The organism is Streptomyces sp. NPDC050997 (genome assembly GCF_040660135.1).
Lineage (GTDB): Bacteria > Actinomycetota > Actinomycetes > Streptomycetales > Streptomycetaceae > Streptomyces.
In genome coordinates this window covers 1-114,848 of sequence record NZ_JBFAGK010000012.1, presented here as the reverse complement: position 1 = coordinate 114,848, position 114,848 = coordinate 1, and the positions used below count along the sequence as shown (strand labels likewise).

Here is a 114,848-nt window from a genome sequence, read left to right as displayed (position 1 = left end):
CGACAGGTCGGTGAGACCCCGCGCCCCGGGCACGGCGCGCTCTGGCACTACGGCCGGTCCGCTACGCGCCCGGGGCGCGGAAGTCGACCTGTCGGCGGGCGGCCTCGTCGATCTCGTTGACGGTGAGGAGCGGAGTGGCCCGGGTACGGAGGGCGCCGCTGGCCTTGACAGTGAGGCTGACGGCGGCCATGGAGACCGGGTCGGGGAAGTCGAGGATGAGGACGATGTCGTCCTCCCCGAAGGCGAAGTACATGGCCTCGACCGTGCCGCCGAGGCCGGTGACGACCTGGTCGACGGCGGCGCGGCGACCACTCGCACCCTCCTCGAGCAGCCCCCTGGTGCCCTCGGTCGTATAGGTCGCCTGGATGAGGAACTTCGGCATCGGAAGGCTCCTTGCCCATCGCTTGTCCGGTCTGCGCAAGGGCCTTCCCGCAGGCACGTCGGCTGCCCCACACCGCGCGCCCGGATTCACCCGGACGGCGGCGGCCCACCGGTCACCGGCCGGACGGGCGCGTTTGGTCGTCGGGGCGGTAACGGGCCCGGGTGGCCGGGTCGGTGAACCACCGGTAGATGATGCTGCGGGCTGGGCCGGTGTACCGGGTGGTGTCGCCGGTGAGTGCAACGCCGAGCGGGGTCTGCCGGAGGGTCTCGCCGAGTTCGGTGACGATCTCGGCGGGGGTGTCGGTGAGCCGGTCGAAGATGCGGAGCAGGCCCGGACTGACGTGTTCGCTGATCGCGCCTCTCGCGGGTGGGTTGTGCCCGGCGAGGCGGAACAGGTGGTCACGTTCGTCGAGGGACGGATGCAGACCCTGCGCGATCGAGGCGATCGTCTGCTCGGACGGATGCGGTCCGCGTACCCGCTCGAGCCGGCTGTAATAGTCGGTTGGGCCGCCACCTCGCCGGACGCACACGTCGCCCGCCTGTACGGTCCCAGCGGTCGCGGGCACCTGTCCGGCGGGCCCGCCGGACAGGCCGTTTACTCCCGGCTTCGCGGCGAGGACGACGCGAAACGCATCTGGCAGATCTCCGAGAACCTCACCCACACCTCCCAGTCGTCGACCTCAGTGATCAGAGTGGGCAGCACTTGGAGCCGGTTCGGGCTGGTCAGTCCTCCGCGTCGCGGACCAGGAGGGCGATCTGTACTCGATTCTCGAGCGCCAGCTTCGCGAACACGTTGCCTACGTGTGCCTTGACGGTCGCGACGCTGATGCGCAGCCGCTGGGCGATTTCCGGGTTGCCCAGTCCGTCCGCGATGGCCCGAGCGGTTTCGCGTTCTCGTTCGGTCAGTGTGGACAGCTGTTTCCGCGCGGCTTCGCGGGATGAGTTGCGCGTGTGAGAGGACTGCGGGCTGGTGGCTGCGGCGATCACCCGTGCCGTGGCCGCTGGAGACAGCACGGGGTTGCCGTCCGCGACGGTCCGCACCGCGTCGAGAATCCGCCGCGGTGGGGTGTCCTTGAGGACGAACCCGAGTGCTCCGGCGCGCAGTGCGCCGAGCACCAGATCGTCGGAGTCGAAAGTGGTCAGCATGAGCACCCGCGGCGGCGCCGGCCGGGTGAGGAGTTCCCGGGTCGTGCTGAGACCGTCACGGCGGGGCATCCGCACGTCCATCAGCACGACGTCCGGCCGCTGCTCGTCCACCACGGTGATCGCGGCGTCCCCGTCGGCCGCCTCCGCGACGACGGTCAGGTCCGGTTCGCCGTCGATGACGAGCCGCAGTGCCATGCGCACCAGTTGGTCGTCGTCGACGATGACGACACGCACCGGCTCCCGCTCGGAATCCACTCATACGCTCTTTTCGCGGGTGGGGTTCGGCCAGGGTAGTTGCGCGGTGAGGAGGTACCCGTGGTCGGCTGTGGGGTGGTGGTCGAGTTTTCCGCCGGCGAGAGTGACGCGTTCAGTGAGGCCGAGGAGGCCGAATCCCGATGCCGGTGGTTGTGTAATTGCCGTGGTGGCTGGGGAGTTGTGGACGCTGACGTTGAGTTTGTCGCCCGCTGTTCCTTCGAGGGTGATGTGTACGTGTGCGCCTGGGGCGTGTTTGGCGGCGTTGGTCAGTCCTTCCTGGACGATCCGGTAGCAGGTTCGTCCGACGGCTTCGGACGGTTGTCCCGTCACGCTGGTGGTGAGCGTGACGTCCAGTCCGGATGTGCGGGCGTCAGCTACCAGGTCGGGGATCCGGTCGAGGGAGGGTTGTGGTGGTTCCGGGCGGCCCGGGTCGGCCCGGAGCACGCCGAGGACATCCCGTAGTTCTTCCAGGGCTTGGTGGGAGCCGTCGGCGATGCCACGGACCAGCACACGGTTCTCCTCAACTGTGAGGTCAGCGCGGTGGTCCAGCACCCCGGCTGCATCGCGACCAGGGAGATCCGGTGCGCGAGCACGTCGTGCATCTCGCGGGCGATCCGGTTGCGCTCCAGCGCCCGTGCCTGCGCCGCCCGCGCGGTCTGTTCCCGCTCCGCGCTCTCCGCCCGCTCCCGCAGGGACCGCAGTTCGACACGCCGTGCGCCGATGGCCGTCCCGACGGCCACCGCGATGCCTGCGATCAGCGCCGGGAACGCGAGTTCAAGCCACAACGGGGCGGGCGGGGTCGGGTAGAACCCGCCGGTGAACTGTGACGCGGTCACCAACGCCAGAGCGACGACCCCGGCCTCCACCGGACGGCGGCGGGTGGAGAGCGAAACCAGCGCCAGAAACGCGGCGCCGGAGGCGAGTGCCGACGCGGTCGAGGCGATCGCGACCGTCATGGCGACGGCGAGCGGGAACCGCCGCCGCCACAGAAGCGCCGTCAGACAGCCGAGAGCCACCAGCGGATCACCGATGACGAACCACGAGCCGGTTCCGGTCGCCTGTCCCCGCAGCACCACACCGGTGGAGAGCCAGAGCGGTATGCCCACTGCCGCGGCCGCCATCAGCGGCCATGTCTGCTGCCACCACCCGAGCCGTGGCGCGACGTCCGTGTTCACCTGATCATTATCGCGACACCGCGCGGCCGTTGAGTCAGACCGGGGGCTGATGCGCCCTCGACCAAAGTCGCATCACCGCCCCGCCTTTGGTCGAAGACGGCGCGAGCCGCCGGGCTGATGTGCCTGCCCCGTCGCATGGACAGACTCGTTCACGTGCCGAGACAACGGGACACGAGACGGAGTAACGCGATGCGCAAGGGGGGCTGTATGGCCGTTGAGGCGGTCGGGATGGTGATCACGGCCCTGGCCGCCCAAGCGATGATCCGCGGTTTGCTCAACCAGGATTCCGAACCGCTCTGGGGCATCCTCAACGGGGTCCCCGGCGGCCTCACCGGCCAGATGATCCTCCTCGGATCCATCGCACTAGTCGCCATGGTGCTCGGTGGCTGGGCACACGCCCGCCACGAACCGACCCGCGATTCCGGGAGTCTCGATCCTGGCCACCGGGCAGCGCAAGTAACGGGAAGCGGAAGCATGTTCAAGGAGTGGCGGCATCGTCGGGCTGTGCAGCGGGTCAAGCCCGGGGACGGACGAGCGCTGAAGCGTTTCCGCTGGTGGCAGTTGCTTTCCCGCGCACTGTTCCATCTACGGCTGACGAGCGACGACGGCCGGCCGACGGTCTACGCCATCGACGTCACGCATCAGAATCAGTCGTCCGGCTACCTCAAGGTCCATCTGTACCTCGATGGCAGGCATCACGCCGAGTCCAAAGTCCCTGCCGTCTTTCCCGTCCAGGGTGGCACCGTCGAAGTAAGGACGAGCACCTTCGGGCTCAAGCGCTGCCACTACGTCACCGCCGAGGGCGCCGAGTTCCAGCTCATCCCGGACCCCGCCTCCGCCGAGGGGCGCCGCGCGCGCCTCGACCGATCGCACCCCGCGCTGAGCCGCCGGATCGGTTTCCTCTCGCTGATCGTGCTCGTCATCGGCCTGGTTCTCCTGATCCTTCAGCTCGCCGAACAGGTCACCCGGGCGCCGGAGGGCGTCTCCCAGTACGTCGGGACCTTCACCTCGCCCATTGATCTACCGGCATGGGGCAACGTCGTGCTCGGGCTCGCTACTGTGGCGGCCAGCACCGAGCGGGCGCTGCGGCTGCGGTACAACTGGCTGCTCGACGGTGGGGCGGGCTGAATCCCTCGGTGGTCGGTGATCACTGGTCAGCCGGCTCCGCACCTGACTGTCCGGCCAGTCCTAGCCGAGTGCAGCTGTCGCGGCTCGGAGTTCATCGAGTGCCTGGCGGGTGAGCTCGGGGAGCGTTTGCTGATCGGCCTGGTCGGAAAAGTACCCGTGCTGTCAGCAGTCCCGCGATGCTGCCACCCAGTCCGCCCTAGGCGCCTCGTGGGCTGGAAGGGATTCCGGACGGCTTCCGCGACAAGCTCCTGAGCGCCGACTTCGGTGCCGCCACCATCAAGATCAAGGACGGAGACTACTTCGGGTCCTGTGTGAGCTGGCGCTGAAGGCTGCGGGTGAGGTGTTCCGCCATGGCTTCCGCGGCGCGGTCGGGCTTGCGGCGCAGAATCGCGCGTACGACACGTTCGTGTTCCGCCAGCGTGGGGTCGTCTGCGCTTCTGACACTTCCGAGCCTGAAGACATGCAGATGGGAGTGGAGCCGCTCCACCGCATCGGCAAGCAGCGGACGTTGCGATGCCACCGCGATCGCGTCGTGAAAGCGCTGGTCGAGTGCGGCGAAGTCGCGGTAGTCCGCGTACCGCCCCGTCGGCCCGGGGTGGGTCTGCATCTCCTCCACGAGCCGCTCAATGGCGTCGAGTTGCTCCTCGGTGGCGTTGACAGCGGCGAGAGCCGCCGCTCTCGGTTCCAGGAGGAGCCGCATTTCGAAGAGTTCCTCCAGGCCCTCGCGGGTCAGCAACTCGGTTGCGCGGTACCCGGAGAGCGACCTTTTCACCACCAGTCCGTCGGACTCGAGCCTGGCCAGCGCCTCACGGACGGGCGTGGGCGAGACACCGAGAGCACGCGACAGCGCCTCGATCCCCACGCGTGCGCCAGGGGCGATCTCATGGTCCATGACCATGGCTTTGATCCGCTCGTAGACGCTGTCCGAGAGGGCCTGGCGACCAGGACCGGCGGATTGGCCTCTTCCTTCGGACTCCGGGGCCCTGGCAGATGAACTTTCATGCGGTGGCATCCGTTCTCCTGCTCCTGCCGCTCCGGAGTTGACGGGACTGGAGCAGTTTACCGAGGTGAGGGCGTTGCCCGGTGCCGCCGCAGTCGCGCGGCCGCCCCGGGTGCCCGCAGTCCCGGCCTGGGCTCGTCCGCCGTCGTCGGAGTGGACGGAGGGCTGCTCACCGCCGCCCGCTGCTGGACGCATGGACTTGATCTCCTATTCCCTTCTGACGGTTTGTGTGCCGCAGGCGTCGGCGGCGTCAGGGCACGCGCAGCCGGTAGGCGTTCAGCGCCGTGCCGCCGAAAACGTCACCCCGTTCGTCCACGCTGAGCCCAGCCGTCAGGGCACGGGCCGCATCGAGCACTTTCGCGTAGTCGGCGGCCACCGTACACACGGGCCAGTCGGAGCCGTACATGATCCGGTCCGGGCCGAAGGCTTCGAGGACCGTCTCGGCGAAAGGACACAGGTCGTCGACTGTCCAGCCGCGCCAGTCGGCCTCCGTGACGAGGCCGGACAGCTTGCAGAAGGTGTTGGGTTCTGCCGCGAGGGCCCGCAGTTCCGAAGCCCACGGTTCGAGCGCGCCCTCCGCGATGCCGGGTTTGCCGATGTGGTCCAGGACAAACCTGAGGCCTGGCAGACGGCGGGCCACGGCGGTGGCCGCCGGCAGCTGATGCGGGAGAATGACCAGGTCGTAGGCCAGGCCGGCGGCAGCCACCGCGGACAGACCTCGCAGGACATCTTCCCGGACCAGCCACCGCTGGTCGGGTTCCGACTGCACCTGGTGCCGGATGCCCACCAGCCGCCGGCCGCCCGGCAGTTCACGCAGCCGGGCCAGTGTGTCCGCCACATCGGGAGCTGTCAGGTCGGTCCATCCGACCACTCCGGCGACCAGCGGGTCAGAGGCCGCCTGGGCCAGCATCTCGGGGGTCTCCTCCGGGACCGTCACGGTCTGCACCATCACGGTCGCGCCGACTCCGGCGTGCTCGGCCGGCGGGCGCAGGTCCGCCAGCGAAAAGGTCCGGCGCAGAGGCGCGAGTTCCGGACCGGTGATCCACTCCTGGTCCCGCACGACCAGATCCCACACATGGTGGTGGGCATCGACGAGTGGCGTGACACTCACGAGGTTTCCTCCTCCTCCGGTCGGTCCTCGATGACGAGGACTTACAGGTGCGCGGTCCGGGACGAGTGGTCCGCACAGGCGACGCGGGACACCGTCCGTCTGGTGACACGTCTGGTCTCACGGCATGAGGAACACCTGCTCCATCGAGGCCCACCACTCCCCCGGTCGACGTACCTGTCCACCTGTTCCGGACGGATTCCAACCACCTGTGCCACTCGCTTCATTCCGCTTCCTCCCGCGCGGTCACTGCCGAGGTCACTGCCGAGAGCGCGCGGTCGTGGATGATTCGGATGATCCGGCCGCTCATCCGTTCGTAGTCTCTGTCGTTGTCGACCTCGCCGCGGATGCGATGGTCGGCCATGACGAGGACACGGTCCGCCAGCGTGATCATCTCGGTGAGGTCGCTGCTGATCAGCAGGATCGGCAGACCTCCGCGGGCCAGCTCCCAGAGGAGCTCGTGGAAGGCGTGTTTGGTACGCACGTCGACGCCCACCGTCGGCTCGTCGACGATCAGCAGCCGGGTGTCGGCCGCGAGCCATTTCGCCAGACTCACCTTCTGCTGGTTGCCGCCGGACAGCTCACCGGCGTTCTGTTCGAGCCCCGCGACACGGATACTGAGACGGTCGACCATGTCCTGCGCCACGCTCCGCTCTTCGGAAGCGGAGACGAACCCGAGAGCCTTGGCGAGCTTCTTCCACACGGTGACCGTGATGTTCCGGTGGATGGGCTGCTCGAGGAAGACGCCTTCTTCCTTGCGGTTCTCGGTCAGGTAGCCGATGCCGAACTCGTGCAGTGCCTGGCGGGGGGAAGCGATCCGGGCCGGCTTGCCGTGCACCCTGATCTCGCCGCCTGTGACCCGGTCGAGGCCCAGAACGGCCTTGACCAGTTCGCTGCGCCCGGCGCCGACGAGTCCGTAGAGACCGACGATCTCGCCGGTCCGTACCTCCAGGGAGATGTCCTTGTGGCCGTCGGCGGTGGAGAGCCCGGCGAGCGCGAGAACCGGGGCGGCCGACCGGTCCGGGGTGCGTGGCCGCATCGCGGTGGCCGTGTGCGCGCGGCCGACCATCAGGTTCACGATGTCGTCATGCGTGTGGTCGGCAAGCGGTGAGGACTCCAGCACGGACCTGCCGTCGCGCAACACGGTGACGGTGTCGCAGATCGCGAAGACCTCTTCCAGCTTGTGGCTCACGAAGACGACGCATGTGTCACGGGCCGTCAGCCGCCGGACCACGTCGAAGAGGCGTTCGGCCTCCTGCGGGGACAACGAGGCGGTCGGCTCGTCGAGCAGCAGCATCTGGCTCTCGGTGTAGAGCGCCTTCGCGATCTCCACCAACTGCTGCTGGGCCACTGACAGTTCACGGACCGCCCGGTGCGGGTCGAGGTCCAGTCCCAGCTCCGCAAGGCAGCGCAGGGCGGGCGCGTTCATGGCCTCCCGGTCGACGAGCCCGCGGCGCGAGGGAGGGCTCTGCAGCGTGATGTTCTCCGCCACCGAGAAGTCGGGTATGAGGTTGCGTTCCTGGTGGACGACGCCTATGCCGGTCCGGGTGGCCTCCAGGGGCGAACGCAGGCGGACCTCTTCGCCACGCCACGTGAGCCGGCCGCCGTCGGGTGTGTGGACGCCGGTCAGGACCTTGATGAGGGTGGACTTCCCCGCACCGTTCTCGCCCAGCAGTGCGTGCACTGATCCGGCCGTCAGGCGCAACCCGACGCCGTCCAGGGCCCGTACTCCGGGGAAGACCTTGACGATCCCCCGGCCTTCGAGAAGGACGTCGCTCATCGCGCACCTCCGGCGTTCGGCAGGGCGGCGTCGGCCGTCGGTCCTGGGCCGACCGGTGCGGGCGGGGTACGCCCTTGCGCCTTGCCCTTCTTTTCCAGGTGTGTCTGGTGGATGCGGCCGCCGACCACCGTGCCGAGCACGACCAGGCCGATGAGGAAGTTCACCCAGCTCGGGTCGAGCGAGAACTGGGCGCGCGCGGCGTCGATGAGCCGCATGACGAACGCCGCCAGGACCGTGCCGAACACCGCGACGGATCCGCCGCTCAGCGCGACACCTCCGGTGATCGGAGCGGCGAAGCTCGGCAGCAGCCAGTCTCCGCCGACACTGCGGTTGACACCGGGCAGCGAAGCCGTCGCGGTCACGGCGGCGATGCCGACCAGGAGACCGGACAGGGTGTGGGCGAGCACGATCTGCCGGTCGGTGGAGATGCCCGACAGTCTCGCCGCCAGCGGGTTGCCGCCCGCCGCGAGAAGTCGGCGACCGGCGGTCGTGCGGTACATGAACGCGGCCAGCAGGGCCGCCGCGGCGAGCGCGGTGAGGAACACCAGGGGGAGGTTCAGCGGGGCCGCCCGGCCGAGGTCCCTCAGGGTCGGTGAGTAGCCGTCGACGGTGCGGGTGCCGACCAGCCGGTACTGGGCTCCCAGCAGGATGGTCATCGTCCCGAGCGTGACGATGAAGCCGTTGATCCGCGTCGCCACGATGAACACGCCGGTCGCCAGACCGACCAGAGTCGCCGTGAGGACGCCGGCCGCGACGGCGATGGGAGCCGGGACACCGTCGTCGGCCATCAGAACACCCGTCAGACAGGCCGTGAAGCCGCCCAGGGCACCGACTGCGAGGTTGAGCTGTCCGACGCACAGAGCTGCCATCTGGGCGAGCCCGATGAGAATGGGCGTGGCCAGGTACTGCAGGAAGGTCCGTACCGACGGTCCCTGGAAGAACTCGCCCGAAGAAGCCACTCCCAGGGCGACGTATCCGGCCAGCACCACGCACAGCAGCGTCATGCTCGTGGAGCGGGAGAGACGGCGCAGGACCGCGCCGGCCCTGGCTCCGCGATCGTTGAGCGTGATCATGTGGAGCGCACCACCTTGCGATAGGACACGACGGTGCGCACCCGGTCGGCCGACAGGGCCAGCAGCAGGACGCAGCCGAGGTAGATGTTCAGGCTCTCCAGGCCGACGCCGAGCAGGTCCAGGCCCTTGCGGATGACGCCGACCAGGGACGTGCCCAGCAGTGCGCCGAGTACGGAGACGACGCCGCCCGTGAGCAGGGTGCCGCCGAGGACCGCGCCGAGGAACGAGGGCAGCATGAAGTCGTCGCCGATTGCGGCGCGGAACGTGCCGGTACTGGCTGCGGCCATGAAGCCGGCAAGCGCGGCGAGCAGTCCGGAGAGGGCGTGCGCGAGGATCACACGGCGGCCTGTGGGGATGCCAGACAGTTCCGCCGCCGCCGGGTTGGCCCCGGTCAGCAGGAGCTCCCGGCCCATGCGGGTACCGGCGTACAGGAAGCCGAGGCCGGCGAGCGCCAGGACCGTGAACTGCGCCAGCTGCGGGACGGCCGGGGATCCGCAGACGGGTCCGACACAGATGTCGGCGAGCGAGCTGGAGCGCAGTTGCGTGAGCCCGTCCGGCTGCGTGGTGAAGGCCGCGTTCTCGGTCAGCGCGGAGTAGAGCAGGGAGACCAGTCCCAGCAGGGCGAAGTCCATGGCCAGGGTGACCACGAAGGAGTTCACCCCGGTACGGGCGATGATCCAGCCGGTCAGGGCGCCGATGGTGGCGCCGACGAACAGGCAGAGCAGCAGGCCGAGTGGGAGGGGCAGGCCGAGCCGGTCGTAGCCGAGGCCCGCGAACAGGGCGCCGAAGGCAGCCATACGGCCGACGGCGAGGTTCATGTGTCCCACGGAGAGGACCACCATCTGGGCGAGCGCCACCACGGTCAGCGTCGAGATGTCCCGCAACAGGGGGAACAGCACGAGACGCTCATCGAAGAACGCCGGCCGCAGGACGCCGAACAGCGCTGCGAGAGCGACCGTGAGTACCAGGAGACCGAGCCGCTGGTTCACCCAGAACGGCAGCCGCTGCGCGGACCGCGGCGCGCCGGCCGCCCCGTCGGCCCGGCTTTCGTTCTCCGGTGTCACGACGGGTGTGCTCATGCCACCCTCCTGTTGTCGATCGCGTCCATGTCCCAGTCGATCCCGATGCCCGGCACGTCCGGTGCCACCGCCAGTCCGTCACGGACCGTCAGTTCGGTGCGGGTCACCGCTCGCAGCTGCGGGATGTACTCGACGAACATGCCGTTGGGCACCGCGGCGGCCAGGCTGACATGCAGCTCCATCAAGAAGTGCGGGCAGACCATGACGTTGTGGCTCTCGGCCGTGTGCGCGACCTTCAGCCACGGCGTGATGCCGCCGACGCGCGCGGCGTCGACCTGTATGACGGAGGCGGCGCCCGACTCCAGGTACGTGCGGAACTGCATGGCGGAGTACATGGACTCACCGACGGCGACGGGAATCCTCGTCGCGGCCGCCAGGCGGGCGTGTCCGCTGATGTCGTCGGCCGGGAGAGGCTCCTCGAGCCAGTACGGTCCGTAGGGCTCGAGGGCGGCCGCGAGGCGGAGCGCCGAGGAGATGGTCTGTGACTGGTTGGCGTCGGTCATGATGTGCAGCGACGGCCCGACCGCCTCGCGGACGGCACGCAGCCGCTCGGCGTCCTCGGCCACGTGCGGCTTTCCCACCTTGATCTTCACGCCCGCCCACCCGGCCTTCTGTGCCTTGAGCGCGGAACGCACCAGGTCGTCGGTGCTCAGGTGGAGCCAGCCGCCTTCGGTGTCGTACAGCGGGACCTCCTGGCGGTGGCCGCCGGCCAGCCGCCACAGCGCTTCACCGGCGCGCTTGCACCGCAGGTCCCACAGGGCGGTGTCGACAGCGGCGAGGGCGAGGGAGGTGATGGCTCCGGTGGTGGTGGCCCGCGTCGTGGCGAACAGCCGCTGCCACAGTGCTTCGACGTTGCGGGCATCCGCTCCGATGAGGAGAGGCAGCAGGTGCTCCCGCAGCAGGGCCAGGACGGACGACCCGCCGGTGCCGATCGTGTAGGCGTAACCGGTTCCCTGGAGGCCGTCGCCGGTGTTGATCTCGACGAGGATCGTCTCCTGTTTGACGAAGGCCTGCACCGCGTCCGTGCGGTCCGTCTCCACCTCGATGTCGGCCAGCAGTGCCGTGGCGGTCGTGATGAGGGTCATGGTGCGAGGTCCGCTTTCCGTAGTGCCGTCGGCGGTCAGTTGCAGTCGAGGTACGTGTCCGCGAACTGCTTCTTGAGCTCCTCGGTCTTGGCCTTCCTGGCCGAGTCGAAGGTGTCCACGTCCGCCTTGCTGACCACGAACGAGCCGGAGTCGATGATCTGGCCCGGTTGGCGCATGGTGCACTGCTTCGTCTGCAGCAGCGCCAGCACCCAGGCCCCCACCTCGGCCTGCCCCACGGGGTTCTGCACCACGGTGGCGGCGACCGAGCCGTCCTTGATGCCGCTCAGGATCTTGGCGTCGTCGTCGATGGCTACGACCTTGGCCTTGGACCCGGAACTCTCGACCGCGTCGGCGGCGGCGACGGCGGGGTTGTAGGCGGTGGTGACGATGCCCTGGATCTGGTTGCCCTTGGCCGCGAGTAGGTCGGAGACCGCTTTCTGCGCGGTCTGCAGGTCCTTGTCGACATCGGTGATCGTCTGCAGCAGCTTCACCTTGCCGCCGGACTCCTTCACCGCCATGGTCACACCCTAGATGCGCAGCTGCGTGTTGGCGTCCACGTTGTTGCCGGTGAGGTGAACGAGCGTGCCCTTGCCGCCCATTGCGTCGATCGCGGCCTTGGCCGCCTTGTACGCGGCGACCTCCACGTCCGTGGACAGGCAGAAGTCGGCCTTGTCGGTCCCGCCGGACGGGCAGGAGGCGAGCGAAGCCACGGCGAAGCCTTGTGACTTGAGGTCCGAGAAGGTGGTGTTGATGTCGGTGGGCGACACCCCGAAGATCCCGAACGCGTTGTAACCGCGGGCCGCGAGTGTGGAGAGCAGGTTGTCCTGCTTCTGCTGGTCCCATTCGGAGGTCTCGTCGAAGGTCATGCCCCCGAGGCCGTACTCCTTCTTCGCGGCGGCCCCCGCCGCCTTCCAGGGCTGGAAGTACGGGTGGGCACCGCCGGGCACGAGGGCGACCTTGGTGCCCGACCCGTCGGCCAACTCGGCAGTGCCGGTGCCGGTCTTGGCGGACGCGGTGGTCTGGGCGTCCGAGGTCTCGTCGGAATTCTTGATGGTGCAGGCTGCCGAGCCTGCCAGGAGCATGGCCACGGCGACGACGCCTGGCAGAACGGAACGGATCGGGGGATGCATCTCCACCACTTCCCAGAATCAAATAGGAAATCGGGTAGGGCGATGCTCAGCCACACCGCGCTCGCCGTCAACCCCTTGAACCGCACGTACCGAAGATCTCGCCGGTACTGCCGCTCATCGCACCGAGCACGGTACGGTTCAGCACAACGACGAAGCGTCCGAATCCGGCATATCGACCCTCTGGTTGGGTGCCTTGATCTCGGATCGAGCCAAGAATCCTATAGGAAACTGGGACCCCTAGGGGGCAGATCCGACGCTTGCCGGGAACGACCGAGACGCTGTCGGCCACGGATGCGTGGAGTACGGCAGTGGTGGCGGTGCCCCGCGAGGCGCTGGAAGCCTACGCCTTGGATCAGCCACCAATCCAGCGAGGAAACCTATCTTTCGAAGGCTCAACACGCCACTGCTGAATACTTCAGAAGAAGAATGGTTTTTTCATTGACAGCGGAAAAGAGCAGCTCTAGGTTTCCGGCCATGCGCCCGGCCCCGCCCCGTGATTCGTTCCCAACCGTCACTCCGACCGCCTCCGTTGTCTTCACTACCCTGCTCTCCCACGGTCCGCTCACCCGGGCCGCGGTGGGGCGGCGTACCAGGCTCTCTCCGGCTGCCGTCACCAAAGCGGTCCGTCCGCTGCTGGAGCTCGGCTACCTGGTGGAGGGTGTGCACGAAGGGGCGGAGCCCGCGGTGGGACGTCCGGCCTCCCTGGTGCGGGTGGCCGCGGGAAGGGCACTGTTCATCGGGATCAAGGTGACAGGCGACGAGATCATCGCCGTGCTGGTCGACCTGTGTTGCCGTATCCGGCTGTCCCGGCACGTGCGCCTCACGGGCCGCGAGCCGGAGGCAGTGCTTCCCGCCATCACCGCGCTGGTACAGGAGTTGCTCACGGAAGCCGTCGGATTCGGTGTGCAGGTGCGGGGCCTGGGCATCGCGATCTCGGGGGACGTGGACCGCGCGAGCGGTGTGGTCCGCTACTCGCCCTTCCTGGAGTGGCGGGACGTACCGCTCGCCGAGCTCGTGGGGACCGCGACCGGGCTGCCGGTCATGCTCGACAACGACGTGCGGGCGCTCACGGTCGCCGAGCACTGGTTCGGGGCCGGAGTCGGACTCTCGGACTTCGCCCTGGTGACCGTGGGGGCCGGCATCGGCTGTGGCCTGGTGGTACACGGGCGGGTGGTGTCGGGCGCGCACGGCGTGGCCGGTGAGATCGGGCATCTGTCCCTCGACCCGCTCGGCCCACTCTGCCACTGCGGCAACAGGGGGTGCGTGGAGGCGATCGCAGCGGACCCCGCGATACTCCACGCGGTGCGCGCGGCCACGGGCAGACAGGTGAGCGACGCGACCGAGGCGCTGGACCTGGCCCACAGCGGTGACCTCGGTGTCCGAGCGGTCTACGCACGGGCCGGCGAAGCCATCGGCAGGGCCATTGGCTCCCTGGTGAACATCCTCGGTCCCGAGCGGGTGATCATCTCCGGGGAGGGCCTGGCCGCCTACGACCTGTTCAGCGACGGCATCAAGGACGCGTTCGCCACGTCCGTCTTCGGTACCGGTTCGCAGTGTGACGTGGTGACACGTCCCCTGCCGTTCGAGGAGTGGGCGCGTGGGGCCGCCGCCACCGCGATCCAGTCCTTCATGGGGTCAGACACGTACGAGGAGTAGTGATGACGCTTCAGAGCCGCAGCCCATAGACCGCAGCAGAGCCGCCCGCCGAACGGTGCTCCACGGACTGCTCGGTGTCGTGGCCGCCACCCTGGCCGTACCCGTTTCTCGCGAAGACGGCCCACGCCACGGTGATGAACGCCCTCCAGCAGGAGAGCAACTTCACGGTCGAGACGGACGTCGTCGGCCACGGCACCTCCCACAGGAGCGTTCTCCTGCCCGCAGGGGCAACGCCATCCCACGCTCCTGGCGCACTTCCCGCTGCGGCGACAGTTCACCAGCGGGCTCACCATCGATTCGGGCAAAGGGCTGAGCCGCCCGTCCCCTGCCTGGAAGAACACCCGTCCCCGGGTGCCCGCACGATTCCGCTGACCCACAACCAGGAGGCGACCCATGCGGTCCTCCCCGTACAGAACCCTGCGCGGAGCCCTTGTCGGCTTCCCGCGCCGTACCATCAGAGCCGCGCTGGTCCTGGCCGTCACGGCTGGACTCGCCACAGCCGTCCCGGCCACCGCCGGACAGGCCGCGGCCGGCCAGGCCGCGGCCGTCACCTCGGGCGCGGCCACGGCGGACGCCGGCTCCGGCATCGCGGCCAAGCCGTACATGGGCTGGTCCAGTTGGAGCATGCAGTCCTCCCAGTACCCGGGCCTGAACCCGGACGGCAACTACAGCTACCTCACCGAGGCGAACGTCCTGAAGCAGGCGGATGCCCTCGCCACCACGCTGAAGAAGTACGGCTACGAGTACGTCAACATCGACGCCGGCTGGTGGATGGACAAGAACTGGACGTCCCAGTTCGACCAGTACGGCCGTCAGACTCCCGACCCGGTCCGGTTCCCACACGGCATGAAGTCGGTCGCCGACCACATCCACTCCAAGGGCCTCAAAGCCGGCATCTACCTCCCGGTCGGCCTGGAGAAGGGGGCGTACGGCGACGGCAAGGTGCCGATCTGGAACGCCCCCGGCTGCACCACCGCGGACGCCGTCTACCAGGACCTGCGCACCACCAACGGCTGGGACAGCTCCTACAAACTGGACTTCGACAACCCCTGCGCGCAGAAGTACATCGACTCGCAGGCGCAGATGTTCGCCGACTGGGGCTACGACTTCCTCAAGGTGGACGGCGTGGGCCCCGGCTCGTTCAAGTCCGGTGACAACTACGACAACGTCCCGGACATCGCCGCCTGGCACAAGGCCATCGCGGACACCGGGCGCCCGATCCACCTGGAACTGTCCTGGTCGCTCGACATCGGCCACGCCGCCGACTGGAAGAAGTACTCCAACGGCTGGCGCATCGACACCGATGTCGAGTGCTACTGCAACACCCTGGTCACCTGGGAGAACTCGGTCAACGACCGGTGGAACGACGCTCCCGCCTGGAGCCGCAAGGCAGGCCCCGGCGGCTGGAACGACCTCGACGCGATCGACGTCGGCAACGGTGAGATGGACGGTCTCACCAAGGCCGAACGGCAGAGCTACATGACCCTGTGGGCCATCAACAAGTCGCCCCTGTTCACCGGTGACGACATCACCAAGCTGGACAGTTACGGTCTCTCCTTGCTGACCAACGAGGAAGTCATAGGCGTCGACCAGAGCGACTCGCCCGTCGCGCGTCCCGTCACTTCGTTGGGCGACCAGCAGGTGTGGGGAACGAGGAACTCCGACGGCAGTTACACCGTCGCCCTGTTCAACCTCGGCAACTCGTCGGACTCCGTCACCGCCAACTGGGCGTCCTTCGGATTCACCGGCGCGGCCTCCGTACGCGATCTGTGGACCCACAGGGGCCTCGGGACGTACAAGAACAAGATCACCGCGACCCTGCCCGCACACGGCTCCCGGCTGTTCACCATCAAGCCCGGCGGCCCTCCGCTGGCGACCACAGGCTACGAGGCCGAGTCCGCGAACAACACCCTGACCGGCAACGCCTCCGTCTCGGCATGTGACTCCTGCTTCGGAGGCAAGAAGGTCGGCAACCTCTACCTCGACAGCAAGGTGCAGTTCAACGACATCAAGGTGAAGAAGGACGGCATCTACACCATCAAGGTCGCCTACGTCAGCGGCGACTCCCGTTCGGGGACGGTCTACTCCAACAGCGGAAACGGCACCAAGGTGAAGTTCCCCTCCACGGGCGACTGGGACACGGTCGAAACCATCAGCGTCCAGTTGGCTCTGAAGGCGGGCTCCAACACCATCACGTTCGACAGCGGCTGGGACTACTCGCCCGACATCGACAGGATCGACGTACCCAAGTCCTGACACCTGCCGCGGGCCCCCGGACCGACACGTCCGGGGCCCCGCGCCCGGGGACCGTCCGTGCCCCCACACGGTCCCCCAGCACCCGGGCGGGCACGCCCGGCGTACTCACCTCACGCAAGGCCCGACGGCCCGTATCCGTCGTTCCCGTGCGCCGTTCCCCGGACATGGAGTGCACAACGTGGACACCCAGCACACCGAATCACGCGACAACCACCCGAGTCGCAGAGGCTTCCTCGCCCTCGCCGCCACTGCCGGCGCCGCCGCGCTCGCCGGTCTGCCCGCCTTCACCGCCTCGGCCGCCCCCCTCCGCCCCACCTCCTCTCCTCTGCTGTCCGCGGCCGCCGCCGCGAAGAACCAGCTGTGGTGGCAGGCTCCCGGCTCCTCCAACTCGATGATCCAGCAAGGTCTGCCGGTCGGAAACGGGCGCCTCGGAGCGCTCGCGGGCAACGACCCCTCCGGCGAACTCCTGATGATCACCGACGCCACTCTGTGGACCGGTGGTCTCAACGACACCCTGCAGAGCGACGGCCAGTTCCCCTACGGCCGGGACGACTTCGGCTCCCTGACCCTGCTGGCCAAGCTCACCGTCGACATCCCCGAGCACGACCTGGGCTCCGTCGACAACTACCGTCGCACCCTGGATCTGGCCCAGGGCTTCGTCAGCGCCTCGTACGACCTGTCCGGCGTCACCTACCGGCGGCAGGTCTTCGCCAGCCGTCCGGACGACGTCATTGTCCTGTACTTCTCCCAGCAGGGCGGCGGCACCTACACCGGTACCGTCTCCCTCACCGGCACCCATGGCGAGTCCACCACCGCCGGCAGTGCCGGGCGCTACGCCTCGTTCGGTGCCGCACTCGCCAACGGACTGAAGTACGGCGCCGCCGTCACGGCCTTCAGCGGCACCGGCAAGGTCGTCGTCGACGGTACGTCGATCTCGTTCAGCAAATGCAAGGACCTCACCGTCGTGGTGAGCGGCGGTACCAACTACGCGCCCGACGCCGACGCCGGGTTCCGCGACCCGTCCCTGGACCCGGAGCGCCTGGCGCGGACCAAGGTCCTGGACGCCGCCGGCCACTCCGCGGGCACTCTGCTGAACACACACGTCGCCGATTTCCGTCCCGTCTTCGAGAGGCAGGACATCAACCTCGGCACATCGTCCGCCACCCAGCGCAAGCTGGACACCTGGCAACGGGTGCAGGCCCGCTACCGGGACAACGTCCCCGACCCCGAACTCGAGGCGGCTTACCTGAAGTTCGGCCGGTATCTGATGATCTCCGGGTCGCGGGGCAGCCTGCCGATGGGACTGCAGGGCCCGTGGCTGGACGGCAACGACCCGGACTGGATGGGCGACTACCACACCGACATCAACATCCAGATGAACTACTGGATGGCCGACCGGACGGGACTGTCCGACTGCTTCGACGCCTTCACGGACTACTGCCTCTCGCAGCTGTCCTCATGGACGGACGTCACCCAGCGGCTGTTCAACACCTCGACCAACAGGTTCCGCAACTCCACTGGGAAGATCGCCGGTTGGACCGTGGCCTTCTCCACCAACCCTTACGGCGGCAGCGGTTGGTGGTGGCACCCGGCATCCAACGCCTGGCTCTGCCAGAACCTGTTCGAGCACTACGAGTTCACCCAGGACCGTGCGTTCCTCGAAAGGATCTACCCCCTGATCAAGGGGGCCGTGGAGTTCTGGGAGGCCCGCCTCATCACCACGACCGTCACCGACGCCTCAGGAGCCTCGCGCGAGGTCCTCGTCGACGACAGCGACTGGTCCCCCGAGCACGGTCCGCAGGACGCCAAGGGCATCACCTACGCCCAGGAACTGGTGTGGAACCTCTTCGGCAACTACCACACCGCGACCCGGGTACTGGGCAAGGACATCTCCTACAGCACGACCATCGACGGCCTGCGTGAGCGTCTGTACCTGCCCGTGGTCAGCCCCAGTAGCGGCTGGCTCGAGGAGTGGATGTCGCCCGACAACCTCGGCGAGACCACGCACCGTCACCTCTCCCCGCTCGTCGGCCTCTTCCCCGGCGACCGGATCCGCCCGGACGACTCCACGCCGAAGGACATCATCGCCGGCGCGACGGCCCTCCTGACCGCCCGCGGCATGAACAGCTACGGCTGGTCCAACGCCTGGCGCAGCCTGTGCTGGGCCCGGCTGAAGAACGCGGAGAAGGCCTATCAGCTCGTCATCAACAACCTGAAGCCGTCGGCGGGCGGCAGCAACGGCACCGCGCCGAACCTCTTCGACATCATGGACATGGGAGGGGGACGCGGCATCTTCCAGATCGACGCGAACTTCGGTACCCCCTCCGCGATGATCGAGATGCTGGTCTACTCGCGGCCGGGTCATGTGGAGCTGCTGCCCGCACTGCCCGGCGCGTGGGCGGCGAACGGCTCGGTGTCCGGCGTCGGCGTCCGCGGTGGCTTCGTCGCCGACCTCAAGTGGAAAAACGGGAAGGTCAGCCAGGTGACGCTGAAGAGCGTCGGCGGCCGTGACACCACCGTCTTCGCGGGCGGCGCCTCGCGGAGGATCAGCCTGAAGCCCGGTGAGTCCGTCACGCTGTCCAACCTCGGCTGAGGCCGGTTCGGCACCTGAGGGCCACACGGCCCGTCCGGCCCGTTCCGGCTCCCGTCCGTCTTCGGCCGGGAGCCGGAACGGGCCGAACTCCCCGCCGGTATGGGGATTCATTGTGTCCGCGGCAAGCTGCGCGGCTTCGCGGGTGGGCATGGGCACGTTTCCGCCTCCTGTGCCCCTCAACGCCACAGCCCGAGCCGTCGAGCCCAGCCCGCCGCGGATGACGAGAAGAGTGGAGGAGACGACGATGTCCCCAGAAACAAGAAGCACGGAGTCGGGTCGCCGATCACGTCGCAGAGCCATGCTGTCCATGTGCGGCGTGCTGACCGGTATGGCCCTCACGGTCGTGCCGCTGAGTACCACGAACGTGGCAAGCGCCGCCACGTCTTCGTCGCAGGGCCAGGGCACACGGGTGAGTGCCTGGTCGCCCAGCATGACGACCGGCGGCCCGTCCTTCAGCAACCAGACCATCCGGATGGTGGTGCACAGCAGCGTCGCGGGCTCGGGCGCACGCATCACCCTGTCCAACCGGTACAGCACCACCCCGCTCGATGTCCGCGAGGTGGACGTGGCCGTCCAGGCGAGCGGTGGGGAGGCGACGCGCGGCACCACTCGGAACGTCTCCTTCGCCGGTTCCCGCGGCGTCACGATCCCCGCCGGCGAAGAGGCCGTCAGTGACGTCATACCGATCCCGGTCAGCGCCGGGCAGAATCTGCTCGTCAGCCTCTATCTCCCCGGCACGACGGGAACGTCGACCTGGCACTCCGACGCGTTCGACACCACCTACATAGCCCCTGGCAACCACACCGGTGACGACACCACCGGCTGGTTCTTCGACACCACGACCTCGTGGTACTACCTGGCAGGGCTGGACGTCGTGTCATCGACCGCGAAGGGCAGCGTCGTCGCCTTCGGTGACTCCATCACGGACGGCTACCACTCCTCGACCGGCACCTACAGCCGGTGGCCCGACTTCCTCGGACGCCGGCTGGGCGCCGGACCGGGGCCGCAGAAGCTGAGTGTCGTCGACGCCGGTATCGGCGGCAACCGGGTCCTCACCGACGTCCCGAACCTGTGGCAGGGGGTCAGCGCCCTGAAGCGCTTCGGGCACGACGCCCTCGGCCAGCCAGGTGTCAAGGACGTGATCCTCTTCGAAGGCATCAACGACATCGGCAACAACGCCGGCCCGGGCGGTCGGCCGCTGACCGCCCAGGACCTGATCAGCGGCTACCGCACCCTGATCGACGAGGCGCATGACGCGAACGTCAATGTCATCGGCGCGACCCTGATGCCCGACCAGGGCAATGGCTACTACACGCCTGCCGCCGAGGCGATCCGGCAGGACGTCAACCGGTGGATCCGCACCAGCGGTGCCTTCGACGGCGTCATCGACTTCGACCGGACCATGCGTGACCCCGCGAACCCGGCCGCCCTCAACCCCGCCTACGACTCGGGCGACCACATCCACCCCAACGACGCGGGCATGAAGGCGATGGCCGACTCGGTCGACCTGCGGCTCCTGCGCACCTGACGCACGCAGGCACTGGTCCCCTCAAAGGCGGCGCCCACAAGCCCGGAACGGCTCGCGGGCGCCACCACACCCGAGCTGGTTCCGTCACCCGACGGCAGCAGCCAACCGCGGTGAGGCACAGAACTCGCCCCGGAGCCACGGCAGTTCCTGTGTCCGCCGCCGTTACGGGCCCAGGAAGAGTTCGACGACGGGCACCGTCACCTCAGGGCGCTGGACGGGCAGGCGCAGGGTCAGGGTGCCGGGGTCGAGGCCGGGCATGGTGGTGGTGTCGGCCGACTGGTCCGGGGCGATGATCTCGGTGTACGCGGTCCGGCGAGTTCGGACACACGTCGGCCGACCCCGCCGGACCACGGTGCTCGTGCGGCGCCCGAGGCTGTCTGGAAACGCTCACCAACGACCAGGCGATCCTCCGCGCCGCCCGGCGGGCGGGCCTCGCCGCCGACGACACCGGAATCGAGGAGATCCGCAACCACGCCGGCGACCCGGCCTGCTCGGCGATCCTCACCGAGATAGGCACCGTCCGCGGTCGCGCCGTCGCCCCCGTCGTGAACCTCCTCGGCACCCCGGCCATCGCGATCATCGGCGAGAGCTATCCGCTCTGGCCGGGAATCGCACCCGGCTTCACCGAGGCGATGGAGGCCAGCCCGGTCGCCGCCAGCCGCCACGTGGAGGCGATCGTGCGGCCCTGGCACGACAGCCAGCACGCCCGTGGCGCGGCCAGCCTCGCGCTCGCCCACCCCGACACACTTGCCTGACCCGGCTTGCCGGAGCCGCACCGGAGACCGTGCGTATGGTGAAAATCCACCAGTAGAGGGTGAGTACGACCCACGCGCGGGAAGGTCCTGTCAGCCTAGTTTTTGGCACATGGCAACCAGTGACCACTTGTTGACCTCCGTCCAGATGGCCGGCTTCGTCGCGCACGGTTCCTTGCGCGTCGACGCGGTCGTTCCGGAGGAGATGAATGCCGAGGCGCTCGGCGTCCTCACAGCGGGTATCCCCGCTGTCCCCTACGGCATATCCGTGGCAAAGGCCTACCCGGAGGGCTCGTTCGCCCGCCGCCTCGTCGAGCTCCCCGAGGTGGCAGGCGCCCTGCGCAGCCTCGTCGGCCCCGATCCGACGATCGACCACCATGCCGTGCACATCCGCGAGCCGCGCGGGGGTAGCGCCCAGCCGCTGCACGGCGACGCGATCATCGACGTACGGCCTGACGCGTTCGACGTCCAGTTGATGTACTACCCGCAGGACGTCACGCCCGAGATGGGCGGCACTCTCAGCGTTCCGGGGTCCCATCTGCGGCGGATCAACGAGACCGACATCGGGCGGTACCAGAATCTGCTCGGGCAGAACCGACTGGTGTGCCCCGCGGGCACCGTGGTGTTCGTGCACCACGGGATCTGGCACGGCGGGCGGCGCAACGACAGCGATGTCCACCGGTACATGTTCAAGATCCGGTTCAATCCGACCGTGCGGCAGCGACTGCTGTGGGACACCTCTGATCTCCACGATCCGGCCGTGGCACAGGAGTTGGGACGATCCTTCCCCTGGTACGAGCCCGCCACGGCCCGGCTGGAGATGTACAACCGGATCAAGTTCTGGCGCGCTCTGACCGGCGATGAGTCCTTCGACCTGGAGCACTGGGTGACCCGGGTCTCCAACCGCCCGCAGAGGAGCGCCGTATGACCGCCGTCCGCCAGCAGGTCCTGGCTCTCTATCTCGGCACCTCCGCCCTCGACTCCGACGTGGTCGGGTGGTCCGTCTACGACGGTACGGGCCTCACGTCGCCGACCACAGGGGACAGCGACGAACCCCCCTACAAGACGGGCGTCGACGCTCTTCAGGACGGGTGGCGGCTGATCCAGGCGGCGCAGCTGATTCCGCCCTATCCGGGGCACGAGTACGACACGTCGTTCCTGAAGCACGAGTTCCTGTTCGAGAAGCTCGTCACGATGGTGGGCGAGGAGACGCCGCGACCCCGCTCACGGTGACTGCCACGCCGCACATTCCGCAGGGGTGCCCGCGCCGCGAGGGGCTTCGCCCTGCCGCCCACCCGGCTACCCCAGTGATTCTCGACCACCATCCGGAACGACGACAGCGATGCGGTACCCCACGGCCGTGCGCGGGGCACCGCACTCTTCTCCACGTCAGTGGCGCGCGATACCGTCAAATCCACACCACGACCGACGCGTTCACTTCTTCTGCTCGACCCGCACCCAGTCCACCTCCGCCTGCACTCCCCCGGCCGCGATCCTGTCGACACTGGACTGCGGCAGGCCCCAGTAGGGGCTGGTGACCTGGTTCCAGCCCGCCGGGTAGGCGCCGCCGAGGGCGAGGTTGAGGATGACGTACTGGTTGTGGTCGTAGACCCACTGTCCGCGGGTCGATTCGAGCTTGTTGCGGGTCGTCTCCTGGACGAGACGGTCGTCGACCAGGAATCGCATCCCGGTCGGCGTCCACTCCACCGCGTAGGTGTGCCACTGGTCGGCGGTGCCGCCCCCCGGGTATGTCTGGCGGGCGCCTATGTTGCCGTCCGCCGAGTAGCCGGGGCCGTGCAGGGCGGTGCTCGTCCAGTCCGCGTAGCCGATGTTCTCCATGATGTCGGTCTCACCGGAGGCGGGCCAGGACACGGACGGGTCGTCCACGTTGCTGCCCAGCATCCAGAACGCGGGCCAGTAACCGTCGCCGACCGGCAGTTTCATACGGGCGCTGACCCTCCCGTACGTGAAGTCGAACCTGGTGTTGGTGTCGATGCGTCCGGAGGTGAAGTCGTAGGTGCCCCCTCCCGCCTGGGTGCAGCCCTTGCAGTACTTGGCCCGCAGGACCAGATTCCCGTTCTCGGTGCGGACGTTGTCGGTGGAGTCCACGTACGCCTGCGACTCGCCGTTGACCGAGCCCATCTCGGTGCCGGTGCGCACGACGCGCCACTTGGAGCGGTCGAGGGCGGCCGTGGTGAAGTCGTCGAAGAACGCGGTCTGGTACGTGCCCGACTGGTCGCCGGGAAGTGCGGGATAGGCCGCGGAGGCGCTGCCGCCGGTACCCCAGACCTGGAACTCGTAGAGGGAGTAGCCGAATTGGGCGGTGGCGGGCGCGGGGTTGTAGAAGGAGCGGCGCTCCTTGCCGAGCATCCGTACATAGCGGCCGGTGGCGGGCTGCGACAGCGTCACCGTGTCGTGCCGGCCCGTCGCGTCGCCGGGTGACTTGACGTCCGCGCGGCGGGCGGCGACCTCGGCGGCGGTCGGCTGGTGGACCGTACGCCAGGTGCGGTTGTCGTCCGAGACCTGGAGCTGGTAATCGACGGCGTAGGCCGCTTCCCAGTACAGGTCGACGGTGTCGATCCGCGAGGTCGCGCCGAGGTCCACCGAGACCCAGCGGTCGGCGTTCCAGTCACTGGACCATCTGCTCACGTCGGCCTTGAAGTCGGCGGGCCATCCGCCGTCGGTGACGAAGGCGGGTGAATTCCCGGCGTGCTGGTAGAAGTTGGAGTACGCCGGGTGGTTGAGGGCGAGGTTGGTTCGGGTCGTCGACGCGGGGGCGGGTTCGCCTCCGTAGACCTTGAACGAGTAGAGGGAGTAGCCGTAGGGCGTGGCGCGTTCGACGCCGCGCATTCGGACGTAGCGGCCCGTCACCTCCTGTGGGTAGGTGTGCGCGGTGACGGAACCTCCGGTGCCGGCGGTCTCGGTGTAGAAGGGGGCCCAGTCGGTGCCGTTCTTCGACACCTCCAGGACGTATCTCCTGCCGTACGCGGTCTCCCAGTCGAGGACGACTCTGTCGATGCGGAGGGTGGTGCCGAGGTCGAGGCGGATCCACGCGTCGTCGGCGAAATTGCTGGACCAGCGCGTCGAGGCGTTGCCGTCGAAGGCGAGGCCGGGCGTGGCGCCGCCGTTCTCGCTGCCGGACGCGGTGACCGCGGCCGGGTCCGCGGCGTAGGCGGCGGCCGCCAGGTCGGCGTCCCAGGCCGCGGCGGCGGCTTGGGGTACGGGCGCGGCGAGGGCCGGGCCGTTCAACAGCAGTGCCACCGACGCGACGGTGGCGAGGGCGGTCAGCAGCGTGCGGGGTGTACGGGATGGCATACGGCTCTCCTCGGCGAGGTGTGGGGGTGCCCGTGCCGTGCTGTGCTGTGCCGGTGTGCTGACGTGCTGGTGCCGGTGTGCCAGTGCCGATGTGCCTGTGTGCTGATGTGGCTGTGTGTGGTGTGTCCGTGTGCTGATGTGCCGTCGTACGCCGGTGGGCGCGGGCTCCCGCACCCGCGCCCACCACGGGGGCCGCGCGTCAGGCGGCCCGGCGTACCCGGCCCTGGTGGGTGCGGACGATGTCCGCGTAGCGATGGCCGGTTCCCTTGATCGTCCGTTCCTGGGTGCGGTAGTCGACGTGGACCAGGCCGAAGCGCTTGTCGTAGCCGTACGCCCACTCGAAGTTGTCGAGCAGCGACCACGCGAAGTAGCCGGCCAGAGGTGCGCCCTTGCGGGCCGCGGAGGCGCACGCGGCCAGGTGGCGTACGAGGTAGTCCTGGCGCTCGGGGTCGTCGACGGTGCCGTCGGGGCGTACCACGTCGGGGAAGGCGGAGCCGTTCTCGGTGACGTACAGCCTGCGGGGCTCGTACTCCTCGGTGAGGCGCAGCAGCAGGGTCTCGATGCCGGTGGCGTCGATCTCCCAGTCCATGCCGGTGCGCGGGACGCCGAGCCGGCGGACCGAGCGGACGTGCGGAGCCGGTCCGCTCGGGTCGTCGGCGACGGTGGCCGGGAAGTAGTAGTTCAGGCCCAGCCAGTCGAGCGGCGCGGCGATCGTCGCCAAGTCGCCCGGCTGCTCGGGCAGTTCGACGCCGTACACCTCGCGCATGTCGGCCGGGAAGCCGCGGCCGTGGATCGGGTCCAGCCACCAGCGGTTGACGTGGCCGTCCATGCGGCGCGCCGCCGCGACGTCCTCGGGGCGGTCGGTGGCGGCATGGATGGTGGAGAGGTTGTTGACGATGCCGACCTCGGCGGCCGGGGCCGCGGCGCGGATCGCCTGGGCGGCCAGGCCGTGCCCGAGGAGCAGGTGGTAGGAGGCCCGGATCGCGGCGGTCAGGTCGGTGAGGCCGGGAGCCATCTTGCCTTCGAGGTGGCCGATCCAGGCGGAGCAGAGGGGTTCGTTGAGGGTGGCCCAGTGGGTGACGCGGTCGCCCAGGCGTTCGGCGACGACCGACGCGTACGCGGCGAAGTGCTCGGCGGTCGCCCGCTCGGGCCAGCCGCCGCGATCCTGGAGGACCTGGGGCAGGTCCCAGTGGTAGAGGGTGACGGACGGGGTGATGCCCGCTTCCAGCAGACCGTCGACCAACTCGTCGTAGAAGGCGAGGCCCTTGGCGTTCACCGGCCCGTCGCCGCCCGGGATCACCCGTGGCCAGGCGACGGAGAGCCGGTAGGCGTTGGTGCCGAGCTGCTTCATCAGCCCGATGTCCTCGCGCCAGCGGTGGTAGTGGTCGCAGGCGACGTCGCCGTGGTCGTTGTTGTCGATCTTGCCGGGGGTGTGCGAGAAGGTGTCCCAGATCGACGGCGCGCGGCCGTCCTCGGCGACGGCTCCTTCGATCTGGTACGCCGCTGTGGCCGTACCCCAAAGGAAGTCGTGCGGGAGTGCGGCGAAGTCGATGGTCACAGAAGTCCCTTCGGAATGGGGGGAGTCGGTCATTTGACGGCTCCGGCCGTCAGCCCGGCGACGAGATAGCGCTGGAGGAGCAGGAAACCCGCGACCACGGGGACGCTGACGACGAGCGAGGCGGCCATGATCTGGTTCCAGTACACGTTGTTGAGCGTGGAGTAGCCCTGGAGCCCGACGGCGAGCGTGCGGGTGGTGTCGTTGGTCATCACCGACGCGAACAGCACCTCGCCCCAGGCGGTCATGAAGGCGTAGACGGCGACCGCGACGATGCCGGGGATCGCGGCCGGCACGACGACCCGCAGCAGCGCGCCGAGTGGTCCGCAGCCGTCCACCAGCGCCGCCTCGTCCAGGTCGCGCGGCACCGAGTCGAAGTACCCGATCAGCATCCAGATCGAGAACGGCAGCGAGAAGGTGAGATACGTCAGGATCAGCCCGCCGCGCGACCCGAACAGGGCGATGCCGGTGGAGTTGCCGATGTTGACGTAGATCAGGAACAGCGGCAGCAGGAAGAGGATGCCGGGGAACATCTGGGTGGACAGCACGGTGACCGTGAAAACGCGCTTGCCCCGGAAGTTGTAGCGGCTGACGGCGTACGCGGCGAAGACCGCGATCACCACCGAGCAGACCGTCGCGGCGCCCGCCACGATCAGCGAGTTCAGGAAGTACCTCGCGAGCGGGACCGTGGACCAGATGTCGATGTACGGGCGGATCGTCAGGCTGCTCGGCAGCCACCGGAACTTCCCCGAGACGTCCGCGAGCGGCTTCAGCGAACTGGAGACCATGACGTACACCGGCAGCAGGACGAAGCCGGTGAGCAGGGTGAGGAAGATCCGGCGGGACCAGAGGAAGGACCGGGGCGGAGCCATCGGTGAGCGGGCCGTCGAAGAGGTGCTAGACATCGGCCGTCTTCCTTCCTCGGGAGGTCAGCAGGAGGTAGACGCCCGTCACGACGAGCAGGAAGAGCAGCAGCAGGACGGACATGGCGGAGCCGGTGCCGAAGTTCCAGGTCACGAACGACGCCTGGTAGATGTGGACCGAGATGAGGTCCGCGGCCTCCGGCGGCGTTCTGCCGAACAGGACGTACGGCGTGTTGAAGTCGTTGAACGTCCACAGGAACAGGACCAGGACCAGGACCTGGTTGACGGGGCGCAGTGACGGCAGGGTGATGCGGCGGATCTGCTGCCACAGGCCGGCCCCGTCGAGGGCGGCCGCCTCGTACAGCTCGCCCGGGATGTTCTGCAGGCCGGCCATGACGATGAGGAAGGCGAACGGCCAGCCCTTCCACACGGACACGGTGAGCAGCGCGACGAAGCTGTTGTCGCCGATGAGCCAGAAGGACGGCTTGTCGGTGAGGTGCAGCTGGTCGTGCAGGACGTGGTTCACCAGGCCGTTGTCGTGCTGGAACATGAAGACCCAGGTGATGACGGCCGCGTACACGGGCAGCGCGTACGGGACGAGGAACAGGGCGCGCAGCAGGCCGCGGCCGCGGAAGGTGTCCTGCATGTAGATCGCGGCCGCGGTGCCGATCAGCCAGCACAGGCCGACGGACAGCAGGGTGAAGCCGATGGTGACGAGAAACGAGTGAAGCAGCGCCTCGCCGACGGGCGCGTCGAAGTCCACCGACACCTGGTAGTTGTCGAGGCCGGACCAGGGCGCGGTGCCCCAGTCGCGGATGTAGAACTGCGTGAGCTCCTTGAAGCTCATCACGATGCCGATGACCATCGGCACCAGGTGGACCAGGAGTTCGAGGAGCAGGGCCGGCAGAAGCAGCAGGTAGGGCAGTCCGATGCGCTTGATCCGCCCGGTGCGGCGCGGGCCACGCGCCGCACCGGGGGAGTTCTTGCGCACCGTCCGCTCGCCGGACTCGGCGGAGGCGGTCGTGGTGGTCATGTCGGTGCTCGCGCTCACTTCGTCGGCATCTGCTGCTGGGCCTTCTCGAGCTTGGCCTTCACCCCGTCCGTGGTCACCGGGCGTCCGGCGGCCGCCTCGGCGAACAGCTCCTTGACGGCCGTACCGACCGCCGTCTCGAACTGGGACTCGTCGGCGACCTGCGGAAGCGCGGCGGCGCTCTTGGCGAGGGTGTCCTTCAGGACCGCGTTCGCCGGGGTGTTGAAGGCGGCGTCCGACTGGGTGGTCTTGACCGGCGGGATCGTGCTGTACGCCGTGTTGAGTATCTTCTGCTCAGCGTCGCCGGTCATGAACTTCACGAACTTCGTGGCGCCGTCGATGTTGTCGGTGTTCTTGAAGACGGCCATGTTGATGCCCGCGACCATCGAGTTGACGTTCGTGCCGGTTCCGGGAGTGCCGGACTGCACGGGCATCGGGGCGATGCCGTACGCGTCGTCGCTCATGCCCTGCGACTTGAGGTTGGCGGACGCGGACTGCCACAGCAGCATCGCGTTCGTACCCTTGGCGAAGTCGCTCACGGACTGGTTCTGCGCGTACTCGGCGTTGCCCGGCGCGATGATCTTGTCTTTCGCCATCAGGTCGACGTACTGCTTGACCGCGGTGACCACGCCGTCGTTCGTGAAGTCCGGCTTCCCGTCGGCGGTGAAGAAGTCGGCGCCATGCTGCTTGGCGAAGACGAAGGTGTGGTGGATGTTCTCCGCCAGGCTCGCGCCCTCGGCTCCGAGGCCCCATTTACCGCCCTTGGAGAGCTTCTTGCCGTCGGCGATCAGCTCGTCCCAGGTGGCCGGCGGCTTGGCGATACCCGCTTCGGCGAACAACTTCTTGTTGTAGTAGAGCGCGTACGCCATCGAGTACAGCGGCACCGCGGCCGGGTCCTTGCCCTGCGCGCCCGTCGAGCCGAGGGCCGAGTCGACGAAGCGGTCCTTGCCGCCGATCTTGTCGAAGTTCTTCGCGTCCCACGGCAGCAGCGCCCCGGTGGCCTGGAGGGAGGCGCTCCAGGTGTTGCCGATGTTCAGCACGTCCGGGCCCTGGCCCGACGTGGTCGCGGTCAGGATCCGGTTGAGCAGATCCGACCAGGGCACGACCTCCAACTTGACCTTGATGCCCGTCTGCTTCTCGAACTTGTCGAGTTCGGGCTGGAGGACCTTCTTGTCCACCGCGATGCTGGCGCCCTGGTTGGAGGCCCAGTACGTGAGCGTCTTCGGCGAGTCGTTGGATCCCCCGCCGGTCGACGAACCGCCTCCGCAGGCCGAGGCGGCAAGGGCGAAAGACATGGTGACGGCGCCTACGGCCGCGGCTCGGATGCTGCGCATGGCTCCAGGTGTCCCTTTCCGGGAGTCGAGAACCCGAGGCAGCTCCGGAACGATACCCCGTTCGACTTCCGAAGCCCCTCATGGCTTAATTTAGAACGTGAGTTAAACCTCGAGAGAAAGAAGCGTCAAGAGATCCGGCACGGGTATCTTGTCCAGCGACGCCGGAAAATCAGGAGGTCAGGTGGCAGCGCGCAACGGCCGGACGGTCCATGACCTGCGGCGGGAGAACCGCACCGCCGTTCTACAACGGTTGTATTTCGACGGGCCGATGAGCCGCCACTCGCTCGCGCCCGCCACCGGGCTGAGTTCGGGTTCCATCAGCAACGTCATAGCCGAACTGCTGGCCGACGGTCTGGTGGAGGAGGCGGGCAGCGTCGGCTCCGACGGCGGCCGCCCGCGCACCCTGCTGCGCGTCGTCCCCGGCAGCGGGCACATGATCGGCGTGGACGTCGGCGAGACCCGGGTACGTGTGGAGCTGTTCGACCTCTCGCTGGCGGAACTCGCGCGCACCGAACGCCCGTTGGCACACAAGGGTCGGCAGGCGTACGACGTGGACGTCATCGTCGGTCACATCCGCGACGGTGTCGCCGAGGTCCTCGAGGCAGCCGGGATAACCGCCGACGAACTCCTCGGCGTCGGCATAGGCATGCCCGGCATCGTCGAGCGTTCCGGCGAGGACGGCGCGATCGTCCACGGTCAGACGATCGGCTGGGACGCCGTCCCACTGGAGAGCATGCTGCGCCTGTCGGGTCTGCTCCCCGAGCACGTGCCGTACTTCATCGACAACGGCGCCAAGACGCTCGGCCAGGCGGAGATGTGGTTCGGCGCCGGACGCGGCGCGCGCAACGCCGTGGTGGTGCTCTTCGGTTCGGGCGTCGGCGCGTGCGTGGTCACGGACGAGGTGGAGCACGGCCGGGCGGTCGAATGGGGCCACCTCACCGTACGGGTGCAGGGGCGGCGGTGCCGCTGCGGGGCACTGGGCTGTCTGGAGGCGTACGCGGGCGCCGAGGCGCTCATCGCACGCTGGCAGGAGGCGGGCGGGCAGCCGCCGTACGACACCGACGAGGAGACCGCGCTGACGGCGATGCTCGCGGCGGCCTATCCCGAGGACGGCCGTGCGCCGGACCCGGTGGCGGCGGCCGTCCTCGCCGAGACCGCGGAGTATCTGGGCGCGGGCCTGTCCGACCTGATCAACCTCTTCCAGCCCGAACGCATCCTCATCGGCGGCTGGGCCGGCCTCCAACTCGGCTCGCGATTCCTGGAGTCGGTGCGCACCCACGCCCTCGCCTACGCGCTGCGGTACCCCGCAGGACGCGTCGGCATCGAGCTGGGCAGGCTCGGGCCGGACGCGGTGACCGTGGGCGCCGCGATCCTGCCGCTCGCCGACTTCTTCGCCCACGGCGGCCGCCGCTCCCCCGCACCCGGCGCACCCGTGCCGTCTCCCGCGTGGCGTACGTCGCTGGGCGGTCGCCTGGCGTAAGGCGCGGGCCGGGTGTCCGACGCGGGCGAGCGCACGGCGGAGATCATCCGCGTACGGGATGCGTACGCCGACTCGCGCACCACCGACTCCGGATCGTGAGATCGTCCGTCCATGAACAGCGACCTGGAAGTGAGTGCTCTGGCGATCAATGTCACGATCCCGCAGGCACTGCGCTGGACGGACACTCGACGCGGTGAAGCGTTCACGCTGACCACACTCAATGTCCGGCTCCTCCCGGACGGTCACCTCGCCGCAAAGGCCTATGGCCGACCAGTCGGTGGTGGTCGGGGCGCATACGTCTCGTTCCCTGTCCCCGACAAGCCCGAACTGGCGGCCCTGATCGCCGGCGCTGCCAGCCGTGCCGGGGCGTTGTGGGCCGCTCATCTTGGTCTCGGCTGAGCCTGGTTCGGCTCGACGCCGGGCGGTGGCAGTCCCGTGATCCGGCGGTTCAAGACCGGCTCGCAGTGGTCGAGCTCAGACCCGATGGTCGCGCGGACCCTCGTCGTGGAAGACCTCCTCCATGGGTGCCCACCATTCGCCCTCGGCCGCCGATGCGACGGGCTGCTGGCACGGATCGGTCAGTTGCCACCAGCGCCGCGTCACCTCGTCCTCGGCGAGCCGGGCGAGGTCCGCGGCCAGGTCGTCTCCGGTGTACTCGTAGTAGCTGAACAGCAGACCGTCACGCAGGAAGATCGAGTAGTTGGCGATGTGTGCGCGGTGCAGCGCGGCCAGCACGTCCGGTGGCACGGCCGCGTGCATCGCCCGGTACTCACTCTCCTTGTCCGTTTTCAGCCTGATGACGGTGGCCACCCGCTTCATCGGTTCTCCTTGTCCGGGGGGTCGTGTTCGGGGCGACGGCTGGTCGGGCACCCACTCAGGCCACTCGGTGGTCGTCGAGCGTGTCCGGGTCCCAGTCGATGCCGATGCCGGGTACGTCGGGAGGTGTCGCGCAGCCGTCCTCGATGACCAGCGAACTGCGCGTGACCGCCCGCAGTTGCGGGATGTGTTCGACGTAGATCCCGTTCGGCACGGCTGCGGCGAGGCTGACGTGCAGTTCCATGAGGAAGTGCGGGCTCACCGCGATGTTGAACGCCTCAGCGGCGTGAGCCACCTTCAGCCACGGGGTGATCCCGCCGACGCGGGCCACGTCGGGCTGGATGATGCCGACCGCGCCCGCGGCCAGGTAGTCGCCGAAACGCTGAACGGAGTAGAGGGACTCCCCCACCGCCACCGGCACACAGGTGGAGGCCGCCAGCCGCTGGTGTCCGCGCAGGTCGTCGGCCGGCAACGGCTCCTCGAACCATGCGATGTCGAGCGGCTCGTACGTCCGGGCACGACGGATCGCCTCCGCGGCGGTGAATGCCTGGTTCGCGTCGACCATCACCTCGAACCCGGGACCCACCGCCTCCCGGACGGCCGCGAGCCGCTCGGCGTCCTCGGCCGGCGACGGCTTTCCCACCTTGATCTTCGCTCCGCCCATTCCGGCCGCGGCAGACCGCTTCGCACCGTCCACCACGTCCTCGACGGGCAGGTGCAGCCAGCCGCCCTCGGTGTCGTACACGGGCAGCCGCGGGTGGGCACCGCCGGCCATCTGCCACAGCGACTCACCGGTGCGGCGGCCGCGCAGATCCCACAGCGCGGTGTCGACAGCGGCGAACGCCAGCGAGGTGATCACCCCCGTAGTGGTCGCCCGGGTCTGGTCGATCATGTGCCGCCACAACGCCTCGACCGGCCGGGCGTCCTGTCCCAGCAACGCCGGGGCCAGGTGCTCGGTGATGAGTGACACGACCGCTCGCCCGCCGGTCCCGATCGTGTAGGAGTACCCGGTGCCGGACAGTCCGTCGGACGTCTGGAGGTCGACGAGGACGGTCTCCTGCTTGACGAAGGACTGCATGGCGTCGACGCGGACGGCCGCCGGCGCCAGATCCACCAGTCGAACGTCGATTCGTTCAATGCGGGTCATGTCGTGTGCTCTCTGATCGAGCCGGAGGTGGCGCCGCCCGTCTCACTTGAGCGCCCCCAGGGTGATGCCCCTCGTGACGTAGCGCTGGAAGATGAGGAAGAGGATGACGATGGGGAATGTCGCGATGACCAGGCCGGCGAAGAAGGCACCCTGGTTGCTGACGAACTGGCCCTGGAAGGAGAGCAACCCGGCCGCGAGCGTGCGGTTCTGCGGGCGGGTGAGCAGTACGACGGCGAACTGGACCTCGCTCCAGACGAAGATGATCCCGAGCAGCGGCACCGAGATGAAGCCGCCCCTGCTCAGCGGCAGGACGACGCGCACCAGAGCGGCGAACTCACCGCACCCGTCGATCTTTGCGGCCTCGAGCATTTCCCGCGGGACGGCGGCGAACACCGATCTCATGATCAGCGCGATGGTGGGCGTCATGAAGGCCGCGTAGACCAAGGAGATGCCCAGCACGCTGTTGAGCAGCCGGTACTTGCCCAGTAGTTCGAACGTCGGGATCAGCGTGACGACCAGCGGAACGCTCAGCGCGAGCACCTGACCAGGCTCTGCTGGAAGGCCCTACTGGAACCGCCCACCCTAAAACTCCGCAAGCAACTTGGCAAAGTTGCTTGCGGAGTTTTAGGGTGGGCGACATGAACACGAACCCCAGGCCGCTGCAGACCGCCGTGTCTGCCGCGTCCGCGCAGCGCCTCCAGGACGCGATGAAGCGGCTGCGCGCACGCCTGCGCGCGGAGTCGGGGCAGCATGCGACCGGCCTGACCGCCACGCAGCTCGGTGTCCTGCTGAGCGTCGTTCGGGAGGGTCCCGTCACGGCGGCCCGGCTCGCCGCGCTGGAGCACGTCAGCGCGCAGGCCATCGCGCAGAGCCTGGCGGTACTCAAGGCCGCCGGGCTGGTCCACGGCGAGCCCGACCCCAAGGACGGCCGCAAGAAGCTGATGAGCGCCGACCCATCGGCGACCGAGCTGATCGACAGGCTCCTGACCGGCCGCGCCTCCTTCCTGGCGCGCGCCATCGACCAGGTCGTCGCTCCGGACGAACGTGAGGACGTGGAGAAGGCGATCGAGCTGCTGGAGCGGCTCGCCGACGCCGACCTCGGTGGCGGCGCGATATGAAGTCCGCCGTCACTCAGGGCGGCGCTTCGGCAGGTGAGGCCAAGCGCGACTCCTTCGCGTGGCCGTTCACCACGCCGCTGTACGTGGGCTCCGCCCTCAATCCGGTCAACAGCTCCATCATCGCGACTGCCATGGTCCCCATCGCCGCCGACCTGAACGTCTCGGTCGGCCGCACCGCCGTCCTCGTCTCCTCGCTCTACCTGGCCAGCACCGTCGCCCAGCCCACCGCGGGCAAGCTGGCCGAGGTGCTCGGACCTCGCCGGATCTTCCTCTCCGGCATCGTGCTGGTCCTGCTCGGTGGGCTGGTCGGCGGCTTCGGTCAGAATCTCGCGATGCTGAGCCTCGCTCGGGTCCTGATCGGCGTCGGCACCTCGGCGGCGTTCCCCTGCGCGATGGTGATGATCCGGCGCCGCGCCCAGGACGCCGGCCTGGACGCCCCGCCGGGTTCAGTGCTGGGCGGCCTCGCGATCGCCGGCATGGCCACCGCCGCCATCGGCCCGCCGATCGGCGGGCTCCTGGTGGGCGCCGCGGGCTGGCGCTGGGCCTTCCTCATCAACATCCCGATCACCGCGATCGCCCTGGTGATGGCGGTGCGCTGGCTCCCCAAGGATCCGCCGCTCGACCGCGCGGACAGCGGCTTGCGCGACATGGCCGCCCGGATCGACCTGCCCGGCATTCTCGGCTTCGCCACCTCCATGACCGCGCTGGTCGTCTTCCTGACGGGCCTGCCGGACCCCGGGTGGATCGCGCTTGTCGTCTTCGTCGTGGCCGCCGCGCCCACCGTCGTATGGGAACTGCGCACGAACGCGCCGTTCTTCGACCTCCGCGGTCTGGCCGCCAACGGCGCCCTCGCCCGCACCTACCTGAGGCAGGCCCTCACCCTGCTCGGCGTCTACTCCGTGATGTACGGCATGACGCAGTGGATGGAGGCCGCGCACGGCTTCTCCACGGTGCAGGCGGGACTCCTGCTGCTGCCGATGGGCGCCGTGTCCGCGCTGCTCTCGGGCCCGCTCGCCCGCCGCAACCTGGTGCGCGGCCCGCTGGTCGTGGCGGCCCTGAGCATGCTGGTCGGCTCGGCGGGCATCATGCTGCTCACCTCGACCAGCCCGGCGACCGTCATCGTCCTGGTCTCCCTGGTCTTCGGCATCTCCTCAGCCGCCACCACGGTCGGCAACCAGACCGCCCTCTACCTCTCGGCGCCCCCCGACCAGATCGGCACCGCCTCCGGCCTGTTCCGGACCTTCGGCTACCTCGGCACCATCACCTCGTCCGTCATCGGCAGCATCGTCTTCCGCGACGGCGCGAGCGACCAGGGGCTGCACTCCCTCGGCCTCGTCCTGGTCGCGGCGGGCGTCGCCGTCCTGCTGCTGACCGTCCTCGACCGGCGCCTCATGGGGCGTGGCCGGAACCGACAGACCGGCACCATCCACTCCCCCGACACCACTGAACAACCCACCAAGGAGACCCACACGTGAGCAACACCCCCGCCCTCGACCCCCAGCGGACCGCCCTGCTGGCCATGGACTTCCAGTACGGGATCATCGACCACATCCCAGGCGCCGACGCGCTCGTCGAGCGGGTCGGCGGCGCCATCGCCGACGTCCGTGCCGCCGGCGGCACCATCGGCTACGTCCGCGTCGCCTTCACCGACGACGACTGGGCCGCGGTCCCCGAGACCAACAAGTCCTTCAGCGCGGTCGCCGCCGCGAAGATGCTCAACCACGAGGAGGCCGCCACCCAGATCGACGTGCGGATCGCCCCCGAGGACGGCGACATCGTCGTACGCAAGATCCGCTACGGCGCGGGCTCCACCACCGACCTCCACCAGCAGCTGCGCGACCGCGACATCGACACCCTGATCCTCTCCGGCATCAGCACCAGCGGCGTCGTCCTGTCCACCCTCATCGACGTCGCCGACCGCGACTATCGCGTCTACGTCCTGACCGACGGCATCGCCGACCCCGACCCCGAAGTCAATCGGATCCTGACCAACGACGTGTTCCCCTCCCGCGCCCACCTGATCGACACGACCCAACTGCCCGAGCTGCTCAAGGCCGCCTGAAGCGGCAGCCCTCCGAGGCCAATGGGGGCCGGCCGGCGTGCGGCGGTTTTCGGCGGGCGCTGCTCGCTCAGCCGGACAGGCGGAGGGTGGCAGTGGCTACGACCGAGCTGTCGGGAGCGAGTAGGTGCACGCCGGTCACAGGTGCCGAGCCGGCGGGGTAGGACGCGACCCAGTGGGCGTACCCGTCGGCCAGGGAGAAGGTGCCGATGTCGGCCTTGGAGCCGTCCGCCCGTTCGATCCGGCAGGTGACCTTGCCCTGGAGGGCTGCCCGATCGCCCGCACGAAGGTCGTCGGCGTCCACCGACATGTACACCCAGGGCTGCTTGCCCGTGTAGGCGAAGACTCGTCCCACGTCCTGGCTGTGGGAGGTGAGGTCGGCGCTGAGCAGCGGGGCGGGCCGGGTCGGGCTGGTGGCGGACGGTGAGGGTGCGGCGGTGAAGCCGACCGCCCATCCGCCCACGGCCAGCGCTCCGGCCGCCACAGCGGCTGCGGCAGCGAGGCCGAGCCGTCGGCGCAGTGTCCGGCGACGGCGTCGGAGCGGCAGTCCGATGCGCTGGAGCACGCGGGCTTCGAATCCCACGGGCGGCTCGCGTCCCGGGATCAGGTTCAGCAGTTCGTCGGCCGCGCGCGCCAACTCCCGGACGTTTTCCAAGCAGTTGGGGCAGCGCTGCAGGTGGGCCACAGCCGCGGCGCGCTCCTGGGCGGGCAGCACTCCCAGTGCCGCTTCGGCGGCGATGTCCCGCAGCTGCGGGCACCCGAACGCGTCGTCGCCGGTCATGATGTCGTGTCCTGCCTGTGCGTCAGGGCCTCGCGCAGCTTGCCCAGCGCCGTCCTGATCCGGGTCTTGGCGGTGCCGAGGGGCACCCGCTCCAGGTCAGCCACCTGTTGCGCGGTCATTCCGTAGACACCGGCCATGACGATGGCGCGGGCCTGGCCCGGTGGCAGATCCGCGATGGCCCGCCGCAACTCAGCCGAGTCCTCGTCGGCCACCGCCAGTCGCTCGGGGGTGTCGGTGGCCGCTTCCAGCAGGGGCGCCATCCGGGTGGGCTCCACGGGGACCGCCCTACGGGAGCGCACGGCGTCGATCGCCAGGTTGTGGGCGATGGCCGTCAACCAGGTGCGGACCGATCCGCGGCGCGAGTCGTAGACCTGGGCGTGCCGCCAGGCCTGCTCAAAGGTCTGCTGGGCCACGTCCTCCGCGAGCTGGGCGTCGCCGATGACCGTCATGGCCACCCCGAAGATCTTGTGCTGGAACCGGCGGACGAACGCCACCGCGAACTCGGGGTCGTCGGTCGTCAATCCCGCCAGCAGCGCGTCATCGGGCATCCGCTCCAGAGAAATACCCAAATGGTGCATATCACTACTACGTACCACCTTCCCGGACGGATTGGTCGATGGCGGACCCAGCTGTCGGCGGTTCTACGTCCTTGCGGTGCGAGGGCAGCAGCGCGTCGAACGCCTCGGCGAGAGAGCCGATGCCGGGCCGGGCAGCCGGGTCCGGTTCCAGGCACGCGTCGATCGCGACAGCGAGTCCGCGCGGCAGGCGGCGCCGGGTGGCCACGGGCGGAGCCCTGCCCTCCAGCTGCGGGTACCTGTGCTGCCCGCTGTAGGTGCCGCTGAGGCTTGGGGGTGTCGGTGCGGCTCCGGATTCGCCGGCCGGCTCTGCGTCCGTGGTGGTGGACGCGCTGTCGGTCGGGAAGGCGGTGGGGAACGGGATGTCACCGGTAGCGGCCTCGTACAGGGTGATGCCCACCCCCCACACGTCCGCGGCGGCCGAGAGGCTTCCGCCGCGCGCCTGCTCGGGGGCGAGATAGCAGGGGGTGCCGATGCCGGCGTCCGCGGGTCCGGGCGGGCGGGCGACGCTCAGGTCGAGCAGTTTGGCGCGCCGGCAGTCGATGATCACGTTGGAGGGCTTCACGTCCAGGTGCAACAGGTCCCGGCCGTGCAGGTAGTACAGGGCGGAGCACAGATGCACGCCGAGGAAGGCCAGGTCATGGGCGGCAAGCCGGTGCCGCAGGCGGTCGATGAGATGGGTCACGGTCTCGCCGGTCAGTGTCTCCAGGACGACGAGGGGCTCGGGCATCTCGACCGTTTCGTACCCACGGACCAGGTGTGGATGACTGAACGCCTGGAGCCAGCGGCCCTCCCGCAGAAGCCGTTCACGCAGCCGCGGTTCGCGCCGACGGTCCGGACGGAGCATCTTCACAAGACACCGGCAGTCCCGCTCGTAGCTCCAGGCGTCGTACACATCGAGCCATCCGGTCCGGGTCAGGTGGGCCAGGATTTCGTAGCCGGCGACCGGGGCCGCACCCGGGGGCAGGGGCGGGGCCGGCGGATCCGTCCGGCGCGTGGGGACCGCCTGCAGCACGGGAAGGTCCGGACGGTTCATGGGAAGGTCTCCAGCACGGGGCCCGTGGCCGCGGGGGCGTGGAGCCGGTGCAGCCGGGCATAGGTCGGGCCGCTCGCCAGCAGGTCGTGGTGTGTTCCCCGTTCGATGACCCGGCCGTGCTCGAGCACCAGGATCTCGGTGGCGTCGCGGACCGTGAGCAGGTTGTGGGAGATGACGATCGTGGTGCGTCCGGCCATCAGCCGACGCAGCGGCTCCATGACACGCCGGCCCGACTCGGCGTCCAGGCCGGTGGTCGGCTCGTCCAGGATGAGGACGGGCGCGTCGCGGATCATGGCCCGGGCGATCGCCAGGCGCTGGCGCTGGCCTCCGGACAGCAGCCTTCCGCGCTGGCCCACGACGGTGTCGTAGCCCTCCGGCAGGGCGGTGACGAAGTCGTGCGCGTCCGCGGCGCGTGCCGCCGCGACAACCTCGCGCTCACTCGCGTCCGGACGGCCGTAGAGGATGTTCTCGCGCACGGTGCCATGCAGGACGAGCGTCTCCTGGAGCACCACGGCCACGTTGTCACGGACATCGGCCAGTCGCAGGGTTCTCAGGTCTCTCCCGTCGAGTCGGACGGCGCCGTGACCGGGGTCGTAGAAGCGCAGCAGGAGTTTGGCGAGGGTGGACTTCCCCGCGCCGCTGGCCCCGACCACCGCCAGGGTCTGGCCGGGCCCCACACACAACGACACGTCGCACAGCGCGGGCCGCTCGGTCCCCGGATAGATGAAGCCGACACCGTCGAACTCCACCCGCCCGTGAACACTCTCGAGCGGCACGCGGGCGGGCACCTCGCTCACCTGCGGGCGCTGGTCGAGCAACTCGATGATCCGCTCCGCGGCGGCGGAGGCCGCGTAGAAGGTGCTGTTCAGGTGGGACAGACCCCGGATCGGGCTGTAGAGCTTGCCCAGCAGGGCCAGGAAGACCAGCAGCTCCCCCAGGGTGAGACGGCCACGTGCCAGTTGCCAGGTGCCCAGCCCCATCACCAGCAGGGCTCCGCTCATCTCGACGAGGTCGACGAGCGGCCCGAAGACGGCCCGGATCCTGGTCGAGGTCATGGTGGCGCGGTACCTTCCGAGGTTCTCGCGCTGGAACCTGCCCTGCTCCCACTCCTGGCGGTTGTACGCCTGTACCAGGGCGATATTGCCCAGGACCTCCTCGGCGACCGCGCTGACCGAACCGCTGCGCCGGCGGCGTTCCCGGGAGGCGGCCTTCACCAGCCGGGAGAAGTACCGGGCCGCGTACCAGAACAGCGGCACGATGACGAGGGCGAAGAGCGTCAGGTCCCAGCTCAGGTAGAAGAGCATGCCGAGGAAGATGCCCAGCCGCATCACGTACCAGAGGGCCTGGGCCACCCCCGAGAGCAGGAACGTCTCGACCGCGTCGACATCACCGGTGACCCGGGCCAGTACGTCGCCGAGCCGACGCCGCTCGAAGAAGCCGAGCGAGAGGCGCTGCACGTGCCGGAACACATCCGCCCGCAGGGCCAGCAGGAACCGCTCGCCGACCCAGGTGCTGGTCACGTCGTCGGCGAACGACACGATGCCCGAAGCGAGGCTGAGCCCGACATACGCCAGCGCGATCGGCAGGAACGGGCTCAGGTCGTGCTGGACGAGCACCTCGTCCACCACGACCTTGAACAGCCATATCTCGGCCGCGTCGATGGCGGGACCGACGACACAGAACGCGACGAGCAGCAGTAGCCAACGCCGCCCGCCGCGTGTGTAGGGCCAGAAGCGTCGGAAGACCTGCCTGACGGCCAGCGGCGGCGCGGCGGCGACGATCTGCTCGCTCGACGACTCGGCGACGGTGAGCAACCGCCGCAGTGCCGGGGCCCGCGCGGTGCCGCGGGCGGAGTGCCGGTGAAGTTTCACGGAACGCGGCTCACAGGACGTCGTCCCACGGCGGCCGGGAGATCGACTCGACCGGCCACCGAGGGCACACCGGCGTCACTTGTGGCCGGTGCTGCTGGTGTGACGGCGGTGCTTGCGGTGGTGGCTCGTCCTTCCCTTCGAAGTCGTGGTGGTGTTCTTCTTGTGCTTGGGGTGCCTCTTGGCAGGTACCAGGTGGCCAAAGAGCGACATGATCCTTTCCCTTCCATCTCACACACGTCACTAGGACATACGTGAGATCTCGCTCGCGGGATGGCGATTCCGCCAAAAAGTTTTCGCGTACGGACCCGACCCACCTGAACTGCCAGACGCCTCGGCGCGTTTCCGGGCCGGGGGACGTCCGTGTGCCGGTGGACGTCCGACGATCAGCGCGCGACGCTGCGCATCAGTCCCTCGAGGTCGCGTTCGCCGGCCGGTGTCTGTGCCCCGTCCCGCAGGCCCCCGCTGATCAGCCGCTGAGCGGCCGGCAGGCTGAACGTAGCTGCCCAGGCGTCGTTCTCACGCAGGAGTCCTTCCTTGAAGTCATCGACGGGCAGCGAGCACTTGGCCGCTTCGATGACACCGTCGGGCAGCGCGGCGATGTTGCGAGCGACACGGTCGACGTACTCGTCGAGCTCGTCGGCCGGCAGGGCCCGGTTGATCCAGCCGTAGGACGCCGCGGTCTCGGCATCGAACAGGTCGGCGGTGAGGACCACCTCCAGTGCGCGGTTACGACCCACGCGGTCCCGGAGGTACTGCGTTCCGCCTCCGCCCGGGATGATGCCCATGAGCGCTTCGATCTGACCAAGTCCAGCGGTTTCGACGGCGGCGAATGCCATGTCCGCTGCGGCCACGAATTCCGCCCCGCCCCCGCGGGCCTTCCCGGCGAGCTTGACGATGGTTACCTGGGGCTGGTGGCGGATGAGCTCGCCGACGGCCTGGAACACGTTGACGTCCGCCGGCGCCGACGCAGCGAGTTCCTGGAGGACGTCCATCTTCTCCCCGATCCGCATGTCCACGTGAGCGAGGAAGAGTTCCGGGTCGGCGCTCGAGAAGACGATCACCCGGACCGATGAATCGTCCGCGAGCGTGGTCAGCACGGTGCGGAGCTCGCGCATCATCGTGGCGCCGATCACGTTCACCGGGGGATTGTCGAGGATGATCCGTGCGACGCCGTGTTCGCTGCTCACGCGCAGGGTGGAGTAGGCATCGTTCGTCATGAAGGTCTCCCTAGGTTGCCCAAAGGCGTGTAAGTATGCGATGCATACCTACCGTCGGCGGCGCCGCTCGGATCGTCAAGAACGCACTTTGGGAGTACCAAGGCACATGAAGGACACCGACCTGCACGGAGCTGACGCCGAATCACGTACCGTTTTCCGGGCGGACTGCCCCAGCCGGCCGATCCTCGACCAGATCGCGGACAAGTGGTCGATGATGGTCATGGCGCTGCTGGAACGGCCCACCCGGTTCAATGAACTGAAGCGCGGCCTGGAGGGTGTGACGCAGCGCGTCCTTACCCAGACACTGCGTCGCCTCGAGCGGAACGGCATGATTCAGCGCAAAGTACTGCCGACGTCACCCGTCGGCGTCGAATACTCCCTCACACCGCTGGGTGAGTCCCTGCGCGAGCCATTCGGGCATCTCTACGACTGGACCGTCGAGCACAGCGAAGAGATCCAGAACTGCCAACTGACGTACGACAGCAGGGCTGACGCTTGATCGCCTGTTCGGTGGTGTCGATGCGTAGGTGTCACCGACCAGGCCGCCCCGCCGCCAGATCGGCTCGATCTCCAGAGCGCGGTCACCGACCGTGAACTGCCCGCGTGTCTGCTGCTCGGCAAATGGCCGTTCGGTGACCGAAGTTGGATCCGGGATGCGTTCGCCCAGCGTTACTGTGACCGTTCGCCGAACGGTTCCGCCCGGCGCCGCCAACCCCTCACCTTGCAGCGCGGCGAACAGAACACCGCGTCTGAACGGCGGTCGACGCCAGCGGTCTTGGTCAGCTCCTAGCCTTCGCCGATCTCCGACTGGGAGACTTCTCCGAACTACCGGCAGGCCTTACGACGGGCGAAGAGAAACGCTTGCGAGGCCTTCTCATCCGGGTTGAGCAGCATCTGGGCCTCGACCTCAAATCCGGCGTCACGCAGCCAAGTTGCTACCCGGTCCGGCTGACGGCGGTGGACATGGACCTTCATCGGGTGACCGCCGTAGCCCTCTGTCTTCAACTGCGACTCGTCTCCGACGTGAAACAGAAGCTGCAACGGCCCACCTGGACGCAGTGCTCGGTGGAAGTGCCCGAGCGCGGGGATCTGTTCCGGCGCATGGTGGTCAACGGCCGAGCCGAGATGACTGCCGACCCGTCCGAGGAAGCAGTGCGACAGCTAAGGCTGCGTCATCAGCTGACCGCGCAGGTCATCGACGGCTACTTCGAGACCGGCTTCACCGTGGTCGCCCAGGACGTCATTCTCGGGGAACACCTGGCCGAGATGGTCGCGCAGATCCGCAGCCGCCCTCTCCACGTGATCGTCCTCACGCCACACCCGGACGCCATCGCCGCACGCGACACCGCCAGGGCCAAGACCGCCTACGACGCCTGGACGATCGGCCCCCTCGATCACGTTCTGCGACAGGAGACACCCCGCCTCGGGCTCTGGATCGACACCTCCGAACAGACCCCCGCCCAAACCGTCGACGAGATCCTCGCCCGAGCCTCGACACAGGCACGAATCGAACTCCCCAACACGTGATCATCGTGATTCTCTCGGCTCGCCGCATCGCCAGGAACTACTGTCGCGAGCATGGTTGAACACGATGCCCTCAGCGCCACCCGCGAGGCCTACGACGCTGCTGCCCCCACCTATGCGGAGCTGTTCCGCGACTCGCTGCGTGACCGTCCCCTGGACCGCGCGATCTTGGGTGCCTTCGCCGAGTTCGTACGTGAGGGTGGGGACGGTCAGGTCGCGGACCTCGGGTGCGGGCCTGGCCATATCACCGCTCATCTGGACGAGTTGGGGCTGGCGGCGTTTGGTGTCGATGCCTCTCCTGCGATGATCAAGTTGGCTCGACAGACCTATCCGGACCTGCGGTTCGACGTGGGCTCGATGGCCGCCTTGAACATCGCTGACGGCATGCTGGGCGGCGTACTCTCACGTTGGTCGATCATCCACACTCCGCCGCAGGAACTCCCCGTCATCCTGGCGGAGTTCCATCGTGTGCTGGCACCTGGCGGCCACCTTCTGATCGGCTTTTCGGCAAGCGAGAATCCGTCTCACCCGACGCAGGTCTTCGATCACGCGGTCGCGCCGGCCTACCGGTGGTGGCCTGATCACCTCGCCGCGATGCTGCGCGAGTCCGGGTTGGCCGAGGTGGCCCGGATGGTTCGCGAGCCTCAGCCCACCGACCGGCGGCAGTTCCAGGAAGTTCAACTGCTCGCCCACAAAGCCTAGGCAGAGGCTGTACGACCGAAACACACGACCGCATCCCACCTCCCTGACGGCCTATTCGGTCCGCAGGGCGGTGGCGGTGCGTACCCTGGCGGCCCAGCTCGCGGGCAGGAGCGCGCCCAGGACGGCGATGACCAGGCCGCCCAGCACCAGCAGGGCCAGTTCGCTCGCGTGGTAGACGGCGAGTACGGAGTCGGGGAGGTTGAGGCCGGCGCTGTGGCCCATGGCGGGCAGGACCCAGCCGTGCAGGGCGACGCCGAGCGGAACGCCCAAGGCGCCTCCGGCCAGTCCGGTCACGACGATGGAGGCGATGACCATCGCGAGCATCTGCCGGGGGGTCATGCCCAGGGCTTTGTGGACGCCCAGTTCCCGGACACGTTCGCGAGTGTCGAGTACGACCGCGTTGAGCACACCCAGCGCTGCGACGGCGACGAGCATCAGTGTCAGAAGCGCGGACAGTGCGTTCAGGGTGACGACCATGTCACTGCCGCCATCGATCCCGCCGGTCCGGGCGGTGACCGCGAGCGGTTTCAGGCCCTTGTTCAGCGCTTCGACGTAAGTGGCCACGTCGGTACCGGATTTCACCGCGATGTGCTGCGTGGTGTCCGTCAGGTCCGGGTGCGCGGGTGCGAGCGTCGCGGCGTCCGTGAACACCTGCATACCCTCGTTGCGGGGGTCGAAGACCTCTCCGACGATCCGGACCGTGACCGCCTCGCCCAGACCGCCCAGCGTGACGGTGTCCCCGATGTGTTTTCCGGCGGCGCTGAGGAAGGCGGTGGGTACCACGGCCTCTCCGGGCTTGGCGATCCAGCGGCCGGAGATCATGGTGTAACCGCCCCAGGAGCCGTCGCCGGTGAAGGCGACCACCGCGGTGGTACCGGCAACGCCGGGCAGGGTGGCCCGGGCCAACGCGGTGCTGTAGTAGGTCCGAGTCGCGGACTGCGAGTCGATCACGGCGGCGACGGCGGCCGCATCGGGCTCAGGCTCGGGCGTAGCGATCGGACCGCCGGGGCCAGGTGCCGGCAGAGGTGCGGCGACGGTGACGTCGGCGGTGTCGTGGGCCCTGGCCTTCGTCACTTCGCCCAGCGATGCCCCCATGCCGACGGTGAAGGTGATGGCGATGGCGCCGAACAGGACCGCCGTCCCCATGCCCAGGGCACGGGCGGGGCGTGCGAAGGGGCGGGTCAACCCCAGCGCGAGCGGCCGCGGCAGCGGCAACCGTCCGGCCAGGCGTGCCGCCCACCGGCCGCGGTCCGTCCGCGCGGCACGCCCGACGGCGAGCGCGTCGACCGTGCGCAGCCGGCCGGCCCGCCAGGCGCTCGCCCACGCGGTCACCGCGACCAGGCAGAGCACACCGGAGACCACGACTGCGTCGACCCAGGGGACGACGGCCAGGGAGGTGGTGCCGTAGACGTCCGCGGTCTCGGACATCACCGGCACGGCCAGCAGGTGTCCCGCGAAAATGCCGAGTGCCGTGCCGGCCGCCGCCGGGATCAGCGCCTGACCCACGTAGGCCCGCACGACCTGCGCCGGCGTGAAGCCGATGGCCTTCAGGACACCGATCCGGCGCAGCCCCGCACCCACTGTGCCGGCAACCACGTTGCCGACGATGAGCACCGACATGACCAGGCCCAGGACGCCGAACGCGAGGAGGAAAGGTACGTACAGCGCCGTGTCACGCTCGGCGGACGCCCTGACGGTGAGCCAGGACTGCGTCCCCGTCACCGCCTTGACTCCCGCGGTCACGGCCTTGCGGCCTGCCGAGACCTGTGCGGCGGTGTCGGCGGCGGTGAAGCGGTAGAGCATCTGGTAGCTGCCGGGGCGGTCGGGTGTGCTGAGCTCGGTGACCTGCGCCGGTGTCACCCACGCGTCGGCGCTCCGGGTGACCGAGTGAGCAGCGCCGACCACCTTCAGGGTGGGGGCATCGGGCAGGCCGGGGAAGGTGAGTTCGAGACCGAGGGTGAGGAACGGCGAGGCGTCTGTGTTCAGCACGATCTCGCCGGGGCGAGTGGCCCAGCGACCGGCGGTCAGCGTGAGCTCGTCCACCGCTCCCCCGTTGTCGCCGCGGCCGGCGACGGTCATCGGCCACGCATCCGCGCCCTCGTGGACGCGTGGGGTGACCGACACCGTGCGGAACGGGCCTGCCGCGGCTGACACCCCATCGGCGCGCCCGGTCGACCTCGCCTGCCCGGCACTGGTGCGGGCCGCGTCGTACTCGACGGACAGGTGCGCGCCGTGCTGCCGGTCGAAGGCGTCGTCGAACGGCGCACCGGAGACCACCAGCAGCGAGCCTCCCAGGACGGACGCGGCGACCGCCATCATCGCGGTCAGCCCGATCACGAGCGTCTGCACCCGGCGTCGGCCCACGCCTGAACGCACCACCCGGCCCAGCGCGCTCATCGGGCCATCTCCGCGCTGACGTCCTCGGCGATCCGGCCGTCGACGATCCGGCCGTCGACGATCCGCACCGTGCGGTCGGTGCAGGAGCGGGCCAGGGCGAGATCGTGAGTGACGACGACCAGGGTCTGGCCCTCGGCGTTGAGCTCCCTGAGCAGGCGGCTGACGTCCTGACCTGAGGCCGTGTCGAGCGCGCCGGTGGGCTCGTCGGCCAGCAGCAGCGGCGGCCGGTTCAGCAACGCCCTGGCCACCGCGACACGTTGGCGTTCACCACCGGACAGCCGCCCCGGGTACGCGCGGCCGTGCCGGGCGATGCCGAGGGCTTCGAGGAGTTCCGCCGCCCGGCGATGCGCTTCGCCTCGGGCCGTGCCGGCCAGCTGCGCGGGCAGCGCGACGTTGTCCGCGACGTTCAGGTCGTCGAGCAGGTTGAAGAACTGGAAGATCATGCCGATCTTGGAGCGCCGGTAGCGTGCCGCCGCGGCCTCGCCCAGCCGGTCGACCCGTACGCCGTCCACGGTGACGGTCCCCGTGTCCGGCCGGTCCAGGCCCGCGAGCAGGTTGAGCAGCGTGGACTTGCCGCTGCCGGACGGCCCGAGGATCGCGACGGCCTCACCGGGCCACACGGTCAGCGACGCGTCATGCAGGGCGGGCGGCCCGTCGTCGTATCTGCGGCTCACGTCACGCAGGTCGATCAACGGCTCGGTCATGAAGGCTCCTTGGGTCCACATATCTGGCGCCCTGGACGCTAGGCGGGCTCCCGCCCCGGCCACATCCTCCGCCCGAGCCGTTTCCGGTCCTCCGAGGGAACGAGGGCCTGCCGGGGTCATCCCTGAGAAGTAGGCGGCTGATGTACGCGGTGTGCCAGGTCTGATCCGCAAGACGGATCCCACGAGGACGGAGTGGCGGTGAGAATGTGCCGGTGACGAACGAGACGACAGCGGTGGACCGGCTGAGGGAGGCGGCCCGCCGTGCGCTGCGCCCAACCGGACCGGTACCGCGCCTCACCCCGCGCGGCCGGCAGTTCGACCTGGCCGTGGCGGCGGCCTTCGCCGTCGCCACCGTGTACTACGCCATCGACGTCGCCGACCATCAGATACGCGAGGTCCTCCCCGGTCTGGAAAGGTCGATCCACCCGTCGGGAACGGATGCGCAAGTCGCCCTGAGCGCCCTCGCGCTCGCCACTTCGGGTGCCCTGGTGCTGCGCCGCCGGTACCCGCTCGCCGTGTTGTGCGCCGTGACCTGCCTGGCGCTGCTGACCCCTCAGGACGTTGCGCGGCTGACCTTCTACCCCCTCGTCGTTGCCGTCTACAGCGCCTCTGCCTACAGCCCGTACAGGATTCCCACCCTGGCGGCCGTACCGACGGCGGTCCTCCTGGTCTACACGTCGGGCGCCTCGACCACCCACGTCTACCCGTATCAGCCGGGCATCGTCCCCAACGAGTACGTGGTCCTGTGGATCCTCGGGCCACTCGCGATGGCCGCCAACGGCCTGCGCACCTGGCGGGTACGCACCGACGAGGGCCGCGTCCGGCTGACCGCCGTGGAACGCGAGCAGGCCGAAGCGCTGCGCCGCGCCGTCGACGAGGAACGGGCCAGAATCGCCCGCGAACTGCATGACGTCGTCACCCACAACGTCAGCGTCATGGTCATTCAGGCCGGCGCCGCCCGCAGGGTCATGAGAGCCGTCCCCGACGAGGCCGACGAGGCACTGCTCGCCGTCGAGGCAAGCGGCCGGGCGGCCATGACCGAACTGCGTCACGTCATGGGCCTGCTCACCATGGACAGCGGCGACCAGGATGCGACCGACGCCGAGAACCTGACCCCACAGCCGGATCTGGAGCAACTGGAAACACTCATCGGGCGGGTCCGGGACACCGGCCTACCGGTCGACCTGAAGATCACCGGAACGGCCCGCCCCATGCCACCCGGCATCGGGCTCACCGCGTACCGCGTGGTCCAGGAGGCACTGACCAACACGGTCAAACACGCGTCCGGGGCACGTGCCACCGTCTCCGTCGAGTACGATCCCGACCGGCTCCGGGTGGAAGTCTCCGACACCGGCGGCCCTCCGGGTCCCGGCGCGGCCTCCGGAAACGGCCGCGGACTGCTCGGCCTGCGCGAGCGCCTGACGGTCTACGACGGAACCCTGCGCACCGGCCGGCGCCTCACCGGCGGCTACCGTGTCGAGGCACTCATCCCCCTGGAGGCACCGTGACCGAGCCGCCGCTGCGCGTGGTGCTCGCCGATGACCAGACCCTTGTCCGTACCGGATTCCGGATGATCCTGCGCTCCGACGGCATCGAGGTGGCCGCCGAGGCCGCCAACGGTTCCGAAGCCGTCGACGCGGTCCGCCGTACCCGGCCCGATGTGGTCCTGATGGACGTCCGCATGCCGGAGATGGACGGCCTGGAGGCCACCCGCCGCATCCTCACCAGCGCCCCGGGCGAACCCCGCGTCATCATCCTGACCACCTTCGACCTCGACCAGTACGTCTACGCGGCGTTGTCCGCCGGGGCCAGCGGCTTCCTCCTCAAGGACGTCACCCCCGAGCAGCTGATCTCCGCGGTCCGCACCGTCCGCTCCGGCGACGCCTTGCTCGCACCGGCCGTCACGCGCCGGCTGGTGGAGCGTTTTGCCGGAGGCGAACGTCAACACAGTGCCGGAGGCGAACGTCAACACAGTGCCGGAGGCGAACGTCAACACAGTGCCGGAGGCGAACTTCAGCGCAGTGCCGGAGGCGAACGTCAGCACCGTGCCGGAGGCGAACTTCAGTACGGTGCCGGAGGCGACCATCAGCACATCGCCGCAGGCGAACATCGACACAGCACGCAGCAGGACAGCCGCACCACCGCCATCCACCGCAACCTCGCCTCGCTGACCCCGCGCGAACGCGAAGTCCTGGGTCTGGTGGCCCGAGGACTGAGCAACGTCGAAGTCGCCGACCGCCTGCACCTGGCCGAGACGACGGTCAAAACCCACGTCTCGCGCATCCTCGCCAAGCTCCAACTGCGTGACCGCGTCCAGGCCGTCATCGCCGCCTACGAGACCGGGCTGGTCAGCGTGGGCAGGCAGGAGCCCTCCGAGCACCCGTGACCCGACCCGGCGCATACACGTGGTGCAGCGCCCCAGCGCGGGAGCTGGGTCTGGTCAACCCCCCGACGCCGCCAAGGACTTCGCTGCCTGGGGCGGAATGCGGCGTATGCCGACTCGATGGTCCGTACGGGGCTGCGGCTGTGGGAGAGCGGCGCTGACGGTGTTCGAGCTGCCGGAGACGCTGCCGGCCGGGTCGGGCATCGTCAACGCCCGTACGGTGCTGCCGCACGCGATCGCTATGGCTTATGCGCGGAGCATCCCGGTCGCGACGTCCCACAGCTGCTCCGCGCTGTCCGCGTCGAGGGCATAAGGAAGCACGCCGCTGGTGGCGGACTGGTCGAGGGCGGGCTTGACCTCGGCTTCGTTGCAGTCCTCGAGGTAACGGCCGGTGACGCCCTCGGGCAGCGGGGCCGCGGCCGCCAGGACTGAGGTGGCGGCGCCTTCCTCGACGGTCTTCCAGTTGAAGTTCGCGAAGGCTTCCTCGATCTCCGGCGTCATGCTGCCCTCCTGGTGTCGCTGGAGGCCGGTGCGGATGCCGCCGGGCATGACCGCGTTGGCGGTGATGCCGTCGTCGGCCCACCGCTTGGCCGCTCCGACGGCCAGCAGTGCATTGGCGGTCTTGGACTGGCCGTAAGCGGTCCATTCCTCGTAGGGGCGGCGCTCGAAGTTGATGTCGTCGAAGACGACCGGGGAGAAGAGGTGCCCGGTGGAGGTGAGAGAGACGAGGCGGGCGCCGCCGGCGGCGGCGAGTGCCTGATGAAGGCCGAGGGCCAGGTTGAAGTGTCCGAGGTAGTTGGTGGCGAACTGCAGTTCCCAGCCCTCGGGGCTGCGGTGCAATTCGGGCAGCGCCATGATCCCGGCGTTGTTCACCAGGATGTGCAGGGGACCCTGCCAGGCGTCGGTGAACGAGGTGACCGAGGCCCGGTCGGCCAGCTGAAGTGGCGCGGCGGCCACCTTGGAGTTGCCTGTCTTGGTCGCGATCTCCTCGGCGACGCGATTGCCGGCCTCGACGTTGCGGACGGCGAGGGTGACGTCGGCTCCGGCACCGGCCAGGGCACGCGCCGTCTCCACCCCGATGCCTGAGGTGGCGCCGGTGACAATGGCGTGCTTGCCGGTCAGATCGACACCTTCGATGACCTCGCTGGCGGTGCTGTGGAAACCAAAGGGCGTGGTGAAACGCTCGTGAGTACTCATGTGCGGGCTCCGTTCATGTCGGCGCTCCCCGTGGAGGCGGTGACTGTCCGCTGCCGCGGTGGGGAGCCACAGATATCCGGAATGAATTCCGTTAATGCCACGCTAACCGGAACGTATTTCGGTTGCAAGCAGCAGGAGGGTCGGCTCAGCGCGGGCCCGAGTCGGGACGAATGGCCGGGACCTGCATGTATCATGCAAGTGGAATGGATTCCGCTATTGGGGGTAACTGTGGCCGAGCCAATGCCGCGCAGACCACGCGCGGACGGACAACGCAACCGCGGGCGCATCCTCGAGGTGGCGCTGCCCCTGTTTGTGGAGCGCGGCCCGGACGTCCCCTTCACCGAGATCGCCAAACAGGCCGGCGTCGGTGTCGGCACCGTCTACCGCCACTTCCCGGCACGGGAAGACCTCATCGAGGCGGCATACCGCTCGGAACTGGATGCCGTGTGCGCCGCGGCCGCGGAACTGCTCGAGCAGCTGTCACCCCAAGACGCCCTGCGCATCTGGATGGACCGGTTCGTCGACTACTGGGCCACCAAGATCGGCCTGGGGGACGCGATCCGAGCCGTCGTGGCCGCGGGCAGGGACCCGTTCGCACAAAGCCGCGAACAGGTCGATGAAGCCGTCGCCATGCTGCTGTCGGCAACCGCGACGGCGGGGATCACGCGCCCCGAAGTCGAACCGGACGACGTGGTCGTGGCCCTCAGCGGCGTCGCCATGGTCGCGGACGTGCTCGAGGACCGCGATCAGGTGAGCCGAGTACTCGACCTCCTGTACGAGGGGATTCGCACCCGGCCGTAAACAGCCGGTCATGTTGATTCGCGGCTCGGTGACCGGGGACGGTAGATCCGCGAGGGGCCACTCGCGCTGAAGCAATGCTCGTGCGGCGACCTCGTACCCACCCGCGTCAGCGCGCATCCTCTGTCAGGATCCGGGCGAGGGCACGCACGGCACGGGGCTGGAGTGTTTTGACGAGGCCCTCGTCCTTTGATCGACACCGCACCGTCGCAGACGCCTGCCGCCGAGAAGCACTCACGCCCTCTCTGTCGGGATGGGTTCCTCATTGCGGGACAGGCGGTATGCCACGGCGAATCCCCAAGGCACACCGAGGAGGAGGGTGAGGGTGAGACCGAGGACGAGTGGAGCCGGGCGTACGGCCCCGATTCCCAGGCACGCCACGGCCACGACGGCACAGATACGGGCCAGCGGCCGGTAGAGCCCGCGCTCCTGGCGCCAGACGTGCAGGGAGGCCGCCAGTACTACCGTCGTAACGAGCACGACGGCTGTGCCGCCGCAGAGTACCCAGGCTGTCGCGGCTGGAGTCCGGCCGTCGTGGGCGTGTTCCACAAGACCGACCATCGCGGCGCCCATAGCGGCCACCGCGGCCGTGAGCGGCAGATGGACGAGCATCCACTGCACGGTGCTCGCGCGGGTGGGCCTCGGCGGACGGTGCCCGGCGAAGTCGAAGTACGTCCACCAGACGCCGAACCCGACGACGACGGCGACGAGCCCGACCGCGAGGGTGAGCGCGCCGGTCGTCTCATGGGCCAGCCCTTCGACCACGCCGGCCACGGTCTCGCCGAGCACGATGATGATGAGCAGCCCGAACCGTTCGGTGAGTGAGGCGGTCACGGTGAGCGAGGCGGCCTGCACTGGGGCGGCCGTACCGATAATGGCCGCAAACCCCGCCAGGTAGACGACGGCCAACATGCCCCACGTCAGTACACGGGCTTCCGCAGACAGGAAGGCACTCGCGGCCAGCACTACCGCGCACACGGCCGTCCCGGCCACAAAGAGCGCGCTGGGGCGACGGAACTCAGGGCTGTCTCCCCGCCCGGCGAGGAGCCACAGCAGAGCCAGCACCAGGAACAGCACCCCCGCGTCCACGGCGAAGACCACTCCGCGTGCACCGCCGGCCTCGGGAATGAACGCCCCCAGCGGGACGAGCACCAGAATCTGCAGCAGGAACACCACCCGGCTGCGTGCGTCATCGTGTCCGTGCAGTTCGTGGTGGAGACTGCCGTTGAACCAGGCGATCCACACCAGGGCGAACACTGCGGCGAACTCGCCCAGACCGCGCCAGGACAGGTGGTCTGCCAGGTGGTGGGCGGCCTGGGCAACCAACACAACCACTACCAGGTCGTAGAACAACTCGAGCGGACCGACCACCCGCTCGGACGGCTGCTCGCCATGCGCGCGCGGCGGCTGCCACAGCGAACGGCGCAGCCGGTCCCACTGCTCGTGTCGCGAGGTCATGCCCGCAGCGTAGAAGCGCACGACCTGTCATGGGCGCTCAAGCGTCCCCGCAGGTGTGGCTGCGGCGAAGCCATGAAAATCCTTCGCGTCTGGCTTCACTGGTGGGCGGCGTCAAGCTCGGCCCGCGCCTGGTCGAGGTCGACGACTTGGCCGTTGAGCCCGAACTGGTGCAGGTCGCCTTCGGGTGCCTCGATGCGTTCGGCGGCGGCCAGGCCGCCGGCCTTCACTGGGTCGAAGCCGGCCGCGCGGATCAGCCGCTCGGCCGTCACTGCGGCGCTGTTGTCGTCGGTGGCGTAGAAGAGCGCCGCACGGCGAGGCGAGCGGTTCGCGCTTGCCGCGAGCACGTCGGCGGCCAGGGTGCCGAACGCCTTCACGTAGTGGGCGTTCGCAGGCAGCAGGGCGGCGATCACCGATCCGGCCGACTGCCCTTCGGGCAGGGACCGCCGGACCTGGCCCTTGTCGTCGAACGCGATCGGGTTCGACGGGTCGATCACGACCTTGCCCTCAAGCAGCGATCGGACCTGCGGAATCAGCTCCCTCATGGCATCCAGCCAGATGGCGAACACGACGGTGTCCGCACCCGTGATCGCGTCCTGCACGGACGCGGCGCGTGCCGGCGACCCGAGTTCGTCCGCGAGCTCCTCCGCACGTGACGCGCGTTTCCCCGCCAGGACGACGGTCTCGCCCCCGGCCACCAAATGCCGGGCGACGGCACTCCCGATGTTGCCGACTCCTACGATTGCGGTGGTCATCCTCAGCCTTCCCTTCCGTTGACGTTGACCGTTGACCGTTGACGTTGACGTTGAACCTGTTCTAGCTGCGATGTCTCAGATGTCCTGGACGTCGCCGCGCCGTGGTCCGAATGCCTGATACGCCCCCTCCCCCACAGTCGACCGATCCTCGGTGCTTGATGACCATCGGTCTCGTCGACGATCCGCGCTCGGTCGGCCCATCACACGGTGGCTGTGGGTTGCATCTCCCAGATGAGGATTTCGGCCGGCTCGACGGCGGCGACGTCCTGTCCCCCGGTCGCGGTGAAGCAGGCCGCGTCGCCCTGGGCGAGAACGCCCACGCCTTGGTCGCGTCGCGGTGTCGGTCCATGCCCGAGGCCCTGGTGGGTGTCGCCCTTCTCCGAGTTCAGGATCCCGCTTCCGGCGCTCATCCGCTGGGCGAGGCCGGAGTGGATCACGCCGGAGTGGCCGCCGCAGTCCTGGAGGACGAGCGAGGCCCCTTGAGCGTACGTCGCCATCACATGAGCATTCAAGTTATGACGCCCGTCAAGGAGCCCTAAGACTGACCCATGTAATCCGCATGGCGCGGCTGATACGCTCCCAGGGTGACCCCCCAGGATGAGGCGCCCCAGGCGCAGGTAGACGAGCATGCGGACCTGTGGCTCACCCCCGGCGAGCTGGCCTCCTGGTTGTCGGTGGTCCGCCTGATGACCCGCCTGCCGTGGGCCATCGACACGCGGCTGCAGCTCGACGCCGACCTGAGCATGGTCGAGTACATGACCCTGGCCATGCTGTCCGAGGCCCCCGAGTGGACCCTGCGCATGAGTGTGCTCGCCGAGAACACCAGCACGTCGCTGTCGCGGCTCTCGCACATGGTCAAGCGGTTGGAGACCCGCGGCTACGTCCGGCGTGAGCCGGACCCGGCGGACGGGCGCTTCACCAACGCCATCCTCCTGCCCGCCGGCATGGGCAAGCTCGAATCCGCCGCTCCGGCGCACGTGGCCTACGTCCGCCACCTGGTCGTGGACAACCTCTCCGGCGAGCGCCTGCGCCGCCTCGGCCAGGACGCCGAGCGCATCCTGCAGCGCATCGACTCGCCCGCACGCTGACTTGACACCTCAAGCGACCTTCTAGCTCTTTCCTGGAACTTCAACCCCATCGCAGGGCTTGCGCTCGGCATTGACTTGATTGCGCGACGTCGTGACCGTGCAGCCAAGGCCGCAGGGCACCCGTCTCGGCCCGCTGGAGCCGCCCGCCGGTCGACTGCCACTCCTCCGGCACGGCCATTGCCTCCCAGCTCGGTCTCACCTGAACAACCAAAATGTTTCACTTGACCCTTCAAGTCCAGAGGGTTAGAGTTTGAGTTGAAGGGTCAAGTTATCTGGGAGGTCATCATGACCACCGCAACGCCGACGCCGGGACAATACGCCATCGACGTCCCCCACTCCGAGATCACCTTCACCACCAAGCACATGTTCGGGCTCGGTACCGTGCGCGGCAGCTTCCGGCTGCGCGGCGGCACGGTCTCCCTCGCCGAGCCGCTCACCGGCAGCCGGGTGGACGCCGTCGCCGACGCGGCCAGCTTCGACACCGGCAACAAGAACCGGGACCGCCAGGTCCTGTCCAAGGCGCTGCTGGAAACCGCCAGCCACCCTGACGTCGTGTTCACCTCGACCGGGGCCGAGCTGGACGAGGCCGGCGCCTGGGCCCTGCCGGGGCTGCTGACCGCGCATGGTGTCCGCGCACCTGTCACGTTCACCGTGGCGAGCGCCGAGGTCGACGGAGACGAGATCGCCGTAGAGGCCACCGCGACCGTCGACCGCTACGCCCACGGTGTCACCAAACTCAAGGGCATGGCCGGACGGCACCTGCGGCTGACCGCGACCGTCCGAGCCCGCCGCACCGACGGCGGCCCCGCCTAGCGGCGCGGCCGTGGAAGGAGTGAACGTCATGAGCACACTCAAGATCGCCGTGATTCTCGGCAGCACCCGCCCCGGCCGCAACGGCAAGGCGGTCGCCGACTGGGTCATCGACCGCGCGGGCGCCCGGACCGCCGCCGAGTACGAACTGGTCGACCTCGCCGACTGGCCGCTGCCCTTCATGGACGAGCCGCTGCCGCCGTCCATGGGCCAGTACCAGGGCGAGCACACCAAGGCCTGGACCGCCAAAGTCGCCGAGTTCGACGGCTACGTCTTCGTCACCCCGGAGTACAACCACTCCATCCCCGGCGTGCTGAAGAACGCAATCGACTTCGCGTACGCCGAGTGGAACAACAAGGCCGCCGCCTTCGTCTCCTACGGCACTGTCGGCGGCATCCGCGCCGCCGAGCACCTGCGCACCATCGCCAGCGCGGTCCAGCTCGCCCACACCCACCAGCAGCTGACCTTCTCGCTGTTCACCGACTTCGAGAACCTCTCGCTCTTCAAGCCGGCCGAGCACCACGACGCCTCGGTCACCCAGCTGTTCGACGAGCTCGAGGCCTGGTCAACGGCGATGAGGACGCTGCGCGACTGAGCGGAGTGAACACGGTTGCTCCCGGCGCCACCCGGACGGCGACCAACGGATCGTTCTTCGAGGCGCCGGGCCCGGCCGAACTCATCGCCGGCACGACGGCGTTCGATCGTCTGGGCGGGCCCGACGATGTCACCGACGCGGCGCGGGCGAGCCGAGTGATGACGAAGGTTTCGCCGGCATGGGCGTGGTCGAGGGCCTTGTCGAGTTCGGGTCGGCCGGCGAGCGAGGTCGCCGAAAAGCCTTGACCTCAAGTGAGGTTGACGTTTCACAGTTGCCCCCATGAGTACAGACATCGATACACGGACACGCGAGGCCGAGATCGAAGCGATCAAGCAGGTCGTCGCCACGGTCGAACACGCCCAGAACAAAGAGCTCCCCGACGAGTTCCTCAGCCTTTTCCGGGCCGACGCGATCTGGACAACGGGCCACGGCAAGCGCCTCTTCGGCCGCGATGCGATCTCGACCTTCACGCACCAGGTGCTTCCTGGTGCGATGCAGGGCCTGACGATGACGTTCGAGTTGGAGCACGTGCTGTTCATCCGCCCCGACGTCGCCGCGGTCAAGCTGCGCCAGGTGTACCAGACACCCGACGGACCGGACGTGGGCTCTCCGCTGTGGATCATGGCGAAGGAAGGCGGGCGGTGGTGCCTGACCGCTTGCCAGAACATCGGCGTGCCCGACGACGAGTTGATGTCGCCGGATCGTCCCGTCTTCGAATCCAGGAAGTGAGACCGCCACAACTCGCTGGAGATTAGCTCCAAGACACGTTCGTGGAGCCATCTCCCCCGGACGGTGCGCGCTCCCGCGCCGGGACGGTGGCGGCCGGCACCGCTGCGTGCTCTGCTTCCTCGACGGTCAAGCACTGCTGGAGGAGGACCAACTCTCCCAGAATCCTGCCCAGTTGCTCACCGACGTCCAGCGCCAGGTCCACCATCGCGTCCGGCACCTTCCGATTCCGGCCGTGGGCGCCAGGTGCCGTCGAGCGGGATGTCGGCGGCCGCCGCGATCCGGTTGCGTGATGCGAGCAGCCGGGTCCTCAGCGCCGGCAGGTCTACGTCCACCAGTACGCCGTCGCGTTTGACCACGCGGCCGGCGACGAGGACGGTGTCCACCAGGCCGGGGTGGCCGGCGCTGACGACGGTGGCGGTCGGGTCGGTGACCGGGAACACGGTCAGGTCGTCGGCGCGCAGGAGGAGGATGTCGGCGTCCTTGCCGGGCGTGATGCTGCCTGTTCGGGCAGCGAGTCCGCACGACTGGGCGGCGTCGACGGTGGCGAAGGCCAGCAGGTCGCGGGAGCGCAGGCCGCCGTCCAGGCCTCGCTGCACGGCGAAGGCGGTACGCATCGTGGAGAACATGTCGCCGCCGACCGACGGGACGTCGTCGATGGACAGTGTCGGGCGCAGGCCCGCGGCCAGCACCCGGCCGGTCATCGGCCAGCCGAACCCCATCTTCAGCTCGACGTCCGGACTGATCGACACCGAGCTGCCCGCGCCGGCGAGCATCCGCAGCTCTTCGTCGCTGATCCCGTTGGCGTGCACGAACGTGGTGGTGTCCCGCAGCAGACCGTGCTCGTGCAGATCGGCGACCGGGCGGTGCGTCCCGTCGCCGTCGACGTGCAGGCTGGTGCGCAGGCCGAGTTCGGCCGCCAGCTTCAGCTCCCGGGCGACGGTGTCCATGCTGGTGGCCTCGGGCCCGCGCAGCCCGAGCGCCATGGTGACCAAGCCGTCCCCGGTCAGGTCGGCGCGGACGCGGCGGATGGCGGCGTCGACGGGGTCGGGGGTGCCCCATCCGGCGCCGAGGCAGAAGATCGACCGTCCCGGCGCGTCCCGCAGCGCCGCGACGGCGGCGTCCTCGTGCTCAGGGCTCTGCGCGACGTGGTACCAGTCCAGCATCGTGGTCACGCCGGAGTGCAGGGCCTCCAGTCGACCGAGCAGGGTGCCTGCGTAGACGTCCTCGGGCTGGTAGTGGGGCTTGACCGTGCCGTGCATGGCCGCCGCCCACTCGGGGAACGTCCAGTCCGCGCCGGCGCCTCGGAACGCGGTCTGCCAGGTGTGGCGGTGGTTGTCGACGAAGCCGGGCATGACGATCCGGTCGGTCGCGTCGATCACCTCGGCGTCCGGCGCGTCGATCCGTTCGGCCACCTCGACGATCACGCCGTCGTCGATGAGCACGTCACCGCGGTCGAGATCTCCGACAGCCGGGTCCATGCTGACCACGGTGCCGCCGGTGAGCAGGGTTTTCATCGGGTGAACTCCTTCACAGTGTTTGCTGATTGTTCAAGATCATGTTGTGGCGGCGGCGCCTGTCGCGGCTCTGCTCCCGGCCGCGCAGGTCAGACGCGGGCGGTCACGGCCTTCTGCCGCCCGACCGCCGCCACTGGCAGCCGACGAGGGAGAGGGCCGGCGCCGGGCCGCCGGTGATGTACAACTGAGAACCGCGCCGGTCACCTGTGTGCACGGGTGGACGGCGTCGCCGCACCGTGCGACCGGTGCTCTCTCGGTGATTCAGGCACTCGCCGTCGTGGTGTGTACCGCGTCGGCCGCGGCCAGCGCGTCGGCGACCAGGTCGGCCGTGTCCTCCGTGCCCGCGGCCAGCCGGACCAGGCCCAGCGGAACCGACTCGGCGATCTGTTCCTCATTGAGCATCCCGCGCCACATGGACGCCGGATGCACGGCCAGGGATTCCACGCCGCCGAGGCTGGCCGACCGACGGGGGTAGCGCAGCCGGCCGAGGAACGCGTCGGCCATCTCGAAACCGCCGGTGAACTCGATGCCGAGCACCCCGCCGAAACCGCTCATCTGACTGGCCGCCAGCTTGTGCTGGGGGTGGGTCGCCAGACCGGGATAGTGCACCGTCGTCACGGCTGGATGCCCGTTCAACGCCTCCGCGAGCGCCTGGCCGTTGGCGTTGTGCCGTGTCACCCGCAGTGGCAGGGTGCGCATGCCGCGCAGCAGCAGCCATGCGTCGATGGGGCCGAGGGTGGCACCGGTGAGCAGGCCGACGTCCCAGATCCGGTTCAGGAGTTCGGCCGGCCCGGCCAGCACTCCGGCGGAGACGTCGGAGTGGCCGTTGAGGTACTTGGTCGCGCTGTGCCAGACCAGGTCGATGCCGAGGTCCGCCGGGCGCTGGTTCAGCGGGGTGGCGAAGGTGTTGTCCGCCATGGTCAGCACGTCGTGCGCGCGGGCCAGGTCCGCGACGGCGCGCAGGTCGGTGATCTGCAGCAGCGGATTGCTCGGCGACTCCACCAGGATCAGGCAGGTCTGCGGGGTCAGTGCCTTCGCGAACGCCTCCGGGTCGGTCTGGTCCACCAGGGTGGTCGACACACCGAGGCGCGGCAACAGGTTCAGCAGCACCGAGCCCGTGCCGCCGTAGGTGGACTTCTGCCCGATGACGTGGTCACCGGCGGACACCAGGGCCAGCACGGAGGTGGTGAGTGCGGCCATCCCGGACGCGGTGACCATGGCCGCCTCGGTGCCCTCCAATTCGGCGACGACGGCCGCGACCTGTGCGTGGTTCGGGTTGCCGAAGCGGGTGTAGAAGTCCTTGCCCCGCGGTTCGACGGCGCTCCGCGCGAACGTCTCGCCGTCCTCGGCCCAGAACGTCGCCGTCTGGTAGATGGGCGGTGCCACGGCGCGGCTGGGATGGACTTCGCGATCGGCGTGGACGGTGATGGTGCTGTTGCCCGGCATGGCTGCCCTTCCGTGGACCGTCGGTGTGACGCCTTGAAGCGTGGCCGACCATCGCTCCGATGTGGGCGGATCTTGGCAACTTTGGCAGCAAATTGCGCGGAGAGCGGGCATGGGATTGTGGTAGTCAATCCATGAGAGCAATAATCTGCCACCATGGATGAGGTGGACCGGTCGATTCTGGCCGTGCTCGAACAGCACGGTCGCATCAGCAACGCCGAGCTCGCCGCCCTGGTCGGGCTGTCGCCGTCGCCCTGCTTGCGGCGCGTGCGGCAACTGGAGGAAGCCGGGGTCATCCGCGGTTACCGGGCCGTGATCGATCCCGCCGCGGTCGGCCGTAGCCTGCGGGTGTTCGCCGGGGTGCGGCTGATGCGGCACACCCGCGCGGACGTGGTCGCGTTCGAGAGCGCGGTCACCCGGCTGCCCGAGGCGGTCGCTTGCCACCACATCACCGGCAACTTCGACTATCTGCTCCAGGTCGAGGTCGCCGACCTGCCTGCCTACGAGGACTTCCACGCCAACCAGTTGGCCGGCCTGCCCGGCGTGGCCACGGTGACCAGCTACGTCACCATGAAGACTCTCTCCGCCGACACCACACGACGGTCCCGTCCCAGCTCCGGTGGTGGGGCGGTCAGAGAGTGATGGTGCCGCGGATGCAGATGGTGGCGGCCCCGCTGACCCAGACGGTGCCGTCCTCATCGGCGGCGATCTCGATGCTCGCGGCCCGTCCCAGCCTCGTGCCCTGGGAGACCCGGTAGGTCGAGGGTGCGGCGCCGGTGGAGGTGAACCACTGCCCGACGGCGGCGTTCATGCTGCCGCACGCGGGGTCCTCCGGCACGCCGGCGCCCGGGGCGAAGGTACGCATCTCGAAGTCGTACTCGGATCCCTCGGGGTAGGTGCCGATCGCGCCGACCATCGCGGCCGGGATGCGGGAGAAGTCAGGTTCGAGGGCGAGTACCTCCTCGGCCGTGGACAACTGGACCACGGCCCAGCCGGGGCCGTTGTCGACCCACTGGTGGGCCACGACCCGGTCGCGTGCGATGCCGAATGCGGCCACGATCCGGTTCAGATGGTCGTCGTCGAGCGCGCCGTCACGCACACGAGGCGGGGCGGCGAAAGACAGAGTGTTCTCACCGCGGCGCACGGTGACCAGGCCCGCGGCGCACTCCTGCACGACCAGGTCGGCGTGGTGCGGCATGCCGCCGCCGTCCAGCCAGGCGCGCGCGGAGCCGAGGGTGGGGTGCCCGGCGAACGGCAGCTCGCCTCCCGGGGTGAAGATCCGCAGCCGGTAGTCCGCCTCCGGGACAGTGGGCGGCAGTACGAACGTGGTCTCGGACAGATTCGTCCAACGCGCCAAACGCTGCATCTCCTCATCGCTCAGGCCCGTCCCGTCCAGAACGACCGCGACCGGATTGCCGGAGTAGGGGCTCGTGGAAAACACGTCGACCTGCACGAACGAGCGTGTGCGCGGCATGGTCATCGAGGACCTTTCGGTAGCGGCTGCGGCGGATTCTGCACGTCCCACCCGACGGCGGAAGCAGGTCCATCCCAACGTGCGCCCACACGGCCAGGACAGAGCCAGTCACAACAAAGTGGACTGATTGAACTCTCCCCCCGACCTGTTCGCCCGCGATGTGCTTGGCGCCCCGTTCACGCTGTGCCCGAACACCACCGACCGCGCCACCGAGCACACCACCGACCGCGCCACCGCGCAGGACTGGCTGGACCTCGCCTGGGGCGCGGTCGGAATCGAAGGCGTGTTATGGACAGAGGTTGGCCTTGTCCGTGGCCACCCGGAGGCGGCCGTTCACCTGGTCAGCGGCCGTGGCGGTCCAGCTTGGCGCGCAGCAGGTTGGGGTCTGTGGCGGTGTGGTAAGCGGAGTTGGTCACGTAGATGTTCTGCCCGTCGACCGCGACGGAGCTGGGGTTCTCCAGACCGTCGGACGCGTCCAGAACCGCACTGCTCGCGCCGCCGGACGTGACGCGCACGACCTTGTTGGGCACGTTGAGAGCGGCGATGAGCTCGTTTCCCCGGCCGGTGAAGGCGAAGTCGTCGATGCCTTCCAAGCCGGACGCCCTGACGGTGGGAGCGGCCCCACGGTGGCGGCTGTGCAGTGGGAAGCTGAGCACGGTGCCCTGATCGAGGTTGGTCACCCACAGTGCACCCTGGTGCACGCGGATGCCGTTGGCCCCGAGGAAGTTCCTCTCGGCGAGTTCGGGCGCGGTCGACCAGGCGGTGGCCTTTCCGCCCTGCTGCGGCACGGACCACACGGTGCCGAGGACGGAGTCCGTGATGTAGAAGGCGCGTGTCCTGCTGTCGTAGGCCAGCCCATTGGGCAGTCCGTCGGCGGGAAGGGCGGCGATCCGCTCCGCCTTGTCCTGTCCCGGCTTCAGACGCCACAGTCCGGTCAGCTCCGAGGTGCCGGTGGCGTAGAGGACGTAGAGCGAGCCGTCGTCGGTGCGCGCGATGCCGGTGGTCAGTGCGAAGCCGAGCACGGGTGTGCCGGCGCCGCCGTCGGCGGGCGCGGGAAGAGTCGCGAGAATGTGTGTCGTACCGTCCCGGTCGACGCGTGCCACCTGCCGGGCCGCGGCGAACGTCACGTACACCGAGCCGTGGCGCCCAATGACGGCGTTCTCCGGCAACTGCCCCTGCGCAGCGTCGAAGTGACTGACGATTCGAGCCTCGGAGAGAGGCACCGAGACCGCGTTGGCGGGGGTCATCGAGGAGAGGGCCGCGAGAGTAACAGCGGCGGTGATGACAGCTCGCTTGACGATTTTCTGCATGATTCCTTCAGTGCGTGAAGTGGTGGTGGTCGGAGAAAGAGGTCACTGCTTCCGGTGAACCCTTGCTGAACCACTGTCACCGCAGGTCAGGAGAGGAGGCCAGACCGTCCCGTGCGTATCCCTGGCGGGGTCAGGCTCCATGTCGAACTCGACCGCATACTGGATTTCATGCACGGACAGAGAGAACTCGGGGATTTCCTCCAGACGCTGCGGGCCCGCCTGCGCCCGGCGGATGTCGGGCTGCCGGACTACGGAGACCGGCGCCGGGTGCCGGGGCTCAGACGCGAGGAGCTTTCGCTGCTGGCCGGAGTCAGTTCCTCCTACTACACGCGTCTTGAGCAGGGTCAGTCAGTGGGAGCCTCCCCCGAGGTCCTCAACGCCCTCGCCCAGGCCCTGCGGCTGGACGAGGCCGAGCGCCACCACCTGCATGACCTGGCCGGCAGTGTGAGACGGCGTCCGGTCGTCCGTCGGCCTCCCGAGGAGCACGCCGACGCCGCCACGCTCGACTTGCTGGAGGCGCTCGGTGATGTCCCGGCCCTGGTCAGCGGACGCCGCGGTGATGTGCTGGCATGGAACCCGATGGGTCACGCCCTCTTCGCCTCCCACCTCGACTTCTCCGCGCCGCAGCCTCCGGACGACCGTCCCAACCTGGCCCGGCTGGTCTTTCTCGACGACCACATCCGTGCGCTCTACGCCGACTGGCCCGACAAGGCCAGGGCGGTCGTCCAGAACCTGCGCATGGTGGCGGGGCGCCATCCCGACGACGGTCAACTCGCCTCGCTCGTTGGTGAGTTGGCCATGGCCAGTTCTGAATTCGCCTCGATGTGGGCCGATCACAGTGTGCGTCCCTGCGACTCGGACGTGTACGAAATGCGCCACCCCTTGGTCGGCGTCCTCACCGTCACGCAGCAAAGCCTGCGACCACCGCGTAACGGCGAATTCCATCTGGTGCTCGCCACGGCTCCCCGTGACTCTGCGTCTCATAGCGCGTTGCGCCTGCTCGCTCAGGTCATTTCCGACTCGCGCGGCCCGAGTCCGCAACACACAACACAGCACTGACGGCGTCGACGGCGTGATGCCGTCCGCACCGGCAGTGGGTGGCGCCTGCACGGTGACCCGTCCGCTACGCGCACGACGGCGTCGAGGTCACGAACGACAGCGATTCTCAGGGGGCGATTCGCAGGGGGCGACACTCAGGGGCTGGTGCAATCGAGGGCGGAGTGCAGACGCTCGTCGTTGTAGCGCCGCGCTCGCGCTGATGACCCACGATCGCGGCGGCCCGGCCATCGCTTTCCAGTAACTCGCCTACCTCGCAGTGCTGGTCCTCGATGACAGACTCAACACGCGTGGCATCCACGCGTTTTACGACACTCCGGGTACTGACCGGGGCGGTCGGTGTTGTCGACATCGAGCTGTCGCCGAGGGCTGTCGTCCCCTACAACTCCGGTACCACCCACCACTGTTGTGTCATTCCCAGGGTGGAGGAAGGTGCAACCCGGCGAAGGATCCGTATGCGTGGCCGGTTCCTGAAAGATCCTTCCTGTCCGAACATGCGACCGGAAGGATCCATATCGTGCACAGACGACGTCTCGCGCCCCTGGTGGCCGTGAGTGTCACGGCAACGCTGGCTCCCGTGCTCGCCACCTCAACTGCCACCGCCGCTCGGGCCGCTCCCCCGTCGACCGCCTCATCGTCCGCCGCCAAGGGCGCGCTGGACCGGTATGTGAAGCAGAAGCCGCAGTGGAAGCGGTGCGAAGCTGACACTCCGGCGGAGTTCGAGTGCGCCACGATCGAGGTCCCGCTGGACTACCGGGTTCCCGGGGGCAAGCGGATCGACTTAGCCATATCCCGGATCAAGAGCACCGCGCCCGACAAGCGGCACGGTGTCCTGTTCTCCAACCCCGGCGGCCCGGGAGGGCAGGGGCTCTACATGCCGCTGTCGATACAGGAGGTGCTCCCCGAGTCCGCACGGCAGAAGTACGACCTCATCGGCTTCGACCCGCGCGGTGTGGGACAGAGCAGCCCGGTCTCCTGCGATCTGGAGCCGGAGGAGGAGAACTGGCTGCGGCCGTACAAGGAGGAGACGTTCGACAAGGACGTCGCCTGGGCACGCGACGTCGCGAACAAGTGCAAGGAGAAAACGGGCGACACACTCCCGCACATCACCACGCGCAACACCGCGCGCGACATGGATCTGCTCCGGGCGATCCTCGGTGAGAAGAAGATCTCGTACGTGGGTGTCTCGTACGGCACCTACCTGGGCGCCGTCTATACCCAACTCTTCCCGGGCCGGGCCGACCGGTTCGTGCTGGACAGCGCGGTCGATCCGGCGCGCGCCTGGCGAGGGATGATCCAGTGGTGGGCGGAGGGCGCCGAGCCCGCGTTCGACCGGTGGACCGAGTGGGCCGCCGAGCGTTCGGAGAAGTACGGCCTCGGTGACACCCCGAAGGAGGTCGAGAGGACCTTCTGGGACCTGGTCGCGCAGGCCGACGAGAAGCCCATCGAGGTAGAGGGGCAGCTGATCACCGGGGATGACATCCGGAGCGGCATGCGCCGGGCGGTCTTCACCCCGCAGTACGCCACCGAGGAGTTCGTGGAGCTGAAGAAGGCCGCGGACGGCGAGCCCGCCTCCGCGAAGAAGCTCGCGGCATTCGCCGGACCCGAGGGGACCGGGACGGCAGGCGCCGCCACCGATGCCGCCGAGATACCGTCCGACAACGGGACGGCGAGCTTCTGGGCCGTGGTGTGCGGCGACAACTCGGCCGCGTGGTCCCGCGATCCTGAGAGCTACCGGCAGGACGCCATCGAGGACAAGGGCCGCTACCCGCTCTACGGTGACTTCGCGTCCAGCATCAAGCCCTGTGCGTTCTGGGACAAGTCCGTGGAACCGGCAACCATCGTGAACAACAAGGTCGGCGCCCTGGTCGTCCAGAACGAGTGGGACTCACAGACCCCGCTGCCCAGCGGTCAGGCCCTGCACGCCGACCTGAAGGGCTCGAAAATGGTCACCGTCCTCGGCGGCGAGGGCCATGGCGTCTACCCGAACGGCAACGCGTGCACGGACAACACGGTCACCGACTACCTGCGCACCGGCACGCTCCCGGCGAAGGACGTGACCTGCGAGGCGACGGCCGACTCGAACGCGGAGGCACGGAAGAACCAGAAGGGGGACGCGCTTCCCGGGTCTCCGCTCCCCGAGCGCGCCCCGGACCGTTTCTGAGCCCGGTCACATGGCCCAGTGGCGCATGACTCATTGCCGTATGACCCATTGGCGCATGACCCATTGAAGATGGGGCGGGGCCTCCTGGCGGGTCCCGCCCCATCGTGCGTCGTCGGCGCCGAAGCCGGACGCCGATCGACGCCAGGGTGGTCTCCGGGAACCACGCCGGGAACCACGTCTGAAGACCCGGTGCGACTTGCCCAGAGGGGCATTGTCAGTGGTGGCAGGCAGGATGACAGGCATGACAACACCAGCTGCAGTGATCGTGGATGCCGCCGCCTACGCGCAGGCGGTCGAGGACGCGGTGAAAGCGTCGGCCGCCTACTACGCGGGCGGCACGTCGGTGCTGGACGACGACGCCTACGACCGGTTGGTGCGCGGCATCGCGGCCTGGGAGGCCGACCATCCCGAGCAGGTGCTGCCCGATTCGCCGACGGGGAAGGTCGCCGGCGGCGCCGTTCAGGGCGATATTCCGCACACGGTGGCGATGCTGAGCCTGGACAACGTGTTCTCGGCGGAGGAGTTCACCGCCTGGACCACCTCACTGGCCCGCCGTATCGGCCACGAGGTCGAGCGGTTCAGCGTCGAGCCGAAGCTGGACGGGCTGGCGATCGCGGCCCGCTATACGGGCGGCCGGCTGAGACAGTTGATCACGCGTGGGGACGGGACGGCCGGAGAGGACGTCTCGCACGCGATCGGCACCATCGAGGGCCTGCCGCTCGAGCTGGCCGAGCCGGTCACCGTCGAGGTGCGCGGCGAAGTCCTCATGACGACCGCCCAGTTCGAGCACGGCAACGAGGTGCGTACCGCGCACGGAGGGCAGCCGTTCGCCAACCCGCGTGGCGCCGCGGCGGGCACCCTGCGCGCCAAGGAGCGCGCCTACACCGTCCCGATGACCTTCTTCGGCTACGGCCTGCTGCCCCTGACCGACACCGACACCGCGCTCGCCGCGCGGCTGGGCGAGAGCCCGCACAGCGACCTCATGGTCCGGGCCGGCAAGCTCGGGGTGAACACCACCGCCACCACCGCGGTGGCCGGCTCCACCGCCGACAGCGCCGAGCAGGTGTTGGCCCGGGTGCAGGAGATCGCGTCTCTGCGGGCCGAGTTGCCGTTCGGGATCGATGGGATCGTCATCAAGGCCGACCTGGCCGCCGACCAGCAGTCGGCAGGGTCCGGGACGCGCGCCCCGCGCTGGGCGATCGCCTACAAGCTGCCGGCCGTCGAGAAGATCACCCGGCTGCTCGAGGTGGAGTGGAACGTGGGCCGCACCGGCATCATCGCCCCGCGCGCCGTCCTGGAACCGGTCGAGATCGACGGCGCCACCATCACCTACGCCACCCTCCACAACCCTGCCGACATCACCCGCCGCGACCTGCGCCTGGGCGACCACGTCATGGTCCACCGGGCCGGCGACGTCATCCCCCGCATCGAAGCCCCCGTCGCCCACCTGCGCACCGGGGACGAACAGCCCATCATCTTCCCCGAAACCTGCCCGCGCTGCGGCTCCGGCATCGACACCAGCGAGCAGCGCTGGCGCTGCGAAAACGGACGTAACTGCCACCTGGTCGCCGCCCTGTCCTACGCCGCCGGCCGCGACCAGCTCGACATCGAAGGCCTCGGCCACACCCGCGTCGTCCAGCTCGTCGACGCCGGCCTGGTCGCCGACCTCGCCGACCTGTTCACCCTCACCCGTGACCAACTCCTGGGCCTGGAGCGGATGGGCGCGACCAGCACCGACAATCTCCTCGCCGCCATCGCCGCGGCCAAGGATCAGCCGCTGTCGCGGGTGCTGTGTGCGCTCGGGGTGCGCGGCACCGGACGCTCCATGTCCCGCCGGATCGCTCGGTACTTCGCCACGATGGACCACATCCGCGCCGCCGATTCCGAAACGATGCAACAGGTCGAGGGCATCGGAACCGAGAAGGCCCCGTCCATCGTCGCCGAACTCGCCGAACTCGCCCCACTCATCGAAAAGCTCGCCGCCGCCGGGGTGAACCTGAGCGAGCCCGGCGCCACTCCGCCCGCCCCCGTGGCCGGTGACGCCGACAGCAGCACCGGGAGTGCGGATGCCGACAGCAGCACCGGGAGTGCGGATGCGGAGGGCGGGCCGCTGGCCGGAATGACAGTGGTCGTGACCGGAGCGATGACCGGCGTACTGGAAAAGCTCAGCCGCAACCAGATGAACGAACTCATCGAACGCGCCGGCGGCCGCTCCTCCTCCAGCGTCTCCAAGAAGACCACCCTGGTCGTCGCCGGAGAGGGCGCCGGATCCAAGCGGGCCAAGGCCGAAGACCTCGGTATCCGGCTGGCCGGTCCCGACGAATTCGCCACCCTCATCGCCGACTTCCTCAACTGAACTCCACCATGTGGGGCGGTCTGGGTGCTCCACCTCACAGCGGCACTCGGGCAGCGCAAGGAACAACCCGAGGCGGTTGACCGTTCCTCTGTACGTGGCTGCGGAGGGGACAGTGTCCCCGGGCCTCACCTATAGCCCATGGGGACGATCGTCCGGCTGAAGCCCCATGGAGCCTTTCGCCGAGAGGCGACCGCCCTCCGCACGCCACCACCCACGGCCCCGGCTGGTCTCCCCCGTCCAGTCGGGGCTTTCACGCGCTGATCGCCGACGCGGGCCGGGGCGGCTGCCCACTGGATCGTTCGGCGTCTCAGTGGGAACGCCCGCGGCGGCGGACCATGAAGGCCACGCCGCCCAGCAGAGCGGCGCAGCCTGCCGCGGTGGCGATGAGTGTCGTCCGGCCCGCGCCCGTGGCGGCCAGGGTGTCGCCGGACGGTACCGCCGCTGCCGGTGTGGCCGACGTGCCGAAGGTGAAGGTGACGCTGTCGTTGGAGGCGTCCGGGTCGTGGAGGGGGATGCCGGCCGGCCCAGGGCGCACCGTCGCTGTGCCCTTGGCGCCGTCGTACCCCTTCGCCGTCCTCACCCACAGTTCGAACAGCTGACTCTTGCCGGCCGCGACACCGATCGGCACGGTGCACACGTAATGCCGGTGACCCGCCTCGAAAGGTGCCGTGGTGGTGCCGCTGCCCCCGAGAAGGCAGGGGCCGTAAGGGCTGTCCTCCTCCTCCATGTGCGCGGTGCCGGTTGCGACCGCACCCTTGGGCAGGACAACATCGACCACGGCTACGGACTTGTTGTCGACCCCGTACGCGGAGGCCGGGCCGTGGTTCACGGCGTTGATGTCCAGGGTCCATTCGCCCGCCTTGCGGCCCGGCTTCGTCGTGGCCTCGGCCGCGAGATCCGCGGAGTTGTCGGCCGCGACGGTGAACCGGCCCTCGGCACCCTTCTCGAATCCCCCTCCCGCTCCGGACGCGCGCACCAGGGTGAGCGCCGGCCCGGTGCCCTGGTGGCTGCCGCCGCCGGGTGTTACGCCAGGTTGCAGCAGCTCGACCGAGTAGTCGGTCACAGCCGTCAGGACGTGCTCACCGACCGTGGCGGTCAGGGGGCTGCTCAGCTCCACGGTGGTCCCCGCGGGCACGGAGTCCGGGCCGACCGGGAAGACGCAGGTGACGGATGTCCGGCTGCCGGGTTCGCCGGGCTCATCGCCTTCGCCGTAGGCACAGTTGGAGAACATCCGGTCGAAGACCAGACCGCCCACCGATTCCCAGCGCAGCATGACGCGCCGGTCAGTGGCCAGCTCCCCGGTGTTGCGGAGCCGGAGCGGAACATCGATCCGGGACCCGATCCGAGCGTGCGTCACATCCGGCAGCCTGCCGACGATCAGGTTCGGGATGCCGACGACCACCATCGCGTTCGCAGTGGCACCGGTGGCACGGTCGGCGCTGAGGGTGTACCTGATCGTGCCGCTGGCGCCAGGTGCGGCGCCCGCCTGAGCACGCAGGATGAATTCGACCGAACGACTCTGCGAGGAATCCGTGTTGACGCAGGTGATGACCTGCCCGTCGTCCTTGCACCTCGGGTCGTCGACGGCGACGCTCGCGATGCCCGCCAGGTCACGCGCATCGATGACGAGCGTGTCGTTCGTGGGCACGGGGACCTGCGCTCCGCCGTCCCAGAACATCCAGCTCACATCGGCCGACTGCGCCGCCGACCCCACATTGAGCTGTTTTTCTGCCTCGAGCGTCGCGTATGCCTGCGTCGGCAAGGGAGACGGTGTCGCAGACGGATCGTCGGCTACGTCGGCCACGGCGGCTGCACTGGGCACCACGGCGAGCACCATGGCAGCCAGCACTGCCCCGAACACGGTGCACATGGATCTCATGCACATGTGATACGCGAGATGCCCCGAAGGTTGCCCAGCAGCATGCCCGGCGACGTTGAAACTTCGGAGGAGGGTTATGCCGAGTCTCTGCGTGGCGGTGGAGGGTGGTCCGCCTTCGGAGCACTCCGCGCGGCGATCAGCGGTCCCAACAGCCGTGTGCCCGGCCCTACCCGTCCCCCGGGGCCGGGCAGTTGTGTCGTGTCGGCCACCGTGAGCGGCTCCTGGCAGGCGTCGCACGCCACGACCGGCGTGGTGAAGTGCCCGCAGGCGTCGTGGCGGATCCGGGTGGGCGGTCCCGCGGGTCCCGCGTACCACTTGTCGCCCCAGGTCATCAGCGCCAGCAGGACGGGGTAGAGCTCCTGGCCCTTCTCCGTCGCCACGTACTCCTCGCGCGGCGGGCTGACCTGGTACCGCTCGCGCGTCAGCACGCCTTCCTCGATCAGCCGGGCCAGCCGCGCGGCCAGGACCTTGCGGGACAGGCCGAGGTCCTCCGCCAACTCGTCGAAACGGCGGATGCCTGCGAGGACATCGCGCATGATCAGGGCCGTCCAGGCGTCGCCGAACAGGTCGGTCGCGCGGGCGATCGAGCACGCGACGCCGGAGAGGGGGGTACGGGTCACGATCCCATCCTATCGCCCTTGGGTTCCCTCAGGGAACCGATGAATGTTAGGTTCACTCAGGGAACCTGACTCGGAACGTCGAGGGAGCGCGCCATGACCACCGCCCCGCACATCGCACTCGACTCGGCCGGCCCCGGGGCCGTCGACGGCCGCCACATCCGGGCCCTGACCTTCCAGTCCGTACGGCTGGAGTACCTGCGACACGTGCTGTCGGAGCTGAGCCTCGCGGCGGCTGACAGCCGGGCGCTCGTCGTCGGCAGCGGGCGCGGCGTTCTGGCCCGCGGCCTCGCCCAGCTCGGTTTCGAGGTCAGCGCTGCCGATCCGTCCCCCGCCGCGACGGCCCTCGCCCTGGACGCGGACGACGGGCTGGGCGTCACATACCTGACGACGCCCGCGGAGGAACTCGACCTGCCGGGCGACTCCTTCGACCTCGTGTACTGCGCCGACACCCTCGAGATCAGCGAGCGTCCGGACCTCGTCCTCGTGGAGGCGGCGCGCGTGCTGCGCCCCGGCGGGGCCTTCGTCTACGACACGGTGAACCGCACCCCCGTGTCCCGCCTCATCTACCTCGGCGCCTTCCAAGCCTTCCCAGGTACACGGATCATGCCCCGCGGCCGTTACGCCGCACACCGGCTGCGCCGCCCGGTGGAGCTCGCCGAGTCCCTCGACCGGGTGGGGCTGTCCGCGAAGGACATCTCGGCGTTCAAGCCGCGCGACGTACGCAGCCTGGTGAGCGCGACGCGCGGGCGCAGGCGTGGGACGCTGACCGACGATCAACTGCCGGAGCTGGTCGACATGGTGCTCGAGCCGGAGGGCAGCCCGCTGGTGACGTATCTGGGGTATGCGGTCCGCGAATAGGCCCGCTTCCAGCCGTGCGTCGCGGCAGGCATTCCTTCGGGGCCGAGCTGGGGAGCAACCGTGAGAGTGCGGGCCTGCGCAGCGGACAGGTCGCCCAAGCGGCGCCGTGGATGAACATCCAGACCCTCCGCTACTACGAGCAGCGCGGCCTGCTCGCCGAGCCGGAACGCACCAACGGGGGCCGCCGCTCCGCCCGTTGCTCGCGCAGCCACGGCGCGGGCTACCGGAACCCAACGCCCCCGCGCTCCGGCGGTCACACGCCGATGAAGCTCACCGTTTCTGCCATGTCCGCCCGGCCGGTACGCAGCCTTGGCACGCCCTCCTTCTCGAAACCCACTGAGACACCGCAGAACAGTACGAGCCGCTCATCGAGTCCGACGATCTGGCTGACGGTCTTGCGATACATCGTCCACATCACCTGGGGGCAGCTGTGCAGCCCTTCCGCCCTCAGTAACAGCATGACCGTCTGCAGGTACATCCCCGCGTCCCCCCACTGTCCGGGCCCCATGGTCCGGTCGAGGTAGCAGAACAGAACGACCGGCGCCCCGAACGCCTCCGAGTTCAGGGCGGCGATCTTCATGGGTCTGTCAGGATCGTCGCGCTCGATTCCCAGAGCCTTGTACCGCTGGGCGGCCGCGGCGGAAAAGCGGTCCAGATAGGGCGAGTTCAGTTCGACCGGGTACATCGGATACTCCCGCTCATCCCCCGGGTCTCCCGCCTGTGCCCTGGCCGTCGCGCGCTTCTTCAGTGCCGCCAAGGGCTCGCCGGTCACGACATACACATGCCACGGCTGGAGGTTCCCACTCGACGGAGCCCGCGTCGCCGCAGCCAGGACTCGTTCGAGTACCTCCTTGGACACCGGCTCATCGCTGAACGCCCGCACAGCCCGGCGACTGTCCACGGCCTCATACACATCCACGTCTCCTCGTCCCCTCACTCGACGACAACCACCTCTCTACCGTGGTCACCGTGCACAAGCTGCCAGGCCGTACGACCAGGGATGCCGCCGCCCTGGTGGCGACGCTGCCCGGCCCCGCGCACCCCACTGATTCGAACCGCGGCAGCCCCCGCGTGACAGAGCCCGAGCTACGGTGGCGCCGCCACCAGGCCGACGCCGCTTCCAGCGCAAGGCCGCTGTAGTTGCCGACTCCACCAGGCCGTACCCGTCGGCAACTTCGCCATCTGTGTTCAGCCCGGTTGGAAGAACGCGAGCATTTTCCGGCTGGCGTCCGGCGACATCAGGATTTCCTGGATGCGCGCGGACTGCCGACCGGCGGCGCTGGTGCGTTCGAACATCTCGCGTTCGTATTCCTTGACGGCGGCGGGAGAGTCGTCCGGGTGCGCGGCCAGCGCGAGGCCGAGCAGGGCGCCGTCGAGGAGCGCCATGTTGGCGCCCTGCCCCACCGGCGGCATCAGGTGTGCGGCGTCGCCGAGCAGTGTGACGTCTGGCGTCGACGGCCAGGTCAGGCCGACCGGGAGGGTGGTGATCGACCGCGGTAGGACCGTGTCGTCGCAGGCTGCGATCAGTGCGGTGAACCGTGAGTCCCAGCCGGTGAACAGGTCGATCAGCCGCACCCGGGCGGCGGCTGGGTCGTCGAACGGGATCCCGTTGGTCGCGAACCAGTCCTCGGCGGTGTTGTGGAAGCTGAGATAGACGCGTACGCGGCCGTCGCCGTTGCGCTGCGCCGACAGGGATTGTCCGTTGCCGAGCACCCAGTAGTTGCCGCGCCCGACCATCGCCGCGAGGTCGGGGTGGGTGCGGTCGATGTCGGGAATACCGAGCTCAACGACGTTTTGGCCGGTGTGCGTTGGTCGGGCGTCGGTGAGCAGCGCGCGGACGCGGGAGTCCGCGCCGTCGGCGCCGACCAGCAGGTCATACGTCGCACTGCTGCCGTCGGCGAAGTGCAGCAGGCCATTGCCGGCGGATTCTAACGCGCGCCCCCAGCGCACCGCGTGTTCGGGCAGAGAGTCCAGCAGCAGGTTGCGCAGATCGGCGCGGTCGACCTCAGGTCGCTCGAGCGGGGCGTCGTCGGGCGTGTCCTCCTGCAGCAACAGGGTGCCGTCCGGCTCGAGAAGTCGCAGGTCCTGGCCTTCACGACGGGCAATCGCGTGGAACTGGTCGATCAGGCCGGCCTCGCGCATCGCCCGCTGCCCGGTCCCGGAGTGCAGATCAAGCATGCCGCCCTGACCGCGCGCGGTGCGCGATGATTCCCGTTCGTACACGACCGCGTCGATGCCGTTCATGTGCAGCACACGGGCAAGGGCCAGGCCGCCCAGTCCTGCTCCGACGATGGTGATGGTGATAGTCATGGTTGCCTCCGATTCGCCGTACTGTCTGCTCGCGGGAGATCGACCCGTGGTGCGCGCGGGCCGCCATCGACGGGGCGCCGCACGTGATCCCGGATTCGCCGATCGTCTGTGAACCACGCCCTGGTCTCCGGCGGGAACGGCGCCGGCGCATCGTCGCTCACCACGCCCCCGCGCTCGCCTGTCCCACCGACAGGTTCCGGCCTGCTGATCAGCCGGTTCACCGGCGGAGCCGGGGCGCGAGCACCGTGCGCACGACCTTGGCCACGTTGTTCGCGGCGGATCCGCCCTCTTCTTCGGGTTCCGGTTCCAGCACGCGCTTGATCTGCAGCAGCAGTTGGTTGGCCGACCGCCAGAGCGGGACGAACATGCCGGCGACCGGCCCGACGCCCTGGATCGGGCCGCCGGACAGCTCGGTGACCTTCTTGGCGATCGTGACCGTTGTCGGGTCCCGCAGGATCAGGTGCACCTCATCGTCGACCAGCCGGATTTCCATCTTGCGCGCGGCGGACTCCTCCGGGTTCGCGTCCGTGGTCGTCTCCGGATCCAGTTCGTCGATCTTGGCGGCGACGGCGTCCGGATCGACCCCGAGTTCGCGCAGCACCCTGGCCGCCATGCTGTTCTCCGCCCGCAGCATCGCCTCAAGCAGGTGATGGCTACCGACCGGCGCTCCACCGGCGAGCGCGCCGGCGGCGGACACCGTGTCCTCGGTGGCAGGTGTGCCGGCCGGCCATGGGCCGGCCGCGACGTCCTGTGATCCCTCCAGTGATGCCAGCACCGCGGCACGGATCTTGCTGAGCGGCTTGATCCGCTCGGCAAGCATCTTCGCGCCGACGCCCTCGCCTTCCCCGGTGGTCAGGGCGAGCAGGATGTGTTCCGTACCGATGTGGTTGTGGTGCAGCTGCTGCGCCTCGCGCAGGGCTAGGTCCAGCGTCTTCTTCGCGCTCGGCGCGAACGGGATATGGCCCCTCAGCTCCTCCGTGCCGGGCTTGACCACCGCGGCGATATCGGCCTGCGCGGTCTCCTTGTCGTACCCGAGTCGGCGCAGAGCTTTCGCCGCCGTGCTGTCCGGCGCGTCGAACAGCCCCAACAGGATGTGCTCCGTGCCGATGTAGTTGTGCTTGAGCAGCCTCGCCTCCTCCTGAGCCGTGACGACCACCTTGCGGGCTTCCACCGTGAACCGTTCAAATGGCATGGTTCCATGGTCCCAACCGTGTCAATACACTGTTATTAACAGGGTCACCATGCTGAAGGGAGGGTGTGATGGAGACACCGTCGGACTGGGAGGACCGGCTCGCGCGCTGGCAGAATGAGCTGGAGTTGTTCGAGCAGCTGGACGAGACACCCTGGGTCACGCTGGCCAAGGCGGAAGCCGAGACCGGCGTTTCCCGCTCGGCCCTGCGGTCCTGGTACCGCAACGGCGAGATCCAGTCCCGGCTGGTGGACGGCCCGAACGGGCCGCAGCGCCTGGTCCAGCTGGACGCGGTGATCGAGCGCGCCGCCACGTCACCGCGCATCCAGCGCAGGGCGGAACGGGAAGTCAGCCTGGAAGCCCAGGTCACCCTGCTACGGCACCGGGTCGACCAGCTCGAACTGCGGCTGGCCGCGCTGGAGCAGAAGTGACCGGCGCGAGCAGCACCGTGCCATCGGCCCGGAACGGCCCCGGTCTCCTATGACCCACGGTGCAAAGTGGCCAGCGGCCCTCTTTGTTGGACGCCGGTGGGCAATGACTGGGACCTGGTCGCAAACAAGTCCGGCCCGACGCGGCTCGGGTTCCTGCTGATGCTGAAGTTCTTCGAGCTGGAGGGCTGGTTCCCCCAGTTCCTGGAGGAGTTCCCGCAGGCCGCAGTCGACTACGTGGCCGACGTGGTCAAGGTGCCGGCGGAGGACTTGGCGAAGTACGACCTGTCGTCCCGCTCGGCGAAGGGCCACCGTACGCAGATCCGGGAGTCCCTCGGGTTCCGTCCGGCGACACGCGCCGACGAGCAGCACCGGCTGGCCGGCGCTCGGCGGCTCGCTGACTCGGCCGATTCGCTGGGACCTGATCGAGCAGCGCCCGTGACCATGCCCGGACCCGCCGAGCGGCCGACACCCCGGCACGGTCGTTGCGCTCGACACCGTGAGACGGCCTCGGCACGCCTATCGACCGCCTGTGCGCATTGCACCGCAGAAGCACCCGTCCGCATCGGCATCCCCGTCGTCACCGGTAATCGGCCCGCCAGCAACTCCTGGCCGAGATGGCCGCCCGCGCTGCCGGCCGTACTCTGCCTGCGCCCGGCGGAGCATCGAAGGGCCACGCGGATTCCTAGGCCGACGGCGACTTGGCGGATGGACTCAGGGGGTGCCGTCGAGCACGGCGGTCGCGGCCAGGGTCGTGTAGTTCATCGTGAAGCGCCCGCCCAAGGAGTCGATGGCGTTGCCGACTGCGTCCAGTATTTCGGCCAGCTGATCGGGACGGAGTTGGGTGAGGCCGCCGGTGGTGGGGAGCAGGCCCAGCCATTGGTCGCGCGTGTAGGACTGCTCCCAGTCGAATCGCCACTGTTCGGGATCCTTGAACTGTTCGGTCTCCCGGATCTTGTCGGCGAACTTCTCGTATCCCGCCTGGTAGAGGTCGAGCGAGCGTCGGGCCGGTTGACCGCTGAGCGGGGAGTCGGGCGCCACCCGCCGGATGGCAGCGGCAAACGGCTCGGCCACCTCGGCAGGCGGCTCGTACACGTGCCCGAAGATCGCCAGCCGTCCCCCTGGACGCAGCACACGTGCCGCCCTCGCGGTGCCGGCGACCGGATCCACCCAGTGCCACGACTGGGCGGCGATGACCGTGTCAAACATCCGGCCAGCTGGCTGCCAGGCTTCGAAGGCCGCCACCTCGACCTCCAGGCCACGGGCTCGCGCGAAGTCTGCCATTCGCGCATCTGGCTCGACCCCGAGCACGGCGCACCCGGCGGCTTGGAACTGTCGGGCTGCGATGCCGGTGCCGCAGCCGATGTCGAGCACGTCAGGCCCGGGGCTCCCTGCGACGATCCGCGCCACCAGTGCATCGGGGTAGCCAGGCCGGGCTTGGTCGTAGCGTTGGGCATCCACGCCGAACGACTCGGCCGCCCGCCGGGCCTTATGCGGCTCTGCTGGTGATGGTTCTGGTTGTTCTCACGGTAAGGTGGGCATGTGCCCACTTTGGTGGGCACATGCCCACTAGGCAACGGATGCCATCGGGCTGACCGCACGAGAGGATCTGCGAGTGCCAACTGGGGTGCACCTCCGCGACGCCCGGCAGCAACTGTTCGACGCTGCCGAACGCGTACTTCTGCGGGACGGGCCGAACGGGCTGACCAGCCGTGCCGTCACCGACGAGGCAGGCTGCGCCAAAGGCGTCTTGCATCGGCACTTCACTGACTTCGACGCCTTCCTCACCGACCTCGTGCTCGACCGAGCCGCGCAGCTTGAGACGCAGTCGAGGGCGCTGCACGAGTCCGCCGGAACTGGCACGGTGGCCGACAACCTCACCACCGCACTGACGGCCCTGTTCGGACCGATTCCGGTGGCAATCATCCCGCTCATCACCTTCCGGGACGAGCTGCGCACGCGGCTGCGGCAAGCCAGGCCAGGAGGGGGCATCGCGATCCTGGCCCAGGCCGCGACTGCGATCTCCGCTTACCTGGCCGACGAGCGTGACCTGGGCCGCATCGCGGCCGACGCCGATATCGACTCACTCACCCTCTCCCTGGTCGGCGGTGGGCACCTCCTGTTCGCAGACCGCGACCCCGGCCCGCCTACCACGTCAGTCGTCAACAAACTCGTGACAGCGGTCATCGCCGACGCCGTGCAACGACGACCGACCTAGGGCGTTTCTTTCCGATCATCAGATCGTTGGTCTGGCCGTGCCGTTGACTGACGTGCAGTGGGCCCGTGACGTCGGGCGCCGACCGCCGATTGTCTGGTGGCCCGGTGCCAGGCGCGGGTGGGAGCGATGTAGCGTCGGGCGGCGGTCATGAGGCCGAAGGCCGGGGCAGGGGCCTTCGGATGAGAGCAGGAACGGACCGGAACACCGGTGGTGCTGTCCGAACCTGTGTGCGTCCCAGCCTGATAGCCGGGCTCAGGTGAGGGCATCGATGAGCATGAGGGCGGCCACGACCAGCAGCACGATGGCGAAGGTGCGTTGCAGCAGGGGGCCGGTGACCTTGGAAGCCAGGCGTTTGCCGTCCCAGCCGCCGAGGATTGCCGCACCCATGAAGGGGCCGATCACCGCCCAGTCGATGCCGGTGACGGTCGCACCGCGGGTGGCCAGGGAAGCCATGGAGTTCGCCGAGATGACCAGCAGGCTGGTGCCGACGGCGGTCTGCATCTCGAATGCAAGCACGGTGACCAGGGCGGGGACGGCGAGGAAGCCTCCGCCGACCCCGAGCAGCCCGGTCAGCGCGCCCAGTCCCGCGCCGGCGCCGACGGCCTTCGCGGGTTGCACCACAGGCGCCTGACCGGTGCTCGCCTGGCTGGGACGCAGCATTTTGACGGCGGCATGTGCGGCGATGGCGGCGAAGGTGGCGGTCAATACCGGTTGGGGCAGGCGGGAGGCGGCGGCTCCGGCCGCGGCGGCGGGCAGGAGTCCAGCCGTGGCGAACAGGGCGCCGGCCCTCCAGCGGACGTTGCCATTGCGGGCGTGGGCGTACAGGGCGGTGAGCGAGGTGGCGGTGATGATGATCAGGCTGGCGGTGGTGGCGGCGGCCGGGGTGAAGCCGAGCAGGTAGATCAGCGCGGGCACCGCCAGGACGCTGCCGCCCCCGCCGAGGGCGCCGAGCGCGATTCCGACCACGGCCCCGGAGATCAGGGCCAAGATCAGCGCGCTCACGCTATGGCACCGCTGCTGCCGCCTTCACCGGTGACCGGCAGGCCCTGACGTGCCCAGGCGGTCATGCCGCCGGTGACGTCGGTGGCCTCGACGCCGCGTGCGGCCAGCAGCTTGGCTGCCTGCTGGGAGCGGTGACCGGAACGGCAGATCGTGACCACCGGTTTGCCCTGTGCGGAGGCCGGCAGGGAAGCGCCCGTGATCAGGCGGGAAAGCGGCAGGTGCAGCGCGCCGGGCGCGTGCCCGGCCTTCCACTCCGGTGTTTCGCGGACATCCAGCAGCACGGCCTTGCCGTCGCTGGTCTGCTGGTTGGCCTGCTGGGGGGTGAGGCGGACGGGGCCGCGGCGAAGATGCGGGAACATCGTCTGATCTCTTTCGTGCAGGTGGTGCGGGACAGGGCGTATCAATCGGTGCGGTCGGGGCGGGTGAGGATCAGTCCCGCCTCGGTGGCGGCGTCGAAGCCGTCGTGGACGGCGACCACGTCGCGGCCGGCGGCGTCCAGCAGGGAGGCGGCGATCGTCGCGCGCATTCCGGCGGCGCAGTGCACCCACACCGTCCCGGGCGGTACCTCGCCGATGCGGCCGTGCAGCTCGTGGATCGGGATGTGGACCGAGCCGTCGATGAAGCCGCCCGCGCGCTCGGAGTCCCGGCGTACGTCCAGGACGACCACGTCGTTGCCGCGCTCGCGGACATCGGCGAGGTCGGCGAAGCGGGCGCGGGGGAAGGAAGCGAGCTGTTCGCCGGCGCGGACCCAGGTGGCCGGGTCGCCGGTGGCTGCGGCGGCAGGGCGGTCGATGCCCACCCGGGTCAACTCCCGCTGTGCGTCGGTGATCTGCTCAGTGGTGTCGGCGAGCAGGGTGACGGGCTTGCCCCACGGGATCAGCCAGGCCAGGTAGGTGGCGAGCTTGCCCTCGCCCTCGAAGTTGAACGACCCGGCCACGTGCCCCTCGGCGAAGGCCATGCTGCTGCGCAGGTCCACCACCCACTCACCGGCGGCCAGCCGGGAGGCGATCTCCTCGGCGTCCGCACGCCCCGGCGGGGTGAGGTCGACCGGTGCGGGCCCCGCGGCGTTGGCCGGGCCCATGTGCGCGTAGTACGCGGGCACGTCGTCCAGCCCGGCGAGCAGTTGCGCGACGAAGGTGTCCACGTCCAGGGCCAGCGCGTCGTTGGTGGCGCGTTCCTGGCCGATCGTGGTCGTATCCCCCTCGGCCTGCGAGGAAGAGCAGAAGCTGCCGAAGCCGTGGGTGGGCAGCACCGGCACCTCGTCGTCCAGCTCATCGGCCAGGCGGTGGGCGGAGGCATGCTGGGCACGGGCCAGCTGCTCGGTCAGCCGCGGCTCGACCAGATCGGGGCGGCCCACCGTGCCGATCAGCAGCGATCCGCCGGTGAACGCCGCCACACCGTGCCCGTCCTCAGCAAGGACATAGGAGGTGTGGTGCGGGGTGTGCCCGGGGGTGGCGAGCGCGCGCAGCACCAGCCCCTCGTCCACCGTCACGGTGTCGCCGTCGGCCACCGGGGTGCGGGCGAAGGACACGTGCGCTGCGGCCGGCACCAGGTAGCGGGCCCCGGTCACCCGAGTCAGCTCCAGGCCGCCGGTGACGTAGTCGTTGTGCACATGGGTCTCGGCCACGAGAGCGATGCGCACCCCGCGCCGGGCCGCCGCGGCGATGACCTGATCGATGTCACGCGGCGGATCGATGATCACCGCCGAACGGGGTCCTCCGGCCAGGTAGCTGCGGTTGCCCAGGCCCTCGAATTCCAGAACGTCGACGAAGAACACGACTATGACTCCTCTTGAACGGTGCACCCCGGGGGGGACTCCAAGGTGATAAGCGCCTCTTGCCGGGTACCGCCTCACCTGGCTCGGGTGCTCGGGGGGGGCCGGGCAAGTGCAAGAGATGGGGATCTTTGCCGTCCGGCAGGCGATGATGTAAACGGCTGAGGCGGCAACCGGCTTTTCGAGCCGATGCTCGGCGAGCGATGTCATGGGCGACGTCGTGAATCTGTGCCACGGTCAACGGGCGTGACCGTACGGCCCGGTGGACGCCTCGGCTGCGAGCGCGCGAGGCGCGTTCGCCAGAAGCGGCGCTGCCGCGTGTCAGCAGGTCGGCACGGACGAGGCTGAGGTCTCCTCGCACACGGCAGGGCCCAGGCCGGTGCTGCGTCCGGGGCCCTGCCTCAGGCGGCCGCTCGGCGGGAGCGGCCGCGATCAGTGCTGTTCGGTCGAACCGGACGACGGCATGGATTCGTTGAGCGGTACGACGTTGAAGTATTCCTCGATGCGGTCGATGAGGCCGCCGTCGAACCGGAAGTACATCGCCGCGTGTACGTCACTGCGGGACCCGTCGGTCATGGTCAGGTGGAGTACTTGCTGCTGGAGCACTTCGTTGCCGTCCTGGAACTGCCGCACGATGTCGTACCGAAGTGTCTCGACGCCGGCGGCCAACTTCTTCAGCAGTTCCATGTTCTCGTCGATCGGCTGGTCACCGCTTCCGTCGCTGTGCCACACGGCGGCGGTCTCGGTGCACAGGGATCGCATCGCGGCGTAGTCCCGCACCTCCCACTGCCGGAGGTAGTTCACCGCTGCTGCGCGAAGGTCCTGGTCGGGTGTCATTGTTTCTTCCTTTCGGGGGTACGCCGGTTGCGGCGAATGTCAGACGGCGGGGCCGGTCGTGGTGCAGACGGCCGCTTCTTCTTCGAAGACGGGGGCGCGTTCCCCCGCTTCGACGCGCAGGGGGAGGTGGTTCTCCCGGGGCGGCAGCGGACAGGGGAAGGGCGTCGAGAACATGTGGTGAGGGACGGTGGCCCGGTTGAAGTCGATCCGGGCGGCACCCGCGGCGTCCTCGGGCCGGGGCAGGATCAGCCACCGGCCCATGCCGGGCGTTTCGGTGCCGCTGGTGCCGTCGGTGAACGAGATCAGCAGAGTGTCGTCGCCCACACCGAACGCCCGGAGCGTGTGCCGCTCGCCTTGCAGATCGAAGACGAAGTCACCAGGGGCCGGGAAGCTGTCCCGCACGCTCGGGCTGGTCACCCGGGTCACCTCCAGGAGGCGTCCGGCGTCCGCCGGACGGTACTCCGCCTCGACGGTCCAGGCCGGGTCCCACGGCCACGCCTCGATTGCGCGCAGGCCGACGAGGGTGGGCGCGGCCGGATCCCACACGGCCAGGACGTGGGCTCCCCGCAGTTCCTCGATGGTGCCGCGCCGCCCGCCGGGGAAGGACAGGCGGCTGGCGCCGGTCAGTTCCACCGTGCCGTCCACGGCGTGGTCATCGACGGATACGTTCTCCGCACGGGCCGCGGTCAGCGTCAGGCTTCCCGAGAGGCCGGTGGACGTCCACTGTCCCGGAACCTCGGGGACTTCCTGACCCGGTTCCGTGATCGGCCGATGGGCGATCAGGCTCGCCTTCCCGTCCGGGCCCGCCATCTCCTCCCATCGGCTCTGGCGCCACTTGTCGTACTCGGTCAACGCGCCGTCGCTACCGAAGCGATCGCTGGACACAGTGTTCTCCTCTCTAGGTGGCGGTCACCCGCGACCGCCGTCAGGACTTACCGCCGGCCGGGGCCCCCGACCGGTTCGACGACCGGTCGATGGCTGCCGCCGCAGGGCCGCATGCCGCCATGCGGCGCGTCTCCGCGCACACCCGACCGTCGTGGTCCGACCGGCCGTGCCGAGGCTTTGGATGGTGCGCCTGCCCCGAGACCATAAGCAAAGCTGTTTGCTGCTACGGCAAATGCGGGAAAGACGCCGTGCTGTGGAGAACGGGGCGCCTCGGCTACCTCGGCCCCATCGAGTTCGCGGGGGTTCGATCTCCGGGCCCGCCGGCACTGGCTGGACCGTTCCCTGCGACGATGCGCTTGTGATCTGCTTGTTCGTTCAGCGGGCAGACCAGAGGAAGATGCCCGCGATGAGGAGGCCGGCGCGGTAGACCGTGTCGGTCTTCTCGTAACGGGTGGCGATGCCGCGCCACTGCTTCAGCCGGTTGATGCACCGCTCGACCGTATTGCGTTGCTTGTACGCCTCACGGTCGAAGGCGGGTGGGCGACCGCCGAGGCTGCCTCGACGAAGGCGCGAGCGCGGCATCGGACTGCACGTCATCGAGCCGGGCATCGACACTGCCACCATGGAAGGGCGGGCGATGTTCGGGATGCTGTCGGTACTTGCTGAGCTCTCCGCCAACTGTGGGCCCGCCACGACGTGCGCGCCTACGGAAGCCGGCCAGGACAACGACACCGCCCAGAACCAGGCCCATTGAGCGGAGACGTCCCACCGCGCAGATCGATTCGCAACTGAACAGCACCCGTTGGTGCGGATGGACGAGCTACCAGGCGGGCTGGAAGCCGACGCCGTATGACGGTTTCGAGGCAGCTCGCACGAGGCTAGTCATCGACGCACTTGGGGTACTTCGAGCCCCGGTTGCAGTCGTGGTAGTCGTACTTGCTGACCCGGAACTTCTTCTCTTTGCCTGCCGTGGTCGGATCGACGATCAGGTAGAACTTCTTCCGGTCCTTGACCTTGTCGATGACCTTCCCGTCAGGACCCTGGTCAAAGTTCTGCGCACACCCGGCGAGAGCGAGGGCGCTGACCGCCACGAGGACGGCGGCAAGGCGATGCATGTCGTGCTCCGATCAACTTGATGGTGAGCTCAGCTTAGGGTGATCGACTGACTACCTGTCACGTGGGGGTGGTTACACTTGCGAAGAAGATCTTGCGCTCGATCACCCGCCGTCGGCGGACCAGGGTGATGGGGATGGCCGAAATTGCCGCGCCCCGGACCGCCTTGGCTCAGCCCAGCGTGTCCATCAGGGCGGTGACATAGGCATCCAGCCGCTCCTCCACGGCTCGCGTCGTCAGTTCTGTCCTCCCTGCCTCCCGCCATGGCTGAGACACCAACCGCACTTCCTCTGAGAACGCCAGCCCGTCGCGCACCCGCCAGTACAGCCGCTCGTTCGCGGTCGCGGCCAGCACCCCGCCGGCCTCCTCATACGCCTCGGCGAACCGCACACCCCACGCCGGGCCGTGCAGGAGCGCGAGATTGGTGGAGCAGTGCGCCACGTCGAGATCCGTCGGGCCCCAGGAGGTCGCCGCCCAGTCGACGACGCCGGTGATCCGGGCACCTGCCGGCCTTGAGGGCGGCACGTCGAACAGCACATTGCCGGGGTGGAAGTCCCGGTGCAGGAATCGCCCTTCATAGGGCGGCGCGGGCTTGCGGATCACGTCGATCGCCGCGGCCCATACCGCCGCGTCGGCGCCCTTCGGAGTCACGACGGTGTCGGCGGTCGTCAACGCCACATACTCACGGGGCCGCTCGACGGGTCGCAGTGCGTGGATCGCCACGAGTTGACGGGCCAGCAGAGGGACCCGCGTCTCCAATCCCTCATCGTCGAGGACCGTCCGGCCCACCAGATGTGTCATGAGGAGCGACGGATACTCGCAATGCGCGGCGGTCGGATCAACCGCGACCAGTCCAGGAGCCGGCACGCCGGTCCCCGGGAGCAGGGTCAGGGCGCCGGCCTCCCTGTTCAGCCAGTCCTCGGCGTGCTCCACGTTGACGAAGGTCCGCAGCACCAGATCACGAGTGCCTCCGTCCCGCGTGCCGATGGTCAGCCTCCGCATTTCGGCAGTGATGCCGCCGTGCAGCGCCTCGGCTCTGACGATCCGTTCGCCGACCTCCAGGTGCCTACTCTCCCAAGCCAGGGTCAACGGTCGGACAGCCGCCGCCTCATCGTGGTTGGTCACGGTGCCACCTCATCATCCGGACGGCGGCACGCGCGAGAGTCTTGTTGGAGGCGAACGTGGACTTCCTGCCCATCAGCGTGGCCACCGGCGCCGACGCCCTCACCTGGCCACCCACCCAGCCCTGCGTGAAGACGCGGTCAGGCGGGCTGCCACAGCTCGACCCGATTGCCCTCAGGGTCGGTGACCCAGCCGAATCGACCGACGCCCTCCATGTCCTGCGCTTCTTCGGCCACGTCCGCTCCCTTGGCGCGCAATTGCGCGAGCATCGCATCCAGGTCGCGGACCCGGAAGTTGAGCATCGTTTGCTGGGCGCGGGACCCGAAGTAGTCGGTCTCGGACTCGAACGTCGCGAACACCGTCGGCCCGGCTCCTTGATGCCACAGTCCGTTGTCATCGGCGTCCAGACCCAGGCAATCGCGATACCACGCGCTCAGGGCCACCGGGTCGGCCGCCCGCATGAAGTACCCACCGATTCCAAGTACACGTTCCATGCCGCCATCTTGCCAGGACGACGATCGGGCGGCCTGCCCCAACACCCATCACCCGCTTCACCCCCGTCCCTCGCGGAATAGCGCAGGGCGGCCATTCCACCGCACCCTCAGGATTCTTCACCCGCCCCCACTCCTTCTCCCGCCCCCAGTCCTTCGCCCATCCCCACCCCTTCTCCCGCCCCCACTCCGAGCACAGCGACCAGTTCCCGTTTGAGGACCTTCCCGCTCGGGCCCAAGGGGAGGGCGGCCGTGAACTCCACGCGGCGCGGGCACTTGTAGGAGGCGATGCGCCGACGGCTCCAGGCGATGATGTCCTCCGCGAGGGACGTGTCCGTCGCGGTGCCGGGGCGGGGGACGATCACCGCGTGTATCTCCTGGCCGTAGCGGGCGTCCGGGACGCCGATCACCGCGGCCTGGGCGACGGACGGGTGGCGGGACAGGATCTCCTCGACCTCGCGCGGGTACACGTTGTAACCGCCGCGCACGATCATGTCGTTCTTGCGGTCGACGATCGTCAGATAGCCCTCGGCGTCCTTCACTCCGAGGTCGCCCGAGCGGAACCAGCCGTCCACGAGCGCGGCCGCGGTGGCCGCGGGGTCGTCGAGGTAGCCGGTCATGACGTTGTGGCCGCGGATCACGATCTCGCCGACCTCGCCCGGCGGAAGCAGCACGATCCTGTTCTCGGTGCCGGCGTGGGCAATCTCCGCCTCCACGCCCCGGATCGGCTTGCCCACGGTGCCCGGCCGCCGGGGCCAGGCCCTCTGGTTGTAGGCGACGCAGGGGGAGGTCTCGGTCAGGCCGTAGCCCTCGTAGACGGGGCAGCCGAAGGTCGTCTCGAAGTCCTGGAGCACCCGGACCGGCAGCGCCGAGCCCCCGGAGTACGCGCGGGCGAGCGGCGGTCGGCGGGCGTCACCGGCCGCGGCCTCCAGCAGCGTGATGTACATCGTCGGCACACCCATGACGACCGTGCAGCCCTCGCGCACCATCAGGTCGAGCGCCTCGTCCGGTGTGAAGCGGGACATCAGGACGAGGGTCGCGCCGGCACGGAAGCACGTCCCCATGCCGCAGACCTGGCCGAAGGTGTGGAACAGGGGCAGACAGCCCAGGAGGATGTCGTCGGTGTGCATGGCGAAGGGCGAGAGCATCGTCGTGTCGATGTTCAGGACCACATTGAGGTGGCTGAGCATGACGCCTTTGGGGCGGCCCGTGGTGCCCGAGGTGTAGAGGATCAGCGCGATGTCGTCCGGCGCGCGGGGCACCGGGGCGTCGACCGGCGCGGCCCGGGCGGCGAGCTTGTCCAGCGCCGTGCGGCTTCCGTCGTCGTCCGCGTCCACCGTCAGCAGCGGCACCTCCGCGCGCTTCGCCGCCCGCTCCCCTTCTCCGAGGAGCGACCCCGCGCACAGCACGGCCCGGGCCCCCGAGTGCCGGAGGATGTACACGATCTCGTCCGCCTTCAGTAACGCGTTCACCGGTACGACGGTGGCGCCGAGCGCGAGGACACCGAAGTACGCCGCCGGGAAGGTCGGCGTGTTGGGCAGCAGCAGTGCGACCCGGTCGCCGGGGCCGATGCCTCGGTCGCGCAGCGCCGCCGCGTACCGGCGGGCGGCCAGCCAGAGGTCGCCGTACGAGATGCGCTGGTGGCCGGCCACCAGCGCCGTGCGGTCGGGGCAGCGCCTCGCGGAGTCCGCGAGCACATCCGCCGCCGTGAGCGTGGCGCCGCCCCTCATAGGCTCGGTCCGCGCATTCCGGCGCGGCCGGAAAAGGCCTTGTGAAAATACGGGAAGGAGATTTCACATTCGGTCATCGATACTCCGCTTTCGTGCGAACGCGCACTGTGCAGGGACCGCAGCGCATCCTACGATGAGGCGCGCCGGAGGGAAAGCGACAGAGAGCGAGCATGAGACATGTCCGAGTACATGGATTTCTTCGCACGCCTTGGGCAGGAGACATCCGAGCGGAAAAGGGAGTTTCTGGAGCTCGGCCGCATCGCGGGCCGCTTCCCGGCCGCCGATACGGCAGACCATGGCGAGATCTCGATCTGGTGCAGCAACGATTACTTAGGTATGGGCCAGCACCCGGACGTTCTGGCGGGGATGAAGCGCGCCGTCGACGAATGCGGTGCCGGCTCCGGAGGTTCGCGCAACATAGGCGGGACGAACCGCTACCACGTCGCATTGGAGGCAGAACTGGCCGCGCTGCACGGAAAGGAGGACGCGGTGCTGTTCAACTCCGGGTATTCCGCGAACGAGGGGGCGCTCTCCGTCCTCGCCGGCCGCATCGACGACTGTGCCGTGTTCTCCGACCAGTTGAACCACGCGTCCATCATCGACGGTTTGCGGCACAGCGGAGCCCAGAAGTTCATCTACCGGCACAACGACTGCGCGCATCTCGAGGAACTGCTGTCGGGGGTGGATCCACAGCGGCCCAAAATCGTCGTGACGGAGTCCGTGCACTCGATGCGCGGCGACATCGCGCCACTCGCGGAGATCGCCGACATCGCCAAGCGGTACGGGGCGGTGACGTTCCTGGACGAGGTGCACGCCGTCGGCATGTACGGCCCCGAGGGCGCCGGCATCGCGGCGCTGGAGGGCCTCGCCCCCGCGTTCACCGTCGTCATGGGGACGCTGGCCAAGGGCTTCGGGATGACCGGCGGCTATGTCGCCGGCCCCGCCGTCCTGATGGACGCGGTCCGGGCCTTCGCCCGTTCGTTCATCTTCACCACGGCACTGCCGCCCGCGGTGGCGGCCGGCGCGCTCGCCGCCGTACGGCATCTGCGCGGCTCCCAGCAGGAGCGTGAGCGGCTCGCGGCCAACGCCGCTCTGATGCACGGGCTGTTGCGGGACAGGGGTATCCCCGTCCTGTCCGATCAGACCCACATCGTGTCGGTCCTCGTGGGCGAGGACCGCCTCTGCAAGACGATGTCGGCGCTGCTGCTGGAGCGGCACGGTGTCTATGTGCAGGCCATCAACGCGCCGAGTGTGCCGACGGGCGAGGAGATCCTCCGGGTCGCGCCCTCCGCCGTGCACGAGGCCGCCGATGTCCGCCGGTTCGTCGAGGCGCTGCACGGGATCTGGACCGAGTTCGGCGCGTCGCGCGGCTGAGTGCCGAGTCACGCCGTCCCTACTCCGGGTTCGCCTGGATCTGGCGCATCTCGGCGGACTGCGCCAGTACCTCCTCCCATGTCCCCACCGCGTCCACGCGCCCGTCCTTCAGCACCACCACCCGGGCCGCCGCACGCAGCAGCGCGGGCCGGTGCGACACCGCGAGGACGGTGACGGAGCCGTCCAGCAGCCGGCTCCACAGGAGTTGCTCGGTCGCGGGGTCCAGGGCGCTGGAGACGTCGTCCAGGACCAGGAGTTCGGGGCGTCGGGCCAGCATCCGGGCGATCGCCGTCCGCTGGAGCTGACCGCCGGACAGCCTGAGGCCCCGCGGACCGACGACGGTGTCGGCGCCGTCCTGCATGGCCGCCACGTCGGGGGCGAGAACCGCGGCGTACGCGACATCCTCGAAGATCCTTCCGCCACCACCACCATCACCATCACCGTCACCGTCACCGTCACCGTCACCGTCACCGTCACCGTCACCGTCGTCACCCAGTCCCAGCAGGACGTTGTCCCGCAGCGAGCCGCTGAACAGGCGCGGGTCCTGGGGCGTGTAGCCGCAGCGCGGGGGCACCAGGAAGGCCGCGGGGTCGGCGATCGGTTCCCCGTTCCACAGCACAGCGCCCCGCTCGTGCGGCAGCAGTCCCAGGACCGCCCGTATCAGTGTCGACTTGCCCGAGCCGACGCCGCCGGTGACCACGGTGACGCGGTGGCGTACGACGGTCAGGTCGACGTTCTCGATACCGCGCTCCGAGCCGGGGTGCCGTGCGGTCAGCCCGCGGACGGTCAACTCCCGTAGCTCGGGAGCCCGTTCGGGCTCGGGCGCGGGTTCCTCAGTCGGTGTGCCGGGCCGTTTTCCGAGGAAGTCCGTGATCCGGGCGAGGGCCACCGAGACCCGCTGCAGTCGTACCGAGAGGATCCCGATCGAGGCCAGCGCCTCGGCGAGGATCTGCAGATAGAAGGTGAACAGCGCCAGGTCTCCGACGCTGAACGTCCCGCTGTGTGCCCGGCCCGCCGTCAGCAGCAGAACGACACCGATGCCGAGGGGGGCCGCGTTGCCGATGACGGTCCGCTGCACGCCCGCGAACAGTTCCTCGCGCACCGCCGCCTTCGCCCGGGCGGCGTTCAACCGGCCGATGTGCGCGGCCACATGGTCCTCTGCCGCCGCAGCCTGCACCGCCTTCACGGCCCCGACCGCCTCCCGAAGGGCGCCCGCGACCTCGGCCGACGCGGTACGGGTGGCGCGGCGATAGCGGAGGAAGCGGCCGTGGACGGCCGCCGTGACCACCGTGATCAGGACCAGTAGCGCCAGCAGTGCGCCGGTGACCACCGCGTCGATCCGCATCATGACGGTGACGGAGGCGACGACGAACAGCCAGTGCGCGAGGTTGGTGGGCGCCCAGGCCACGAAGAAGCCCGTCTCGTCGACGTCCTCGCCGACCACCCGCAGCGACTCCCCCGGGGTGGTACGTGCCGCGGCTCCCCGTCCGCGCAGGGCGGAGCCCAGCAGTTCCCTCCTGAGCCGGGCCGTCGTGCCGTACTGGACCCGCGGCTCCAGCCGGTTGATCATCACGCCGAACTGCAGGCACAGCCGTGCCCCCTCGATCGCGGCCACCCAGGCGATGAGCAGCCAGACCGCGCCGTCGGCGCCGATCTCGTCGAACAGCCGCTGGAAGAGCAGCCCCACCGCCAGGGTCCCGGCCCGCAGCAGCACCCACAGCCCGGTCAGGCTCCAGTAGGCTCCCGCCGACCCGCGCAGCACGGCCCCGAGCCGTCGGAACGTGCCCCGTACGTCGATGTCGGCCACCCTCCCGCCCCGTCAGCCGGCGCGCAGCAGTTCGTGGAAGCGCGAGGTCGGGTCTGCCGCGAGCACCGTCTGCTCCCCGTGCTCGACCACCGTCCCCGCGTCGAGGACGAGGATGCGGTCCACGTTGCGCAGCGCGTGCGGCCGATGCTGTACGACGACGGCGGTCCGCCCCTCGAGCAGCCGCTCCATCGCGGGCAGGAGCAGCCGCTCGGTGTGCGGGTCCAGCCGGGCTGTCGGCTCGTCCATCAGGACCACGGCCGGATCCCGCAGGAACACCCGGGCCAGCGCGAGGAGTTGCTCCTGTCCCGCGGACATCCCTCGCGCTCCCGCGCCCAGCACGGTGTCCAGACCGTGGGGCAGCTCGCGCCACCATGTGGTGAGCCCGGCCTCGTCCAGCGCGGCGCACACCCGCGGGTCGTCGATGGAGTGGTCGAAGAAGGTGAGGTTGTCGCGGAGCGTGGCGTGGAAGACCTGCACCTCCTGGGTGACCAGGGCGACCCGGCCGCGCAGCGACCGGGTGTCGAGTCCGGCCACGTCCTGTCCGCCGACGCTGACAGCGCCGCTCACCGGGTGGTGCAGTCCGAACAGCAGCCGTACGACGGTCGACTTGCCGCTTCCGGTGCGGCCGACGATGCCGAGCCGTTCCCCGGCCCGCAGTTGGAAGGAGACATCACGCAGTACCGGTTCACCGGGGTCGTACCAGAAGGACACCCGGTCGAGTCGCGCGCCGAGGGGGCCCGCGGGCAGGTGGCGGGTGCCGGTGCGCACGACGTCGTCGTCCTGGCGCAGCAGTTCCTGCAGGCGCTGCACACTGACCGCGGCCTCCTCCAGCTCGTGGAAGCGGGTGGTGACGGCCAGCAGCGGGCGGCGCAGCAGCATGGCGTACGACAGGCAGGCGAAGGCCGTGCCGGTGGAGAGCTGTCCGCGGCCGTGCAGCCACACGCTGACGGCCAGGGCGAGGACCACGCTGACGGTGGACAGGCCCTGGACCGTGGCGGGCCAGCGCACGGAGACCCGCGCCGCGCGGCGCGCCCGCCGGTACAGGTCGGCCTGCCGGGTCTCCAGGGCGCTCAGGGTGTGGGCTGAGGCTCCGTTGGTTCGCAGGTCCTCGGCGCCGGCGAGGCGTTCCTCCAGGAAGCCCAGGAGTTCCGCGGACGAGGTCCGCCGGGCGGCGACGAAGGGCATGGCCTTGCCCACGAGTCCGCGCAGCAGCAGGAGGGTTCCCGCGGCGAACGGTGCGAAGACCAGGGCCAGTCGCCAGTCGAGCAGGAAGAGGGCGCCGAGGATTCCGATGACCAGCAGCATCTGGGCGAGGACTTCCAGGACCAGCGCGGACATCACCGCGGCGAGTCTGGTGACGTCGCCGTCGACGCGGTCGACGAGTTCGCCGGGCGGGTGCCGCTGGTAGAAGCGGGAGGGCCGGCGCAGACAGTGGGCCACCAGGTCGGCACGCAGCCGGTTGGTGGTGCGCCAGGCGAGCCGCGCGGCCACGGCGTCGCAGCCGATGGTCACCACGAGCAGCCCGAGGGCCGCGGCCAGGTACCAGGCGGCGACCGCGAGAAGCAGGTCGGAGGGGCTGCGGGAGAGCGTGTGGTCGATGAACCGGCGCAGCATCTGGGGCGCGACCAGCTGGAGCCCGATGCCCAGCGGGACAAGCACCGCGAGGAGGAGGACGGACGGCCGTTCGCCGCGCAGATAGCGGAACAGTACGGAGAGCTGCCGTAACGGGCTGCCTGCCAACGCGTTCCTCCCCGGGCGCCGGGCGGCGGAAGGCCTCAGCATAAAGTCGGTTCCGGGTCGTTGGGAATGACGCGTGCACCGGTGAACTCGTCATATGGAGGTGCCGTGCCGAGTCCGGGAATGGGCCGCCCCTATGCGGAACATGGCCCACCGCTTGGTGCCACATCAACCCGGTCCGGAACACCCGTTGCTGCCGATTCATCGCGCTGTTAGACTCCACGGGTCTTCTGGGCCATTCGCCTTGCACGCCGTTGCTGCGTACTATCCCTTCTCGGCCACATTTCGCCGGCGCTCATGTACGTCCGAGTCGGCCGAGTTCTCGTACCCGCAGTACCGACGCCCGGAGACGGCGCCAGCACGGAGCACCGCCTTGAACCACCGGATGCCAACGGAACCAAGGGGGATTCGCAATGTCGGGTGACGCGCACGACGTGGCCGTAACCGCGGGAAAAGCGGTGGTCACCGGTGCCGCGGGTTTCATCGGCTCCCATCTCGTCGAGGCGTTGCGGCGCGGCGGCACAAACGTGGTGGGAATCGACCGGAAATCGAGTTGGGCCACCGGTGAAATCCCGCCGTCCGACGAGCTGGGATCCCTCCACTCGATCCGCGCCGACCTCGTCTCCACTGATCTGTCGGCCTGTCTGGAAAACGCGGCCGCGGTCTTCCACTTAGCCGCGTTGCCGGGTGTGCGCCCGTCCTGGACACAATTCCCGGAGTATCTCCACTGCAACGTACTGGCCACCCAACGCCTCATGGATGCCTGTGTCCGTGCCGGGGTTCCCCGCGTGGTCATGGCGTCGTCGTCGAGCGTGTACGGCGGCGCGGAGGGCACGATGAACGAGGACGACCTCCCCCGTCCCCTGTCCCCCTACGGAGTCACCAAACTCGCGGCGGAACGGCTCGCCCTCGCCTTCGCGGCCCGCCGCGACGCCGCCCTGTCGGTGAGCGCGCTGCGGTTCTTCACCGTCTACGGCCCCGGTCAGCGCCCGGACATGTTCATCGGCCGGGTCATCCGCGCCACCCTGGAGAACAAGCCGATCGACGTCTACGGCGACGGCACCCAGATCCGCGACTTCGTCCACGTGTCGGACATCGTGCGCGCGCTGATGCTCGCCGCCACGACCGAGGAGAAGGGCAGCAGTGTCCTCAACATCGGTACGGGAAGCGCCGTGTCGATGAACGAAGTCCTGGCCCTGACCGGCGAGTTGACCGGCAGGACGCCCGACGCGCGGTACGGTCCGGCGCGCATCGGCGACGTTCGCTCCACGACGGCCGACGTCGGTCGGGCGCGGCACCACCTCGGCTTCACCACGCGGACGGATCTGCGCGCCGGGCTGGCCACGCAGATCGAGTGGGCCAGGCAGTCGCTCGCCGAGGCCCCACCGCACAAGACGGCCTCATCGGCCCGGATGGCGCCCACCCACCGGTCGTAACCGGTGTGCGGCTTCGTGGGATTCAGCGACATCGGCGGTGGCCAGGAGGCCGCCCGCGGCACGGCCGAACGGATGCTGGCCGCAGTGGCGCACCGCGGCCCCGACGGCAGCAACTGGTGCCATCACCACGGCGTGACCTTCGCGCACTGTGCCCTGACCTTCGTCGACCCCGACCGGGGCCGGCAGCCGTTCGTCTCCGCGAGCGGTGCCACCGCCCTCGTCCTCAACGGGGAGATCTACAACCACGAGGAGCTGCGCCGCGAACTGCGCGCCGCGGGGGCCCGGTTGCGCACGGCCGGCGACACCGAGGTGCTGGTGGAGCTGTACGAGCGGCACGGCATGAAGGCGCTGGAGCGGGTGCGCGGCATGTACGCCTTCGTGCTGCACGACGCGCGCACCGCGACGACCGTGCTGGTCCGCGATCCGATGGGCAAGAAGCCGCTCTACTACACGCGTGTCCCCGACGGGATCGCCTTCGCCTCCGAACTCACCGCGCTGCTGCGCCACCCCGACGCCCCGCGCACCCCGGACGTCCGGGCCCTCGCCGGCTATCTGACGCTCCAGGCGTTCTGCGCGCCCGGCTCGGCCGTGACCGGGGTGCACAAGGTCCGCCCCGGCAGCTACCTGGAGTACTCCGGCGGCCGGCTGCGCGAGGTGGAGTTCTGGCGGCCCCGGCTGGCGACGGCCGCGCGGACGCCGAGCGGACGGGAGGCCGCCGCACGCTTCGAGGAACTGTTCCGGGCCGCGGTCTCCCGCCGGGTCAGCAGCACGGAACACCGGCTCGGCGTGCTGCTGAGCGGGGGCCTCGACTCCAGCGCGGTGGCCGCCGTCGCCCAACAACTATCCCCGCAGCGGCCCGTGTTGACGTTCAGCGCGGGGTTCGAGCAGCACGACTTCGACGAGAGCGCACACGCCCGCTCGGTCGCCCGGCATCTCGGCACCGAGCACCATGTCGTCCGTATCGGCGGACGCGACCTCGCCGACGTGGTGGAGTCGGAGTACACCCGGGCCGACGAACCCCTCGCCGACCCCTCCCTGCTGCCCACCCGCATCGTCTGCCGGATGGCCCGGCGGCACGTCCGCGGGGTGCTCACGGGGGACGGCGCCGACGAACTGCTGCTCGGTTACCGGTACTTCCAGGCCGAGCGGGCGATCGAGCTGCTGCTGCGGCTGATGCCCGCCCCCCGGCTGGAAGCCCTGGTGCGGACCCTGGTGCGCAGGCTGCCCGCGCGTTCCGGCAATCTGCCCGCCGCCGCGGCCCTCGGCCTGCTGGCGCGCGGGCTGCGCGCGGCGCCCGAGCACCGCTTCTACCTGTCATCGGCCCCCTTCGGCCCGGCCGAACTGCCCGGCCTGCTGCGCCCGGACGCCCGCGACGCCCTGGCCGGGCACGATCCCTTCGCCGAGATCTCCCGGCTCCTGGACGACCAGCCGGGCCTGACGGGCGTGCAGCGCAGCCAGCTCGCCGTCGTCGCCCACTTCCTGCGCGACGTGATCCTCACCAAGACCGACCGCGGCGGCATGCGCAGCGCCCTCGAACTGCGCTCCCCCTTCCTCGACCTGGACCTCGTCGAATACGGCAACGCGTTGCCCACCTCGCTGAAACTGCGCCGCTTCACCGGGAAGTACCTGCTGCGCCGGGTCGCCGCCGACTGGCTGCCGACGGACATCGTGCGGCGCACCAAGCTCGGCTTCCGCGCCCCGCTGGCCGCCCTGCTGCGCGGCGAGTTGCGCGCGCTGCTGCTGGACACGCTCGCCGCGCCCGCGCTGGACCGCGGCGGGCTGTTCGACGCCCGTGCCGTGCGACTGCTGACCGACGACCACCTCAGCGGCCGGCGCGACACCTCGCGCAAGCTGTGGGCGCTCCTGACGTACCAGCTCTGGTACCAGTCGCTTTCCACGCACACCCCGTCCCCCACATGCCTCGACCTCACCGAGGAGCCCCACCGTGCGCCCTGACCGTCCACACATCCAGGTGCTGTCCCCCCGGACCTGGGGGGAGTTCGGCAACTACCTCGCCGCCACCCGGTTCTCCCGGGTGCTGCGCGGCGCCGTCGACGCGGAGGTGACCCTGCTGGAGGCGGAACCGATCCTGCCCTGGCTGGGCGAGGCCGGGGCCGAGATCCGCACGATCTCCCTGGAGAGCCCGGACGCGACCGTCCGCACCCAGCGCTACATGGCCCTGATGGCCCGCCTCCAGGAACGTTTCCCCGACGGTTTCGAGACCGACCCCACCCCCGAGCAGATCACCGAACTGGCCCCGCTCACCGAGCACTTGCGCACCACCGCCCCGGACGTGGTGGTCGGCACGAAGGGCTTCGTGGCGCGGCTGTGCGTGGCCGCCGTACGGCTGGCGGGGACCGGTACCCGGGTGGTCAGCCATGTCACCAATCCGGGTCTCCTCCAGCTGCCGCTGCACCGCAGCCCGCATCCCGACCTGACGCTGGTGGGTTTCGCGTGGGCGAAGGACCACCTCCTCGCGCGGACCGGCGGCGATCCGGACCGGGTGCGGGTGGTGGGACCGCTGGTCGCCCAGCACGACCTGCGCGACTTCATGACCAGCGAGTCCGCCGCGCCGGCCGCCGGCCCCTGGGGCGGGGACACCGACTCCGGCCGCCCCCGCCTGATCGTGTTCTGCAACCGCGGCGGCGACGTGTACCTGGAGCTGGTGCACCACATCGCCGCCAGGCACCCGGACACCGATCTGGTGTTCGTCGGCTACGACGACCCCGACCTCGCCCGCCGAGCCGCAGCCGGTGCCGAGCGGCTGGCGCACTGGCGGTTCCACAGCCGGCTCACCCAGACCGAGTACTTCGACTACATCGACCGCGCGTCCAGGTCGCCGTACGGGCTGCTCGTCTCTAAGGCGGGACCCAACACCACGCTGGAGGCGGCCTACTTCGGGATCCCGGTGCTGATGCTGGAGTCGGGGCTGCCGATGGAGCAGTGGGTGCCGGGGCTCATTCACGACCACGACCTCGGCCGGGCCCATTCCGCGCCCGAGGACCTGTTCCGTACCGTCGACGACTGGCTGGCCCGCCCGTCGGCGATCGAGGCGCACAAGAAGGCCGCGATCGGCTTCGCCGAGTCCGTGCTCGACCAGGCGGCGGTGGCCCGCCGGATCGGGGCCGCCGTGCGGCCCCTGCTGGACGCCCGGTGAAGCCCCGCATCCGGCTCGTCGCCACATCCGACGGGGTCCGCGTCGAGGGCGACAAGGAGGCGCGGCTCGGACACACCATCGGCGGGGATCCGCTGGCCGAGGGCCCGCCGCCCGAGGGGATCTTCGCCGCCTGGGAGTGGGACGGCGAACGCCTCTTGGCCCGCACCGACCGGTACGGCATGCACCCCCTGTACCACCGCACCCACGCCGGCTCCCTGACGCTCTCCCCCGACCCGCTCGCCCTGCTGCTGCCCGGCGAGAGCGCCGAACTCGACCACGACGCACTGGCCGTCTTCATCCGGCTCGGCTTCTTCCTCGGCGAGGACACCGCGTTCACCGCGATCCGCGCGCTGCCCCCCGCCACCACACTGACCTGGACCCGCGAGGGGCTCCACCTCGATTCCGCGGCACCACCCGTGCCCGGACCCGCGGACCTCACCAGGGCGGAGGCCGTCGACGGCTTCGTCGAGCTGTTCCGGGCCGCCGTGGCCCGCCGACTGCCCAACGAGCCGTACGTCCTTCCGCTGAGCGGCGGCCGGGACTCCCGGCACATCCTGCTGGAGCTCTGCCGCCAGGGCGCCCCGCCCCGGCTGTGCGTCAGCGGCGCGAAGTTCCCGCCCGACCCGGGTGCCGACGCGCGTGTCGCCGCCCATCTCGCCGGGCGCCTCGGGCTGCCGCACCGCACCGTCCCCCGGCCGCGTTCGCAGTTCCACGCGGAGCGCGCCGCCAATCCGGCACAGGGCATGGGCACCTTGGTCGGCGCCTGGAACCTGTCCCTGCTGGCCTTCCTGCGCCGCCACAGCGGCCTCTGGTACGACGGGCTCGGCGGCGGCGAACTGACGCAGAACCCCAGCATCGAGCTGATCAGGAAGAACCCGTACGAGGTGACGGACCTGCCGGGGCTCGCGGACCGGCTGCTGGCCGCCGGCCGTACCGGAGCGCACGTCGAGCACCTCCTAGGCCCCCGGACCCGCACCCTGTGGAGCCGGGAGAGGGCCCGTGCCCGGCTCGTGCGGGAACTGGCCCGGCACGCCGACGCCGCCTTTCCGCTCGGCTCGTTCTTCTTCTGGAACCGGACGCGGCGGTCCATCGCCCTGGCCCCTTTCACCCTGGGCGACGACCACGCGGTGATCCACACTCCCTACCTCGATCACGCGCTCGTGGACCATCTCTCCTCGGTGCCGCACCGCTTCCTGATCGACGGCACCTTCCACGACCAGGCGCTGCACAAGGCGTTCCCGGAACACTCCGGCCTGGGGTTCGCCTCGGCCGTTCCGCAGCGCCACGGGCCGGTCCTGGTCGGACACCGGCTGGCGTACCTCACCCGGCTGCTCGCCCACACCCTGCACGCCGAACGGGACTGGTGGCGCAGCCACGACCGGGTCCTGCAACGGCTGCTGGCCGCGGGGCGCGGCCCGGGGGCGCCGCAGCGCGTCAGCCGGCTCCAGCCGCTGGCCCTCTACCTGCTCCAGCTGGAGTCCCTCGCGGCCGGGAGAACCGCCTGAGTCCGCACGACAACACCGCCCGCACCACCCCAGAAGGAGGGGACATCATGCGGAAGACACTGCCCGTCATCAGTACCGGTGCGGCGGCGGGGGCCGCGTCGGGCGGCTGCTCGACAGCCGTCACCGAGGCACCGGGCCGTCCGGGCCTGCCGCGCTGGCGCAAGCGGAAGCTGCGGATAGCGCTGGTGCGCCATCACGACCTGTGCCTCAACACCCGTCAGATCACCCAGATCCAGAAGCGCGCCGGCGTCCTGCCGCACCTCGGTCTGGGCTACATCCACACCGCGCTGAAGTCGGCCGGCTTCCACCACGTCATCCAGGTCGACACCCCCGCCCTCGGCCTGGACAGCGAGGGACTGCGCAAACTGCTCGCCGACTTCGAACCGGACCTGGTCGGCGTCAGCACCACCACGCCCGGCCTGCCCGGCGCTGTCGAGGCCTGCCAGGCGGCCAAGAGCACCGGCGCCAAGGTCATCCTCGGCGGCCCGCACAGCGAGGTCTACGCGCGCGAGAACCTCTTCCACGACTGCATCGACTACGTCGGCGTCGGCGAAGGCATCACGATCATGCCGGAGCTGGCCGAGGCCATGGAGCAGGGCGACAAACCGGAGGGCATCCGCGGCCTGGTGACCCGCGAACACGACGGCGGCGCCGCGCCCATGGTGAACCTGGAGGAGGTCGGCTGGCCCTCCCGCGACGGCCTGCCGATGAACAGCTACTACTCGATCATGGCTCCCCGGCCGTTCGCGACGATGATCTCCAGCCGGGGCTGCCCCTTCAAGTGCAGCTTCTGCTTCAAGCAGGCCGTCGACAAGAAGTCGATGTACCGCTCCCCCGAGGACGTCGTCGGCGAGATGACGGAGCTCAAGGACCGGTGGGGGGTGAAGGAGATCATGTTCTACGACGACGTGTTCACCCTGCACCGCGGCCGGGTCCGGGAGATCTGCGCGCTGATCGGCGAACAGGGTCTGAAGGTGCGCTGGGAGGCGCCGACCCGCGTGGACCTGGTTCCGGAACCGCTGCTGAAGGCGATGGCCGGGGCGGGCTGCGTACGACTGCGGTTCGGCATCGAGCACGGGGACTCGGAGATCCTCAAGCGGATGCGCAAGGAGAGCGACATCGAGAAGATCGAACGGGCCGTCACCTCCGCGCACGAGGCCGGCATCAAGGGCTTCGGCTACTTCATCGTCGGCTGGCTCGGCGAGACCCCGGAGCAGTTCCGCGCCACCGTCGACCTCGCCTGCCGCATCCCGCTGGACTACGCGAGCTTCTACACCGCGACCCCGCTGCCGGGCACCCCGCTGCACACCGAGTCCGTGGCCGCGGGGCAGATACCGGCCGACTACTGGGACCGGTTCGTGCAGGGCGAGTTCGACGCGCGGATCGGCTATCTGGTGCCCGACGCCCAGCGCCGCGCGCAGGCCGCCTACCGCGCGTTCTTCCTGCGCCGCTCCATGGCGAAGCCGCTGCTGTCCCACATGGCCTCGACCGGCCAGTGGCGCAACACCCTGGACGGTCTGCGCAGCCTGGCCCGGTCGACCTCCAACACCGACCGTGACTTCTGAGACCGCCCGCCCGGCCGCGTCCGTGCGGCCGGGCCCTCCCGTCCGCCTCAACGCGCCGCTGCCGGCCCACGGCCGGCGGCGGCGCGGCGAACCGTTCCTGACCCACCATGTCCGCACGACCATGGCCCGCGGCTTCCGGCCGCATCCGTCCTGGTCGGTACCGGTGCGCTACGTCCTGCCCGACGAAACGTCGGGCGAGGCGCCCCTGCTCTCCCACGCCCGGGCCGCCGCCGACGCCCTGCGCACCCACTCCCCCGCCCTCGCCCTGATCGCCCCGACCTATGTGTCCCGCGGCACCCTCACCGAGCAGGAGGAACGCCTCGACGCCCTGCTGGACCGCGTCGCCGAGCTGACCCAGGACCAGCCGGACGCCCCCGCCGTGCTGTTCGTCGGCATGCAGTGGTCCTCGGCCGAGGAGGAGGACGAGTCCGTACGGCGGCTGCGGGCCCTGCTGCTTCGGGCCCGCGACCGGCTGCCACAAGTCCCCGTGTGCGGCCTCTCCCTGCCCGGCCCCGGCAAGCCCCGCACGCTCAACGCCGCGATCGAGGTGGCGGAACTGCTCGGCTGCGCGGGCGTCGGCTGGGTCGACGACGACGTGACCCTGGACCCGGGCTGTCTGTCGCGGCTGGTGCGGGACTTCCGGGCGGCCGGCTGCCGGGGCGCGGTGGGCGCCACGAAGGTCCCGCACACCAAGGAGTTCGCCACCTCGCGCCTGCTGGCCCGCGCCAAGGCGATCGCGGCGCCCGCGACCAACTACCCGCACGGCTGCTGCATCCTGGTGGCCACCGACGTCCTGTCCGGCGGCATGCCCGGCCGGTACGTCTCGGACGACGGCTACGTCTGCTTCCGGCTCCTCGATCCCGCCCTGCCCGATCCACTGGCCCGGCTGCGCCTCGTACCGGACGCACGGTGCCACTACTACGTCGCCGGTCCCGCGGGCGAGACCCGCCGCAGGATCCGCAGGCTCCTCCTCAACCATCTCGTCGACCTCGCCGACTGGCCCCTGCCCGTCGTCCGCCACTACTTCCGCCACATGCTCTTCGCCGGTCTGTGGCCGCTGACCGGCTTCGACGGCACCGGTGGGCGGCGGCGCGGCGCCCAGAAGGCGCTGATCAAGTGGCTCTACTTCGCCTGGTTCGCGGGGGTGGGGACGGAGCTGTACCTGCGCGGGCTGACCGGTCGGCCGCTGCGTGCCGTCGAGTGGGCCCCGTACTCGGCCGTCCACCCCCTCACACCCGCTGACCAGGAGCGCTGATGAAGGTACTGTCTCTCCACTCCGCCGGCCACGACACCGGCGTCGGCTACTTCGAGGACGGACGGCTGGTCTTCGCCGTCGAGACCGAACGGCTCACCCGCGTCAAGCACGACCACCGCTCCGACATCGCGCTGGAGCACGTGCTGTCCCAGGAGTGCGTGGACACCGACGGGATCGACCTGGTCGCGGTCAGCACGCCGGTCCGCACCGCCCTGTTGCAGATCCCGGACCTCGACCACGCGATGGAGCGGATCAACGCCGGGGCGCCGCACCACCGGACCACCTGCGACCTGCTCGGCCGACGTGTGGACTGCGTGGTCGTCACGCACGAGGTCTCGCACGCCGCCCTCGCCGCCCACTACGCGGGCCACGAGGAGGGCACCCTCGTGCTGGTCAACGAGGGCCGCGGACAGCTCACCCGCAGCTCCCTGTTCCGGGTCGAGGAGGACCGCCTGGAGTGGATCGCGAAGGACCCGCTGCCCTGGTACGGCAACGGCTTCGGCTGGACCGCGATCGGTCACCTGCTGGGCTTCGGCAAGAGCCCCAGCGTCGCCGGCAAGGTGATGGCACTCGGCGGCTACGGACAGCCGGACGCCCGGATACGCGAGCAGTTGCAGGCGGTGGATCCTCGGGTGATGCACGATCTGGAACTGGCCGAGCGGGTCCGTGCCGAACTCGCCGAACGCCCCGAGTTCAAGCCGGAGTTCGAGACGGCGGCACACGTCGTCGCCACCTTCCAGGACTTGTTCACCGAAGCCGTGCACGCCGTGCTCGACCGGCATGTCACCCGCACCGCCACGGGAGTGGGGCCGATCGCCCTCGGCGGCGGCTGCGCGCTGAACATCGTCGCCAACTCGGCGCTGCGCGAGACCTTCGGCCGGGACATCGCCGTCCCGCCGGCCTGCGGTGACGCGGGGCACCTGGCGGGCGCCGGCATCTACGCCCTCACCTATCTCCTGGGCCAACGGCCCGAACCGCTCAGCGTGTACGCCAACGGCAACGGCGAGCCCCGTGCCGACGTCCTGGCCACCCTGGACACGGCAGGGCTGCGGGCCGTTCCGTACGACGCCTCCGCGGTCGCCCGGCTGCTCGCGGACGGCGGTGTCGTGGCCCTGACGGAGGGGGCGGCCGAGCTCGGGCCGCGGGCACTGGGGCACCGCTCACTGCTGGGCAACCCGGCCGTGTCCGGGATGCGCAAGCGGATGAGCGAGGAGCTCAAACAGCGGGAGTGGTACCGCCCGTTGGGCGCCGTGATGCGCGACGAGCGTTTCGCCGAGCTCTACCCGGGCGGCCGGCCGTCCCCGTACATGCTCTTCGAGTACCAACTGCCGGAAGGCACCGCCCCGGAGGCCCGGCACATCAACGGGACCTGCCGGATCCAGACCCTGGGCGCCGACCAGCCGCGACTGCACGGACTGCTCGACTCCTTCGAGGCGCAGACCGGCGTCCCGGCTCTGATCAACACCTCGCTCAACGGCCCCGGCCGGGCCATCGCACACACCACCGGGCATGTGCTGGACGACTTCGCGCACAGCGACGTCGACCTGTTCGTCTTCGACGACGTGATGGCCTACCGGAGCGAGCTCCGATAGGCCGTCGGCCGGCGGTCAGCGCACCAGGTGCCGCGGCAGCAGCCGGTCCAGTACGTCGTCGGTGTACAGGCCGACGACGGGGACCAGCCCCGAGGAGGCCGGCTGCTCCCGCACCGCGCCGAGCGCCTGGGCGCGCAGCCGCTCCAGCAGCGCCTCGACGTCCCGTGGGGGCACGGCCCCGGTCCGCATCAGATGGGCGAGGTTTCCCTCCCGCTCGCCGTTGCGGTCGTAGTCGGTCAGGTCGTCGGCGATCGTGATGATCGTGCCGAAAGCCTCGGCGAACCGCCGCGCGGCGTCGACGGACTTCTCCTCGCGGCCGCAGATCGCGGAGAGCGAGCCGTAGCAGCCGAGGAAGGTGGCCCCGTAGGTGCTGGCGTTGGCGCACCACTCGTCGAGGTTCTCCGCGCGGTGGCTCTTGGTGCGGATCTGGCCGGTGCAGACCGCGGTGAAGTCGTGTTCGAGTACGGCGGTCACGGCGCGGGCGTCGGCGGCGAGCGCACACATCTCGTGCAGCGCCGTCAGGTGCAGGTGCAGGCACAGACAGGCGAGTTCGACGCGGTCGAGGCCGGTGTCGTCGTCCATGAGGTCGTCGAGCAGCTTCATGGCCACGATGTCCATGGCCAGCGCGCGGGCCACGGCGGCGCGCCGCCGCGGTTCGGTGACCCACTCGGTGAGGAAGTGCGGGACCCTCAGGTACAGGCGCAACGCCGCGGTGTGGGCCACGAGTTCGGGGGAGCCGCCGTTGCGGGCGACGAAGTCGGTGACGTGGTCGCGGTTGGCGGCCTCGGTGACCAGCATCGACGTGGTGTAGGTCTCGGGCAGTACCGCGGTCACGGCCGGTCCGCGCTGATCTCGGCAAGCGTGGACCGCCAGTCGTCATGCTCCAGGGCCCCGGCGAAGCCCACGTAGTCGGCGCCCGCCTCAAGGTAGGCGGTGACGTGCTCGCGTCTGCGCACATTGCCGCTGACGAACAGGATCTGGTCGGCGTGCAGCCGCTGCCGGAAGCGGCGGACCACGTCGGCGGGAACCTGGGCGTAGCGGGAGTACAGGTACACCATGTGGAAGCCGAAGCTGCGGGTGACCGAGATGTACTGGTCGATCTGTTCGGTGGTCGTGGTGGCCACCGGCACCGTGCCGAGCAGGTCCCCCGTCCTGTGGTCCTCGCCGAAGGTGAGGGCGACGGTGAGCAGGAGTTCCGGCCAGTCCTCGCGGTCGGCCCGGCCGGGCAGGTTGACCAGGGTCTCCAGGTAGCTCTTCCACACGTAGTAGTCGTCGCGCGAGCCGAGCAGCGCGGGCAGTATGACGGCGTCGGCGCCGCGGGCCAGGGGGAAGCCGAAGCCCTTGCGCGGCGGGAAGTGCAGCAGCAGGGGCAGCGAGCTGACCTCCTTGATCGCCGCCACGTATGGGTCCATCCGGGCCTCGAACGACTCGTAGTCGGTGCTGGCGAGGATGAGGGCGGCACAGCCGAGGTCCTCAAGGATCTTCGCCTTCTCCACGGCCTCGGCCTGCGGCACCTTGAACGGGTCGATGATGTGGACGGGCCCCCGCTCGTGGCCCTGGAGCCGTGCGAGGACGGCCCCTGGGCTCAGCAGGGGTGGTGCGACCGGGACTTCCGTGCGCTGCGTCAACTGCGGTGACGTGTTCACCAGCGATCCCCCTCGTTGTCCGGTGGTGGCGCGCTGCGCGCCGTCATGCGTTGTCCGGTGGTGGCGCGCTGCGCGCCGTCATGCGAGGTCCGCGCGGCTCGGCTCGGCCGCCGGAGTCACCGCCGCGGCCCTCGTCCTGGCCAGTGCCGCTACGACGGACGCGGTGGTGTAGAGCGCTTTCGTGTCCAGGACGACGGAGCCCAGCGCGGCCTTCCCGCGCCGACCGCGTTCCCATCGCTCACGTGTGTCGGGGTCGAACTCCATGGGCCCGGGCACCCGGCACCATGCGGACGGCCGCCAACTCCCTTCCTTCTCCTGGGAGTCGATCAGCCAGGAGACCGCCCGGCGCACGGCGGCACGGCCGTCCGGCAACTGCCCGGCCAGCACGGCTCGCAGAGCGAAAGCGGTGGCGAAGGCGGATCCCTCCGGCTCCCACTCGGTGCGTACGGCACCGTCCGCTCCGATCCTGGCGGCGGCCCAGCGGGCGGCCGCCCGCGCCTCGGAACGCTCGCCGGCCCGCCGGCCGGCGGTGAGCGCCTCCGCTGCCAGCGCTGTGGGGTACTCGCGATCCGGCCACCAGTAGGCGGGCCACGATCCGTCGGGCCGCTGGATCTCGCTCAGGCGGGTCAACAGCCGTTCGTGCACGGGCAGTCGGAGCAGTCCGGCGGCGGCCGAGGTCACGCACGCATGACTCGCGTACCAGGCGTCCCAGCGGGGAGCCACGCGATCCAGGAAGGGCGCGGCGAACTGCGGCAGATAGCTGGAGACGCCGCCGTCCTCCTGGAGGTGCGCCGCCACGAAGCGGTACCCCTCGTCGGCGCGGGGGTCGTCCTCGGCGCCCAGCGCCTCGGCCAGTCGCAGTACCCAGGAGGTGATGTCGGCGTCACCGGGAACCTGGGGGCAGTAGCCCCAGCCGTCGGACGGTCCGCGGGCCTGTTTCAGCAGCTCCCAGGCGGACACCGCCGCCGATCGCCCGGGGCCTTCGGGCAATTCCGCGAGTGAGGCCCCGACAAAGGCGGTGGCCCAGAACTGGCCTGGGCCACGGACTTCGTAGTCGTTCCACCAACCGTCCGCATCACGTGCGGTCCGGAGGAATTCCGTGGCCCTCGCGAGGGCTTGTCCGGTGGATTCGCCGAGGGGTAATCGCTGTGCACCGTTCACGAACTCTCCTTTCTGGGGAGAGGCGACGAGCCGGGCCACCGTGCCGACGCGGGGACATCAGACGGCAGGACGATTCCCCAACCCTACACGCGTTCGTATCGGCGAGACAGAGTCGGTTTCCCCGAACTCACCGCACGGACTCACCGCACGGACTCGCGGCGGATTCACACGAATTGCATGTGGGTGCGCCTGCGCAATCGCAGCGACATGACGCCGCCGCTCGCCATAACCAGCAGCGCGGTCACCACGGCGGCATGCGTCGCGCCCGAGGTGAGGGAACCGCTGCCGGCGCCGTCGACGGCGTACGTGATGATCTCCCGGGTCGACCAGAAGGGCAGTACCTTGGCGGCGTCCTTGGCCGGGTCGATCACCATCTGGGCGCCGATGACGGAGATCAGCAGCAGGGTGCCCTCCATGTCCCGGGGTACGGCGAGGCCGAGCAGCAGCCCGAGCGGGACCGCCACCAGGGTGGTCAGCGCCAGTTCCAGGGCGACCGCCTGCGGGTTCGCCACATCCTGGTCCACGATCACGACCACGGAGTACAGCGCGGAGATCATGAGCCCGGCGGTGAGGAGGGCGAGCAGGCGGCCCAGGTACAGATGCCGGGGCCGGAAGCCGGACAGGGTGAGCCGGGGTTCGATCTCCCGGCCGCCGACGGCCGAGAAGAGGGCGGCGGTGCTCACCGCGAACCCCACGCCCAGGCTGGCGAACCGGATGGCCTGGCCGGGCTGGTCGTGCCGGCCCAGGTAGAACACCAGCGGCACGAGGAGGAGCAGGCCCAGCACTCCGCGCCGGCGCAGCAGTTCGCGCAGTGTCATCTCGGCCATGCGCAGGGTCCGGATCATCGGGCCGCCCCCTGCTTCCTGGGGCTGAGGTCCAGCACGTGGTCGACCTGGTCGAGTTGGTTGAGCATGTGGGTCACGACGACGACCGCCTTGCCCTGGTCGCGCCAGCCCCAGACGTTCTGCCAGAAGTCCACGTAGGACCCCCGGTCGAAGCCCTGGTAGGGCTCGTCGAGCAGCAGGACGTCCGGGTCGCCGAGGGCGGAGAGGACGACGTTGAGCTTCTGCCGGGTGCCGCCCGACAGGTCCTTGGCCAGGGTGGTGCGGGACACCGACCAGTCGAGTTTGGAGGCGAGTTCGCGCCCCCGGCGGTCGGCGTCCCGGCCGCCCATGCCCCGGCCCGTGCCGAACAGCGTGAAGTGCTCGCGCGGGGTGAGGAAGCCCATGACGCCGGCGTTCTGCGGGCAGTAGCCGAGGCGCCCGGAGATGGTCACCCGGCCCGCGTCCGGAGCGAGCAGCCCGGCGCAGATCTTGAGCATGCTGGATTTGCCGGCTCCGTTGCTGCCCACGATCGCCGCGACCTCGCCCGCGCGCACGACGAGGTCGACGCCGTTCAGGACGCGGCGGCGGCCGTAGCTTTTCACGATCCCGTGCGCGTGCAGCAGGACATCCCGCCCGGACGGCCCGGGGACCCCGCCCAACTGCTGTTCCGCCTGTGCGGAATACCTCATGTGTGCCACCTTCCTTCCGCCGCTCTTCCGCCGCCCTTCCGCCGCCCGCGACGAATGGCGCGGAATGCCGGCCGTTCTGGTTCCGGGTCATTCGGGTTCGCGGCTCTTCGCGGAGCCCGTCCGCCGCATCCCGTGGCCGTTAGCCTGCCACAGACCGACGAGCGGACCGCACACACCACCGACACACATGGCGGGCCGCCATAAAACCGGACGAACATTTTCGGTCGTTTCCAGGATGTCCATGGAGGGGAACCGCGTGCGACGCCAGCGGAATTCGGCCAGGCCGCCACCCGAATCGCATGCGTCTGCCCGGCGGATTCACCGAACGGGTACAACCGGAACCCCGGCATTTCAGCCACCCATCGGGAACTGTGTAGGCAGTCTTGTGATCACTTCGGCCGCCGGTTAGAGTACGCCCCGTCGAAATCAGCGCAATCCGCACATTGTGCGGAAGGCCTGTGGGCAGTGATTTTCCCTTCGTCCGCGGATATCTGACGGAGGGCCGGAACGGGTGGTGCACGATTCGGCCGACGAAGGGACACGGATGCGCGGGGGCACTGGAAGCGGGCGCACATGGTGGCAACGCGCCGTGGCCCGCGGCTTCGACCCCCTGCCCCCACCGCACGCCCCCGTCACTCTGGTCAGGTCGGGAGAGATCCAGCAGGACCCGGCCGACCTGGAGACCGGACTGCCCTCCGGGGGACTCGGGGTGCTCCTGCCCACCTACGTGGCGCGCTGTGATCTGACGGCCCACGAGACCGCGTTACGTCATCTCCTCACCGCCCTCGCCGACATACGGGTAGCCCGTCCCGAACTGCCGCTGACGATCTGGCTGGGCATGCAGTACGGCCCGGACGAGCACGCGGAGGCTGTCGACCGGCTGCGGAGACTGACCAGGGCCTCCCCCGTGCCCGTCGTCGGGTTCGCGCTGCCGGGCCGGGGGAAGCTCCGGACGGTCAACACGGCACTGCGGCTGTCCCGCCCGCTCGGCCACACCGGCTGGCTGTGGACCGACGACGATGTCGAGTTCGGCCCCGGCTGCCTGGCCCGGATCGTCGACCGTTTCCACGAACGCGGCTGCGCCGGCGCGGTCGGCGCCCACCTCGTCGCCCTCCCCCGTACGTCGGCCGCGTCGCGGACGATGGACCGTGTCTCCGGCGTCACCGTGCCGCCGGGCGCCTACCCGGCGGCGGCCTGCATGCTCGTCGCGGCCGACGTCGTCGCCGACGGCATCCCGGCCCGCCGGCTCGCGGACGACGGCTACGTACTCTTCGAACTCCTCGACCCCGACGCGGCCGACCCGCTGCACGACCTCGAAGTACTGCCGGACGCCCGAGGCAGCTTCTACCGGGTCGGCCGGACCCGCGACACGCTGCGCCGGCTGCGCCGCTCTCTCTACAGCCATGTGACCTGCACGTCCGACTACCCGTGGGCGACGGCGCGGACGTACCTCACCGGCACCCTGTTCCACGGCCTGTGGCCGCTCGCCGCCTGGGACGGCAGCGGCGGGCCGGTACGCGGACTGAAGCGCTGGACCGTCAAGGCCGTACACCTGACCTGGTTCTGCTCGGTCGCCGCCGGCCTCGCCGCCCGCGGCGTGGCCGGCAGCCCGCTGCGGCACGTGCCGTGGGGCGACGACGGCGACTTCCTGAGCCCGGCCGCCGAGGGGCAGCCCGCGGCGGCACGCACCGGACGCTGACATGGGACGGCCGCCCGGCACGGCGGCCGTCCGGACGCGCGACACAGACGGCTGCCCGCTGTGGCGGCCCCGGATGGGAGACGCCGTGCGGACATCGGCACACACGCAGGCAGCGGTCACCGTCGTCCTGCCGCACTACGACTGCGCGGACTACCTGGGCGCGGCGGCGGCCTCGGTCCTCGCCCAGGACCGGGCCGACCTCCGCCTGATCGTGGTCGACGACTGCTCCCCCGACGAGACATGGACGGCCGCCTTGCGCCCGTACGCCGCGGACCCGCGCCTGACGGTGCTGCGCACCTCCGAGAACGTCGGCCATCTGCGCATCAAGAACAAGGCCCTGGAACGTGTGGACACTCCGTACGTCGCCTTCCAGGACGCCGACGACATCAGTCTGCCGGGGCGACTGCGCCATCAACTCGCCCTGCTGGAACGGGACAAGGCGGATCTGGTGGGTTGCGCCTACGAGTACATCGACGCCGCGGGCCACGGCACCGGCCGCCGCCGGATGCCCCGCAACGGCAACCTGTGGATGCGCCTCGGACGTTCGACGGTTCTGCTGCACCCCTCGTCGGTCGTGCGCCGCGAGGTGCTGGAGCGGCTCGGCGGCTTCGACGGCACCGTCCGGCTCGGCGCGGACACCGACTTCCACCTCCGGGCGGCCCGGCTGTACCGGTTACGCAGTGTGCGCCACGTCCTGTACCGCTACCGGATCTGGCCCAACTCCCTGACCCAGGCGCCCGAGACGGGCTTCGGGTCCGCGGAACGCCTCTCCTACACAGGGGCCATGAACGACCAGGAGCGGCGCCGCCGCGAGGCGAGGACCCGCGAGGAGCTGCTGCCCCTGCTGGTCGCGCCGCCCAACGACATCGACTTCACGCTGGACCCGGTCGCGGTGGGCGGGTGAGGGTGAGGGTGACCAGCGTGGAACCGCCCCTGCCCGAGATCGGCGTGGTCGTCGCGGCACCCGAGGGCGAGTGGGAACCAGCGGTGCGCAGTCTGCTGCGCCAGTCCCTGCCGCCCGCCGCGATCACGGTGGTCACCCCGGCGGACCCGCCGCCGGAGCCACGGCCGCACTTCGCGCGCTGCGCGCCCGAAACCGCCGCCGAGGCCTGCGTCGAGGCCGCGCGCGCCACCCGGGCTCCCTACGTCGCCTTCCTCCACGGCGCCGACGAGGCCCTCCCGGACTGGTTGCGGCACCTGGCCCGGGCGGCAGCCGGCGGTGCGGGTCTCGTCCAGTGCGGCACACTCCGGCTGCGGGCCGACGCGTTGGTCGAGGGCATCACCCTGGAGCCCGGTCTCGACGGTGCCGCGTACGCCGTACGACGCGATCTGCTGGGTACGACGGGTCGTACGGCCGTGTGGGTCACGGTGCCGCGACTGCTGGTGCGACGCCGGACCGACGACACCGCGGCCACCGTTTCCGCCGCCCGGGCCGCGGGGGCCGGCCTCGTACGGGACACGCGCCTCGTCCCCTCCGTCCACGCGCCCTTCGCGGACGTGTCCGGACGGGGGCGGGCCCCGGATCTCGTCTCCGTCGTGATCCCCGTCCGCGACGGCTCGCTCACGCTCCCCGCGCAGCTGCGTGCGCTCGCGTCCCAGACCTGCGCCGCCCCCTGGGAGGTCCTCGTCGTCGACAACGGCTCGACCGACGCGACACGCGAGGTGGCCGAGAAGGCCCGCCCCGACCTGCCCGGCCTGCGGGTCATCGACGCCTCCGAGCGCCCCGGCGAGAGCTACGCCCGCAACCGCGGAATCGCCGCCGCCCGCGGTGACTTCATCGCCTTCTGCGACGCGGACGACGTCGCCGACCCCGGCTGGCTCGCCGCGCTGACCGAGGCCGCGCCGGACGCCGACCTGATCGGCGGCAGCCTGGACAGCGGTGTGCTCAGCCCGGCGTACGCCGACGAGCAGCCGGTGCCGATGACCGAGCAGACCGACTTCCTGCCCTTCGCGCGAGGCGCCAACTGCGCCGCCTGGAAAGACATGTTGACGACGATCGGCGGCTGGGACGAGAACTACCGGGGCGGCGGCGAGGACATGGACCTGTCCTGGCGGGCCCATCTGTGCGGTTACCGCGTCGGATACGCCCACGACGCCCGCATGCACTACCGGCTACGCGCCGAACTCTCCTCCCTGGCCCGGCAGAAGTGGAACTACGGCAGGTCCGGTGCCCGGCTGTACGCCGCCTACCGCCACGCCGGCTTCGAGCGTCGCGGCAACCGGACAGTCGTCATGAACTGGTCCTGGCTACTCCTGCACACCCCCGACCTCGCCCGCTCCCCGAGCCTGCGCCGCCGCTGGATCCGCTACGGCGCCCGACTCTCCGGCTTCCTGGCCGGCAGCGCGGAACGGGGTGTCAGATACCTCTGACACCCCTTGAGATGAACCCTGACGGATCAGCCGTCCAGATCGGCACTCTCGTTCCGCTGACGCGGCCGGATCGCGGTGATGGCGGTGGCGGTCCGTCAGGCGCGGTTCGGTGCCGACTCCGAACCCGACTCCGAACCCGCCTCCGACTCCGACTCCGACTGCGGCTCCGGCTCCGGCTCGGCGGGAGGCGCTGCCGTGCGGCGAGGGAGCAGCAGCGGGGTCGCCAGCAGGAGCGCGCCGGCCAGGCCGATGGCCGTGCGCGGACCGAGCAGGCCGCCCAGCACGCCCCAGACGGCGGTCAGGAGCGCGGTCGAGGCCTTGGTCGTCACCGCCCACGCGGACAGTGTGCGGGTGACCCGGCCGGTCGCGGTGCTCTCGAGGCGGTAGGTGGCGTAGACGGGGTTGAAGACCCCGCAGCAGAAGATGAGCCCGAACTCGACGCCCATCACCAGCAGCAGCCCGGCGGTGCCCGGCCCCAGGAAGGCCAGACCGATGGGCCAGAGCGCCCGCAGCGTCCCGACCACGACCAGGACCTGGTGCTGTCCGAACCGGGTGACGAGCGGTCGGGCCAGCCGCGAGCCGAGCAGCCCGCCGATCGACGGCACGGCGAAGGCGAGGCCGTACTGCCACGGTGTGCACCCGAGTCGGCCGAGCATCAGGACGGCGAGCAGCGGCTGAGTGGCCATCACCAGGCCGTTGAACAAAGCGGTGTTGAAGAGGAGTGGACGCAGCGTCGCGTCGGCGAGGATGTACCGCCAGCCGTCGAGCAGGTCCCCGGCCCGCATGCGCGCGGACTCCCGACGCTCCGGCCGCGGCTCGTGCCCGCCCATCGCGCGGATGCCCAGGGCCGAGAGCAGGTAGCTGACCGCGTCGGCCACCACCGTCGCCACCGGACCGAGGAGCCCGATCGCCACGCCGCCCAGCGGTGGTCCGATGATCGTGGTCGTCCATGTCGTGGACTCGAACCGGGCGTTGGCGACGAGCAGGTCCTCGGCCGGCAGCAGCGCCTTCAGGTACGCGCCGGAGGCGGCGCGGAAGGTGATGTCGGCCGCCGCGACGACGATGGAGACCAGCAGGAGCTGAAGGAAGGTGAGCACGCCGAGTGCGTACGCGGCGGGGATCGTCAGCAGCGCCGCGAACCGCACCAGGTCCGTCGCGATCAGCACCGGCCGCTTGCGGCGGAACTCCACCCAGGGACCGAGCGGCACCGCCACTGCCGCGCCCACCGCGGCCCCCACGGAGGAGAGCACGGCGACCTCGGCCGGGCCGGCGTGCAGCACCTGGATGGCGATCAGCGGGAACGCGCCGAAGGCGAGCCACGTGCCGAGCGCGCTGGTCCCGTACGCTCCCCACAGCCAGCCGAACCGCCGCCCCAACCGGTGTCCGAGCAGATGTCCCAGCCGATGCCCGCTCCTCATGCCCGATGCCCCTCGCCACTCACCCTGCACAACCGATTCGCGATCGGTAGCAATCAAAGCGAGGTCCGTACTCGGGGATCAAACAACCGCAGGGCCGTCGGTCACAACCAATGGTTGTGGCCCTAGGGTGTCGGCATGGACCTCGAATCTGTCCGGACCTTCGTCGCCGCCGCCGACGCGGGTCAGTTCCAGGAGGCCGCCGCCGAGCTGGCGGTCACCCAGCAGGCCGTCTCCAAGCGCATCGCCGCGCTGGAGCGCAACCTCGGCGTGCGGCTGTTCACCCGCACCGCGCGCGGCGCCGAGCTCACCATCGACGGGCAGGCGTTCCTGCCCCACGCGCGTGAGCTGCTGCGCGTCGCCGAGCGCGCGGTCGCGTCGGTGCGCACCGGCCGCCGTCCGCTGCGTGTCGACGTGATCGCCTCACGCAGCGCGCAGTCGGGCCTGATGCGCGACTTCCATCGCGCACACCCCGACATCGAGCTCGACGTGATGATGCTGTTCGACGTCGAGACGGCCGTCACCGCCATCCGGTCCGGTGCGATCGACGCGTCCTTCCGCGCAGTCGCCGTGCCCGGCCGGCCCCTTCCCGAGGACATCGAGTCCGTCCGGGTGCTCGACGAGCCGCTCCAGCTCCTCACCGGCCCCGCCCACGCGCTCGCGGGCGCCCGGTCGGTGGCCATCGCTCAGCTCGCCGGGCACCGGATCTGGATGCCCGGCATCGTCCCCGGTACCGAGTGGGCCGCCTACTACGACGACCTCGTCGCCGAGTTCGGACTCACCATCGAGGCGACCGGCCCCAACTTCGGCTCCGACGCACTCCTCGACACCATCGCCGACACCCCGGCCCTGGCCACCTTCATGGGCGGGCGGACCCGCCTCGTCTGGCCCGCCGGCCACGGCCTACGCCGTATCCCGGTGACCGACCCGACGCCCGTCTACCCGCACTCGCTCCTGTGGCACCGCGACAACCCCCACCCAGCGCTGGCCACCCTGCGCGCCCACCTCGCCGCCACAACGGCCGGCCACAACGCCGCCGGGACCTGGGCGCCGGACTGGGTGATTCCACGCTGAGTACGGACGCGCCCTCGCACACGCGACGCCGACCGAGCCCCTCAATTTCATTCTGAACACTTTGTTGGGACGTCCTGACATAGCTGTTGACATCGTCGCGGAGCGGCTCCATAGTCTCTCCAACTAGAGCGCGCTACTAAAGCGCTCCAGTGCGCGAACCGGTGGTCCGCACCCATGACCACCGGGGAGACGCGCCACGCCGTGCCGCACGGACAGACCACTCGCGCACCGCGTCGCCCGCTCGGTGATCGTGAACCGGCCACCGACGTCAGACGCGCGCCGGCCCACCACAAAACTCCATCCCGACCAGCACAGCGAGGTGCAGGGACATGCACAGACACAACCGAGCCGCCATCCTCACCGCCACCGTCCTCACCGGAACCCTGCTCGCCGCCGGCTGTTCCAGCAGTTCGGGCGGCAAGAAGTCCGAGGAGGGCGGTGCGGCCGCCTCCGCGGGCAAGGCCGACACCCCTCGCATGACCGTGGCCCTGGTCACGCACGCCTCACCCGGCGACACCTTCTGGGACCTGGTGCGCAAGGGCGCCCAGGCCGCGGCCGCCAAGGACAACGTCAAGCTCGTCTACTCCAGCGACCCCAGCGCCGGTAACCAGGCCAATCTGGTGCAGAACGCGATCGACCAGAAGGTCGACGGCATCGCCCTCACCGCCGCCAAGCCGGGCGCCATGAAGGACGTCGTGGGCAAGGCGAACGCGGCCGGCATCCCGGTCGTCGGCTTCAACTCCGGCGTGGACGACTGGAAGAAGCTCGGCATGCTGGAGTACTTCGGCCAGGACGAGAACATCGCCGGGCAGGCCTTCGGCCAGCGCCTGAACCAGCTGGGCGCCAAGCACGCCCTGTGCGTCATCCAGGAGCAGGGGCAGGTCGCCCTGGAGGCCCGCTGCGCCGGCCTGAAGAAGGGCTTCAGCGGCAAGACGGACATCCTCTACGTCAACGGTACGGACATGCCGTCCGTGAAGTCGACGATCACCGCCAAGCTCAGCCAGGACAAGTCCATCGACCAGGTGGTCACCCTCGGCGCCCCGATCGCGCTGACCAGCGTGCAGTCGCTGTCCGACGCCGGCAGCAAAGCCAAGCTCGCCACCTTCGACCTCAACAAGGAGCTGGTGAAGGCCGTCCAGGACGGCAGCGTCGAGTTCGCCGTCGACCAGCAGCCCTACCTCCAGGGCTACCTCGCCGTCGACGCGCTGTGGCTCTACAAGACCAACGGCAACTTCAGCGGCGGCGGCACCGCGCCCGTCCTCACCGGACCGGCCTTCATCGACAAGACCAACGTCGACAAGGTCGCTCAGTTCGCTGCGAAGGGCACTCGGTGAGCGGTATGACCCAGCAGGCTGAGCCGGCGGTGACCACACCGCCGGCCCCCGGCCCGAAGCAGCCCGACGGCCGGACCTCGCAACGACCTCTCGTGCTGCGGCTGTTGGCCCGTCCCGAAGTCGGTGTGTTCCTGGGTGCCGCCGCGGTGTACGTGTTCTTCCTGATCGCGGCGCCGCCGGTGCGCGAGGGCAGCGCGATGTCCACGGTGCTGTACCAGTCGTCGACGATCGGGATCATGGCGCTGCCGGTGGCGCTGCTGATGATCGGCGGCGAGTTCGATCTGTCGGCCGGTGTCGCCGTGATCACTTCGGCGCTGACCGCGAGCATGCTCGCCTATCAGCTCACGCTGAACGTGTGGGCGGGTGTGATCGTCGCGTTGATCGTGTCGCTGGCGATCGGCTTCTTCAACGGCTGGATGGTCGTGAAGACCGGTCTGCCGAGCTTCCTGGTCACGCTGGGCACGTTCCTGATCCTGCAGGGTGTGAACCTCGCGGTCACCAAGCTGGTGACCACCAATGTGGCCACGGACGACATCAGTGGCATGGACGGCTTCGGCCAGGCGAAGAAGATCTTCGCCTCGACCTTCGAGGTCGGCGGGGTCACCGTGAAGATCACCGTCGTGTACTGGCTGGTCTTCGCGGCTCTGGCCACGTGGGTCCTGCTGCGCACGAAGTACGGCAACTGGATCTTCGCGGTCGGCGGCAGCAAGGAGAGCGCACGGGCGGTCGGCGTGCCCGTGACCTTCACGAAGATCTCGCTGTTCATGCTGGTCGGCTTCGGTGCCTGGTTCGTCGGGATGCACCAGCTGTTCACCTTCAACACGGTGCAGTCCGGTGAGGGCGTGGGCCAGGAGCTGATCTACATCGCCGCGGCCGTCATTGGCGGCTGTCTGCTGACCGGCGGTTACGGCTCGGCGATCGGGCCGGTCTTCGGCGCGTTCATGTTCGGCATGGTCAACCAGGGCATCGTGTTCGC

General features: G+C 69.6%; 99 protein-coding genes and 8 pseudogenes. 47 read left to right on the top strand and 60 right to left on the bottom strand.

All coding sequences use genetic code 11. The annotated features are described in order from the left end of the window. Window positions 1–61: 61 nt before the first annotated feature. The 4 genes and pseudogenes from AB0H86_RS26340 to AB0H86_RS26325 form a co-directional block, all read right to left on the bottom strand. Entirely contained in the window at window positions 62–382 is a 321-nt protein-coding gene (locus AB0H86_RS26340) for a GYD domain-containing protein (protein ID WP_362443543.1), read from the bottom strand. A gap of 136 nt (window positions 383–518) precedes the next feature. Beyond that, a pseudogene (locus tag AB0H86_RS26335) lies at window positions 519–911 on the bottom strand (transcriptional regulator); the annotation flags it as partial. A gap of 193 nt (window positions 912–1,104) precedes the next feature. Then, window positions 1,105–1,782, bottom strand: a complete 678-nt coding sequence (locus tag AB0H86_RS26330; RefSeq protein ID WP_362443540.1) for a response regulator transcription factor — start codon at window positions 1,780–1,782, stop codon at window positions 1,105–1,107. Continuing rightward, a pseudogene (locus tag AB0H86_RS26325) lies at window positions 1,783–2,903 on the bottom strand (histidine kinase). It lies immediately after the preceding gene. A gap of 528 nt (window positions 2,904–3,431) precedes the next feature. Between AB0H86_RS26325 and AB0H86_RS26320 the strand changes: the two are divergent. Then, a complete protein-coding gene (locus AB0H86_RS26320) occupies window positions 3,432–4,085 on the top strand; it encodes a hypothetical protein (protein WP_362443914.1) in 654 nt (217 codons plus the stop codon). 295 nt (window positions 4,086–4,380) lie between these two features. Here AB0H86_RS26320 and AB0H86_RS26315 read toward each other — a convergent pair whose 3' ends face one another. The 7 genes and pseudogenes from AB0H86_RS26315 to AB0H86_RS26285 form a co-directional block, all read right to left on the bottom strand. Beyond that, a complete protein-coding gene (locus AB0H86_RS26315; protein WP_362443536.1) occupies window positions 4,381–5,097 on the bottom strand; it encodes a GntR family transcriptional regulator in 717 nt (238 codons plus the stop codon). Window positions 5,098–5,335: 238 nt separating this feature from the next. Further along, entirely contained in the window at window positions 5,336–6,196 is an 861-nt protein-coding gene (locus AB0H86_RS26310) for an amidohydrolase family protein (protein ID WP_362443533.1), read from the bottom strand. A 220-nt stretch (window positions 6,197–6,416) separates the two neighbouring features. Next, complete coding sequence (locus AB0H86_RS26305; RefSeq protein ID WP_362443530.1) at window positions 6,417–7,973, bottom strand: sugar ABC transporter ATP-binding protein; 1,557 nt, start codon at window positions 7,971–7,973, stop codon at window positions 6,417–6,419. Next, window positions 7,970–9,046 carry an ABC transporter permease gene (locus AB0H86_RS26300; RefSeq protein ID WP_362443527.1) on the bottom strand — a complete coding sequence of 359 codons (1,077 nt, stop codon included), beginning with the start codon at window positions 9,044–9,046 and terminating at the stop codon, window positions 7,970–7,972. Before AB0H86_RS26300 ends, AB0H86_RS26305 begins: the two co-directional genes overlap by 4 nt. Then, window positions 9,043–10,125, bottom strand: coding sequence for an ABC transporter permease (locus AB0H86_RS26295; protein WP_362443524.1), 1,083 nt, complete (start codon window positions 10,123–10,125; stop codon window positions 9,043–9,045). The genes AB0H86_RS26300 and AB0H86_RS26295 overlap by 4 nt, the downstream gene beginning before the upstream one ends. Continuing rightward, window positions 10,122–11,210 (bottom strand): mandelate racemase/muconate lactonizing enzyme family protein, encoded by a 1,089-nt coding sequence (locus tag AB0H86_RS26290; RefSeq protein ID WP_362443521.1) that lies wholly within the window; start codon window positions 11,208–11,210, stop codon window positions 10,122–10,124. The genes AB0H86_RS26295 and AB0H86_RS26290 overlap by 4 nt, the downstream gene beginning before the upstream one ends. A 35-nt stretch (window positions 11,211–11,245) precedes the next feature. Further along, window positions 11,246–12,340: pseudogene (locus AB0H86_RS26285) on the bottom strand (substrate-binding domain-containing protein). Window positions 12,341–12,814: 474 nt separating this feature from the next. Here AB0H86_RS26285 and AB0H86_RS26280 point away from each other — a divergent pair. Continuing rightward, complete coding sequence (locus tag AB0H86_RS26280) at window positions 12,815–13,996, top strand: ROK family transcriptional regulator (RefSeq protein ID WP_362443518.1); 1,182 nt, start codon at window positions 12,815–12,817, stop codon at window positions 13,994–13,996. A gap of 10 nt (window positions 13,997–14,006) precedes the next feature. Here the strand turns inward: AB0H86_RS26280 and AB0H86_RS26275 are convergent, their stop codons facing one another. Continuing rightward, window positions 14,007–14,162, bottom strand: a complete 156-nt coding sequence (locus tag AB0H86_RS26275) for a hypothetical protein (protein WP_362443515.1) — start codon at window positions 14,160–14,162, stop codon at window positions 14,007–14,009. 227 nt (window positions 14,163–14,389) lie between these two features. Between AB0H86_RS26275 and AB0H86_RS26270 the strand changes: the two genes are divergently transcribed. From AB0H86_RS26270 to AB0H86_RS26245, 6 genes and pseudogenes are all read left to right on the top strand, one after another. After that, entirely contained in the window at window positions 14,390–16,252 is a 1,863-nt protein-coding gene (locus AB0H86_RS26270; RefSeq protein ID WP_362443512.1) for a carbohydrate-binding protein, read from the top strand. A 178-nt stretch (window positions 16,253–16,430) separates the two neighbouring features. Beyond that, on the top strand, window positions 16,431–18,845 hold the full coding sequence (locus AB0H86_RS26265; protein WP_362443509.1) for a glycoside hydrolase N-terminal domain-containing protein: 2,415 nt from the start codon (window positions 16,431–16,433) through the stop codon (window positions 18,843–18,845). A gap of 244 nt (window positions 18,846–19,089) precedes the next feature. Then, window positions 19,090–20,373, top strand: a complete 1,284-nt coding sequence (locus AB0H86_RS26260) for an SGNH/GDSL hydrolase family protein (RefSeq protein ID WP_362443506.1) — start codon at window positions 19,090–19,092, stop codon at window positions 20,371–20,373. Window positions 20,374–20,693: 320 nt separating this feature from the next. Continuing rightward, window positions 20,694–21,128 (top strand): annotated as a pseudogene (locus tag AB0H86_RS26255) (ROK family protein); the annotation flags it as partial. Between the two features lie 109 nt (window positions 21,129–21,237). After that, window positions 21,238–22,053 (top strand): phytanoyl-CoA dioxygenase family protein, encoded by an 816-nt coding sequence (locus AB0H86_RS26250; RefSeq protein ID WP_362443503.1) that lies wholly within the window; start codon window positions 21,238–21,240, stop codon window positions 22,051–22,053. Continuing rightward, window positions 22,050–22,358, top strand: coding sequence for a hypothetical protein (locus AB0H86_RS26245; protein WP_362443500.1), 309 nt, complete (start codon window positions 22,050–22,052; stop codon window positions 22,356–22,358). The genes AB0H86_RS26250 and AB0H86_RS26245 overlap by 4 nt, the downstream gene beginning before the upstream one ends. Window positions 22,359–22,559: 201 nt before the next feature. Here AB0H86_RS26245 and AB0H86_RS26240 read toward each other — a convergent pair whose 3' ends face one another. From AB0H86_RS26240 to AB0H86_RS26220, 5 genes are all read right to left on the bottom strand, one after another. After that, window positions 22,560–24,440 carry a discoidin domain-containing protein gene (locus AB0H86_RS26240; protein WP_362443497.1) on the bottom strand — a complete coding sequence of 627 codons (1,881 nt, stop codon included), beginning with the start codon at window positions 24,438–24,440 and terminating at the stop codon, window positions 22,560–22,562. A 199-nt stretch (window positions 24,441–24,639) separates the two neighbouring features. Further along, the gene (locus tag AB0H86_RS26235; protein WP_362443495.1) at window positions 24,640–25,998 is read right to left on the bottom strand and encodes a GH1 family beta-glucosidase; all 1,359 of its coding nucleotides are present in this window, start codon (window positions 25,996–25,998) and stop codon (window positions 24,640–24,642) included. Between the two features lie 29 nt (window positions 25,999–26,027). After that, window positions 26,028–26,867 carry a carbohydrate ABC transporter permease gene (locus AB0H86_RS26230; protein WP_362443911.1) on the bottom strand — a complete coding sequence of 280 codons (840 nt, stop codon included), beginning with the start codon at window positions 26,865–26,867 and terminating at the stop codon, window positions 26,028–26,030. 25 nt (window positions 26,868–26,892) lie between these two features. Then, window positions 26,893–27,891, bottom strand: a complete 999-nt coding sequence (locus AB0H86_RS26225) for a sugar ABC transporter permease (RefSeq protein WP_362443492.1) — start codon at window positions 27,889–27,891, stop codon at window positions 26,893–26,895. Between the two features lie 14 nt (window positions 27,892–27,905). Then, window positions 27,906–29,222, bottom strand: a complete 1,317-nt coding sequence (locus AB0H86_RS26220) for a sugar ABC transporter substrate-binding protein (protein WP_362443489.1) — start codon at window positions 29,220–29,222, stop codon at window positions 27,906–27,908. 181 nt (window positions 29,223–29,403) lie between these two features. On the opposite strand from AB0H86_RS26220, the gene AB0H86_RS26215 reads away from it, so the two are divergent. After that, window positions 29,404–30,702, top strand: a complete 1,299-nt coding sequence (locus AB0H86_RS26215; protein WP_362443486.1) for an ROK family transcriptional regulator — start codon at window positions 29,404–29,406, stop codon at window positions 30,700–30,702. Window positions 30,703–30,813: 111 nt separating this feature from the next. Further along, the gene (locus AB0H86_RS26210) at window positions 30,814–31,101 is read left to right on the top strand and encodes a hypothetical protein (protein WP_362443483.1); all 288 of its coding nucleotides are present in this window, start codon (window positions 30,814–30,816) and stop codon (window positions 31,099–31,101) included. Between the two features lie 75 nt (window positions 31,102–31,176). Here AB0H86_RS26210 and AB0H86_RS26205 read toward each other — a convergent pair whose 3' ends face one another. The 3 genes from AB0H86_RS26205 to AB0H86_RS26195 are packed head-to-tail and all read right to left on the bottom strand — an operon-like array spanning window position 31,177 to window position 33,205. Next, window positions 31,177–31,521: an L-rhamnose mutarotase gene (locus AB0H86_RS26205; RefSeq protein ID WP_362443480.1), complete on the bottom strand. Its 345-nt coding sequence runs from the start codon at window positions 31,519–31,521 to the stop codon at window positions 31,177–31,179. 55 nt (window positions 31,522–31,576) lie between these two features. Beyond that, entirely contained in the window at window positions 31,577–32,665 is a 1,089-nt protein-coding gene (locus AB0H86_RS26200) for a mandelate racemase/muconate lactonizing enzyme family protein (protein ID WP_362443477.1), read from the bottom strand. Between the two features lie 42 nt (window positions 32,666–32,707). Beyond that, complete coding sequence (locus tag AB0H86_RS26195) at window positions 32,708–33,205, bottom strand: carbohydrate ABC transporter permease (protein ID WP_362443474.1); 498 nt, start codon at window positions 33,203–33,205, stop codon at window positions 32,708–32,710. Between the two features lie 98 nt (window positions 33,206–33,303). On the opposite strand from AB0H86_RS26195, the gene AB0H86_RS26190 reads away from it, so the two are divergent. Genes AB0H86_RS26190 through AB0H86_RS26180 form a run of 3 tightly spaced genes read left to right on the top strand, consistent with a single transcriptional unit; the run spans window position 33,304 to window position 35,845 of the window. Beyond that, a complete protein-coding gene (locus AB0H86_RS26190) occupies window positions 33,304–33,783 on the top strand; it encodes a MarR family transcriptional regulator (protein WP_362443471.1) in 480 nt (159 codons plus the stop codon). Further along, entirely contained in the window at window positions 33,780–35,258 is a 1,479-nt protein-coding gene (locus AB0H86_RS26185) for an MFS transporter (protein ID WP_362443468.1), read from the top strand. The genes AB0H86_RS26190 and AB0H86_RS26185 overlap by 4 nt, the downstream gene beginning before the upstream one ends. Next, entirely contained in the window at window positions 35,255–35,845 is a 591-nt protein-coding gene (locus tag AB0H86_RS26180) for a cysteine hydrolase (RefSeq protein WP_362443465.1), read from the top strand. The genes AB0H86_RS26185 and AB0H86_RS26180 overlap by 4 nt, the downstream gene beginning before the upstream one ends. A gap of 67 nt (window positions 35,846–35,912) precedes the next feature. Here the strand turns inward: AB0H86_RS26180 and AB0H86_RS26175 are convergent, their stop codons facing one another. The 5 genes from AB0H86_RS26175 to AB0H86_RS26155 all read right to left on the bottom strand — a co-directional run bounded on the left by AB0H86_RS26175 (window position 35,913) and on the right by AB0H86_RS26155 (window position 41,322). After that, window positions 35,913–36,623 (bottom strand): hypothetical protein, encoded by a 711-nt coding sequence (locus AB0H86_RS26175; RefSeq protein WP_362443462.1) that lies wholly within the window; start codon window positions 36,621–36,623, stop codon window positions 35,913–35,915. Then, entirely contained in the window at window positions 36,620–37,171 is a 552-nt protein-coding gene (locus AB0H86_RS26170) for a sigma-70 family RNA polymerase sigma factor (protein ID WP_362443459.1), read from the bottom strand. Before AB0H86_RS26170 ends, AB0H86_RS26175 begins: the two co-directional genes overlap by 4 nt. Before the next feature lie 37 nt (window positions 37,172–37,208). Beyond that, a complete protein-coding gene (locus AB0H86_RS26165) occupies window positions 37,209–38,234 on the bottom strand; it encodes a serine/threonine-protein kinase (RefSeq protein ID WP_362443456.1) in 1,026 nt (341 codons plus the stop codon). After that, window positions 38,231–40,105 carry an ABC transporter ATP-binding protein gene (locus AB0H86_RS26160; protein ID WP_362443453.1) on the bottom strand — a complete coding sequence of 625 codons (1,875 nt, stop codon included), beginning with the start codon at window positions 40,103–40,105 and terminating at the stop codon, window positions 38,231–38,233. The genes AB0H86_RS26165 and AB0H86_RS26160 overlap by 4 nt, the downstream gene beginning before the upstream one ends. Window positions 40,106–40,488: 383 nt before the next feature. Then, window positions 40,489–41,322 carry an enoyl-CoA hydratase/isomerase family protein gene (locus AB0H86_RS26155; RefSeq protein ID WP_362443450.1) on the bottom strand — a complete coding sequence of 278 codons (834 nt, stop codon included), beginning with the start codon at window positions 41,320–41,322 and terminating at the stop codon, window positions 40,489–40,491. 106 nt (window positions 41,323–41,428) lie between these two features. Here AB0H86_RS26155 and AB0H86_RS26150 point away from each other — a divergent pair, with 106 nt between their 5' ends. Next, window positions 41,429–41,821, top strand: a complete 393-nt coding sequence (locus AB0H86_RS26150; protein ID WP_362443447.1) for a helix-turn-helix domain-containing protein — start codon at window positions 41,429–41,431, stop codon at window positions 41,819–41,821. Window positions 41,822–42,147: 326 nt separating this feature from the next. On the opposite strand, the pseudogene AB0H86_RS26145 reads toward AB0H86_RS26150, so the two are convergent. Continuing rightward, a pseudogene (locus tag AB0H86_RS26145) lies at window positions 42,148–42,417 on the bottom strand (SAM-dependent methyltransferase); the annotation flags it as partial. On the opposite strand from AB0H86_RS26145, the gene AB0H86_RS26140 reads away from it, so the two are divergent. Continuing rightward, complete coding sequence (locus AB0H86_RS26140) at window positions 42,301–42,849, top strand: hypothetical protein (RefSeq protein ID WP_362443445.1); 549 nt, start codon at window positions 42,301–42,303, stop codon at window positions 42,847–42,849. The pseudogene AB0H86_RS26145 and the gene AB0H86_RS26140 sit on opposite strands and share 117 nt — an antisense overlap. 51 nt (window positions 42,850–42,900) lie before the next feature. Beyond that, window positions 42,901–43,548 (top strand): class I SAM-dependent methyltransferase, encoded by a 648-nt coding sequence (locus AB0H86_RS26135; protein WP_362443442.1) that lies wholly within the window; start codon window positions 42,901–42,903, stop codon window positions 43,546–43,548. A gap of 51 nt (window positions 43,549–43,599) precedes the next feature. Here AB0H86_RS26135 and AB0H86_RS26130 read toward each other — a convergent pair whose 3' ends face one another. Next, window positions 43,600–45,945, bottom strand: coding sequence for an FtsX-like permease family protein (locus tag AB0H86_RS26130; RefSeq protein WP_362443439.1), 2,346 nt, complete (start codon window positions 45,943–45,945; stop codon window positions 43,600–43,602). After that, window positions 45,942–46,649, bottom strand: coding sequence for an ABC transporter ATP-binding protein (locus AB0H86_RS26125; protein WP_362443436.1), 708 nt, complete (start codon window positions 46,647–46,649; stop codon window positions 45,942–45,944). Before AB0H86_RS26125 ends, AB0H86_RS26130 begins: the two co-directional genes overlap by 4 nt. Before the next feature lie 212 nt (window positions 46,650–46,861). Here AB0H86_RS26125 and AB0H86_RS26120 point away from each other — a divergent pair, with 212 nt between their 5' ends. Both AB0H86_RS26120 and AB0H86_RS26115 read left to right on the top strand, forming a co-directional pair. Further along, on the top strand, window positions 46,862–48,157 hold the full coding sequence (locus tag AB0H86_RS26120) for a histidine kinase (RefSeq protein WP_362443433.1): 1,296 nt from the start codon (window positions 46,862–46,864) through the stop codon (window positions 48,155–48,157). Beyond that, window positions 48,154–49,035: a response regulator transcription factor gene (locus AB0H86_RS26115; RefSeq protein WP_362443430.1), complete on the top strand. Its 882-nt coding sequence runs from the start codon at window positions 48,154–48,156 to the stop codon at window positions 49,033–49,035. The genes AB0H86_RS26120 and AB0H86_RS26115 overlap by 4 nt, the downstream gene beginning before the upstream one ends. A gap of 243 nt (window positions 49,036–49,278) precedes the next feature. Here AB0H86_RS26115 and AB0H86_RS26110 read toward each other — a convergent pair whose 3' ends face one another. Further along, on the bottom strand, window positions 49,279–50,229 hold the full coding sequence (locus AB0H86_RS26110; RefSeq protein WP_362443427.1) for an SDR family NAD(P)-dependent oxidoreductase: 951 nt from the start codon (window positions 50,227–50,229) through the stop codon (window positions 49,279–49,281). A gap of 294 nt (window positions 50,230–50,523) precedes the next feature. Here AB0H86_RS26110 and AB0H86_RS26105 point away from each other — a divergent pair, with 294 nt between their 5' ends. Continuing rightward, a complete protein-coding gene (locus AB0H86_RS26105) occupies window positions 50,524–51,030 on the top strand; it encodes a TetR/AcrR family transcriptional regulator (protein WP_362443424.1) in 507 nt (168 codons plus the stop codon). A 231-nt stretch (window positions 51,031–51,261) separates the two neighbouring features. Here the strand turns inward: AB0H86_RS26105 and AB0H86_RS26100 are convergent, their stop codons facing one another. The 3 genes from AB0H86_RS26100 to AB0H86_RS26090 form a co-directional block, all read right to left on the bottom strand. Then, a complete protein-coding gene (locus AB0H86_RS26100) occupies window positions 51,262–52,485 on the bottom strand; it encodes a low temperature requirement protein A (RefSeq protein ID WP_362443421.1) in 1,224 nt (407 codons plus the stop codon). A 95-nt stretch (window positions 52,486–52,580) separates the two neighbouring features. Continuing rightward, window positions 52,581–53,237, bottom strand: a complete 657-nt coding sequence (locus AB0H86_RS26095) for an NAD(P)-binding domain-containing protein (protein ID WP_362443418.1) — start codon at window positions 53,235–53,237, stop codon at window positions 52,581–52,583. A gap of 200 nt (window positions 53,238–53,437) precedes the next feature. Next, a complete protein-coding gene (locus AB0H86_RS26090) occupies window positions 53,438–53,734 on the bottom strand; it encodes a hypothetical protein (RefSeq protein ID WP_362443415.1) in 297 nt (98 codons plus the stop codon). A gap of 87 nt (window positions 53,735–53,821) precedes the next feature. Here AB0H86_RS26090 and AB0H86_RS26085 point away from each other — a divergent pair, with 87 nt between their 5' ends. From AB0H86_RS26085 to AB0H86_RS26070, 4 genes are all read left to right on the top strand, one after another. After that, window positions 53,822–54,325: a MarR family transcriptional regulator gene (locus tag AB0H86_RS26085; RefSeq protein ID WP_362443412.1), complete on the top strand. Its 504-nt coding sequence runs from the start codon at window positions 53,822–53,824 to the stop codon at window positions 54,323–54,325. Between the two features lie 285 nt (window positions 54,326–54,610). Continuing rightward, window positions 54,611–55,138, top strand: coding sequence for a YceI family protein (locus tag AB0H86_RS26080; protein WP_362443409.1), 528 nt, complete (start codon window positions 54,611–54,613; stop codon window positions 55,136–55,138). Between the two features lie 28 nt (window positions 55,139–55,166). After that, a complete protein-coding gene (locus AB0H86_RS26075; RefSeq protein ID WP_362443406.1) occupies window positions 55,167–55,730 on the top strand; it encodes an NADPH-dependent FMN reductase in 564 nt (187 codons plus the stop codon). Window positions 55,731–56,009: 279 nt separating this feature from the next. Then, window positions 56,010–56,459, top strand: coding sequence for an SgcJ/EcaC family oxidoreductase (locus tag AB0H86_RS26070; protein ID WP_362443403.1), 450 nt, complete (start codon window positions 56,010–56,012; stop codon window positions 56,457–56,459). Between the two features lie 176 nt (window positions 56,460–56,635). Here AB0H86_RS26070 and AB0H86_RS26065 read toward each other — a convergent pair whose 3' ends face one another. Both AB0H86_RS26065 and AB0H86_RS26060 read right to left on the bottom strand, forming a co-directional pair. Continuing rightward, window positions 56,636–57,973, bottom strand: a complete 1,338-nt coding sequence (locus AB0H86_RS26065; RefSeq protein ID WP_362443400.1) for an amidohydrolase family protein — start codon at window positions 57,971–57,973, stop codon at window positions 56,636–56,638. A 261-nt stretch (window positions 57,974–58,234) separates the two neighbouring features. Next, window positions 58,235–59,419: an aminotransferase class I/II-fold pyridoxal phosphate-dependent enzyme gene (locus AB0H86_RS26060; protein ID WP_362443398.1), complete on the bottom strand. Its 1,185-nt coding sequence runs from the start codon at window positions 59,417–59,419 to the stop codon at window positions 58,235–58,237. A 153-nt stretch (window positions 59,420–59,572) separates the two neighbouring features. Here AB0H86_RS26060 and AB0H86_RS26055 point away from each other — a divergent pair, with 153 nt between their 5' ends. After that, complete coding sequence (locus AB0H86_RS26055; protein WP_362443395.1) at window positions 59,573–60,058, top strand: Lrp/AsnC family transcriptional regulator; 486 nt, start codon at window positions 59,573–59,575, stop codon at window positions 60,056–60,058. Here the strand turns inward: AB0H86_RS26055 and AB0H86_RS26050 are convergent. Then, the gene (locus AB0H86_RS26050; RefSeq protein WP_362443392.1) at window positions 60,048–60,890 is read right to left on the bottom strand and encodes a PhzF family phenazine biosynthesis protein; all 843 of its coding nucleotides are present in this window, start codon (window positions 60,888–60,890) and stop codon (window positions 60,048–60,050) included. The two genes, AB0H86_RS26055 and AB0H86_RS26050, sit on opposite strands and share 11 nt — an antisense overlap. Before the next feature lie 341 nt (window positions 60,891–61,231). After that, on the bottom strand, window positions 61,232–62,200 hold the full coding sequence (locus tag AB0H86_RS26045; RefSeq protein ID WP_362443389.1) for a hypothetical protein: 969 nt from the start codon (window positions 62,198–62,200) through the stop codon (window positions 61,232–61,234). Between the two features lie 168 nt (window positions 62,201–62,368). On the opposite strand from AB0H86_RS26045, the gene AB0H86_RS26040 reads away from it, so the two are divergent. From AB0H86_RS26040 to ligA, 3 genes are all read left to right on the top strand, one after another. Continuing rightward, window positions 62,369–63,259 (top strand): helix-turn-helix transcriptional regulator, encoded by an 891-nt coding sequence (locus AB0H86_RS26040; protein WP_362443386.1) that lies wholly within the window; start codon window positions 62,369–62,371, stop codon window positions 63,257–63,259. Window positions 63,260–63,773: 514 nt separating this feature from the next. After that, the gene (locus AB0H86_RS26035) at window positions 63,774–65,420 is read left to right on the top strand and encodes an alpha/beta hydrolase (protein WP_362443383.1); all 1,647 of its coding nucleotides are present in this window, start codon (window positions 63,774–63,776) and stop codon (window positions 65,418–65,420) included. Between the two features lie 241 nt (window positions 65,421–65,661). Beyond that, window positions 65,662–67,776 carry an NAD-dependent DNA ligase LigA gene (ligA, locus tag AB0H86_RS26030; protein ID WP_362443380.1) on the top strand — a complete coding sequence of 705 codons (2,115 nt, stop codon included), beginning with the start codon at window positions 65,662–65,664 and terminating at the stop codon, window positions 67,774–67,776. A gap of 307 nt (window positions 67,777–68,083) precedes the next feature. Here the strand turns inward: ligA and AB0H86_RS26025 are convergent, their stop codons facing one another. Further along, window positions 68,084–69,538 (bottom strand): hypothetical protein, encoded by a 1,455-nt coding sequence (locus AB0H86_RS26025; protein ID WP_362443378.1) that lies wholly within the window; start codon window positions 69,536–69,538, stop codon window positions 68,084–68,086. Between the two features lie 191 nt (window positions 69,539–69,729). Continuing rightward, window positions 69,730–70,275 (bottom strand): helix-turn-helix domain-containing protein, encoded by a 546-nt coding sequence (locus tag AB0H86_RS26020; protein ID WP_362443376.1) that lies wholly within the window; start codon window positions 70,273–70,275, stop codon window positions 69,730–69,732. Window positions 70,276–70,368: 93 nt separating this feature from the next. Here AB0H86_RS26020 and AB0H86_RS26015 point away from each other — a divergent pair, with 93 nt between their 5' ends. Further along, window positions 70,369–71,133, top strand: coding sequence for a methyltransferase domain-containing protein (locus tag AB0H86_RS26015; RefSeq protein ID WP_362443373.1), 765 nt, complete (start codon window positions 70,369–70,371; stop codon window positions 71,131–71,133). Between the two features lie 110 nt (window positions 71,134–71,243). Continuing rightward, window positions 71,244–71,312 (top strand): annotated as a pseudogene (locus AB0H86_RS26010) (MerR family DNA-binding transcriptional regulator); the annotation flags it as partial. 74 nt (window positions 71,313–71,386) lie between these two features. Here the strand turns inward: AB0H86_RS26010 and AB0H86_RS26005 are convergent. Then, complete coding sequence (locus AB0H86_RS26005; protein ID WP_362443370.1) at window positions 71,387–72,052, bottom strand: nitroreductase; 666 nt, start codon at window positions 72,050–72,052, stop codon at window positions 71,387–71,389. Between the two features lie 50 nt (window positions 72,053–72,102). Here AB0H86_RS26005 and AB0H86_RS26000 point away from each other — a divergent pair, with 50 nt between their 5' ends. After that, window positions 72,103–72,273 (top strand): hypothetical protein, encoded by a 171-nt coding sequence (locus tag AB0H86_RS26000; protein WP_362443366.1) that lies wholly within the window; start codon window positions 72,103–72,105, stop codon window positions 72,271–72,273. Window positions 72,274–72,321: 48 nt separating this feature from the next. On the opposite strand, the gene AB0H86_RS25995 is transcribed toward AB0H86_RS26000, so the two are convergent. Continuing rightward, a complete protein-coding gene (locus AB0H86_RS25995; RefSeq protein ID WP_362443908.1) occupies window positions 72,322–73,437 on the bottom strand; it encodes an FAD-dependent monooxygenase in 1,116 nt (371 codons plus the stop codon). Window positions 73,438–73,660: 223 nt separating this feature from the next. Beyond that, window positions 73,661–74,635: a Clp protease N-terminal domain-containing protein gene (locus AB0H86_RS25990; RefSeq protein ID WP_362443363.1), complete on the bottom strand. Its 975-nt coding sequence runs from the start codon at window positions 74,633–74,635 to the stop codon at window positions 73,661–73,663. Window positions 74,636–74,703: 68 nt separating this feature from the next. Between AB0H86_RS25990 and AB0H86_RS25985 the strand changes: the two genes are divergently transcribed. Beyond that, entirely contained in the window at window positions 74,704–75,063 is a 360-nt protein-coding gene (locus AB0H86_RS25985; protein ID WP_362443360.1) for an excisionase, read from the top strand. Window positions 75,064–75,129: 66 nt separating this feature from the next. Next, window positions 75,130–75,447 (top strand): annotated as a pseudogene (locus tag AB0H86_RS25980) (DUF4158 domain-containing protein); the annotation flags it as partial. Window positions 75,448–75,774: 327 nt separating this feature from the next. Here AB0H86_RS25980 and AB0H86_RS25975 read toward each other — a convergent pair. Beyond that, window positions 75,775–76,521 (bottom strand): class I SAM-dependent methyltransferase, encoded by a 747-nt coding sequence (locus tag AB0H86_RS25975; protein WP_362443357.1) that lies wholly within the window; start codon window positions 76,519–76,521, stop codon window positions 75,775–75,777. A gap of 154 nt (window positions 76,522–76,675) precedes the next feature. Between AB0H86_RS25975 and AB0H86_RS25970 the strand changes: the two genes are divergently transcribed. Beyond that, window positions 76,676–77,278 carry a TetR/AcrR family transcriptional regulator gene (locus tag AB0H86_RS25970; protein WP_362443355.1) on the top strand — a complete coding sequence of 201 codons (603 nt, stop codon included), beginning with the start codon at window positions 76,676–76,678 and terminating at the stop codon, window positions 77,276–77,278. Window positions 77,279–77,530: 252 nt separating this feature from the next. Here AB0H86_RS25970 and AB0H86_RS25965 read toward each other — a convergent pair whose 3' ends face one another. The 10 genes and pseudogenes from AB0H86_RS25965 to AB0H86_RS25920 form a co-directional block, all read right to left on the bottom strand. Beyond that, window positions 77,531–78,280, bottom strand: coding sequence for a sulfite exporter TauE/SafE family protein (locus AB0H86_RS25965; protein WP_362443352.1), 750 nt, complete (start codon window positions 78,278–78,280; stop codon window positions 77,531–77,533). Further along, complete coding sequence (locus AB0H86_RS25960) at window positions 78,277–78,639, bottom strand: rhodanese-like domain-containing protein (protein WP_362443349.1); 363 nt, start codon at window positions 78,637–78,639, stop codon at window positions 78,277–78,279. The genes AB0H86_RS25965 and AB0H86_RS25960 overlap by 4 nt, the downstream gene beginning before the upstream one ends. A 41-nt stretch (window positions 78,640–78,680) precedes the next feature. Next, window positions 78,681–80,057, bottom strand: a complete 1,377-nt coding sequence (locus AB0H86_RS25955; protein WP_362443346.1) for an MBL fold metallo-hydrolase — start codon at window positions 80,055–80,057, stop codon at window positions 78,681–78,683. Window positions 80,058–80,486: 429 nt separating this feature from the next. Next, window positions 80,487–80,891 (bottom strand): nuclear transport factor 2 family protein, encoded by a 405-nt coding sequence (locus AB0H86_RS25950; RefSeq protein WP_362443343.1) that lies wholly within the window; start codon window positions 80,889–80,891, stop codon window positions 80,487–80,489. 39 nt (window positions 80,892–80,930) lie between these two features. After that, window positions 80,931–81,776 (bottom strand): DUF1684 domain-containing protein, encoded by an 846-nt coding sequence (locus tag AB0H86_RS25945; protein WP_362443340.1) that lies wholly within the window; start codon window positions 81,774–81,776, stop codon window positions 80,931–80,933. A 375-nt stretch (window positions 81,777–82,151) separates the two neighbouring features. Next, window positions 82,152–82,337, bottom strand: a pseudogene (locus tag AB0H86_RS25940) (transposase); the annotation flags it as partial. A gap of 317 nt (window positions 82,338–82,654) precedes the next feature. After that, window positions 82,655–82,891, bottom strand: a complete 237-nt coding sequence (locus AB0H86_RS25935) for a hypothetical protein (protein WP_362443337.1) — start codon at window positions 82,889–82,891, stop codon at window positions 82,655–82,657. Window positions 82,892–83,060: 169 nt separating this feature from the next. After that, the gene (locus tag AB0H86_RS25930) at window positions 83,061–84,014 is read right to left on the bottom strand and encodes an aminoglycoside phosphotransferase family protein (protein ID WP_362443334.1); all 954 of its coding nucleotides are present in this window, start codon (window positions 84,012–84,014) and stop codon (window positions 83,061–83,063) included. Between the two features lie 137 nt (window positions 84,015–84,151). After that, window positions 84,152–84,505 carry a VOC family protein gene (locus AB0H86_RS25925; protein ID WP_362443331.1) on the bottom strand — a complete coding sequence of 118 codons (354 nt, stop codon included), beginning with the start codon at window positions 84,503–84,505 and terminating at the stop codon, window positions 84,152–84,154. Between the two features lie 107 nt (window positions 84,506–84,612). Next, entirely contained in the window at window positions 84,613–86,232 is a 1,620-nt protein-coding gene (locus AB0H86_RS25920; protein WP_362443328.1) for a long-chain fatty acid--CoA ligase, read from the bottom strand. 177 nt (window positions 86,233–86,409) lie between these two features. Between AB0H86_RS25920 and hemA the strand changes: the two genes are divergently transcribed. Beyond that, the gene (hemA, locus tag AB0H86_RS25915) at window positions 86,410–87,606 is read left to right on the top strand and encodes a 5-aminolevulinate synthase (protein WP_362443325.1); all 1,197 of its coding nucleotides are present in this window, start codon (window positions 86,410–86,412) and stop codon (window positions 87,604–87,606) included. Window positions 87,607–87,625: 19 nt separating this feature from the next. Here the strand turns inward: hemA and AB0H86_RS25910 are convergent, their stop codons facing one another. Then, window positions 87,626–89,413, bottom strand: coding sequence for an ABC transporter ATP-binding protein (locus AB0H86_RS25910; RefSeq protein ID WP_362443322.1), 1,788 nt, complete (start codon window positions 89,411–89,413; stop codon window positions 87,626–87,628). A 12-nt stretch (window positions 89,414–89,425) separates the two neighbouring features. Continuing rightward, window positions 89,426–91,153 carry an ABC transporter ATP-binding protein gene (locus AB0H86_RS25905; protein ID WP_362443320.1) on the bottom strand — a complete coding sequence of 576 codons (1,728 nt, stop codon included), beginning with the start codon at window positions 91,151–91,153 and terminating at the stop codon, window positions 89,426–89,428. Between the two features lie 410 nt (window positions 91,154–91,563). On the opposite strand from AB0H86_RS25905, the gene AB0H86_RS25900 reads away from it, so the two are divergent. The 7 genes from AB0H86_RS25900 to AB0H86_RS25870 are packed head-to-tail and all read left to right on the top strand — an operon-like array spanning window position 91,564 to window position 101,660. Then, window positions 91,564–92,586 (top strand): NAD-dependent epimerase/dehydratase family protein, encoded by a 1,023-nt coding sequence (locus AB0H86_RS25900; RefSeq protein ID WP_362443317.1) that lies wholly within the window; start codon window positions 91,564–91,566, stop codon window positions 92,584–92,586. A 15-nt stretch (window positions 92,587–92,601) separates the two neighbouring features. Further along, entirely contained in the window at window positions 92,602–94,542 is a 1,941-nt protein-coding gene (gene asnB / locus AB0H86_RS25895; protein ID WP_362443314.1) for an asparagine synthase (glutamine-hydrolyzing), read from the top strand. After that, a complete protein-coding gene (locus tag AB0H86_RS25890) occupies window positions 94,532–95,743 on the top strand; it encodes a Moenomycin biosynthesis protein MoeGT1 (RefSeq protein WP_362443311.1) in 1,212 nt (403 codons plus the stop codon). Before asnB ends, AB0H86_RS25890 begins: the two co-directional genes overlap by 11 nt. Beyond that, window positions 95,740–97,248 (top strand): asparagine synthetase B family protein, encoded by a 1,509-nt coding sequence (locus AB0H86_RS25885; protein ID WP_362443308.1) that lies wholly within the window; start codon window positions 95,740–95,742, stop codon window positions 97,246–97,248. Before AB0H86_RS25890 ends, AB0H86_RS25885 begins: the two co-directional genes overlap by 4 nt. Window positions 97,249–97,295: 47 nt before the next feature. After that, window positions 97,296–98,813 (top strand): radical SAM protein, encoded by a 1,518-nt coding sequence (locus tag AB0H86_RS25880; RefSeq protein ID WP_362443305.1) that lies wholly within the window; start codon window positions 97,296–97,298, stop codon window positions 98,811–98,813. After that, complete coding sequence (locus tag AB0H86_RS25875) at window positions 98,803–100,068, top strand: hypothetical protein (protein WP_362443302.1); 1,266 nt, start codon at window positions 98,803–98,805, stop codon at window positions 100,066–100,068. The genes AB0H86_RS25880 and AB0H86_RS25875 overlap by 11 nt, the downstream gene beginning before the upstream one ends. Continuing rightward, window positions 100,068–101,660, top strand: a complete 1,593-nt coding sequence (locus AB0H86_RS25870; protein WP_362443299.1) for a carbamoyltransferase C-terminal domain-containing protein — start codon at window positions 100,068–100,070, stop codon at window positions 101,658–101,660. The genes AB0H86_RS25875 and AB0H86_RS25870 overlap by 1 nt, the downstream gene beginning before the upstream one ends. Before the next feature lie 15 nt (window positions 101,661–101,675). On the opposite strand, the gene AB0H86_RS25865 is transcribed toward AB0H86_RS25870, so the two are convergent. The 5 genes from AB0H86_RS25865 to AB0H86_RS25845 all read right to left on the bottom strand — a co-directional run bounded on the left by AB0H86_RS25865 (window position 101,676) and on the right by AB0H86_RS25845 (window position 105,980). After that, window positions 101,676–102,494, bottom strand: coding sequence for a Moenomycin biosynthesis protein MoeN5 (locus tag AB0H86_RS25865; RefSeq protein WP_362443296.1), 819 nt, complete (start codon window positions 102,492–102,494; stop codon window positions 101,676–101,678). After that, window positions 102,491–103,306: a geranylgeranylglyceryl/heptaprenylglyceryl phosphate synthase gene (locus AB0H86_RS25860; protein ID WP_362443293.1), complete on the bottom strand. Its 816-nt coding sequence runs from the start codon at window positions 103,304–103,306 to the stop codon at window positions 102,491–102,493. The genes AB0H86_RS25865 and AB0H86_RS25860 overlap by 4 nt, the downstream gene beginning before the upstream one ends. Before the next feature lie 78 nt (window positions 103,307–103,384). Further along, on the bottom strand, window positions 103,385–104,296 hold the full coding sequence (locus AB0H86_RS25855; protein WP_362443290.1) for a hypothetical protein: 912 nt from the start codon (window positions 104,294–104,296) through the stop codon (window positions 103,385–103,387). A gap of 335 nt (window positions 104,297–104,631) precedes the next feature. Next, complete coding sequence (locus tag AB0H86_RS25850; protein WP_362443287.1) at window positions 104,632–105,312, bottom strand: hypothetical protein; 681 nt, start codon at window positions 105,310–105,312, stop codon at window positions 104,632–104,634. Beyond that, on the bottom strand, window positions 105,309–105,980 hold the full coding sequence (locus AB0H86_RS25845) for an ABC transporter ATP-binding protein (RefSeq protein ID WP_362443284.1): 672 nt from the start codon (window positions 105,978–105,980) through the stop codon (window positions 105,309–105,311). Before AB0H86_RS25845 ends, AB0H86_RS25850 begins: the two co-directional genes overlap by 4 nt. Before the next feature lie 589 nt (window positions 105,981–106,569). Between AB0H86_RS25845 and AB0H86_RS25840 the strand changes: the two genes are divergently transcribed. The 3 genes from AB0H86_RS25840 to AB0H86_RS25830 all read left to right on the top strand — a co-directional run bounded on the left by AB0H86_RS25840 (window position 106,570) and on the right by AB0H86_RS25830 (window position 110,049). Continuing rightward, complete coding sequence (locus AB0H86_RS25840; RefSeq protein ID WP_362443281.1) at window positions 106,570–107,679, top strand: glycosyltransferase family 2 protein; 1,110 nt, start codon at window positions 106,570–106,572, stop codon at window positions 107,677–107,679. A gap of 85 nt (window positions 107,680–107,764) precedes the next feature. Further along, the gene (locus tag AB0H86_RS25835) at window positions 107,765–108,583 is read left to right on the top strand and encodes a glycosyltransferase family 2 protein (RefSeq protein ID WP_362443278.1); all 819 of its coding nucleotides are present in this window, start codon (window positions 107,765–107,767) and stop codon (window positions 108,581–108,583) included. A 17-nt stretch (window positions 108,584–108,600) separates the two neighbouring features. Next, the gene (locus tag AB0H86_RS25830) at window positions 108,601–110,049 is read left to right on the top strand and encodes a glycosyltransferase family A protein (RefSeq protein WP_362443274.1); all 1,449 of its coding nucleotides are present in this window, start codon (window positions 108,601–108,603) and stop codon (window positions 110,047–110,049) included. Between the two features lie 95 nt (window positions 110,050–110,144). Here AB0H86_RS25830 and AB0H86_RS25825 read toward each other — a convergent pair whose 3' ends face one another. Beyond that, on the bottom strand, window positions 110,145–111,467 hold the full coding sequence (locus tag AB0H86_RS25825; protein WP_362443271.1) for an MFS transporter: 1,323 nt from the start codon (window positions 111,465–111,467) through the stop codon (window positions 110,145–110,147). Between the two features lie 135 nt (window positions 111,468–111,602). Here AB0H86_RS25825 and AB0H86_RS25820 point away from each other — a divergent pair, with 135 nt between their 5' ends. The 3 genes from AB0H86_RS25820 to AB0H86_RS25810 form a co-directional block, all read left to right on the top strand. After that, complete coding sequence (locus AB0H86_RS25820; protein WP_362443268.1) at window positions 111,603–112,538, top strand: LysR family transcriptional regulator; 936 nt, start codon at window positions 111,603–111,605, stop codon at window positions 112,536–112,538. A gap of 329 nt (window positions 112,539–112,867) precedes the next feature. Next, a complete protein-coding gene (locus AB0H86_RS25815; RefSeq protein ID WP_362443265.1) occupies window positions 112,868–113,872 on the top strand; it encodes a sugar ABC transporter substrate-binding protein in 1,005 nt (334 codons plus the stop codon). 5 nt (window positions 113,873–113,877) lie between these two features. Further along, window positions 113,878–114,848, top strand: a 971-nt coding sequence (locus AB0H86_RS25810; RefSeq protein ID WP_362443262.1) for an ABC transporter permease, incomplete at its 3' end; no start/stop codon positions are given.

What these genes read in the sequence shown, in the direction of transcription:
- AB0H86_RS25920 (WP_362443328.1), bottom strand. Translation starts at nt 86,232, where the DNA reads ATGAGGGGCGGCGCCACGCTCACGGCGGCGGATGTGCTCGCGGACTCC.
- AB0H86_RS26240 (WP_362443497.1), bottom strand. Translation starts at nt 24,440, where the DNA reads ATGCCATCCCGTACACCCCGCACGCTGCTGACCGCCCTCGCCACCGTC.
- AB0H86_RS26205 (WP_362443480.1), bottom strand. Translation starts at nt 31,521, where the DNA reads ATGAAGCGGGTGGCCACCGTCATCAGGCTGAAAACGGACAAGGAGAGT.
- AB0H86_RS26340 (WP_362443543.1), bottom strand. Translation starts at nt 382, where the DNA reads ATGCCGAAGTTCCTCATCCAGGCGACCTATACGACCGAGGGCACCAGG.
- AB0H86_RS25935 (WP_362443337.1), bottom strand. Translation starts at nt 82,891, where the DNA reads ATGCATCGCCTTGCCGCCGTCCTCGTGGCGGTCAGCGCCCTCGCTCTC.
- AB0H86_RS26065 (WP_362443400.1), bottom strand. Translation starts at nt 57,973, where the DNA reads ATGAAAACCCTGCTCACCGGCGGCACCGTGGTCAGCATGGACCCGGCT.
- AB0H86_RS26175 (WP_362443462.1), bottom strand. Translation starts at nt 36,623, where the DNA reads ATGACCGGCGACGACGCGTTCGGGTGCCCGCAGCTGCGGGACATCGCC.
- AB0H86_RS26200 (WP_362443477.1), bottom strand. Translation starts at nt 32,665, where the DNA reads ATGACCCGCATTGAACGAATCGACGTTCGACTGGTGGATCTGGCGCCG.
- AB0H86_RS26090 (WP_362443415.1), bottom strand. Translation starts at nt 53,734, where the DNA reads ATGGCGACGTACGCTCAAGGGGCCTCGCTCGTCCTCCAGGACTGCGGC.
- AB0H86_RS26100 (WP_362443421.1), bottom strand. Translation starts at nt 52,485, where the DNA reads ATGACCTCGCGACACGAGCAGTGGGACCGGCTGCGCCGTTCGCTGTGG.
- AB0H86_RS25985 (WP_362443360.1), top strand. Translation starts at nt 74,704, where the DNA reads ATGGAGACACCGTCGGACTGGGAGGACCGGCTCGCGCGCTGGCAGAAT.
- AB0H86_RS26185 (WP_362443468.1), top strand. Translation starts at nt 33,780, where the DNA reads ATGAAGTCCGCCGTCACTCAGGGCGGCGCTTCGGCAGGTGAGGCCAAG.
- AB0H86_RS25950 (WP_362443343.1), bottom strand. Translation starts at nt 80,891, where the DNA reads ATGACACCCGACCAGGACCTTCGCGCAGCAGCGGTGAACTACCTCCGG.
- AB0H86_RS26300 (WP_362443527.1), bottom strand. Translation starts at nt 9,046, where the DNA reads ATGATCACGCTCAACGATCGCGGAGCCAGGGCCGGCGCGGTCCTGCGC.
- AB0H86_RS25900 (WP_362443317.1), top strand. Translation starts at nt 91,564, where the DNA reads ATGTCGGGTGACGCGCACGACGTGGCCGTAACCGCGGGAAAAGCGGTG.
- AB0H86_RS26190 (WP_362443471.1), top strand. Translation starts at nt 33,304, where the DNA reads ATGAACACGAACCCCAGGCCGCTGCAGACCGCCGTGTCTGCCGCGTCC.
- AB0H86_RS25925 (WP_362443331.1), bottom strand. Translation starts at nt 84,505, where the DNA reads ATGGAACGTGTACTTGGAATCGGTGGGTACTTCATGCGGGCGGCCGAC.
- AB0H86_RS26070 (WP_362443403.1), top strand. Translation starts at nt 56,010, where the DNA reads ATGAGTACAGACATCGATACACGGACACGCGAGGCCGAGATCGAAGCG.
- AB0H86_RS26075 (WP_362443406.1), top strand. Translation starts at nt 55,167, where the DNA reads ATGAGCACACTCAAGATCGCCGTGATTCTCGGCAGCACCCGCCCCGGC.
- AB0H86_RS26245 (WP_362443500.1), top strand. Translation starts at nt 22,050, where the DNA reads ATGACCGCCGTCCGCCAGCAGGTCCTGGCTCTCTATCTCGGCACCTCC.
- AB0H86_RS26250 (WP_362443503.1), top strand. Translation starts at nt 21,238, where the DNA reads ATGGCAACCAGTGACCACTTGTTGACCTCCGTCCAGATGGCCGGCTTC.
- AB0H86_RS26225 (WP_362443492.1), bottom strand. Translation starts at nt 27,891, where the DNA reads ATGACCACCACGACCGCCTCCGCCGAGTCCGGCGAGCGGACGGTGCGC.
- AB0H86_RS26055 (WP_362443395.1), top strand. Translation starts at nt 59,573, where the DNA reads ATGGATGAGGTGGACCGGTCGATTCTGGCCGTGCTCGAACAGCACGGT.
- AB0H86_RS26270 (WP_362443512.1), top strand. Translation starts at nt 14,390, where the DNA reads ATGCGGTCCTCCCCGTACAGAACCCTGCGCGGAGCCCTTGTCGGCTTC.
- AB0H86_RS26050 (WP_362443392.1), bottom strand. Translation starts at nt 60,890, where the DNA reads ATGCCGCGCACACGCTCGTTCGTGCAGGTCGACGTGTTTTCCACGAGC.
- AB0H86_RS26060 (WP_362443398.1), bottom strand. Translation starts at nt 59,419, where the DNA reads ATGCCGGGCAACAGCACCATCACCGTCCACGCCGATCGCGAAGTCCAT.
- AB0H86_RS26150 (WP_362443447.1), top strand. Translation starts at nt 41,429, where the DNA reads ATGAAGGACACCGACCTGCACGGAGCTGACGCCGAATCACGTACCGTT.
- AB0H86_RS26170 (WP_362443459.1), bottom strand. Translation starts at nt 37,171, where the DNA reads ATGCCCGATGACGCGCTGCTGGCGGGATTGACGACCGACGACCCCGAG.
- AB0H86_RS26280 (WP_362443518.1), top strand. Translation starts at nt 12,815, where the DNA reads ATGCGCCCGGCCCCGCCCCGTGATTCGTTCCCAACCGTCACTCCGACC.
- AB0H86_RS26110 (WP_362443427.1), bottom strand. Translation starts at nt 50,229, where the DNA reads ATGAGTACTCACGAGCGTTTCACCACGCCCTTTGGTTTCCACAGCACC.
- AB0H86_RS25820 (WP_362443268.1), top strand. Translation starts at nt 111,603, where the DNA reads ATGGACCTCGAATCTGTCCGGACCTTCGTCGCCGCCGCCGACGCGGGT.
- AB0H86_RS26305 (WP_362443530.1), bottom strand. Translation starts at nt 7,973, where the DNA reads ATGAGCGACGTCCTTCTCGAAGGCCGGGGGATCGTCAAGGTCTTCCCC.
- AB0H86_RS26095 (WP_362443418.1), bottom strand. Translation starts at nt 53,237, where the DNA reads ATGACCACCGCAATCGTAGGAGTCGGCAACATCGGGAGTGCCGTCGCC.
- AB0H86_RS26290 (WP_362443521.1), bottom strand. Translation starts at nt 11,210, where the DNA reads ATGACCCTCATCACGACCGCCACGGCACTGCTGGCCGACATCGAGGTG.
- AB0H86_RS26260 (WP_362443506.1), top strand. Translation starts at nt 19,090, where the DNA reads ATGTCCCCAGAAACAAGAAGCACGGAGTCGGGTCGCCGATCACGTCGC.
- AB0H86_RS25815 (WP_362443265.1), top strand. Translation starts at nt 112,868, where the DNA reads ATGCACAGACACAACCGAGCCGCCATCCTCACCGCCACCGTCCTCACC.
- AB0H86_RS26295 (WP_362443524.1), bottom strand. Translation starts at nt 10,125, where the DNA reads ATGAGCACACCCGTCGTGACACCGGAGAACGAAAGCCGGGCCGACGGG.
- AB0H86_RS26210 (WP_362443483.1), top strand. Translation starts at nt 30,814, where the DNA reads ATGAACAGCGACCTGGAAGTGAGTGCTCTGGCGATCAATGTCACGATC.
- AB0H86_RS26320 (WP_362443914.1), top strand. Translation starts at nt 3,432, where the DNA reads ATGTTCAAGGAGTGGCGGCATCGTCGGGCTGTGCAGCGGGTCAAGCCC.
- AB0H86_RS26045 (WP_362443389.1), bottom strand. Translation starts at nt 62,200, where the DNA reads ATGCAGAAAATCGTCAAGCGAGCTGTCATCACCGCCGCTGTTACTCTC.
- AB0H86_RS26040 (WP_362443386.1), top strand. Translation starts at nt 62,369, where the DNA reads ATGCACGGACAGAGAGAACTCGGGGATTTCCTCCAGACGCTGCGGGCC.
- AB0H86_RS25990 (WP_362443363.1), bottom strand. Translation starts at nt 74,635, where the DNA reads ATGCCATTTGAACGGTTCACGGTGGAAGCCCGCAAGGTGGTCGTCACG.
- AB0H86_RS26165 (WP_362443456.1), bottom strand. Translation starts at nt 38,234, where the DNA reads ATGAACCGTCCGGACCTTCCCGTGCTGCAGGCGGTCCCCACGCGCCGG.
- AB0H86_RS25845 (WP_362443284.1), bottom strand. Translation starts at nt 105,980, where the DNA reads ATGAGGTATTCCGCACAGGCGGAACAGCAGTTGGGCGGGGTCCCCGGG.
- hemA (WP_362443325.1), top strand. Translation starts at nt 86,410, where the DNA reads ATGTCCGAGTACATGGATTTCTTCGCACGCCTTGGGCAGGAGACATCC.
- AB0H86_RS26130 (WP_362443439.1), bottom strand. Translation starts at nt 45,945, where the DNA reads ATGAGCGCGCTGGGCCGGGTGGTGCGTTCAGGCGTGGGCCGACGCCGG.
- AB0H86_RS26315 (WP_362443536.1), bottom strand. Translation starts at nt 5,097, where the DNA reads ATGCCACCGCATGAAAGTTCATCTGCCAGGGCCCCGGAGTCCGAAGGA.
- AB0H86_RS26125 (WP_362443436.1), bottom strand. Translation starts at nt 46,649, where the DNA reads ATGACCGAGCCGTTGATCGACCTGCGTGACGTGAGCCGCAGATACGAC.
- AB0H86_RS25960 (WP_362443349.1), bottom strand. Translation starts at nt 78,639, where the DNA reads ATGTTCCCGCATCTTCGCCGCGGCCCCGTCCGCCTCACCCCCCAGCAG.
- AB0H86_RS25850 (WP_362443287.1), bottom strand. Translation starts at nt 105,312, where the DNA reads ATGATCCGGACCCTGCGCATGGCCGAGATGACACTGCGCGAACTGCTG.
- AB0H86_RS26080 (WP_362443409.1), top strand. Translation starts at nt 54,611, where the DNA reads ATGACCACCGCAACGCCGACGCCGGGACAATACGCCATCGACGTCCCC.
- AB0H86_RS26155 (WP_362443450.1), bottom strand. Translation starts at nt 41,322, where the DNA reads ATGACGAACGATGCCTACTCCACCCTGCGCGTGAGCAGCGAACACGGC.
- AB0H86_RS25880 (WP_362443305.1), top strand. Translation starts at nt 97,296, where the DNA reads ATGCGGAAGACACTGCCCGTCATCAGTACCGGTGCGGCGGCGGGGGCC.
- AB0H86_RS26015 (WP_362443373.1), top strand. Translation starts at nt 70,369, where the DNA reads ATGACCACCGCCCCGCACATCGCACTCGACTCGGCCGGCCCCGGGGCC.
- ligA (WP_362443380.1), top strand. Translation starts at nt 65,662, where the DNA reads ATGACAACACCAGCTGCAGTGATCGTGGATGCCGCCGCCTACGCGCAG.
- AB0H86_RS26230 (WP_362443911.1), bottom strand. Translation starts at nt 26,867, where the DNA reads ATGGCTCCGCCCCGGTCCTTCCTCTGGTCCCGCCGGATCTTCCTCACC.
- AB0H86_RS25870 (WP_362443299.1), top strand. Translation starts at nt 100,068, where the DNA reads ATGAAGGTACTGTCTCTCCACTCCGCCGGCCACGACACCGGCGTCGGC.
- AB0H86_RS25825 (WP_362443271.1), bottom strand. Translation starts at nt 111,467, where the DNA reads ATGAGGAGCGGGCATCGGCTGGGACATCTGCTCGGACACCGGTTGGGG.
- AB0H86_RS26135 (WP_362443442.1), top strand. Translation starts at nt 42,901, where the DNA reads ATGGTTGAACACGATGCCCTCAGCGCCACCCGCGAGGCCTACGACGCT.
- AB0H86_RS26220 (WP_362443489.1), bottom strand. Translation starts at nt 29,222, where the DNA reads ATGCGCAGCATCCGAGCCGCGGCCGTAGGCGCCGTCACCATGTCTTTC.